The organism is Maccoyibacter intestinihominis (assembly GCF_040096355.1).
Classification (GTDB): domain Bacteria; phylum Bacillota; class Clostridia; order Lachnospirales; family Lachnospiraceae; genus Maccoyibacter; species Maccoyibacter intestinihominis.
The window spans coordinates 288,357-384,635 of record NZ_JBBMEX010000001.1; the positions used below are offsets into that span (position 1 = coordinate 288,357).

Sequence of the window (96,279 nt, forward strand, 5' to 3'; positions counted from 1 at the left end):
ATTAGAAAATGTCTTAGAGCAGCTTCCAAAGTCGATCGCAGGAGAAGGTGATACTGCCGGGCAGATGACAGCAAAAAATATGCAGTTGATGGATATTCTGTTTGGAGGAGAAACGATCGAACAGAGTCAGGATGCAGGAGCAAAAGCACAGGAGCTGCTTGCAAAAACGGCAGATGGAAGTGTTACCATAAAAAGTGGGGAGCAACAGGCAGCCGATATTGCAAAAGAATTGCAGCAGATATTAAGCACGGCAGAAGACGGAATGCAGCAGACAAGTGCAGCAGGAGAGGGCATACAGCAGGCAGATGCAGCAAAACAGGCAGAAGGCAGACAGATGCCGGCTGCAACACAGGGCAGTCTGGGAGAGATTCTTGGAAAAGAAGGAGCTGCCAGCTTAGAACAGCAGCTAAAAGCGTTAGAAACAGATGGAAAACAGGTCTTGTTTGATAAAAATGGAAATTTGAATACGGGAATGAGTGCAGAGGAATTTTTGAAGAATTTGAACCAGTTGTTCAAAGAGAACGAATTTCCACAAAAGGAGGCACTATTCAAACTTTTCTCAGGAAAAGAATATCAGACCATTTTTAAAAAAGCAGTAGAAAATCAGTGGTACTTAGAGCCGCAGGAGACGGGTTCCAAAGAAACCGTAGAGAAACTGTATAACAGGCTGCAGACGCAGATGAACCGGTTGGATGAATTTATCAAACAGGCGGGAAGCGGAACGGAGGGTCTGCAAAAGGCAGTGGCGGATGTCCGTGGCAATATCGAATTTATGAACCAGATCAATCAGATCTATAATTTTGTCCAGCTTCCGTTAAAAATGAACGGGCAGAATGTCAACAGTGAGCTTTATGTCTATACGAATAAAAAGAACCCAAGAGACATGGACGGCGAGCTGAGTGCTTTTTTACATTTGGATATGGATCACCTTGGCTCTACGGATATTTCCGTCAAGATGAAAGGGACTGCGGTCAAGACAAATTTTTATATGGCGGATGATGCTTCTTATGAACTGATCTTAGCACATGCCGAAGAACTGGCGGAACGTTTAGAGAACAAGGGGTATCAGTGTCAGATCGAAGTAAAGAGCGAAGAAAAGGATATGGATTTTGTAGAAGATTTCTTAAAACATGATATGCCGAGTGCCGGAAAGGTCTATCGGTATTCCTTTGATGTGAGGGCATAGATATGGAGAAGCAGAAAGAAAAAGTCAAGACAGCCGTGGCGATCGCTTATGAACCCGGCGAAGAGGCACCAAAGATCTTAGCAACCGGTAAGGGACTGATAGCCGAGCGGATCATAGAAAAAGCAAAAGAAGAGGATGTGCCGTTTTACAAGGACAGCAAATTAGCGGCAACACTTTCAAAACTGGAGATCGGGGATATGATCCCACCAGAGCTGTATGAGGTCGTGGCGGAGATACTGGTCTTTGTGGATAAGATGGATCATTTGAAGGATAAACTTGGAAAATAGGGGGAGAGTATGAACCGACGAAAAGAAGGAGCATATTATGAGAATCTGGTGGCAGAGTATTTAAAGACGCAGGGATATGAAATCTTAGAAAAAAATTACCGTTGCCGTATAGGAGAGATCGATCTGATTGCAAAAGAGGGAGAGACACTGGTCTTTGTGGAGGTCAAATATCGCAGGGATGACAAGATGGGAAATCCCAAAGAGGCGGTCAATCGAAAAAAGCAGAAAAAAATCTCCATGACAGCGTCTTATTATCTGATGCGGGAGTGCGGGCGTATGGATATTCCGTGCAGATTTGATGTGGCAGCAGTGTTGGGTGAGCAGATAGAAGTAGTAAAGAATGCATTTGAGTATCTGCCGTAGAACAGAAGGTAATAGGTCAAAGAGAGGTAAAAGATGAAGATCGAAGATTTTAAGAAGAAAAACGAAGAGCAGATATTTGTAATAGACGGCGGGGAACAGCCCCCGCTTTTAAAATATAAAAAGTTAGAAGAGATTCCTTGGATACGTCATTGCTTTACTACCAGAGAAGGCGGGGCAAGCAAGGGGATTTTTGCAGAACTGAACCTCAGCTTTACCAGAGGAGACGAGGAAGCGGCGGTGCGAGAGAACTATCGACGTGTTGCTAAGCGTATGGGAACAGAGGTATCGCATTTTGTGTGCAGTGACCAGACACATACCACCAATGTCAGAGTCGTTACCCAAGAGGATGCAGGGGCAGGAGTCGTCAGAGAACGCGGGTATACCGATGTGGATGGGCTGATCACAAATGAGCCGGGGCTGGTACTGTCCACATTTTATGCAGACTGTGTGCCGCTTTATTTTGTAGATACAGAGCATCATGCGATCGGGCTTTCACATTCCGGCTGGCGTGGTACGGTAGGAAGAATGGGTGCGGCAACCATCCGGGCGATGCAAAAACACTACGGAACAGATACAAAGCATCTGATCTGTGCGATCGGACCATCCATTTGTCAGGATTGTTATGAGGTCAGTGAGGATGTGGCAGAGGCATTCGCAAAAGAATTTCCGGATAATGAAAAAGAAATTTTAAAGAGTAAAGGCAGCGGAAAATATCTGTTAGACCTATGGCGGGCAAATGAGATCGTATTCATGGAAGCCGGTGTGCCAAAGGAGCAGATCGTAACCACAAACCTTTGTACCTGCTGCAATCCGAAGCTGCTTTTTTCGCATCGGGCAAGCCATGGAAAACGCGGAAATCTTGGAGCATTTTTGATGATAAAAGAACAGGGTTAAGAAAATCTTAAGTATTTCCTAAACTCCCCTTCCTTGTATAGGAAGGGGAGTTGTGCTATTTTAGGTGTATGAAATGTAGTAGTACACTTAATACGCAAGGAAGGAGTTGTAAAATTGCTGACATTGAATTATCGGGATACCAAGCCGATTTATATACAGATAAAGTCAGGATTGAAGAAGCTGATGATCACAGGCGCGATCGCTGCAGATGAAAAGCTGCCGTCTGTCCGGGAGTTAGCGGGAACACTTGCCATTAACCCGAATACGATACAACGGGCATACCGGGAGTTAGAGGCAGAGGGATACCTGTATTCCGTGTCCGGAAAAGGAACCTTTGCGGCTAAGGATATCCGGTTAGATGCGATGGGGATGGAAGAACTGTTCTTGCAGTTTGAAGAGATAGCAGAAGAACTGCTTTATTTTTCTGTAACGGCAGAGGAATTAAAAAGCAGGATTGAAAGATTAGAAAAGAGGAGGAAAGAGCAGTGATACAGGTAGAAAATCTGGTAAAAACCTTTGATGGATTCCGGGCATTGGATTGAGCCGATTTCCATGTAAAAAAAGGTGCGATCTACGGACTGGTAGGACCGAATGGAGCAGGAAAATCCACACTCATCCGCCATCTGACAGGGATCTATAAGCAGGATGAGGGAAGTGTCTTAATTGATGGAGAACCGGTTTTTGAAAATTCGGCAGTAAAAGAGAAGATTGCCTATATTCCGGATGACTTATTTTATTTTGCACAGGCAGATACCATGGAAATGAAAAAGTTCTATGAAGGCATCTATCCGAATTTTGATGCAGGACTGTTTGAAAAAATAAGGGAAGCCTTTCCTTCCATAGATACAAAGCAGACGATCCGCAGACTTTCCAAAGGAATGCAAAAGCAGGTGGCATTCTGGTTAGCGATCAGTGCAAGACCACAGATTCTGATCTTAGATGAACCGGTGGATGGTTTAGATCCGGTGATGCGAAGACAGATATGGAGCCTGATCCTGCAGGATGTGACAGAGCATGGAACGACCGTGCTAGTCTCTTCCCATAATCTGAGGGAATTAGAGGATGTATGTGACCATGTGGGGATCATGAACCATGGAAAGATTATTATTGAACGTTCGTTAAGTGAACTGCAAAGCAGTATTTGTAAGATCCAGGCGGCATTCCAGGCAGAAATGCCAAAACTTCCGAAGGATTTAGAAGTGCTGCATATGTCAACGACGGGAAGAGTCCATACGATGATCGTAAGAGGAGAACCCAAACAGATCAAAGAGCAGTTTACGGCTTTAAATCCGATGTTGATGGATGTATTGCCGTTAAGTTTAGAAGAAATATTTATTTACGAGTTAGGAGGTGCTGATTATGCAGTCAGGGACATCCTGTTTTAATAAGACGATCTTTAAGAAAAATATCACACATTTTTGGCCGATCTGGGGGATCTATCTGGTGTTTTTGCTCTATGCACTGCCATTGACACTGCTGTTATCCACAGAAAACCCGGGAACAGGTACTAAGGTGGCAAAACAGATCATGGAGGAGAATCTGGCACGCTATGCGACCTGTTTAGGCGGAGCGTTAACGCCGATGTTTGTATTTATTGCAGCGACCGTTTGTGCCATGACCGTTTTTTTCTATCTGTATCAGAATCGGAGTGCAAACATGATTCATGCACTGCCTGTCAGTAGAAAAGAACTCTATGTGACAAATGTGGTTTCCGGTTTCCTGTTTCTGATCGTACCGCAGATTCTGACCTTTGTCATTACCGCATTTGTATGTTTTGCAAGAGATATCTCCAGGCTGGAATATCTGCTGTACTGGCTGTTGATGACCATGGGAATGAGTCTGTTTGCCTATGCGGGAGCCATTGTGATCGGAATGTTGACAGGACAGCTTTTAGCAGTTCCGATTTTCTATGTGATAGCCAACTTTTTATATGTAGGGATCCGGTTTATCTTTCAGATATTACAGACAGAAATGGTCTACGGAATGGATCACCATTTCCGGTTCAGTAAAGGGGATTTTCTCTCTCCGCTGTACTATTTAGAAACGAATGTGTCTATTCATACGGTTTCCGGTGAAGAGGCAGCCGGTTCGTTGATCGAAGTGGTTGGTGGAAAAGCAGTCGCTATTTATGCGTTAGTCGGTGTCCTGTTATTTTTTGTAGGTTATCTGATATACAGGAAAAAACGTTTAGAAACCGTAGGGGACTGTATTGCAGTCAACTGGCTCAAACCGGTATTCCGATGGGGAAGTGCGATCTGCGTGGCAATCTTAGCAGCAGCATTAGTTGCAGGAGTGAACAGCAAGGCATCACGGACACAGATGATGATCCTTGCATTAATGGGGGCTGTTATCAGTGGAGCAGTGGCATTCTTCATTGCACAGATGTTTTTAGCAAAGAGCTTTAAGGTATTTGAAAAGCGAAGGATCACAGAGTGTGTCGGAGTTGTTGCAGTGTCCTTACTGTTAGTAGCAGGCATCAGTATGGATGCAGTCGGGATTGAAAAAAAGATACCGGATGTCGGTGAACTGAAGGCTGTCTATATGTGTGCAGATGAGAGTATTATGGCAGATGAGCCGGAAAAGATGAAAGAACTGATCGCACTACATAAGAATATCATAGACGCAAAAGACGGATTATTAAAAGCTTCACAAAGTAAGAAAGACGAGGGGGAAAATCCGAGAGTGGAATTTAAGTATGCCTATAAAGATGGCACTTATCTGTACCGCAGTTATGAACTTGCTGAGACAAAAAAAGAGATCCAAAAGAAGGATTCCGTATTAAATCAGATCTTAGATGTGGAAAACCGGTATGACAACTATATGGCGGGACTGTTTGGAAGAAATTATAAGACAGCCAAACCGGTTGGGATATCCCTTGATTTTTACAATGAAGTGAACGATACTTACGAGACAATCTATATGAGCAGTGAATACTTAGAAAAGATGTATAAAGCATTAAAACAGGACATCAAAGAGGGAAATCTGAAAAACATCCCGTATACACAGCAGGAAGATAAATTCTACTCTTCCGGACTCAGTATAGAGTATTATAATCCAAAAGGAATTGAGCAGGTGGATATTTACGGAGATGAGTACGGCTATTCCGCCGGTGTCTGGAAAAGTGATACGGCCTATGTAAAGTTCAACGTAGACTGTAAACATATGTTAAAGGTGATCGAGGAAGCCGGGCTGTTGACGGAAAATCATAAGCTTCGGACAGAGAGTGAGCAGAACGCACTTTTAAATGAACAGTGATGATAGAAAAGAACGATTCAGGGAATCATAACGAAGGGTTGTGATTCCCTGAATTTTATTGTAAACTAAGATACAGATGTCAAAGTGGCATAAAATGCTTTACAAGAAACGTTGGATATTGTAAAATCAAGCGAATAAATAAGATTACAGGAAAAGAGGAGAATAGATATGAGTAAGCCGGTAGTAGCAATCGTTGGACGGCCGAATGTAGGAAAATCGACACTTTTTAATGTATTAGCGGGGGAACGTATTTCCATTGTACAGGATACACCGGGAGTTACAAGAGACAGGATTTATGCAGAAGTGCAGTGGCTCGATAAGGCATTTACCTTAATCGATACCGGAGGAATTGAACCGGACAGCAAAGATGTTATCTTATCACAGATGAGAGAGCAGGCAGAGATCGCGATCGAGACGGCGGATGTCATTATTTTTATTACCGATGTGCGTCAGGGACTGCAGGATTCCGATGCAAAGGTTGCCGATATGCTCAGACGTTCGAAAAAACCGGTCATCTTAGCAGTCAATAAAGTAGATGATTTTAACAAATATATGGCAGATGTCTATGAATTTTATAATTTAGGAATTGGAGATCCGGTTCCGGTATCTGCGGCCTCCAGACTGGGGATCGGAGATTTGCTCGATGAGGTTATTGCACAGTTCCCACAGGGAAGTGCAACAGATGAAGAGGACGAAAGACCGAGGATCGCAATTGTAGGAAAGCCGAATGTAGGAAAATCCTCCCTGATCAACCGTCTGCTCGGTGAGCAGCGTGTGATCGTATCCGATATTGCGGGTACGACAAGAGATGCGATCGATACAGACATTAAATACAATGGAAAAGAATATGTATTTATTGATACGGCAGGACTGCGCCGCAAAAATAAGATCAAAGAAGATATTGAAAGATACAGTATCATCCGTGCCGTGACAGCCGTAGAACGTGCAGATGTCGTAATGATCGTCATTGACGCAACCGAGGGTGTGACGGAGCAGGATGCGAAAATCGCAGGAATCGCACATGACAGAGGAAAAGGGATCATCATAGCGGTCAATAAGTGGGATGCCATTGAAAAGAATGATAAGACGGTCAAAGAGCATACAGACAGGATCCGTCAGATTTTAAGTTTTATGCCTTATGCAGAGATTATCTTTATTTCGGCAAAGACCGGTCAGAGACTGCACCGTATCTATGAAATGATCGATGTTGTCATTGAGAATAACTCCATGCGTGTGGCAACCGGTGTACTCAACGAGATCATGACAGAGGCAGTGGCTATGCAGCAGCCGCCTTCTGATAAGGGAAAACGCCTGCGTCTTTACTATATTACACAGGTAGCGGTAAAACCGCCGACATTTGTTATTTTTGTCAATGACAAACAGTTAATGCATTTCTCCTATACACGATATATTGAGAACCGTATCAGGGATGCGTTTGGATTTAGGGGAACATCCCTAAAATTCATCATCCGGGAGAGAAAGGAAGGTTAGACTATGACAGTGGGCAGGATCATCTGTATTCTGATTGGCTACGCCATAGGACTGTTTCAGACGGGATATATCTATGGAAAAACACAACATATTGATATCAGGGAACACGGAAGCGGAAATGCGGGAACCACCAATACCCTGCGTACACTTGGTTTTAAAGCAGGAGCGATCACGTTCGCGGGGGATTGTGGAAAAGCAATCCTTGCCATTTTTATCTCCTGGCTGATCTTTCATGCTCAATATCCGGAAGGGATCAAATTATTGGGGATGTATGCCGGCTTAGGTGCGGTTTTAGGGCATAACTATCCGTTTTATATGAAGTTTAAAGGTGGAAAAGGAATTGCCTGTACTACGGGGGTAATCTTAGCGTTCCATTGGCAGATGGCACCGTTATGTATCGGACTGTTTATTGTAGTGGTGCTGCTGACGCAGTATGTCTCTTTGGGTTCGATCCTGTTAGTCAGTGTCTTTTTTATCGAACTTTTATTGTTTGGCCAGACCGGGCATCTTCCGGTCGCAGATACATATCTGCCGGAAATCTATGTCTTAGGTGGGATTTTTACACTAATGGCGATCTGGAGACACCGGGCGAACATCAAACGGTTGTTGAGTGGAACAGAGAATAAGTTAAATCTGTTTAAAAAGAAATAAGACGTATCAGAAAACTGAAAATAAAAGGGGAAGAGGGTGGTTCCGCCGGCTTGCGGAGCCACCCTCTTTAGGGTAATGAGAAAATGAAAAACTACGTTGTTATCTTTTAATGATGACAATTTTATAATAAATAGAAATTGTGACAAATATTTGACTTGATTATAAAAAAAATATGAAGAAAAATAAAAAAAGTAGAAACTTCTAAAAAGTGATTAGAGGTTGACTTCATATAGTAGAAGTGATAGGATAATAAGACACACAATATATAGTGTAAAAATAAAAGAAACATAATAACACATACAAAATGTGGGTAACATAATATAGAACTTCAGTCTACATAAAGAAACACCGGAGGGATGGTTGGAATGATCAAAGTAGTAAAAAAAGACGGAACAAAGGAAGATTTTAACGTACAGAAAGTGGTAGTGGCGGTCAACAAATCAGCATACCGTGCATTGATCACATTTACACAGGAGGAGTTGGATTTCATCTGCCAGTTTGTCGAAGAAAAAGTCAAAGAGATGCAGATCACCGAGGTACCGATCGCTACGATGCATAATATCGTGGAGGGTGCCTTAGAGCGTGTCAACCCGATCGTGGCAAAGAGCTATCGTGATTACCGCAATTACAAGCAGGATTTTGTACAGATGTTAGACGAGGTCTACAAAAAGAGCCAGTCCATTATGTACATTGGCGATAAAGAAAATTCCAATACAGACAGTGCTTTGGTCTCCACCAAACGAAGCCTGATCTTTAACGAGTTAAATAAAGAGTTGTACAAAAAATTCTTTATGACCACCGAAGAGATCCAGGCATGCCGTGACGGCTATATTTATGTACATGATATGTCTGCAAGAAGAGATACGATGAACTGCTGCCTTTTCGATGTGGAGAATGTCTTACGGGGCGGATTCGAGATGGGAAATCTCTGGTATAACGAGCCAAAGACCCTAGATGTAGCCTTTGATGTCATCGGAGATATTGTATTAAGTGCAGCAAGCCAGCAGTATGGCGGTTTTACCGTGCCGAGTGTGGAAAAGATCTTAGAACCTTATGCACAGAAATCCTATAAAAAATATAAAGAAAAATATTTAGGACTCGGATTGAGTGAGGAGCGTGCCGAGGAAGAGACCATCAAGGACATTAAGAGAGATTTTGAGCAGGGTGTTCAGGGATGGGAATATAAATTTAATTCCGTATCCTCAAGCCGTGGGGATTATCCGTTTATTACGATGACCTTTGGAACAGGAACGAAGCGTTTTGAAAAGATGGCATCCATTGCCATGTTAAACGTGCGCCAGAAAGGTCAGGGCAAGGCAGAGTGCAAAAAACCGGTACTGTTTCCAAAACTGGTATTTTTATATGATGAAAGCCTGCACGGACCGGGCGGCGAGTTAGAGGATGTCTTTGAAGCCGGTATCGAGTGCTCAAGACATACGATGTATCCGGATTGGCTGAGCCTGACCGGAAAAGGTTATATTGCCTCTATGTACAAGCAATATGGGGAGATCATCAGTCCGATGGGCTGTCGTGCGTTCTTATCCCCTTGGTATGTGGAGGGCGGTATGTATCCAAAGGATGAAAATGACAGACCGCGTTTTGTGGGACGGTTCAATATTGGCGTGGTCAGCCTGCACCTTCCGATGATCTTAGCAAAAGCCAGACATGAGAGCAAAGATTTTTATGAGGTATTAGACTATTATTTAGAGCTGATCCGTCAGATCCACATCCGTACCTATGCTTATTTAGGTGAGATGCGTGCTTCCACGAATCCGTTAGCTTACTGCGAAGGCGGATTTTACAATGGAAATCTGAACTATAACGATAAGATCAAACCGCTGTTAAAGACGGCAACCGCATCTTTTGGAATTACGGCATTTAATGAACTGCAGGAGCTGTATAACGGAAAATCCTTAGTAGAGGATGGACAGTTTGCGATCGAAGTATTAGAACATATCAATAAAAAGATCAATGAATTTAAGGAAGAGGATGGAAACCTCTATGCGATCTATGCGACACCGGCAGAGAATCTGTGTGGACTACAGGTAAAGCAGTTCCGCAAAAAATACGGGATCATTGAAAATGTTTCTGACAGGGAATATGTCAGCAACGGATTCCACTGCCATGTGACCGAGGATATCACACCGATCCAGAAACAGGATTTAGAATACCGTTTCTGGGAGCTTAGCAATGGTGGAAAGATCCAGTATGTGAAGTATCCGATCAATTACAATGTAGAGGCGGTCAAGACATTGGTACGCCGTGCAATGGAGATGGGATTTTATGAAGGAGTCAATCTGTCACTTGCGTACTGTGATGACTGTGGACATCAGGAGTTAGAGATGGATGTATGCCCAAAATGCGGCAGCCGTAATCTGACAAAGATTGAACGTATGAATGGCTATCTCTCCTATTCAAGAGTAAAGGGAGATACCAGACTCAACGATGCCAAAATGGCAGAAATATCAGAGAGAAAGAGCATGTAGGAGGCAGAATGCGTTACCATAATATTACAAAGGACGATATGTTGAATGGAGACGGCTTAAGAGTCGTACTGTGGGTATCAGGATGTGACCACTGTTGTAAGGAATGTCACAATCCGATCACCTGGGACCCAAACGGCGGACTTGTGTTTGATGAAGAGGCAAAAGAAGAATTATTTGAGGAACTGAAAAAAGATTATGTTTCCGGAATTACGTTCAGTGGCGGAGATCCACTCTATGCGGGCAACCGTGAAGATGTTTTAAAATTAGCAAAAGAAGTACATGAGAGATTTCCCGAAAAGACGATCTGGATGTATACGGGATTTGTCTGGGAGAGCATTGACGGGTTAGAAGTCATGGACTATGTCGATGTGTTAGTGGATGGAGAATTTGTAAAAGAAGAGGCAGACCCGCAGCTTCACTGGAAGGGAAGTGCCAATCAGAGAGTGATCGATGTAAAAGCGACAAAAAAGAGCGGAGAAGTCGTCTTACACTGTGCTTAAAGCCGTTTACCAATAAAAAAGATGGAGATTCAGAAACAATGCAAAAAATCAGAATTAAATATTTTACAGATAAAATAGATAAATTAGAGTATATTGAGGGAAAATCCGACTGGATCGATCTTCGCGCATCAGAAACCGTGGAATTAAAGGCAGGCGAGTTCAAGCTGATCCCGTTAGGAGTAGCCATGGAGCTGCCAAAGGGTTATGAAGCCCACGTCGTACCACGCAGTTCCACTTTTAAGAACTATGGACTCCTTCAGACGAACAGCTGCGGTATCATTGACTGTACCTACTGTGGAGATGAGGATATGTGGAGAATGCCGGTCTATGCAACCAGAGACACGGTGATCAAACAGAATGACCGTATCTGCCAGTTCCGTATTTTTGAAAATATGCCGACCATTCAGTTTGATGAGACTGCATCCTTAGACAACGAGAATCGTGGTGGATTCGGTTCAACCGGAAAACAATAGATTCGTCAATCTGTACAGGAACGTGGATAAATTTTGTGGAATCCCTGCATAGTAATTATGCAGGGATTTTTATATCATAAAAGCAGGACATCAAAAGAACGTGATGTAGAAAAATCGTCAGAATGGATAAGGAGAAGAAAGCTATGGCAAGTTTATCATTAAAAGGGATCGGAAAACGTTATCCAAATGGATTTGAGGCAGTGAAAGATTTTAACTTAGAGATTGAGGATCAGGAGTTTATCATATTTGTAGGACCTTCCGGATGTGGAAAATCCACAACACTTCGTATGATCGCAGGATTAGAAGAGATCACGACCGGAGATCTGTTCATCGATGGAAAACGCATGAATGAAGTAGAACCAAAAGACCGTGATATTGCGATGGTATTTCAAAATTATGCGTTGTATCCGCACATGACGGTATTTGACAATATGGCATTTGGATTAAAGCTTCGTAAGGTGCCAAAAGAAGAGATTGAGCAGAAAGTATTAGAAGCTGCAAAAATATTAGATTTAGAGCAGCTTTTAGACAGAAGACCAAAGGCTCTTTCCGGTGGTCAGCGTCAGAGGGTGGCAATGGGACGTGCGATCGTGCGGAATCCAAAAGTCTTTTTAATGGATGAGCCGCTTTCTAATCTGGATGCAAAATTAAGAGTCCAGATGCGTGCAGAGATTGCAAGCCTGCATCAGCGTTTAGGAGCAACGATCATCTACGTTACACATGACCAGACCGAGGCAATGACACTTGGTACAAGGATCGTCGTATTAAAAGATGGTGTGATCCAGCAGGTAGATACGCCAAAGAAGCTCTATAACGAGCCGCAGAACCTCTTTGTGGCAGGATTTATCGGCTCTCCGCAGATGAACTTTATTGATGCGGTATGTAAGGTACATGGTGAGGAAGTCCGTTTAGAGTTCGGTGATTTTTCGATCGTACTGCCGCCACAGAAAGCAAAAAAACTGATCGACGGAGGATATGCGGATAAAACCGTTGTAATGGGAATCCGCCCGGATGATATCGACGATTCACAGATTCAGATCGAGACTTATGGAGACACGGTCATTGAAGCAGATGTAACCGGATATGAGCTGTTAGGCTCTGAAGTACTGCTCTATTATACGGTAGCAGGCGTGAACATGACTGCCCGTGTGGACGCAAGAACAACGGCAAAGATCGGAGATCATATCCGACTGGCATTAGACCCGGAAAAGATCCATGTCTTTGATAAAGAGAGCGAACTGACCATTACAAATTAAAAGTCAGAAATCGTGAGAAATGAAAGATGATCAGAAATAAGACATAATGGGAATAAGAAATGATCAAGAATACGAGAGTATACAGGATGCAGGAAATACGAACAGAGTATTTCCTGCATCTTTTTTCTTTTAAACCGGAAAAGAGTCTGTTACAATAAAAAGAGAAAATTGGAGAAAAATGGTGGAATATGTTACAGATTTTTATTATTAATTCTTTTTCCGGGGACGAGACCACGACGATAGGGATCCGGGAAGAGCTTGAAAAAATAAAAGATATGGAATATCTGGTATTCAATTCGGAATATCCCGGACATGAAGGTGAGATGGCAAGGCAGATGTGCAACCTGTTCCCGGAGGAGAAGATTCGGTTCTACGCATGTGGAGGAACAGGAACTTTCCGCAACATTTTAAAAGGAGTGCCGGAAGAGGACTTAGGCAGGGTGGAGATCGCAGAAGCTGCCTACGGGCTGACGAATGACTTTTTGAATATCTATGGCGAAGAGAGGGAAAAATTCAAAGACTTTCGGAATTTTATTGCAGGAACAGTGCAGCCGCTGGACTATCTGCAGACTTCGATAGGCCCGGCACACAATACCGTGTCACTGGGATTAGACGGTCTGATCTTACGCGGAGTCCTGCATTTAAAAAAATTGCCGTTCTGTAAGGGCAGAGTTCCTTATTTCATCTCATCGGGTCTGGCAATCTTAAGTACCAGGACACTGGATTTAGAGATTGAGGCAGATGGAGAAATATTCAGCGGCAGATACTGTGAAGTGGCATTTGGCAACGGAAATCTTTTGGGTGGTAACTTCCATTTTGGCGGAGAGGCAGATCCGACCGATGGAAAGATGAAGATGATCTTAGTGCCGGGCAGAGGATTCTTCTATAAGATGAAAATGCTGTTTGCAGCAATCCTGAACAGGCAGGAAGTGTTAGAAAATTCATCTAGTTGGCGTATGGTGTCAGAGGCAAAGATCAGGAATAAAGAGGGCGTGCCTTTGAGTATTAATGTAGATGGAGAGCTTGAGATCGCAGAAGAGTTTACGATTCGGGTGAACCGGGGAGGAATGCGGTTTGTAGAGCCAAAGGATATTGACAGGAGTAATATAACATGGAAGAAAAAAGTAGATTTGCACAAATATTGATATTTTGGGATGCAGTCCTGTTAGGAACCCTGATCTTTATCAGTCTCAGTGTAAAGCCGGGGCTTAGGTGTTTATGGCTGCATTCGGCGATGCTCGCAGAATGTGCCATAGGACTTCTTATTTTAGGAATCCTCACCTTCGGGAAAAGTGAGCCGGATATAGTGCATGGACGTCTTTTTACCGTTATGATAGGAGGGATTTCCTTACAGCTTGTTCTTTATTACGACCAGCCGCTGATCCTTCATACATTTTTACTGATCCTGATGCTGACCATCACTATTTACAGGAATTTTTCGCTGTGTAAATTCGCAATGGTGGAGATGATGGTGCTTTATCTGCTGAGTGTGCTGTATTACTGGAATGTTGGCTTTGGAGACAATGTCAGTGTGATGTACTCGGTAGTAGCAGCAGGCGGTGTACTCGGAGGAAGTTTTATCTTATCCTGCATCTTAGGAACAGAGGAAAAGAACCGGAGGATCATCCGGGAAAACCGACAGACCTCGATCGATATGCTGCGCCTTGTCGAGATGAAAAAAGAAGAAGCAGAGCATCTTGCCGAGGTAAAGAGTGTCTTTTTAGCCAATATGTCCCATGAGATACGGACACCGATGAATGCCGTACTGGGAATGAATGAGATGATTCTGCGTGAGAGCAGTGAGGAAGAGATCGTGGAATATGCAAAAAACATAGAGCGTGCCGGAGAGACGTTAATGTCCCTGATCAATGATGTTTTGGATATTTCTAAGATAGAATCCGGAAAGATCGAGATCCATCAGGATGAATATAAATTAGAGACCTTAGTAGATGATCTGATGAATTTAGTCAGTGTAAAGGCAGAAGAAAAGGGCTTAGAGATCCGACAGGAATTTGATCAGGACATTCCGGGCAGACTCTATGGAGACGAACTGCGTATCAAGCAGATACTGATCAACGTACTAAATAATGCCATTAAGTATACCGATAAGGGAACGATCACATTTGGGCTGTCGTGGGAACAGACAGAGCTGGATAGCATGCTGTTGAAGATCCGGGTTACGGATACCGGGATAGGAATGAAGGAAGAGGAGCTAAAGCATATCTTTGATGCCTTCCAGCGTCTCGATGAAAAGAGAAACCAGTCGGTCGAAGGAACCGGACTTGGTATGACAATCACAAAGCAGTTGATAGAGTTGATGGGTGGAAAGATTTCCGTTCGCAGTAAATATGGAAAGGGAACGACTTTTTACTTAGAACTGCCACAGGAGATTTTAGACCCTGCACCGGCACAGTTCCAAAGAAAGAGGAAAAAAGCAGAGCAGCAGTACAGTGTATCTTTCGTTGCACCGGGAGTACGGATCCTTGCCGTGGATGACAATCCGATGAACTTAGCGGTATTAAGGGGACTTTTAAAAAAGACGGAAATGCAGGTGGATTTAGTACAGAGCGGCTTAGAAGCCATTGCAGCAGTACAAAAAGAGCGGTATGATATGATCTTAATGGATCACATGATGCCCAAAATGGATGGTATTGAAACCATGAAACAGATCCGCCGTCTTGCGGGAAACCAGAATCCAATGGCACCGATCATTGTTCTGACGGCAAATGCAACGGCAGGCTCCCAGAAACAATATATAGAAGAGGGCTTTGATGACTATTTGGCAAAACCGGTGCAGAGTGAAAAATTAGAGCAGATGATTTTTGAATATCTGCCAAAGCGCATGATACAAAAAAGGGATATGGAAGAGTCAAAACGCCCGGAACCGTGGAATGATGAAAAAATCTGCAAAGAGCTGTCTTTTTATGGGATTGATGTACCGGCAGGCTTATGCTATTTCAATCAGGATATGGAGCAGTATATCAGTGCTGCAAAGACATTTTTACAGCATGCAAAAGAAAAAGAGCAAAAGCGGAAGAATTCTTTAGAAGCAGGAGACTTAAAAGGCTATACCATAGAAGCACATTCCCTAAAAAGCAACGGCAGACTGTTAGGGGATGAGCAGCTAGGAAGTATGGCAGAGGAATTAGAGATGGCAGGAATCAGAGGCGAACTGGATGTGATCCGGGAAAAAGAGGCGTTATTAGAAGAACGGGTCAACCGTATTACAGAGGCTATCCGCTGGCTGCTTGCCTATACAGAGCAGGATGCAGAAAAAAAGGCAATTGGTCAGGGCATTCCGTTAGAAGAATATGAGAAGCAGAAACAGCGGTTAACAGAACTGATCGAAGACTATGAAGAGGAAGAGGCATCTGAACTGATCCTGAAATTACAGGAGCAGGGCGCAGATGAAAAGCAAAGTGAAGAACTCGAAAAGGTCCGACAGTGTTTAGAAGAATTTGCATATAAGGATGCCTTAAAATATTTAAAGTAGGAAAGGAACGAAGAGATTGAAAGACAAAAAGCTGCAGGAAGTGTTAACGGAGATCAGGGAAATAGCGGGAATGGATGCGGCACTGTTTTCAGATGCGGCAGAATTGCTCGTGGCACCATTTTCGGATATGAATATACGAAAAACAGATGTAAAAGCCTTTTTGTCTTTGGATCAGGCAGAGTGGCAGCAGGAGGAGTTTTATTTTTTTAAGATTACGATACCGGAAGCGGCTTATGTTCTAGTGTTACCGCAGATTGCCACAGAAACCGTGCTGGTCGGAAGGTTAGCAGTCTGTCAGATACGGAATCTGCTTTCATTAGAAACACAGCCGATGAGCCGGGAGCAGTTCATTTTAGAGGTATTGCATGGAAAGTTGGAACCGACAGAGGTTTTAAATACGATGCAAAGACTGCACATTGCATCTTCTGCATGGATGGTCTATGTCCTTCGGACGGTGGGAAAGACAGAGACTGCCTGTATGGAGACCTTAAAAAATCTTTTTTGTGACAGAAGACATGATTTTTTATTACCGATCGATGAAGAGACGATCGTGCTTGTAAAAGATGTGAAGGATAGGAAAGAACCGTCTGAAATAGAGAGCATCGCATACCGGATCTTAGACAATGTACAGGCAGAGGCCATGCAGCAGTTACACATCGGATACGGCAGACTAGCGGAAGAACTGATCGGGATTTCAAAATCCTATGAGCAGGCATTACAGGCATTAGAGATTGGCAGCATCTTTGAAATGCGGCACAGTGTGATGGCATATGAACGGCTTGGTGTGGGCAGACTGGTCTATGAGCTGCCAAGAGAGTCGGGAGAGCGGTTTTTAGAAGAGGTGTTCTCCGGCAAAGAAGGGGAACTTGAGGAGGAGGATCTGGGTACAATCGAACGTTTCTTAGAGAATAACCTGAATATTTCAGAGACGGCAAGACAGATGTATATCCATCGGAATACGTTAGTATACCGTTTAGAACGGGTACAGAAAATGACAGGACTGGATGTAAGGAGATTTGAGGATGCCATGAAGCTGCGGCTGGCATTGATGATCCGGACAGATCTGAAACACCGGTCTTTACAGGGATTGTAAACAGCTCCGGCAGGTGCTTTTGGAGGATTTCTAAAAGTATCTGCCGGAGAAACTGTGTTGAAAAAAAAAGTAAGGCTGTGCTATACTAGAAAAAGTATGGCAGAAATGAGATAAGGAAGGAAAGAGACATGGCAGGAAAAGAGAAATATGATGCCGGCAGTATTGCAGTTCTGGAAGGGTTAGAGGCAGTTCGTAAAAGACCCGGAATGTATATCGGAAGTGTAACAAGAAAAGGCTTAAATCATTTAATATATGAAATTGTAGACAATGCGGTAGATGAGCATTTAGCAGGCAACTGTGACACGATTCATGTCACCTTAGAGGCAGATGGTTCCTGTACCGTAGAAGATAACGGACGGGGAGTGCCGGTTGGAATGCATGAAAAAGGAATTCCGGCAGCACGTCTGGTATTTACCACACTGCATGCGGGAGGAAAATTCGACGATTCCGCATACAAGACAAGTGGTGGTCTGCATGGAGTCGGTTCTTCGGTAGTCAATGCTCTTTCTGAATATATGGATGTACAGATCAGCAGGGAGGGTGTGATCCACCATGACCGTTACGAGCGTGGAATCCCTGTGTTAGAGTTAGAGAACGGACTTCTTCCGGTGATTGGAAAGACAAAAGCGACCGGAACGAAGATTAATTTTCTTCCGGATGCGGAGATTTTTGAAAAGACGAGGTTTAAAGAGGATGAGGTCAAAAGCAGATTACATGAGACAGCATATCTGAATCCGGCACTGACCATTATCTATGAGGACAAGCGGTTAGAAGAACCAGAAAAGATCGTATTCCATGAGGAGGATGGGATCATCGGGTTTGTCAGAGATCTGAATAAAAAATGTGAAACACTTCACGAGGTGGTCTATTTTAAAGGCGAAAATGAAGGCATTACCGTGGAGGCTGCATTTCAGTATACAACGGAATTCCATGAAAACATTTTCGGATTCTGTAACAATATCTATAATGCAGAGGGCGGAACGCATATTACAGGCTTTAAAACCGTCTTTACGAGTGTCATCAACCAGTATGCGAGAGAGCTTGGGATATTAAAAGAAAAGGATGCAAACTTTACGGGGGCAGATGTCCGAAACGGTATGACAGCCGTTGTATCCATCAAGCATCCGGATCCTCGATTTGAAGGTCAGACCAAGACAAAGTTAGACAATCAGGATGCCTCCAGGGCAACCGCAAAGATTACGGGAGACGAGATACAGCTTTATTTTGATAAAAATTTAGAGGATTTAAAGGCGGTCATTTCCTGTGCGGAACGTGCGGCAAAGATCCGTAAGACAGAGGAAAAAGCCAAGACAAATCTTTTGACAAAGCAGAAGTTTTCCTTTGATTCTAATGGAAAGTTAGCGAACTGTGAAAGCAGGGATGCCTCCCAGTGTGAAATCTTTATTGTCGAGGGAGATTCCGCGGGCGGTTCGGCAAAGACAGCCAGAAACCGTAATTTTCAGGCAATTCTTCCAATCCGTGGAAAAATCTTAAATGTGGAAAAGGCAACGATTGATAAGGTACTTGCCAATGCAGAGATTAAGACGATGATCAATGCGTTTGGCTGTGGATTTTCGGAAGGGTTTGGAAATGATTTTGATATTTCTAAGCTGCGTTATGACAAGATCATCATTATGGCAGATGCCGATGTGGATGGAGCGCATATCTCCACCTTGCTGTTAACACTGTTTTATCGTTTTATGCCGGAACTGATCTCAGAGGGACATGTTTATATCGCGATGCCGCCTCTTTATAAAGCCATTCCATCGAAAGGGCAGGAGGAATATCTCTATGATGATGCCGCACTAGCGAAGTATCGTAAGCGACAAAAAGGCAATTTTACCCTGCAAAGATACAAAGGTTTAGGAGAGATGGATGCGGAACAGCTCTGGGAGACCACACTGGACCCGGAGACAAGAATGTTAAAACAGGTGGTCATTGAAGATGGAAAGATGGCATCGGATGTCACTGAGATGTTAATGGGCTCGGATGTTCCGCCAAGACGAGCCTTTATCTATGAGCATGCAAATGACGCGGAACTGGATGTATAGGAGGAAAAGCATGGAAGCAAGAGCAGAGAATCTAATTAGAACAGAATATTCGGAGGTCATGCAGAAAGCCTATATTGATTATGCGATGAGTGTCATTATTGCAAGAGCTCTTCCGGATGTAAGAGACGGACTCAAACCGGTACAAAGACGTACCTTGTATGATATGCATGAACTGGGAATCCGCTATGACAGACCATATCGAAAATGTGCGAGAATTGTCGGCGATACGATGGGTAAATATCATCCGCATGGTGACAGCTCCATTTATGAATCTTTAGTTGTCATGGCACAGGACTTCAAAAAGGGACTTCCACTGGTGGATGGCCACGGTAATTTTGGCTCGATTGAAGGTGATGGGGCGGCAGCCATGCGTTATACCGAGGCAAGGCTGCAAAAGATCACACAGGAAGCCTATTTAGCCGACTTAGACAAAGATGTGGTAGACTTTGTCCCGAATTTTGATGAGACGGAAAAAGAGCCGGAGGTGCTTCCGGTCAAGGTGCCTAATATCCTGATCAATGGTGCAGAGGGAATCGCAGTCGGAATGGCAACGAGTATCCCGCCGCATAATTTTGGCGAAGTCATTGACGGTGTAAAGGCATATATGAAAAATCCTGACATCAATACCGAGCAGATGATGGAATATATCAAAGGGCCGGATTTTCCAACCGGAGGAATTGTAACAAATAAGGATGATTTACTCTCTATCTATTCTACCGGAAGCGGTAAGATCAAGGTCCGTGGAAAAGTTGAGATTGAAAAAATGAAGGGTGGCAAAGAACGGATTGTCATCACAGAGATCCCTTACACCATGATCGGAGCAAACATTGGAAAATTTTTAAATGATGTCTATTCTTTAGTAGAGACGAAAAAGACAAATGATATCGTGGATATCTCGAATCAGTCCTCAAAAGAGGGCATCCGTATTGTCATCGAGTTAAAACGTGGGGCAGATGCCGAAAATATCTGTAATCTGCTCTATAAAAAGACAAAGTTAGAAGATACGTTTAGCGTTAACATGCTTGCCGTTGCAGATGGAAGACCGGAAACCATGGGAATCGTTCCGATGATTCGTCATCATGTGAATTTCCAGTATGAGATTGCAACAAGAAAGTACAAAACACTGTTAGAAAAAGAGCTTGAGAAAAAAGAAGTGCAGGAGGGCTTAATCAAAGCCTGTGATGTGATTGACTTAATCATTGAGATTCTGCGTGGTTCTAAGAATATCAAAGATGCAAAAGCCTGCTTAGTTCATGGCAAGACCGATGCGATTAAGTTCAAATCCGAGGAGTCAAAGCAGTTAGCAGCGCAGCTTCAGTTTACCGAAAAACAGGCAACGGCAATCTTAGAGATGCGTCTTTATAAGCTCATCGGATTAGAAATCGAAGCACTGTTAAAAGAGCATGATAAGACGTTAAAAAATATTGCGACTTATGAGAATATCTTAGGAAGCCGTACGGCAATGGCAAAGGTAATTATCAAGGAGTTGGAGGCGTTTAAAAAGGAATATGCAAAAGAGCGCAAGACTGTGATTGACAATGTCGAGGCAGCAGTGGTCGAGGAAAAGAAAATCGAAGAAATGGATGTTGTCTTTTTGATGGATCGTTTCGGTTATGGACGAACAGTGGATGTACCGACCTATGAGCGAAATAAAGAGGCGGCAGACAGTGAAAATAAATGCGTAGTTCTTTGTAGGAACACGGATAAATTATGCCTCTTTACCGATACCGGAAAAATGCACAGTATTAAGGTATTAGACCTGCCGTTTGGAAAATTCAGGGACAAGGGACAACCGATCGATAACCTCAGTAACTATGACAGCAGTCAGGAAAATATCGTCTATCTGATGAACTTACAGAAACTTGCAGAACATAAGGTATTCTTTGGAACGAAAAACGGAATGTGTAAAGTTGTGGATGGCAGTGAATTTGATGTTGCCAAACGAACGATCGCAGCCACAAAACTCACAGAGGGAGATATGCTGTTAACGGTGCGTGTCTTAGAAGGAGAAGAGTCATTGATCCTTCGTTCCGATAAAGAGTATTTCTTAAGGTTAGAAGCAAGTGAGATACCACAGAAGAAAAAAGGAGCCGTCGGTGTGCGTGGCATGAGGCTAGCCGCCCGTGAACAGATGCAGGAGATTTATGTTCTGCCACCGGACGGGGAGGAAGTCGTCACCGTGAAAGAAAAAGAGGTGGCACTGCACAGACTCCATATCGGAAAGAGAGATACCAGAGGCGTAAAGAAATGACCTATGAAGAGGCAGCAGAATTTGCAGACAGTACAAAAAAATATGGAAGTATTTTAGGACTAGAGAGTATCCGAAATCTGATGCAGGAACTTGGAAACATACAGGAGCAGCTGCACATCATCCATGTAGCGGGTACGAATGGAAAGGGTTCAGTCTGTGCCTTTTTATCCGCGGCACTGACAGAGGTCGGATATCGGGTTGGACGTTATAATTCTCCGGCAGTATTTGAAAGAAGAGAAGTCTTTCGCATAGGAGAAACGATGATCTCTAAAGAGGAATACGCCGCGGTTTTTGAAAGAGTTCAAACCGCCTGTGAAGTGCTGACAAAGCGGGGATGTCCGCATCCGACTGTCTTTGAGGTAGAGACAGCGGCAGCGTTTTTATGGTTTTATGAAAAAAAATGCGACCTCGTCTTATTAGAGACCGGTATGGGCGGAGAGACAGATGCGACCAATCTGATCACACATCCGGTATGCAGTGTGCTGACTTCGATTGGCATGGATCATATGCAGTATTTAGGAAATACCATAGAAGAGATCGCAAAAGTAAAAGCCGGGATCATCAAAAAAGGATGTCCGGTAGTTGCATTGAAACAGGGTGACAGTGTGTGCGAAGTCATAAAGAACAAGGCAGAGGAATGTGGTTCACGGTGTGTTCTGGTAGAAGTGCCGCAGTATATGCAGGAAGCTCCCATATGGGGAACAACGCTGCAGGATGTACACTATGGATCAGTACATACCGCACTTGGCGGCATATGGCAAAGAGAGAACCTGTCACTGGCATTAGCAGTCTTAAAATTGCTAGAAGAATCCGGTTATCCCATAACGAAAGAAGCGGTGCAAAGTGGGATTGCAAAGACGATCTGGCATGGCAGATATGAAGTTTTGCAGACAGAGCCGCTATTTATCATAGACGGAGCGCACAATCCGATTGCCGCGAAACGTCTGAAGGAGACGATCGAAAAGGATTTTACAAACAGGGAAATTATATATATAATAGGGGTACTTGCAGATAAGGAGCATGAAAAAATGCTGCGTCTTTTATTGCCGGGGGCAAAAGCCGTATTTACGGTCACACCCGATAGCCCAAGGGCTTTAGACGGTGAGAGTTTGGCAAAAGAAGCCCAAAAGTATGCAGACAATATTTGGTATGTGCCGGATATTGGTAAAGCAGTGAAGATGGCAAAGGAAACAGCAAAAGAGTCCGATGTCATACTTGCAGTCGGCTCTTTATCCTATTTAAAAGAAGTAAAAAAAGCCTTAGGACAGGGTTAAGATAAATTGGAAAGCACAGGTGAAGTCATGGACGAAAAGAAAATACAAGAGGGTGTCCGCCTGATTTTAGAAGGTATCGGCGAGGACTGTACAAGAGAGGGGCTGTTAGAAACACCGGATCGTATTGCCCGTATGTATCAGGAGATTTTTGGCGGTATGGGCAAGGATGCAAAGGAACATCTGTCAAAAACCTTTCATGTAAAAAATAATGAGATGGTTGTGGAGAAAGACATTGTCTTTTACTCTACCTGTGAACATCATCTGCTTCCGTTTTATGGAAAGGCACATGTTGCCTATATTCCGGATGGAAAAGTGGTCGGTTTAAGCAAGTTAGCAAGAACCGTAGAAGTCTATGCGAAAAGACCACAGATGCAGGAACAGCTTACCGCACAGATCGCGGATGCGCTGATGGAGCATTTAAAACCACAGGGGGCAATGGTCATGATCGAAGCAGAGCATATGTGTATGACGATGCGTGGTATTAAAAAACCGGGAAGCAGGACCGTTACCTATGTAACGCGTGGCATTTTTGAAAAAGATACAGAGTTACAAAACCGCTTTTTTCAGATGGTGCGTTAAGGATGGAGTATGTAGAAAAGCTGTCAGGAGACAGGGAATACAGACAGTTGTTAGAGCGTTTAAAAGAATTAGAAAAAGATCGGATCTACTGTCATCATGGGATCGGGCATCTATTGGATGTGGCGCGGATTGCCTATATAGAAAATTTAGAAACACAGCTTGGTTTAGAAAAAGAAGATATTTACATAGCGGCGCTGCTGCATGATCTTGGAAGAGTTGATGAGTATGAAAGCGGCATCGGACATCACATTGCAGGCAGAGAACGTGCGAGATATTTTTTACAGAAAATAGAATATCCATGGGAACGGCAGGCGGTAATATTGGATGCCATTACAGAGCATCGCAATAAGGAAAATATTGAGGGGAACGAAGCACCGATGTTTCACAGGATTTTAGCAAAGGCAGACAGGAGATCGAGAAACTGCCGGTTCTGTGACGTATATGAGAGCTGTAAGTGGAGTGTTGAGGAGAAGGAGCACCGCATAGAGCGGTAATTGGAGGATAAGATGAAAAAAAAGATTGAAACGATCGAAATCGGAAACAGGGAATTTGATGTAAAGAATCATACTTATGTGATGGGAATTTTAAATGTGACACCGGATTCTTTTTCTGATGGGGGAAAGTATGATCAGCTAGACCGGGCACTCTTTCATGCGCAGGAAATGATTGACGACGGAGCCGATATTATTGATGTCGGTGGAGAATCCACCAGACCGGGATATACGATGATTTCCGATGAAGAGGAGATCGAGCGCACCGTTCCGGTTGTGGAGGCATTAAAAGAGCGTTTTGATATTCCAATCTCCATTGATACTTATAAGAGTAAAGTGGCAAAAGCAAATATCAAAGCCGGAGTGGATTTAGTCAATGATATCTGGGGTATGAAGTACGATAAGGATATGGCAAAGCTGGTCGCAGATACGAAAGTGGCATGCTGTCTGATGCACAATCGGGACGAGGCTTCCTACAAACATTTTATGAAAGAAATGATCGAGGATATCAAAGAGAGTGTGAAGATCGCCAAAGAAGCCGGTGTAAAAAATAAGCGTATTATTTTAGATCCGGGTGTGGGCTTTGGTAAGACCTATGACAATAACTTAGAGGCGATCCGATGTCTGAAAGATTTAGAGGAGTTAGGTTATCCGGTGTTGCTTGGAACGAGCAGAAAATCGGTGATCGGTCTCAGTCTGGATCTGCCAAGTGACCAGAGAATGGAAGGCACACTGGCTACAACGGTTATGGGTGTCATGCAGGGAGTGGCATTTGTGCGTGTGCATGATGTAAAGGAAAATAAACGTGCCATTATGATGACAGAAGCAGTTCTTGGAAGGAAAGATTTATAAAAAGTAATGGATAAGATTAAGATTCAAAATCTCGAAGTATTTGCGAACCATGGTGTATTTTTAGAAGAGACAAAATTAGGACAGAAATTTTTAGTCAGTGCAGTGCTCTATACGGATACGAAGGCTGCCGGGATGACAGATGATCTGACAAAGTCGATACATTATGGAGAGGTCAGTCATTTTATTACGGATTTTATGAAAAAAAATACCTATCAGCTGATCGAGTCAGCAGCCGAGCAGTTAGCACAGGCAATGCTTTTAACAATCCCGAATCTGAAAAAGGTCTTATTGGAGATCAAAAAGCCATGGGCACCGATCGGACTACCATTAGAATCGGTATCGGTGGAGATCGAGAGGGGCTGGCATGAGGTCTATCTGTCCTTTGGCTCTAACATGGGAGATCGGGAAGCCTATATTAAAACAGCGTTAGATGCATTGGAACATATCCGGGGATGCCGCTTGCGGCAGGTGTCGGAGTTACTTGTCACAAAACCTTACGGTGGTGTGGAGCAGGAGGATTTTTTAAATGGATGCTTAGAATTAGAGACGCTTCTGACTCCACAGGAGCTTTTAGAGGAGCTGCACCGGATCGAACAGGAGGCAGGACGGGAACGAAAGATCCACTGGGGACCGCGGACACTGGATCTGGATATTTTATTCTATGATAAGGAACTGATCGAGACAGAGGATCTGATCATACCGCATGTGGATTTGGAAAACCGCTATTTTGTCTTGAAACCACTGGCGGAAATCGCGCCGAATTTCAGACATCCGATCTTGAAAAAAACAGTGACACAGATGTTAGAAGCAGTGAAGGAGGAAGCCTGATGACAACCATTTTGTTTGATTTAGATGGTACGATCATTAATTCCTTTTTAGGGATTACAAGATGTGTACAGTATGCCTTGAGATCTAAAGGGATTGACGTGGAAAATTTAAAGGATCTAGAGGAATATATCGGGCCACCGCTCAAGCAGACCTTTCAGAAGAACTATGACTTTAGTGATGAAGAGACGATCGATCTGATCCGGAAGTACAGAGAACGATTTGATGTGACGGGGATTTTTGAAAATGAACTCTATCCGGGTGTGGAGCAGACCCTGCTTCATTTAAAAGAATGTGGATATCCTTTGGTATTAGCATCTTCAAAACCGGAGACCGCCTGTGAGCGGATTTTAGAAAAACACGGGTTGTTGTCCTGCTTTGACGAGGTAGTCGGTGCAACGTTAGACGGCAGGATTTCTACGAAGGAACAGGTGCTGAAAGAAGTGTTTCAGCGGATCGGAAGTAATGATCCAAAGGATTATGTCTTAATCGGTGATACAATTTATGACGTAGAAGGTGCAAATAAGGTCGGCATGGATTGTATCGGGGTCAGCTACGGCTTTGGAAAAGCAGAAGATTTAGAACGTGCAGGTGCAGTGAGTGTTTGCAGGGATTTAGAAGAAGTGGAGAGAGTGGTCATTGAAAGATATTAAATGGTACAGGGCGTGGGATATCGTTTATCCGGTTGGAATCTATTATGTATTGATGAATGTTGCAACATTTGTTGTATGCCTCATTGTTCCGTTGACAGATGAAAGTTACGGATTTATCAAAGTATTGACAACGTTGTTTGTGCTGCCGGTCGTCTATGTCATGTATCGGAATGACCAGTTGAGGCGTGGCGTACAAAAGGCAAAAGCGAAGGATTTATTTCTCGATATGGGATCAGAAATCGTTCCACTGCTTGGCATTCTTGTAATGGCAGCCTGTGCAGCAGTTGTTTTGAATAATCTGATCTCATGGACTCCGTTAATGAAGGTCTCTGCAACATATCAGAGTGTAACAAGGAAGTTCTTTGGCGGGGCAGTCATCTTTGAAATTTTAGGACCTTGCATTTTGGTTCCGGTTTTAGAGGAGTATGTATTCCGCGGACTGGTCTACAAGAGATTGCGGGAATGGCTTGGGATGACCTGGGCAGTTGTGATATCCGCAATTATTTTTGGCATGATGCATATGAATATCGTGCAGTTTGTCTATGCCGGATTTTTGGGTGTCTTTTTAGCCCTTTGCGTGGAACGGACAAAGCATCTCTATGGAGCCATTTTGGCTCATATGGCAGCAAATACGATTTCCGTGATCCGCACCGAGACAAACTGGCTGTCATGGATGGATGAATCTTTGCAGGCGCAGGCACTTACCACTGTAGGAATGGGACTGGTATTTATAGGATTGTATCTGCTGGTGTTCTGGAAAGGAAAAGGGGACGGAAAGAAAATAATATGAAAATATATGAAGTAGAAGAGAGGACGCCCTTGGTGGCGCCTCTTTTGAATATTTGGGAAGAAATATGGTATTCAAAATTATGGAATCCGGGAAGTTACAGTCAACGAGCAGAATCCGCAGGCAGTTGGATTTTATGAACATTTGGATTTTAAAACATATAAACGAACCGATCCTGCTGAGGGTGGATGGATTCCGGATAACCGCACGGAATAATGGCAAAAGCGTCTAAATCCTCTGGGATATCCAATACATTTCGGACGGCTTCCATCCGCTTGTTTAGTGGAGCAATTCCAAGCCAGACGGCGCCAAGCTCAAGAGCATCGGCTTCTAAACAAAAAATTTTCAACAGATGCACTCATATCAATCTATGCATATTCAGGCATGGTGCAATTGATGCGGTAACATGCAACAAAAGCAAGGGGTGCATAGCGGCACTGATCATCGTGATTATGACATGGATCAGAAAAAATGCAAGAAGATTTTTGTTTGACTTTTTGGAAAATAAGAAATATAATAATGCATGAACGAGTAGCAGACTAGCGTAAATCCAGTTTTTGCTACTCGTTTTTCTATTTTAAAATTTTATAATGCCGTTAAAAAAGTGTGTAGCTTATCAGCGTAAGTCCAGCTTATGAGTACATACTTTTTTTATGTAGAAAAAGGAGGAGTAAGTTCAAATGGCAGAAAGTAACAAAATGAAAGAAATGCCGGTAAATAAGCTCATGGTACAGATGGGAATCCCGATGATCTTATCGATGGCATTGCAGGCAGTGTACAATATTGTGGACAGTGCCTTTGTTGGAAACATGAAGGTGGGGAGTGAAGCAGCACTGAATGCACTGACACTGGTATTTCCGGTTCAGATGCTTATGGTAGCAGTAGGGATTGGAACAGGTGTGGGAACAAATGCACTTTTAGCAAGGACCTTAGGACAGGGAAACAATAAAAAATCAGCAAAGGTTGCAGGAAACAGTTTATTCCTTGGAATAATTATCTATGTCGTATGTCTGGTGTTTGGAATTTTTGGAGTAAAGGCATATGTTGCGTCGCAGACCGTTGATTTGGAAGTTATTGCAATGGGAACAAGTTATCTTAGAATATGCTGTGTGATTTCTTTTGGAATTATTTTCTTTTCCTTATTTGAAAAACTATTACAGGCAACAGGGCGTTCGCTCTATTCGACCATCGGTCAGGTCGTGGGAGCAGTAGTAAATATTATCCTTGATCCGATTATGATCTATGGGATCGGACCGGTTCCGGAAATGGGAGTGGAAGGTGCTGCGTATGCAACAGTCATCGGTCAGGTTGCATCGGCAGTATTATTATGGATTTTCCATGTAAAATTAAATAAGGAATTTGAGCATGGGGCGAAGTACATGAAACCGGATACCGGAATTATAAAAGAAATCTATGCGATCGGTCTTCCGGCGATCATCGCACAGGCTTTTATGTCTATCATGGTATATGTGATGAATCTGATCTTAAAGTTCACTCCATCCGCACAGACTGCATACGGACTGTTCTATAAAGTACAGCAGTTTGTATTATTCCTTGCATTCGGACTGCGTGATGCGATTACACCGATCATTGCGTTTGCTTACGGAATGGGAAGTAAAAAGCGGATTAAGGACGGAATTAAATACGGTCTCATCTATACAGCGGTCCTGATGATTTTTGGGATTATCATCACAGAGGTTTTCACGGGAGCATTTGCAACACTGTTTAATGCCGGACCGTCCAGAACATATTTTATTGGAGCAATGAGAATTATTTCCATTAGTTTTATTTTTGCAGGAATCAATGTGGCATATCAGGGAATTTATCAGGCGTTAGACGGCGGCATGGAGTCACTTGTGATCTCACTGCTCAGACAGCTTGTGCTCATATTGCCATTAGCAGGAATATTCTCTGTGTTTGCCAGAAATGGTCAGATGGGAGTTTCACTGATCTGGTGGGCATTTCCGATAACGGAATTTGTATCGTGTCTGGTGGGCTATGTATTCTTAAAGAGGATCAGAAAAAATAAAGTGGAAAATTTAGGTTAGGAGGAAACATCGATGTCAAAGAAAATCATTACAATCAGCAGAGAGTTCGGGAGCGGCGGTCGTTTTATCGGCGAAGAAGTGGCAAAGAAACTGGGAATGAAATACTATGACAGGGATATCATCGGACAGATTGCAGAAAAGTCGGGATTTTCACCGGAATACATTCAGGAAAATGCGGAATTATCTCCAAAGAAAGGATTGTTCGCATATGCTTTTGCTGGACGCGATATTACAGGAAAATCGGTGGAAGATATGGTATATGAAGTGCAGCGAAAAGTGATTTTGGAAATCGCAGAAAAAGAAAGCTGTGTGATCATAGGGCGGAATGCAGATTTTATCTTAAATGACAGAGATGATGTGTTAAATGTATTTATACATGGAGATAAGGCAGAAAAAGTAAAGCGAATATGTAAATTATATAATGTTACGGAAGCGGATGCTCTGAAAATGATGGTAGATATTGATAAAAGACGTATGACAAATTATCGTTTTTACACAGACCGGAAGTGGGGAATGGCAGGCAATTATACGTTGTCTTTGAACAGCTCTGAGCTGGGATATGATATGTGTGAGAAAATAATAATGGATTGTGCAACACTATAGGAATCAGGGACAGAATAACTCAAAAGGGTTATCCTGTCCCTGATTTAATGAGTATTAAATGTTAAAAAAGCATTACATATAGTCCTTCATATCAGTTTCATTTTGTGCTATACTGGTTTATATTATTTCCCTGATCTGTATTTTCCATTATCCGATTTTAGAATGCCCTGTGGGACGATATGCACAAGGGAAAACAGGAAAATCCCAATCAGGATTTACGGAGGTAAAATGAAACAATTTTTGGAAAAAGTCAGGACAGCACAATGGCAATCACTCCCAAAACAAATCATAGCAACAACAGGGGTGGTCCTGTTGGGCTTTGCCCTTGGAGTATTACAAAAATGGATGGATGGTTCTTCCGATAATCTGTTTCCGGTGTGGATACAACAACTGGATATCGGAAATTATTTTGGACGCCTGGCAATATGGATTTTATTGGCGACCATTATTTCTGTGTATTCCAAATCTCCATTAAGAGCATCCGTTAATACTTTTCTGTTTTTTATCAGTATGTTGGCAGGGTATTACCTCTATTGCAATTGTGTTTTAGGTTTCCTGCCAAGGACGTATATGAGGATATGGATATTCATGTCTTTTGCATCGTTTTTTATGGCATATATATGTTGGTATGCAAAAGGTGAAGGGATCATTGCGATTCTGATATCCGCTGTGATCCTTGGCGTATTATTTGCACAGGCATTTTGTATTACACAGGGATTTTATGTGTTTCATTTTATGGAGGTTATCACATGGATCATTGGTGTGATTATCATGTGTCGAAAACCAAAAGAGTTTGTTGCGGAGCTGGGACTATCCGTGATCATAGCATTTTTGTATCAATTAGTGATCCCTTATTTTGGGTAGAGGTAACTTACGCCGGCACTGTATTCGCAGAACCGGCGTTTTTTACGTTATAGGAAATACCGTGTTACGTTAAAGTGTGAAAATTGTGTTTTCTATAGAGCAAAAGCCATTCGGGCGAAGCACACTGTTGTTCTCTAATTTTTACAATACAAATTGTAATTGAATCGTTAGAAACAGCACTTGCATCTCTCATTGAAACAAAAAATTTTTCGGAAATATCTATTAGTGAGTTGGTGAAAAAAGCAGGAATCGCAAGATCTACTTTTCATCGAAACTACGAGTGTAAAGAAGATATCATAAGGTTCTCTATCCGAAGAACCCTGAATGAATTTTCCATGCAATAAAATAAACACTTGTTAGATATTTATGGAACAGAAATGTCAGTGCAAGACAAAATACACTTGTTCGGACTTTCCAGTGCACAATATAATATTATTTTTAATCGGGCTCTTAACAGAAGCGATAATGAATCCTATATGAAAGTACTTAACAGGTATTTGCATAAAAATCGGTAAAAGGATAAGACTAAGTAGTAAAATGCGGAATGAAAATTGCGAAAAGTGCGGAATAGAAATTATAAAAAGTGCGGAATAGAAATTATGAAAAGTGCGGAATAGAATTGACAAAATCAGAAATAGAAAGATATAATGATACAGAATCAGGAGGTGCAGACTTATGCTTACACCGGAGGGTTATAAATCCAGACTAGTGGAAAAACAATTTGATGAATATATGCAAACCTTTGGAGCAGTTTGTATTGAAGGACCGAAATATTGCGGTAAAACCTGGACGGCTAGAAGCAGGGCTAAGAGTGCAGCCTTTGTAGGAAATCCGGAAAATAATTTCCAAACGAGGACAATGGCACAGATCAGTCCTGATTTAGTATTAAAAGGAGATTTACCGCGTTTGATAGATGAATGGCAGGAGGTTCCGTCGCTTTGGGATGCTGTCCGTTTTGAAGTTGATAAAGACAGCAGAAAAGGAAAGTATATTTTAACCGGTTCTGCAACACCAAACCATAAGGGGATTATGCATAGTGGAACGGCAAGAATCAGTAAAGTCAGGATGAATACCATGTCTTTATATGAAACAGGGGATTCTACAGGAGAGGTGTCATTAAAAGATTTGTTCTGTGATAACATGGAAAATAAAATCACGGGAGAGGTTACACTGGAACGTTTGATCTACTATGCGGTAAGAGGTGGATGGCCGGGAAATTTAGAAACACCGGAAAAAACCTGTGGAAAGTTGGCAAAAGAATATCTTAAAACAATTGTTGACGATGATATGTTTAGTGTGGACGGTGTAAAGAGAGATTCACGCAAAGTATGGTCATTATTGCATTCACTGGGTAGAAATGAAAGTACTTTAGCAGGTAATAGTACACTCCGAAAAGATATGGGAGCAAAGGATGAAATAGAAATTGACCGTGATACAATTTCTGATTATCTGGATATTTTTCAACGTTTGTTTATTTTGGATGATCAGCCGGCATATAATACAAATCTTCGGTCATCAAGAAGAATTTTAAAATCTGCAAAAAGACATTTTACAGATCCTTCTTTGGCAGTGGCAGCATTGGGTGCTACACCAAAGATGCTGTTGAATGATTTGAATACGTTTGGATTTATCTTTGAGAGCTTGTGTGAACATGATTTAAAAATATATGCCGAATATCATGATGCAAATTTGTTTCATTTCAGAGATGAAAGAAGGAATGAAGCAGATGCGATTGTTGAATTTCCGGATGGTACCTGGGGAGCATTTGAAGTAAAATTAGGAGCGAACCAGATAGATGCTGCAGCAGAAGAATTATTAAAACTAAAGTCAATTATGGAAAAAGAAGGAGATACGCCACCTAAACTTTTATGTGTTATATGTGGAATGTCTAATATGGCGTATAAGAGACCGGATGGGGTCTATGTTGTTCCAATTACGGCATTGAAACCATAGCAGCAGGAGAGTAGTTTTTATACAGTAGTTTGTAATGAAACCTATACCTCCTGCCCCAGCTTTTCCAATGTCTCTGCAAATCGCAAAACATCCTCAGGAGCATGGTTACTGTATAACAGACCATAAGGAATACTGTAATGCCAGTTGACCGGAATCGTTACTAGGCCCGGATGGACATCCTGCCAGCATTCGATGGTGAGCAGGACATTTCCTGTCTCGGCACAGCGGTTGAACACCGACAGGTCGTAAAATTGCGGGGTATCTTCAATGTGGATCAGCGGGTGGTTTTTTTCTAAATCATTTCTTATAAAATCATTGACACCTGAGTCACCGCGGCAAACCATCATCAGTGTTTCACCATACAGATCCTCGATTTCAATGCAGCTTTTCGATGCAAGGGGATGTTCCCTTGATATGGCGATCATTTTCTGATACCTTCCAAGCGGTAAAAAACGGCACAGGGAAAGCCATGCTTTCGAATCACAGACACCGATCAGAAAATCAAATTTTTCTCCGAGTTTTTCGATTTCAGATCAAATCCCCTCATGATCATCCTCAAAAGGAACAAGATGCAGTTTGTAATCAGGAAAAGATATGAAGAAGGAAACAGGGAAGCCTGGAGAGCGTTAGAAGAAGCGTATGAAGCCGGAAATAAAAGCGATGGCTGATAAGTACGGTGTGACAGTTCCGCAGCTTTGCATAAGGTATACGATCCAACTTGGAACCGCATCACTTCCAAAGACTGCAAATCCAAAGCATATAGAAACGAATGCAGATGTGGATTTTGATTAGAATAATAAAAAGAGTGCCTGAAAGAGTGCTTATTAAAAAACGCTTTACGGAAAGTGAAGCGTTTTTCCTATTTTAAATTTCAGATTCTGTGGTACAATACTGTCTGGAAAACAGAAAGATAATAAATAATAGAATGTCAGGAGAGACGTAAAAGTCATGGAAACAACGAAAAAAACAAAAGAAATGGATATGCTAAATGGAGGTCTGGCAGGAAAACTGATCCTGTTTTCCATACCACTGGCATTTAGCAGTATTTTACAGCAGCTATTCAATTCGGCGGATGTAGCTGTAGTTGGAAGATTTGCAGGAGACAGGGCATTAGCAGCAGTAGGAAGCTGTGTAGCGTTAGTTGGTATTTTTGTAAACCTGATCGTGGGATTTTCCGTAGGACCGAATGCAGTGTTAGCAAATCTGATCGGACAGAAACGAAGAGATAAGATCAACAGGATGCTGCACACGATCATGGCATTCGGACTGATAGCAGGAGTTATTTTAATGGGATTGGGAATGCTGTCTGCAAAACCGATACTGGAGGTGTCGGGTACACCGGAAAGCGTGATGAATGAAGCACTTTTATATATCAGAATCTATTTTATCGGTATACCGTTTATGATGATCTACAATTTTGGTTCTGCTGTCTTAAGAAGTTTTGGCGACACCAGAAGACCGATGTACTATCTGATCTTATCGGGAACTGTCAATGTAATATTGAATCTGATCTTAGTCATTTATTTCAAACTCGGGGTGGCAGGGGTCGCCATTGCCACGGTAATATCCAATATCCTGAGTGCGGGACTGGTATTGATCTATTTATACTGCAGAGAGGATGAATTTCAATTCAGACCACAGAGGCTGCATATAGAAAAAGAAGATTTAAAAAAGGTGCTGGTGATCGGAATCCCGGCAGGAATACAGGGAGCGATTTTTTCTATTTCTAATGTGTTTATACAAAGTGGGATCAACTCCTTTGGAGAAGATGCCATTGCGGGTTCATCACTGGCCTTGAATTTTGAATATTTTACTTATGATATTGCAGCCGCTTTTGCACAGGCAGCAGTAACATTTACCAGCCAGAACTATGGAGCCGGAAATCTGAAACGGTGTAAAAAAATTTTTGGACTCTGTATGCTGTTTGGAATTGGTTTTACAGAGATTTTAAGCATCATATTTATCATCTGGGATGATTTTTTCGTAAGTATTTATACGACGAGTGCAGCAGTAGCTGTCTATGGGATCATAAGGATGCATCATGTGTGCCTGTTAGAAGGTGTAACGGCTACCTATGAAGTGGGAAGTGCCTCGTTAAGAGGAATGGGAAAATCCATAGAACCGTCCATTATCACGATTTTAGGGACTGTAGTATTTCGAATGATCTGGATGGTTACGGTGTTTAAAATGGTTCCAACCTATGATATGTTGATGAATGTTTATATTGCTTCCTGGATATTTACAGGTGGAGCGATTTTTGTGGTATATTTTTTACATATGAAAAACATAGAAGCAAATGCAGCGAATAAAGCTTTGTGTAACACTTCACTTTGATGCATTTTTTATGAGGATAAAAAAATGAGAACAACACATGTGGTCGTGAGGCCCTATGATAAAAAATGGAAAACGGATTTTGAAGACATAGAAAAAGAGATTCATTAACAAAAGCGGAATTTGATACTATGATGCAAACCGGTTTTATGCAGGCGAAGAAGGACGACTCTGTTTCGGTGGAGGAGGTTTTTGAACAACTGAAAGCGGAGATATAGTAAGAAGAAATATGAAGTAAAAGTTACCAGACAGGCGTTAGAACAGATGGAAGCAATAAAGTACAGGTAATCGCAATTATTTATGGTAAGCGAGATCAGATGAAGCGGCTTGCCAATATGGATATGCAGTAATGAAACAAAATATTGTATCTATATGGAATGGAGCCATTTATATATGGCTTCATTTTTGTTTTTAATGACAAACAATTCTGACACAATTCTAAAAAACTCCACGATTCAACCAACGTGATCACAAAAAACTTTCAACAAGACCATTACTAAATTGTTCCAAATACAAAATATCAAACGAAAAACAATGCTATATTATCAGATAATAAATGCAAAAATAAATAATAGTCAAATTATCAGATAATATAAAGAAAAAAACTGTTTACACGCAAAAAAAATAGGTGTATCCTAGTTATTAAGAACGACACAGCGTACACGAAAGCAGGAAACGCAGAAAGGATGACGTATGAGAACACAGGTAAATGAGAGTAACGCCAAAGCACAGGGTTTATATGATCCAAGATTTGAACATGATAACTGCGGAATCGGTTCTGTCGTGAATATCAAAGGTATTAAGACGCATGAGACCGTAGAGAATGCACTGAAGATTGTAGAGAATTTGAAGCACAGAGCAGGTAAAGATGCGGAAGGTAAGACCGGAGACGGTGTAGGAATCCTTCTTCAGATTTCCCATAAGTTTTTCAAAAAAACGTGTGAACCGTTAGGAATCTGCTTAGGAGAAGAGAGAGATTACGGAATCGGAATGTTTTTCTTCCCGCAGGAAGAGCTGAAACGGAATCAGGCAAAGAAAATGTTTGAGGTCATTGTAGAAAAAGAGGGCATGGAGTTCTTAGGCTGGAGAGAAGTGCCGACGGACCCAACGACATTAGGACAAAAAGCAATTGACTGTATGCCGTATATCATGCAGGGATTTGTAAAAAGACCCAAGGACTGTCCAAAGGGAATTGATTTTGACAGAAAGCTCTATGTTGCAAGACGTGTATTTGAACAGAGTAATGACAACACCTATGTGGTATCATTCTCAAGCAGAACGATTGTTTACAAGGGAATGTTCTTAGTAGAGCAGCTTCGGTTGTTTTTTAAAGATCTGCAGGATAAAGATTACGAATCTGCAATTGCAACCGTACATTCACGTTTCTCCACGAACACCAATCCAAGTTGGGAGAGAGCGCATCCAAACCGTTTTATCGTACATAACGGAGAAATCAATACGATCCGCGGAAATGCTGATAAAATGTTAGCCCGTGAGGAAACCATGGAATCCGAACATTTAAAGGGCGAGCTGCAAAAAGTTCTTCCGGTGGTCAATACTGCAGGTTCTGACTCCGCAATGTTAGATAATACCTTAGAATTCCTTGTAATGAGTGGAATGGATCTGCCGCTTGCCGTAATGATCACGATACCGGAGCCATGGGCAAATAACAGCATTATGAGTCAGAAGAAAAAAGATTTTTACCAGTATTATGCGACGATGATGGAACCGTGGGACGGACCGGCATCCATTTTGTTTTCTGATGGCGATATCATGGGAGCGGTTTTAGACCGTAACGGACTCCGCCCATCGAGATACTATATCACAACGGATGATTATCTGATTCTGTCCTCCGAGGTCGGTGTCTTAGAGATTGAGCCGGAGCGTATCAAAGTTAAAGAGAGACTTCGTCCGGGAAAAATGCTTTTAGTTGACACCGTCAAGGGTGAGGTCATTGACGATAATGAGTTAAAAGACAGTTACGCAAATATGCAGCCGTATGGTGAATGGTTAGACCGGAACTTAGTGGAATTAAAAGACTTAAAGATTCCGAATGAGCGTGTCATTGAGCACAGAGGCGAGGATTTGAACCGATTGCAGAAAGCCTTTGGTTATACCTATGAATCTACCAAAGATACCATTTTGCCGATGGCAAGAAACGGAGCAGAATCCATTGCGGCAATGGGAATTGACTCACCGATACCGGTATTGTCCAAAGACCAGCAGCCACTGTTCAACTATTTTAAACAGCTGTTTGCACAGGTTACAAACCCGCCAATCGACTGCATCCGTGAGGAAGTGGTAACTTCCACTACCACTTATATCGGAAAAGACGGCAACCTCTTAGAGGAAAATGCAATCAACTGTCAGGTATTAAAGATACACAATCCGATCCTGACCAATACGGATTTAATGAAGATCCGTTCTATGAAGCGTGAAGGATTTAAGGTAGTTACCTTACCGATCACTTACTATAAAAATACCAGTCTGCAAAAGGCATTGGATCATCTTTTTGTAGAAGCAGACCGTGCACATAAAGACGGAGCCAATATCCTGATCCTTTCCGACCGTGGTGTGGATGAGAACCATGTGGCAATCCCGTCACTGCTTGCCGTAGCAGGTCTGAACCAGCATTTAGTTGAGACGAAAAAGAGAACCAGCCTTGCTGTTATCTTAGAGTCCGGCGAACCAAGAGAGGTACACCATTTTGCAACATTGCTCGGATATGGAGCCTGTGCGATCAATCCGTATTTAGTACAGGATACCATTAAAAACCTCATCGATGAGCATATGTTAGATAAAGATTACTATGCAGCGATCGATGATTACAACAATGCAGTCATACATGGAATCGTTAAGATTGCATCGAAGATGGGAATTTCCACGATCCAGTCATATCAGGGTTCTAAAATCTTTGAGGCGATCGGAATAGATTCAGAGGTTATTGATAAATACTTCACAAACACGGTCAGCCGTATCGGAGGAATTACGTTAGAGGATATTGCAAAAGCCGTAGATATCCTGCACTCCGAGGCATATGACCCGTTAGGACTTGCAACCGATATGTCCTTAGATTCCAAGGGACGTCATAAGATGAGAAGCGGAGCAGAGGAACATTTGTACAATCCGCAGACGATCCATCTGTTGCAGGAGTCCACAAGACGTGGAGATTATAACCTGTTCAAGCAGTATTCCAAACTGTTAGATGGTGAAAAGAGAGCTTTAAACATCCGTGGCCTTATGGATTTCAACTATCCGAAAAAAGGGATTCCGATCGAAGAAGTAGAAAGCGTGGAATCCATTGTCACAAGATTTAAAACAGGTGCGATGTCCTATGGTTCCATTTCACAGGAGGCACATGAGACACTTGCGATTGCAATGAATACCCTTCATGGAAAATCTAACTCCGGTGAGGGTGGTGAGAGTCTTGACAGACTTGAGATCGGAAAAGACGGACGCAACCGGTGTTCCGCAATCAAACAGGTGGCATCCGGACGCTTCGGTGTTACCAGCCGTTATCTGGTCAGTGCCAAAGAGATTCAGATTAAAATGGCACAGGGAGCAAAACCGGGCGAAGGCGGACATCTTCCGGCAGGAAAGGTCTATCCGTGGATTGCAAAAACCAGACATTCGACACCGGGTGTAAGTCTGATATCACCGCCGCCACACCATGACATCTATTCTATTGAGGATTTAGAGCAGTTAATTTTTGATTTAAAAAATGCCAATACGGATGCCCGTATTTCCGTAAAATTAGTATCCGAGGCAGGCGTGGGAACAGTAGCAGCCGGTGTTGCAAAGGCAGGAGCACAGGTGATTCTGATTTCCGGCTATGATGGAGGTACCGGAGCGGCACCGAGCAGTTCAATTCATAACGCCGGACTTCCTTGGGAGTTAGGACTGGCTGAGACGCATCAGACCTTAATCATGAACGGACTGAGAAACAAGGTCAGAATTGAGACAGACGGAAAACTGATGACAGGAAGAGATGTTGCCATTGCAGCACTTCTTGGAGCAGAAGAATTTGGATTTGCAACCGCACCGCTTGTAACCATGGGATGTGTGATGATGCGTGTCTGCAACTTAGATACCTGTCCGGTCGGAATTGCAACACAGAATCCGGAGCTTCGCAAACGTTTTAAAGGAAAACCGGAATATGTCATCAACTTCATGCACTTTATTGCAGAAGAACTTCGTGAATATATGGCAAAACTCGGTGTCCGTACCGTAGATGAGTTAGTAGGACGTTCTGATCTGCTCAAGGTTCGCGAAGGACTCGATGAAAGAGAGCAGAAAGTAGATTTATCTTCTATATTAAATAACCCGTTTGCAGGACCAAAACAGAAGGTAACCTTTGACCCGAAACAGGTATATGACTTTGAATTAGAAAAAACAGCCGATGAGCGTATTTTGATGAAGCAGTTAAAGACAGCACTAGACACCAAACAGAAACGCAGCATTGATGTGGAACTGACCAATACTGACCGTTCCTTTGGTACCATCTTTGGTTCCGAGATCACAAAGAAGTATCAGGATACCTTGGAGGAAGATAACTTTATTGTAAAATGTAAGGGAGCCGGCGGACAGAGCTTTGGAGCATTTATACCAAAAGGTCTGACCTTAGAATTAGTCGGTGACAGCAATGACTACTTTGGAAAAGGACTTTCCGGCGGAAAATTAGTGGTATACCCACCGGCAGGCTCCACCTTTAAACAGGATGAAAATATCATCATTGGTAACGTGGCACTTTATGGAGCGACCAGTGGAAAAGCCTTTATCAACGGTGTAGCAGGAGAACGTTTCTGCGTTCGTAACTCCGGTGCAGTTGCCGTAGTAGAGGGTGTTGGAGACCATGGCTGTGAGTACATGACCGGAGGCCGTGTCGTGGTACTTGGAAAGACCGGAAAGAACTTTGCGGCAGGAATGAGTGGAGGAATCGCTTATGTACTCGATGAGGACAGCGACCTCTATATGAGAACCAATAAAGAAATGGTGTCTATGCAGGAGATTACATCAAAATATGATGTCTTAGAATTAAAAGAAATGATTAAAGAGCATGTGGCATTGACCAATTCCGATAAAGGAAAACGGATTTTAGACCACTTCAGTGAATATCTGCCGAAGTTTAAGAAAATTATTCCGTTTGATTACAACCGTATGTTAATGACCATTGTCCAGATGGAGGAAAAAGGTCTGAATGCGGAGCAGGCACAGATAGAAGCATTTTATGCAAATACGAAGAGATAGGAGGGAAATGGAACGATGGGAAAACCAACAGGATTTATGGAATACGACAGAGAGGAAACTATAGCCGTTGAGCCAAAGGAGCGTATCAAGAATTTTAATGAGTTCCATATACCTCTCTCAAAAGAAAAACGCCGTGAACAGGGCGCGAGATGTATGGACTGCGGAGTGCCGTTCTGCCAGTCCGGCATGGAACTGATGGGCATGACATCCGGCTGCCCGCTTCACAACTTAGTACCGGAGTGGAATGATTTAGTTTATGAAGATAATCTGAAACGTGCCTATGAGCGCCTGATCAAGACCAACAACTTCCCGGAATTTACTTCCCGTGTATGTCCGGCACTCTGTGAAAAAGCATGTACCTGCGGATTGAACGGAAGCCCGGTTTCTGTCCGTGAAAATGAGAACAGTATTATTGAGAATGCCTATGAAAAAGGATATGCAAAGGCAAGACCGCCAAAGGTAAGAACGGATAAGAAGATTGCAGTCATCGGTTCAGGGCCTGCGGGACTTGCAGCAGCAGACCAGTTGAATAAAAGAGGTCATTCCGTGACAGTATACGAAAGAGATGACCGTGTTGGCGGACTTCTGATGTATGGAATCCCGAACATGAAGTTAGAAAAACGCTTTATCGAGAGAAAAATTGAAGTGATGAAAGAAGAGGGCGTGGAATTTGTTACGGGAACGGATATCGGAAAAGATATCAAAGCAGCAAAAATTTTAAAAGAGTATGACCGTGTCATCTTAGCCTGTGGTGCGAAGAATCCAAGAGATATCAAGGCAGAGGGAAGAGATGCGGAAGGCATTTATTTTGCGGTAGATTTTCTTACCTCTACGACAAAGAGCCTGTTAAATTCGGATTTGAAAGACCAGAAATATATCTCAGCAAAAGGGAAAAATGTCATCATTATCGGTGGTGGTGATACCGGAAATGACTGTGTCGGAACCTGTATCCGTCATGGAGCAAAGAGTGTGACACAGCTTGAGATGATGCCGAAAGCACCGGATGAAAGAGCCGAGGACAATCCATGGCCGGAGTGGCCGAAAGTCTGCAAGACAGATTACGGTCAGGAAGAAGCAATTGCTGTCTTTGGTCATGATCCAAGAATTTATCAGACGACAGTCAAAGAATTTTTAAAAGATAAAAAAGGTGCAGTCTGCGGAGTCAAGACCGTAAAGTTAGAGAGCAAAAAGGATGAAAAGACCGGACGCATGGTGATGACGGAAGTAGCCGGTTCGGAAAAAGTGCTGAATGCCGAACTGGTATTGATAGCAGCAGGATTTTTAGGAACACAGAAATATGTGGCAGATGCATTTGGCGTAAAGCTCAATGAAAGAACCAATGTTGCGGCTGATCAGGAAACTTATGCGACCAGTGTGGAAAGAGTCTATGCAGCAGGCGATGTGCGAAGAGGCCAGTCTTTAGTAGTCTGGGCGATCCGCGAGGGCAGAGAAGTGGCAAGAGCAGTGGACGAAAGTCTGATGGGATATTCTTATCTGTCCGTACAGTAAAAAGCCTTTATGTATAAAATTGCCCTTTATGGGAGAAAACAATTGTAAAATTCAAGGTTCACAAATCTATATAAAATGTGCTACAATAAAACTTAGTTATTATATATAGAAGTAACAGGTGGAAGATATGGGAACAAAAGCAATCTTTTTTGATATAGATGGAACCTTATGGGATGAAAAATTTCAGATACCGGAAAGTACAAAAAAGGCATTTGAGATGTTGAAAAACAACGGACATCTGACCTTTATATGCTCAGGGCGGACGCTCTCCTATATACAGGACGAGCGTCTGCTTGCGTTGGGCTTTGATGGGATTGTCGCCGGCTGCGGAACTTATGTGGAAAAAGCCGGCGAGGTTCTTTTTTATAAACGGATTGAAGAAGAGGTACTGGAACGAACACTGAAGATTTTAAAGCCATATCATTATCCGGTAGTATTAGAAGGAAGAGAGTATCTGTATGTGGATGAAGATACGTTTGCCGATGACCCGTTTTTGAAGGTGTTGCAGGCAACTGTCGCGGACAGGCTGCGTCCGATTACGGGCAATGAACACCGGTTAGAAGCGAGCAAGCTCAGTATTGACATACGAGGGCGGGAGTGCAAAGGGGTATTAGACCGATTGTCAAAGGACTATGATATTATTTACCATGGAACAGACTTTGTGGAGCTTGTGCCCGGAAATTTCTCAAAAGCAACAGGGATTGAAAAGACGTGTGAGTGTTTGCAGATTGCACACGAAGACACCTATGCTTTTGGGGACAGTATGAATGATTACGATATGATTCACTATGTGCAGCACGGGATTGTCATGGGCAATGGCTTAGACGAGGTGAAGGCAGTCGCGGACTATGTCACGAGTGATCTCCATAAAGACGGCATCTACAACGGATTGCACCATTTTGGGTTGATTTAGTCGGAATTCATGCCGTTTAAGATGCGAAGACAGGAGGATGGCATGATTAAGATATATAAGACAGAAGAGAGCATTGTAAATGAGATTGAAAAAGTAGAAGATGGATGCTGGATTAATATGATTACACCGACGATGGAGGAGTGTATCAATATTTCAGAACAGTTTGACATTGATATTGCCGATGTCAGAGCCGCACTGGATGATGAGGAAAGTTCCCGTGTGGATTTAGAGGATGGCTACACCCTGATTCTTGTCGACATTCCATCCATTGAGATTCGTCATAAACAGGAAGCCTATACAACTATCCCGTTAGGTATTATTTTGGCAGATGGTGTCATTATCACGGTGTGCGGTGAAGAGACACCGGTATTGCAGGCGTTTGAAAAACGGCGTGTGCGTGATTTTTCCACGAAGAAAAAAATGCGTTTTGTCTATCAGATTCTTTATCGTGCGACCAGTGTTTACCAGAATTATCTGCGTGTCATTGACAAACGGCGCAGGGAGATTGAAGAACGTATCAGTGACGATACCGAAGATAAGGATTTGATTGATCTTCATGAATTAGAATCCAACTTAGTATACTTTGCAACCTCACTCCGGGCAAACGGAGTTGTATTAGACCGTCTGACCCGCTATGAGCGGTTAAAACAGTTCCCGGAGGACAGAGAAATCTTAGAGGATGTTATTGTCGAGAATAAACAGGCAATCGAGATGACCGCAATTTATCGTGATATCATCAATGGTACCAGAGAGCTGTTGTCCACGATCATCGATAACCGTTTGAACAATGTAATGAAATATCTGACATCCATTACACTTGTTATGGCTATTCCGACGGTTATTTCAGGAATCTACGGAATGAATGTCAGTGGAAAATGGATGCCGCTATCGCAGACACCGTATGGCTTTTATATTGTCTGCGGCATTATGGTGCTGATTTGTGTGATCGTATTGCTGATCTTAAGAAAGAGAAAAATGGTATAGATGTAAAAATGTCAGGTGGTTTGCGGACTGCCTGGCATTTTTTATTGAGCAAGTTGCAGCCACTAAGTTGAGAGGAGCTTTCTGACACCCTAATCTTTATAGGAGTCACATACTGTCAGTTCCTGGTACGAAATGCCTTGGAAATATAAATAATTTATTAAATCCCCAAATGCTTATTGACAAAGAAAAAACATAGTGCTATCTTATGTAGATGAAAGGGTTAGCACTCAAATTGAATGAGTGCTAATAATGAAGAAAAAAGTAGAAAGATATAGGAGGAATTAAAATGAAATTAGTACCATTAAGCGACAGAGTTGTACTGAAACAGTTAGAGGCAGAAGAGACTACAAAGTCAGGAATTATTTTAACAAGTGCTGCACAGGAAAAACCACAGGACGCAGAAGTAGTAGCAGTCGGACCGGGTGGAGTGGTAGACGGAAAAGAAGTGAAAATGCAGGTCAAAGAAGGACAGAAGGTTATCTATTCTAAATATGCAGGAACAGAGGTAAAATTAGATGGCGAAGAATACATCATCGTAAGACAGAATGATATTCTTGCAGTAGTAGAAGATTAATTTCGGGAACATATCTTTTTAAAATTTGTAAAGTTAGAAATGATAAGACAGATTATAGATTAATGGAGGCAGATTGAAATGGCAAAGGAATTAAAATATGGCACAGAGGCAAGAGCCGCATTAGAAGCAGGTGTTGACAAATTAGCAAACACAGTAAGAGTTACCATCGGACCAAAAGGAAGAAACGTGGTATTAGATAAATCTTTCGGAGTACCGCTGATCACAAACGATGGTGTGACCATTGCAAAAGAGATTGAATTAGAAGATGCATTTGAAAATATGGGAGCACAGCTTGTAAAAGAAGTTGCAACTAAGACAAATGACGTAGCAGGTGACGGAACGACAACCGCAACTGTATTAGCACAGGCAATGATCAAAGAGGGAATGAAGAACCTTGAAGCTGGTGCAAACCCGATCATCTTAAGAAGAGGAATGAAAAAAGCAACCGATACAGCAGTAGAAGCGATCGCATCTATGAGCCAGAAAGTCAGCGGAAAAGATCAGATCGCAAAAGTTGCAGCAATTTCTGCCGGAGACGAAGGGGTCGGAAACTTAGTAGCAGATGCTATGGAAAAAGTATCAAACGATGGTGTTATCACAATTGAAGAGTCAAAAACCATGCAGACAGAGTTAGACTTAGTAGAAGGTATGCAGTTTGACCGTGGATACATTTCCGCATACATGGCAACCGATATGGATAAAATGGAAGCAGTTTTAGATGATCCATATGTACTGATCACAGATAAGAAGATCAGCAACATTCAGGAGATCCTTCCGGTATTAGAGCAGATCGTACAGTCCGGTGCAAGACTTTTGATCATCGCAGAAGATATCGAGGGTGAAGCACTTACAACCCTGATTGTAAACAAACTGCGTGGAACATTCAATGTTGTAGCTGTCAAAGCTCCGGGATATGGCGACAGAAGAAAAGCAATGTTAGAGGATATTGCAATCTTAACAGGTGGTCAGGTCATTTCAGAAGAGTTAGGCTTAGAGTTAAAAGATACAACTTTAGATATGCTTGGACGTGCAAAATCCATCAAAGTTCAGAAAGAGAACACAGTCATCGTAGATGGTGAAGGCGATAAAGCAGCGATCGAAGCAAGAATCTCACAGATCCGTGCACAGATTGAAGAGACAACATCCGAGTTTGATAAAGAAAAATTACAGGAACGTCTTGCAAAATTAGCAGGCGGTGTTGCAGTCATCCGTGTAGGTGCAGCAACAGAGACAGAGATGAAAGAGAGCAAACTTCGTATGGAGGACGCTTTAAATGCAACCAGAGCAGCAGTAGAAGAAGGAATTATCGCAGGAGGCGGTTCTGCATATATCCACGCATCCAAAGAAGTTGCGAAATTAGCAGATACATTAGAGGGTGATGAGAGAACCGGTGCAAAGGTTATCTTAAAAGCATTAGAAGCTCCATTATACTACATTGCAGCAAATGCAGGTTTAGAAGGTGCAGTCATCATCAATAAAGTAAAAGAGTCAGAGCCTGGAATGGGATTTGATGCAGCAAAAGAAAATTATGTAAACATGGTAGAAGCAGGAATCTTAGACCCTGTAAAAGTAACCAGAAGTGCATTACAGAACGCAACATCTGTAGCATCCACCTTACTGACCACAGAGTCCGTTGTGGCAAATATCAAAGAGGATGTACCACCAATGCCGGCAGGCGGCGGAATGGGCATGATGTAAGAATCAGCCAAAATAACCGGATAAGCAGAAAATACCGTGTGTTGACGGAGAACTTCGTCAATACACGGTTTTCGTTATATATAGAAGTCTATATGGAATGCTTTATGACTTCATGTGGTATGTATTACTACATTTACAGTCAAAAAAAAGTGTGATAAAATTGCTTTGTTTCAAAAATTAGATATTAGAAGAAAATAAAAAGAATGAGGTAATAGAAGATGGGAAAGATTGCAATCGTTACAGACAGTAACAGTGGTATTGTCCAGGCGGAGGCAAAAGAACTTGGAATTTATGTCATTCCGATGCCGTTTATGATTGACGGTAAGGATTATTTAGAAGAAATCAATCTGACACAGGAAGAATTTTATCAGAAGTTAACAGAGGGAGCAGAGATTTCTACTTCCATGCCATCACCGGGCAGTGTGACGGATTTATGGGATGAGTTGTTAAAAGAGTACGATGAGATTGTATACATTCCAATGTCCAGCGGACTCAGCAGTTCCTGCCAGACGGCAATCATGTTAGCCGATGACTATGACGGAAAAGTGGTAGTGGTGAATAATCAGCGTATTTCCGTTACCATGCGTCAGTCCGTATTAGATGCTATGGAGCTTGCAGAAGCCGGAAAGTCAGCAGCAGAGATTCAGACTATTTTAGAAGAGCAGAAAATGGAATCCAGTATTTATATCATGCTCAATACGCTGACCTACTTAAAGCGGGGAGGACGTATTACCCCGGCAGCAGCGGCATTAGGAACGTTGTTAAAGATTAAACCAGTATTGCAGCTCCAGGGCGAAAAGTTAGATGCTTTTGCAAAAGCCCGTACAGTGAAGCAGGGCAAAAACATCATGATCGAGGCCATGAAAAAGGATTTCAGGGAACGCTTCCACGATGAGAGTGGAGAGAGCATCCATTTAGAACTATCCTATACCCATGACTTAGAAGCGGCAAATGCGTTTAAAGAGGAAGTGCAGGCGGCATTTCCAGGCTGTGAGATTTTGATGCAGCCATTATCCTTAAGCATCTCCTGTCATATCGGACCGGGTGCATTGGCTATCGCATGTTCAAAGAAGATAGAGTATTAAGTATGAAATAAATACCGGACTTTTTCAGAAGTCAGGACAAGAAGTCTGACGGCTGGAAGAGTCCGGCTATTTTTATGTGGAAAGAATGTTTTAAGTTGGAACAAAGGAGAAATCTATTAAATTAAGAAATAATATGAATAATCAAAGCAAAACATTGGAAGAATATGGAGGAAATGAAAAAAGGAGGAAAACGACATGGGAGATATGTTTTGCTTTCAGTGTCAGCAGACAGCACACAATACAGGCTGTGAGGGAAGTGCCGGTGTGTGTGGAAAAAAAGCAGATACTGCAAATTATCAGGATGATTTAGTAAGTGCATTGATTGGATTAGCCAGAGCAGTGCGAAAGAAAGGTGCAACCGAAAAATCAGATGAACTGATGCTCAAAGGATTATTCACTACAATTACAAATGTCAACTTTTACAATGATACGATATGTGCGCTGATCGATGAGGTTAACAAAGAAAAGGAAGCCATCGCACCACAGACAGATAACTATGATGTGCAGACCATCTGGGATGATGACGAGGATATCCGTTCTTTGAAATCCTTAATACTGTTCGGGTTAAAGGGAATGGCGGCATATGCGTATCATTCTTATGCATTAGAATATACGGACCCGGAAGTGCAGGCATTTTTCTATGAGGGAATGGAGGCACTCGGCGAAGAGCATACGGCAGACGAATTACTGAGTCTGGTGCTAAAGACCGGAGATGTAAATTACAAATGTATGGCGATGTTAGACCGTGCAAATACGGAAACTTACGGAACACCGGTTCCGACCACCGTTCCTCTTACCATTGAAAAAGGACCGTTCATTGTCGTAAGCGGACATGACCTGCATGATTTAAAGCTGCTTTTAGAGCAGACAAAGGACAAGGGAATCAACATTTATACGCACAGTGAGATGCTTCCTGCACATGGATATCCAAAATTAAAAGCATATCCGCACTTAAAAGGAAATTTTGGAACGGCATGGCAGAGCCAGCAGTTTGAGTTCCACAATATTCCGGCACCGATTCTCTTTACCACGAACTGCCTGATGCCGGTACGCCAGAGTTATTCAGACCGTGTATTTACTACCTCCATTGTGTCTTATCCGGAAATGGTGCATATCGGGGAAGATAAAGATTTTACACCGGTGATTGAAAAAGCAATTGCATGCAAGGGATATGACAGAGAAAAGCCGTTAAAGGGCATTAACGGCGGCTCCACCGTGACAACCGGATTTGGGCATGGGGCTGTATTAGAAAATGCAGGAAAAATTGTGGATTTAGTGAAAAAAGGAAAAATTCGACATTTCTTTTTAATTGGAGGATGTGATGGAGCGGCACCGGGCAGAAGCTATTATACGGAATTTGCAAAAAAGACACCGATGGATACCATTATTTTGACGCTTGCCTGTGGAAAATACCGTCTCAATGATTTAGATTTAGGAGAAATTGAAGGATTGCCGAGAATACTGGATATGGGGCAGTGTAATGATGCTTATAGTGCGATTACCGTAGCCCTCGCACTTGCCGAGGCATTTGAATGTGATGTGAATGAACTGCCGTTATCCATGGTGCTTTCCTGGTATGAGCAGAAAGCGGTCTGTATTCTGCTGACACTTTTGCATTTAGGAATCAAAAATATCCTGCTTGGACCGACCCTGCCGGCATTTATTTCACCAAATGTCTTAGATATTTTAGTGAAAAATTATAATATTATGCCGACAAGTACACCGGACGAAGATTTAGAGAAGCTTCTTGGTCCTGCGCTTCCATAACAGGTAGGCAGCCATATTTGGAATACCGGCAAAAATCCATGCAACAGGGCTGGCAAGGCAGACAGCCGGATAGCCATAGTCTTTTGCGAAAAGCATAATGACAGCGAGGCGTCCAACAAGTTCTAAGATTCCGCCAATCATCGGAACCATTCCCTTGCCAAGTCCCTGTAAGGAGGTACGATAGAGGTACAGGATGCTTAGGAAGAAGAAAAAGACGGAAATCGTACGCAGATAAACCGTTGCATAGGATAACACTTCTTCGGTTGGTGCAGTTAAAAACAGTCCGACGATGGCTCTTCCGAAAAAGACGCAGACAACAGCAGCAAAGCCGGTCAGGACAAGTGAAATAAAAAATGCTTTTTTCATGCCGTCATAGATACGCTCATACTTTCCGGCACCGAGGTTCTGTCCGCAGTAAGTGGACATGGTGGTGCTAAGAGTCGGCATTGGCTGGGTAGAAAGCTGTTCTACCTTCATGGCGGCAGTGAAAGAGGCAACAACACTAGAGCCAAAGGCGTTGACGGCACTCTGCAAAATCATGGTTCCAACCGCAGTAATGGAAAAATTCAAAGCCATCGGAAGACCGATGCGCATTAAATCCCAGACTCCCTGTTTATCAAAATAGTAATCACTCCGGTGTGTTCTGAGAATTTTAAAACGCCAGAACATATAGGCAAAGCAGAGAACGGCGGAAATACCCTGTGCCAGTACCGTAGCATAAGCAGCCCCATCCGTTCCCATATGAAAGAAACGGATAAAGCAGTAATCCAGAATAATGTTCAAAAGGGAAGAGAACACCAAAAAGTAAAGAGGTGTCTTACTGTCGCCGATGCCCCTTAAAATCGAAGAAGCAGCATTATAGAACATCGTAGCAATAATTCCCCAGAAAATAATCTTTACATAGGAATCTGCCATATCTAAAATATTGGCAGGAGTCTGCATAGCCGTCAGCATCAGGCGTGAAGTCGGAACCGTGATAGCAGTAACGGCAACAGAGATGATTAAGGTCAGCAGGATGGACAGGGCAACATAGTGTTTTAATAAACGCTCGTTTTTCGCACCATATGCCTGTGCAATCATAACACCAAAGCCCTGTGCAATACCGATTGCAAAGTAGAGAACCAGAAACATAATAGAACCGGTTGCACCGACTGCGGCAAGGGCATCCTCGCCGAGCAATCGTCCGACAATAATTGCATCTGCCATATTATAAAACTGCTGAAATATATTTCCTAAAAGAACGGGTATCGAAAACCAGAAAATCAGTTTTAACGGGCTGCCCGAAGTCATATCTTTTTCCATAAAAATCCTCCTTTGTAGGATGACACCACAAAAGGGTGTGTGCTAAAAAATCAGTATAATACGGGAAATTTTAAAATGCAAGACTTCCAAATAAGTATTGAAAAAAATGCGAAAAAAAGCTATGCTCTTAGCATGGACATCAATTTAGAATATTATAAAATTTTTTATTATGTAGGGAAACAAAAAAGCATTACATTAGCAGCAGAAGAACTTGCTATTTCACAGCCGGCGGTCAGTCAGGCAGTCCGGCATTTAGAAGAGGCACTCGGTTCTCCGCTGTTTGTGCGGACATCTAAGGGTGTGCGCCTGACCACGGAGGGCGAGGTGCTCTATTCCTATATTAAGCGTGGCTATGAGACGATACGTTTAGGAGAGAAAAAATTCCTAGAAATGTTAGATTTAGAAGAAGGAGAGCTCTGCATCGGCGCAAGTGACATGACGCTGCAGTTCTATCTGCTCGAATACTTAGAACGTTTTCACGAAAAATATCCGAAAATCCGTGTCACGGTAAAAAATGCACCGACACCGGAGACATTAAAAATGCTGCAGGAGGGTGTCATCGATTTTGGTGTGATCAGTACGCCGATCCAGAGGCGGATGGATTTTAAATTTCGCAAGGTGCGGGACATTCAAGATATTTTTGTGGCAGGAAAAAAATTTGCGTATTTAGCAGATCGTAAGCTTAATTACAAAGACTTAGAGACACTTCCCGTCATGTGCTTAGAGGGAAATACATCCACGCGGGCATATGTGGAGGGATTTTTACGGGAAAACGGTGTACATTTACAGCCGGAATTTGAACTTGCGACCAGCGATATGCTGATCCGTTTTGCAATGCGGGGCTTTGGGATTGCCGGAGTGGCGGAGGATTTTGCCCTAGAAGCAATGGAAAAGGGAGAGATTTTCCGGCTGCATTTTGACAGAGAGATTCCCCAAAGACATTTTTGTATCGTCACGGACGAAAAGGTTCCGATGACAGCGGCGGCAAGAAGGTTTCTGGATTTGTTAGAGGACAAGTGTACGCCCGACAAACACAAGTCATAATAAAAACTTATAAAGAATATAAAAAATATTGATTTTACTTATGAGGAAGTTTCGTGTATAATCAGAAAGTAAAAACGGAGAACAATGTGAAGCAGGTTTTTACACCTGCTTCTTTTTATGGGAAACTATTCCAGGATGACTGTTAAAGGAGGATTCAAATGGTAAAAGCAGTAGTTGGAGCAAACTGGGGCGATGAAGGAAAAGGTAAGATTACCGATATGCTTGCAAAAGAGGCGGATATCATCATCCGTTTTCAGGGTGGAGCAAATGCAGGTCATACCATTGTAAATGACTATGGAAAATTTGCACTGCATACTCTGCCGTCAGGAGTATTCTATAACCATACAACCAGTATCATCGGCAATGGAGTGGCATTAAACATTCCTGTATTATTTAAGGAGATCAAATCGATCACAGACCGTGATGTGCCACAGCCGAAGATCTTAGTATCAGACAGAGCACAGATCGTAATGTCCTATCATATTTTATTCGACCAGTACGAGGAAGAACGTTTAGGCGGAAAATCCTTTGGTTCCACAAAATCGGGAATTGCACCATTTTATTCTGATAAATATGCAAAGATCGGTTTCCAGGTCAGCGAAATTTTTGATGATGAGTTAATCGAAGAAAAAGCAGCAAGAGTCTGCGAGCAGAAAAATGTACTGTTAGAGCATTTATACCATAAACCATTATTAAAACCGGAGGATATTGTCAAAGAGTTAAAAGAGTACAGAGAGATGGTAGCACCATATGTCTGCGATGTTTCCTCCTATCTGTATGAAGCAATCAAAGAAGGTAAGAATATTTTATTAGAGGGTCAGCTTGGAACCTTAAAAGACCCGGATCACGGAATCTATCCAATGGTTACGTCCTCATCCACGTTAGCAGCTTATGGAGCGATCGGAGCAGGAATTCCACCATATGAGATCAAACAGGTCATTACCGTATGTAAAGCATATTCTTCCGCTGTCGGAGCAGGAGAGTTTGTCAGCGAAATCTTTGGTGAAGAAGCCGATGAGTTAAGAAAACGCGGTGGTGACGGCGGTGAGTTCGGAGCAACCACCGGACGTCCGAGAAGAATGGGCTGGTTTGATGCTGTGGCTTCTAAATATGGCTGCCGTCTTCAGGGTACGACAGATGTAGCCTTTACCGTATTAGATGTATTGGGCTATTTAGATGAGATCCCGGTCTGCATCGGTTATGAGATTGACGGAAAAGTAACCACCGATTTTCCGACAACAGCCATCTTAAAGAAGGCAAAACCGGTTTATGAGATTCTTCCGGGATGGAAGAGTGACATCCGCGGCATTAAGAAATACGAAGATCTGCCGGAGAATTGCAGAAACTACATTGAATTTGTAGAACGTCACATCGGTTACCCGATTACCATGGTGTCAAATGGTCCGGGCCGTGATGACATTATTTATCGTTAATCCGAACAGAAAAAGAGGAAGAATGACACCGTATCATTCTTCCCCTTTTTTTTCGTGATCATCCTTTATCATTTTATAGATAAACCCATATGCCCAGAGCAGGACCGGAAGTACAATGGTTGCATAGATAGAAATCTTTAACCAGACCATTGCGCGTTCACTGCCGATGATGGCAAACACCAGCGTAGAGACATAGAGTCCGATCAGGATGAGGATCAGCAAAATTGCTAAAACCTGTTTTACTTTTTTCATGTGCGGCTCCTTTTCACCCCATTTTTTTTTATCATAACATAGGGAAAGGGTTATTGCACGGAAAACTTAAACGTAGTACAATAAGTAGCAAAAGGAGAAGCGGGCCGATGTGGAATTTTGAGAGGGTACTGGATGCGATTACCAATGCCGGTATTTACATTATTGAGAAGAGAAGTCATACAATTATATACTGCAATAAACGATTCAAAGAACTGGTGCCTGCAGCAGAGGTAAGTCTTGGATGTTATGAAATCGGAATGGATATCTGTAACCGGTGTCCCTTGGAATCTTATGACCCGGCGAAAAAAGGAAAAAATGTTTTTTTGCGTGAAAGTCATGTGTTTGGCGGAATGGTCGAAGTCAGTGTGGATGAGATTTTATGGGAGGATAAAATTCCTGCATACATCGTAACCATTATTCCCCAGATGAAGGCGGAGGAGACAAAGAATTATTATCTGTATAACCGCTCGATTGACCGGGTAGTGAAAAAAATCAGTGTAGCGACCGTCAGTCTGAATCTGACAAAAAATATAAGCAGAAGCTATATATGGAATGACAAGAACCAGTTCCTCTGCGAGGAAGAGGGCAGTGTGGACGGGATTTTTGCCGATATGCTGAGGAGAATGCACTCTAAAGACCGCGAGAGATGCGGGAGATTTGATACCTGTGCCAAGATGGAGGCATATTTTAATAAAGGTGGAAAATATTTAGAGGACGAGATGTTAATCAAAGGAGAGGACGGCAGATACCGTTGGTTTTCCCTGCGTGTGATTCCCTTGGAGTATACGGAATACCGTGATACATTAGCCGTTTTAGTTATTCGTAATATTCATACCAGAAAAGTGCTTCAGGTTCGTACACAGAATAACTTAGAGGCAACTTATAAGGCAATTCCGGGTGGTGTCTGTACGATGCGTGTGGATAAGAATTTGTCCATCATCAGTGCAAACGAAGAATTTTACCGGATGATGGGTGAGACACAGGCAGATTATGAGAACGGATATTTAGAGCATATCTATCCAAAGGATGCTGAGCGGGTGTCTGCTTATTTTCATCTTCAGGCGGAGCGGAAAGCGGATTTAGAGATTACTTACCGGGTACTCGATATCAACGGAGATGTGCATTGGATGCAGGTCAAGGGAATTCATTGCGGAAAAGCAGACGGTTATCCGGTCTACATGCTGCTTCGTACGGATATTACGCTGATTATTGAAGCACAGCGCCAGATAGAAGAGGAGCAGGAAAAATACCGGAAGTATGCGGATAATGTTATTGGTACTCTGAGCAATCTGGTGGAATTCAGGGATCTGGATTCCGGAGAGCATATTAAGCGTACGAAGGATCTGACCCGGATTATGATTAATACCTATAACAAAAAATATCCGGAACATTTCATCATAGATTCCAGCCGTGAAAAAATCTGCCGTGCGGCAGCATTGCATGATGTTGGAAAAATTTCCATATCGGACACCATTCTGAACAAAAAGGGACGGCTGACAGATGAGGAAATGGAGATTATGAAAACCCATACGACAAAGGGCTATGAAATCATTCGGGGATTTAAGTTAAATGATGACGAGGAGCAGGAGCGTTACAGTCTCGACATTGCAAAATATCACCATGAGCGCTGGGATGGAAAGGGTTATCCGGAGGGCTTACAGGGCGATGAGATACCTCTTTGGAGTCAGATTGTAGGTATCGTGGATGTCTATGATGCACTGGTTAGTCCTCGTGTATACAAAAAAGCATTTTCCCATGAAAAAGCAATGGAAATGATACTTGCGGGAGAGTGCGGTACATTCAATCCGATTCTTTTAGAATGTCTGAAGGATGCGGAGGAACTATTGAAAAATGAGTATAAATAGGTTATACTGTTACGGTGCAAAAAGCACAAGACTATGAAGGATAAGGTGAGAAACTATGGCACTATTACAGGAATGGCAGAAGATTGCTTATAATGAGCAGGCAGATAGAGCAAAATTACAGAAGTTCTGGCAGGATTACTTTCTGGTAGAAAAAGGAATCTATGAAAAACTGTTAGATCATCCGGACGAGGAAGTATCCGGAACAGTCAAAGAATTAGCAGACAAGTATCAGGTCAGCCTGATGGAGATGACAGGATTTTTAGATGGGATCAATGAGAGCTTAAAAGAGCGCAATCCATTAGAGACCATGGAAGAGGACACACCGGTCAACCTGATCTTTGACAAAGAGCTTCTTTACAAAAATATGGTAGATGCAAAGGCAGAGTGGTTATATGAACTGCCACAGTGGGATGACATTTTCACACCGGAAAGAAAACACGAATTATACTTAGAACAGAAAAAATCAGGAACAGTCGTGAAAGAGGATAAGGTATATCCAAATGACCCATGTCCATGTGGAAGCGGTAAAAAGTATAAAAAGTGCTGCGGGAAGAACAAATAAATAGAGATTTTTTAAAAATTTTTTTATAATTTGTAAAAAACACTTTACAGACAGAAAAAAAGAGTCTACAATACAAGGCGTAAAAAGAAAGAAAACACGTTGAAGAGAAGAGTAATCAGTGAAAATGTGACAGAGAGAACCGCCAAAGCACAGGCTTTGAGCTGCAAGCGGTTTGACAGGGAAGCTGACGAAGACCACCTCGGAGTGACTTATCGAAAAGAGTCCGGTGATTCCGTTATCGTCAAAAGAGAGGCTTTGTACCGACAGAGCAAGCAGGGTGGAACCGCGTTGAAGAGTAAAAGAAGAACGTCCATGCATTACAGATTGTAGTGTATGGATTTTTTTGTTTCCAAAGTGTAAGGTGCGAAGGCGTGTCTTTATAGGTCGCGGGGCAGGCTGCACAAATAAATATTTCAGGCTTCCTTGTGCTAAGCATTCCGATGAACCTCCCACAAAGCAGGAAGCGTGTTCGCCAGTGGGCTCCACGCTTCCGGGAGTTTCATCTCCATAGTACAAAAAGAACCCTTCCATATTCATTTGTGCAGCCTGCGTGGGGACGCTCAGGAAGAGGGCGTTAACACCTCGGATTCAGCGTGAAATAGATGAGCCGAAGCGCAAGACACCGGATCTTCGCATGAAGAGCCGGTCTGGCTTGCTCGAGAATGTAGAATCTGTACCAGGGTATGGTGTTCGGGGTGGGATTGTGACGGATGTTAGATTTTCTTGATGTTTTGTAAGAGACCACAGCAATTTTCGGACAGGAGGTCCGAAAAAGGCGAAGTCGAGCCATGGATGGCGAGTCTGAGCCGGTTGCGTCCGTCCCCAACACCCCACCAAAACATTTAGAAAATCTTATATCCAAAACACGCCACCCCGGACACCATACCCTGGTACAGAACCACAACACAGAAAAAAGAAAGACAACCACAAAAAATCAAAGAGGAGAGGATAAAATGAAGATCACATTAAAAGATGGCAGTATCAAAGAATACGCAGAGGCAATGAGTGCATACGACATCGCAAGAGATATCAGCGAAGGACTTGCAAGAGCAGCCTGTGCAGTAGAGATCAATGGAGAAGTCAAAGATTTAAGAACCGTTGTAGACAGTGACTGCGAAATGAACATTTTAACAGCAAAGGACAGTGAAGGACTTCGTACCGTACGTCATACCTGTTCCCATGTGTTAGCAGAAGCAGTAAAAAGACTGTTTCCAAATGCAAAATTAGCGATCGGACCGTCTATTGACGAGGGATTCTACTATGATTTTGAATCCGAGCCGTTTTCGAGAGAAGATTTAGATAACTTAGAAAAAGAAATGAAAAAAATCATCAAAGAAGGCAACCGCTTAGAAAAATTTACACTTCCAAGAGAAGAAGCGATTGCATTGATGAAAGAAAAAGAGGAACCATATAAGGTAGAACTGATTGAAGATTTACCGGAAGATGCAGAGATCTCTTTTTATAAACAGGGCGAAGGATTTACCGACCTCTGTGCAGGACCACACCTGATGAATACCAAGGGGATTAAGGCATATAAGCTGATCTCTTCTTCCATGGCATACTGGAGAGGCGATTCTAACAAAGCACAGCTTCAGCGTATCTATGGAACAGCATTTGCAACAAAAGATGAGTTAAATGCATATTTAGAGCATTTAGAAGACATCAAAAAACGTGACCATAACAAATTAGGACGTGAAATGGAATTATTTACCACGGTAGATGTTATCGGTCAGGGACTTCCTCTGATTATGCCAAAAGGTGTCCGCATGATCCAGACTTTACAGCGTTGGATTGAAGATTTAGAGGACAATGAGTGGGGATATATCCGTACCAAGACTCCGTTAATGGCAAAATCCGACCTGTATAAAATTTCCGGTCACTGGGATCATTATAAAGAGGGAATGTTTGTGTTAGGCGATGAGAGCAAGGACAAAGAAGTATTTGCACTTCGTCCGATGACCTGCCCATTCCAGTATTATGTATACAAAAATTCCCAGCATTCTTACCGTGAACTGCCACTTCGTTACAGTGAGACATCCACACTGTTCCGTAATGAGGATTCCGGTGAAATGCATGGTCTGACCAGAGTACGCCAGTTTACGATCACAGAAGGACATCTGGTCGTAAGACCGGATCAGATGGTAGAGGAATTTAAGAATTGTATCGCATTAGCACGTCACTGCTTAAAGACCTTAGGATTAGAAGAAGACGTCACCTACCATCTTTCAAAATGGGACCCGGAGAACAAAGAAAAATACATTGGAGAACCGGAAGTCTGGGAAGAGACACAGCAGCATATGCGCGATATGATGCATGAACTTGGCATAGAGTTCGTAGAGGATGTCGGAGAAGCTGCATTCTACGGACCAAAGATCGATATCAATGCAAAAAACGTATATGGAAAAGAAGACACTATGGTAACGATCCAGTGGGATGCACTCTTAGCAGAGCAGTTTGATATGTATTATATTGATGCAAACGGTGACAAGATTCGTCCTTATATTATCCACCGTACTTCCATGGGATGCTATGAGAGAACCTTAGCATGGCTGATCGAGAAGTATGCCGGAAAATTCCCGACCTGGCTTTGCCCGGAACAGGTACGCGTACTGCCGATTTCCGATAAATATGAAGCATATGCAAAAAAAGTAGAAGCAGAACTTAAGAAAAACGGTGTCTATGTATCTGTGGATGCACGTTCTGAAAAGATCGGTTACAAGATCCGTGAAAGCCGTCTTGCAAAAGTACCATACATGTTAGTAGTCGGCGAAAAAGAAGAGGCAGACGGAACAGTTTCCGTCAGAAGCCGTTTTGCCGGTGATGAAGGTGTCAAACCGATCGCAGAGTTCGTAGAGCAGATCTGCAAAGAAATCCGTACGAAAGAAATCCGTAAGGAAGAAGTGCAGGAACAAAAATAGAAAAAAATTTTTGAAAATTTTTTAAGAATAAATCTCCCTCTTCTTACACACCCTAAAGTGGCAGAAAGAAGAAAGGAGATTTATTTTTATGACAAAATTAGAGTGTTCCGTTAAAAACTGCGTTTACAATGAAGAACCTTACTGCTGTAAGGGAGATATCATGGTAGAAGGAAGAGATGCAAAAAACACAAGCGAGACAGCATGTGCAAGTTTTCAGGAGAGAACAAAAGACTGCTGTTCAAACGCTGTTGGTCACAAGAGCGAAAACATTGATGTCGATTGTGAGGCAGTAAAATGCATTTATAACGAAAGCTGTAAATGCAGTGCAAACCGTATCGGAATCGTTGGCGGTAATGCAAAAGACAGTGCAGACACACAGTGTGCCAGCTTTTGTTGTCAATAATTAGCGATTAAGGGAGAAACTTCACGAAAAATTCAAAGTAGGCACTTGTAAAAAGTCGTCATACGAAGTACAATAGCTATGTAATTGCAGTTGTACAAAAGAATTTTTCGTGGAGGCATTACATGAGAAAGAAGTCACATATTTCATTAGCCCGCGATATTGTCCGTAATTCAGAGGATGAAGGGCTGAGAAAGCACAAATGGGCTTTTTATTTAGGAAGTATCCTGCCAGACATCAAACCTTCCTTTTTGTATAAAAAGCATGAAATTGACGGAACTTTTGAACAGGTAAAAAAAGAAGTAAGAGAATTGTCAGACTCGCACGGAAAGTATAGGGAACATGCGACAAAGTATTACAGGGATCTTGGTCAGATCACCCATTATATAGCGGATTATTTTACTTTTCCGCATAACAGAACGTATCCGGGCAATCTAAAGGATCACTGTTCCTATGAAGAAGTACTAAAGCTGAGATTACGAGAGTATTTAAAGACAGATAAAAAAGACAGATGGCCTTTTGTACAGTGTCATTTTGGCAGTGCAGAAGCGTTGTGTGACTTTATTAAATTACGACATGAGGAATATTTAAGACGAAAGATAGATGTCGAGGAAGATATTCGGCATATTGTATCATTAAATTACCAGGTAGTAGAGGGAATCAGGCAGTTAGCAGAGCAGGGAAAGTTGCATCAGTACCTGTCAAAGAAGAGGGCTGCATAACTGCAGTAAGGCAAGCAGTATGGATTGGAGTATTCGTTTCCCGCATTTGGGAATCTATTTAGAACATGTGGGGAAAAATTTTACAGTCTTTGGGATTTCCATAGCATATTACGGCGTGATCATCGCCGTGGGAATGTTAGCAGGAATCCTTCTGGCTACATATGAGGCCAAAAGAACCGGGCAGAATCCCGATGATTATTTTGACTTGGCGATCATTGCCATTATCTGCTCCGTGATCGGAGCGAGATTGTATTATGTCATATTTTCGTGGGATCTGTATAAGGACAACCTGTGGAGTATTTTAAATCTGCGCCAGGGTGGACTGGCGATCTACGGAGGCGTGATTGCTGCAATTATTACAGCAGTTGTCTTTGCGAAGGTCAAGGGGCTTTCATTTCCGAGATTGGCAGATACGGCAGGTCTGGGTCTGATCTTAGGTCAGATCATCGGAAGATGGGGCAACTTCTTTAACAGGGAAGCATTTGGCGGTTATACAGACGGACTGTTAGCGATGCAGCTTCCGGTCAGTGCTGTCAGAGACAGTGATATTTCAAAAGAGCTTGCCGAACACATCGTGGAGATCGGAGGAGTATCTTACATTCAGGTACATCCGACGTTTTTGTACGAATCCCTGTGGAATCTGGTATTGCTGGTGATCCTATTGCTGATCAGAAAGAGGAAGAAGTTCGAGGGAGAGATTTTTCTGCTGTACTTAGCAGGATATGGGATCGGACGGGCATGGATTGAAGGTCTTAGAACAGACCAGCTCCTGATTCCGGGAACTTCCGTTGCAGTTTCGCAGGTATTAGCAGTAGTATTAGCAGTCGTTTCGGTGATGATGCTTATCATACTTAGGAAAAAAGCAGTGAGCAGGAAACAGCAATAACATTTTGACTAAGGAGCGATATGGATGCAGGAAAAAGAAACATTACAGGAACAGATTGAAATAGCAAGAAAAAGACTGGACGAAGCATATGCCTTTGGTAATGATATTGAAGGATGCTACGAACTGAGCAGAGAAGTGGACCGCATGATCGAGCGGTATTTAGACCTCAGTGAGAACAATTAAATAATGTCTGGAAACTAGATACAAGAGAAGAAACATAAAGATGGTAAGAGCAAAGGAAAGCATTGTAGAGATACAGTGTTTTCCTTTTTTTATTTTTCACACCCTAATCTTTCTTAAAAATACTGGAAACACTTGCTTTTTACCCACTGGTGGAGTAAAATGGATATAAAAGTGGGTGAAAGTGGTTGATAGTGGTACAAAGTGGTGGATAAGTTGATAACTTTGTGGATAACACGAAAAAAATAGCCACGGTAAGTAGGTGAGTGTCAGATGTTCATGGGAGAATACAATCATACAATCGATGCAAAAGGCAGAATGATCGTTCCGTCTAAGTTCAGAGAGCAGCTTGGAAACGAGTTTGTTGTAACAAAAGGACTGGATGGATGTCTGTTTGTATATCCAAATGAAGAATGGCACAATATTGAAGAAAAATTTAGAAATGTCCCACTTACCACAAAAGATGCAAGAAAATTCTCACGTTTCTTCTTCGCCGGAGCAGCCACCTGTGAGTTAGACAAGCAGGGAAGAATCCTGATACCACCGGTTTTAAGGGAATTTGCTGATTTACAGAAGGATGTCGTATCCGTTGGAGTACTCAACCGGATCGAGATCTGGAGCAAAGACAACTGGCTGGATTGCAATTCCTATGATGACATGGACGAAATTGCAGAGCATATGGCAGATTTGGGATTGAGTATCTAGGATAAGAAATCAAAAACGACGGGATAGGAGAACGATATGGAATTTCATCATACATCCGTATTATTAAATGAGACAATTGACAATCTGAACATCAAACCGAATGGCATCTATGTCGATGGAACCTTAGGTGGAGGCGGACATGCCTTAGAGGTTGCAAAGAGATTAGAGAAAGGTGGCAGACTGATCGGTATCGATCAGGATGAAGATGCGATCTTAGCAGCAACGGAGAGATTAAAAGACTATAAGGACCGAGTTACGGTTGTACGCAGCAATTACTGCAATATGCGTAAGGAACTGAAAGCTCTTGGGATTGACAAGGTAGACGGTATTGTCTTAGATCTTGGTGTATCTTCCTTTCAGTTAGACACACCGGAGCGTGGTTTTACTTATATGGAAGAAAATGCTCCACTGGATATGCGGATGGATCAAAGGGAAAGCCGTACAGCGAAAGACATTGTCAATACCTACAGTGAAAAAGAACTGTATCGGATCATCCGGGATTTCGGAGAAGACAAATTTGCAAAAAATATCGCAAAGCACATTGTGGCAGCGAGAGAAAAACAACCCATTGAAACAACCGGAGAGCTGACAGCGATCATCCGTTCAGCAATTCCGAAAAAAGTACAGATGAGTGGCGGACATCCGGCAAAACGTACCTTTCAGGCAATCAGGATTGAATTGAACCGGGAATTAGAAGTGTTGCAGGATACACTCGATGATATGATAGAACTTTTAAATGAAGATGGAAGGATCTGCATCATTACTTTCCACTCATTAGAAGATAGAATCGTAAAGACCATATTTAAAAAGAATGAAAACCCATGCACATGCCCAAGTGACTTTCCGGTTTGTGTATGTGGCAAGGAATCCAAGGGGAAAGTCATTACAAGAAAGCCGATTTTGCCGGGGGAAGAGGAATTGAGAGAAAATTCAAGGTCCAAGAGTGCAAAATTGCGTGTGTTCGAGAGAAGGTAAAAGACAAAAAAGCGGAGGTGTCTAAAATGGAGCAGAATCAGTATCGGATGTATGTAGACGGAAATACGGTACGCAAGGCAGAAGCACTGCCGAAAGACGACAGACAGGAAAGAATCAGAAGAGAACGTGAAGAACAGAGAGCTAGAAACAGAAAAATAGCAAAGAGAAATCAGGCAAGAGAACTGCGTATGAGCCGCAGATATGTGGCATTTTTGGCAGTTGCAGTAAGTATTACCTGTCTGGTATGTGCAGCATATGTGCATTTACAGGCAGATATTACCACCAGAATGAGTAATATTTCAGCTTTAGAAAAAGAAATTGCAGATTTAAAGACAGATAATGACACCACATTAAAAAGAGTCAATACCTCTATCAATCTGAATGAGATTAAAGAAAAAGCAATCGCAGAATTGGGGATGGTCTATGCAGCACCGGATCAAGTTGCTTACTATAGTATTGAGGATTCAGACTACATGACACAGTATGAAGAAATTCCGGGAAAGTAGTGTGGTGGAAGATTGAAGGCAAGACGGAAAAAGGAACTGGCAAAGTTTCCGCGAAAAATGCGAAAAAAACTGATTGTCACATTTTTAACGATTACAATACTTTTAGTCGCATTAATCGGCAGAATTATGTATATTGAAGTGACAAGTGGCGAAAAATATGAAAAAATCGTTTTAACCCAGCAGGAATATGACAGTACCATACTGCCGTATCAGCGTGGGGATATTGTCGATGCCAAAGGTACGGTACTTGCAACCAGTGTAGATGTCTATAACGTAATCTTAGATTGCAAGGTGTTAAACAGTAAAGAAGAGTATTTACAGCCGACCATTGAGGCACTGACCTCCTGCTTTGAGGATTTAAAAGCAGAAGATCTGTACAAGTTAGCAGAAGAAAAACCGAAGAGTCAGTACAACAAGATTTTGCGCAGACTTCCTTATGATAAAGTGCAGAAATTTGTGGAATTGCAGAATGATACCAAGAACCATCCTTATATCAAAGGTGTATGGATGGAAAAAGAATATCTCCGTGAATATCCTTACGGTTCCCTTGCGGCTTCCGTCATTGGATATACGACTTCAGGAAACCTTGGAATCGGAGGTCTTGAGGATTCTTATAACGATACATTAAATGGAGTCAACGGAAGAGAGTACGGTTATCTGAATTCAGACAGTAACTTTGAAAAAACCATCAAAGAACCGGTCAACGGAAAGACGGTAGTATCGACGATTGATGTCAATATTCAGTCGGTGGTGGAGAAAAAGCTCAAAGAATTTAACGATGCCTGCAAAAATGGTGCGGAGGAAGGCGAGGGCAGTAAAAATACGGCTGCCATTGTCATGAATCCGAACAATGGGGAAATTTATGCTATGGCAAATTATCCGACCTTTGATCTGAATGATCCAAGAGATTTAAGCGCATATTACAGTGAAGAACAAATCAAAGCCATGAGTGAAGATGAGCAGTTGGAGGCTTTGAATAAAATCTGGCAGAATTTCTGCGTGACACAGACCTATGAGCCGGGCTCTACCGTAAAACCTCTGACCGTTGCAACCGGACTCGAAACAGGGGCATTAACCGGAAATGAGACCTATGTCTGCGACGGAAAGGAGCAGGTCGGCGGTCACACCATCCACTGTGTTAATCGGAGCGGTCATGGACTCTTAACCATAGAACAGTCTATCATGGAGTCCTGTAATGATGCCCTGATGCAGATGTCCTATGCAATACAAAAAGAAAATTTATTAAAATATCAGAAAATATTTGGCTTTGGTCAAAAGACGGGAATCGACCTTCCGGGCGAGGCAAGAACCGACTCTTTAATGTATACCTTAGAGACTATGGATGATGCTTCCTTAGCAACGAACTCTTTTGGACAGAACTTCAATGTTACGATGGTACAGATGGCGAGTGCATTTTCCTCTTTAATTAATGGTGGAAATTATTATAAACCTCATGTGGTAAAAAAAATCACGGATGAGAACGGAAACCTGATTGAAGAGAACAAAGGCGAACTGTTAAAACAGACATTGTCAAAAGATACCTGTAATATGGTTAAGCAGTATCTGTATAAAACGGTCTCGGAAGGAACCGGAAAGACGGCAAAAGTGCCGGGATATTCCATGGGTGGTAAAACCGGTACGGCACAGAAATATGAAACCATTGAAGAAGATGGTGTCAAAAAGACACAGCGTGCACAAGGAAAATATCTGGTATCTTTTATCGGATATGTGCCGCAGGAGAATCCGCAGGTGGTAATCTATGTCGTAATTGATGAACCGAATGTCGCAGACCAGGCGCACAGTTCCTATGCACAGAATATTACAAGAGAAATTTTAAAAGAAATACTTCCATATCTGAATATTTATCAGGATGAAGAGTACGATCAGGAAAAAGTGGTCGACTTAGATATCATGGGAAATCCGGTACAGTAAAGCAGAATATCACATAACCTCATCAAAGTTGTAATAGATTATACTAACTTCTTTTATGGGGTTATACCTATGTATCGGAATAAAACTGCATATCGAAAAAAAATCATGGTATTCATGGTGGTGGTTCTGCTGGTGCTGACGTTTTTAGTCGGAAGACTGGTCTATCTGATGATTTTTTGCTCAGAATACTATGGAAAAAAAGCGGAGGATCTGCACGAGAGAGAAAGAAACATTAAAGCGGCACGCGGGGAGATCGTAGACTGTAACGGAGTGGTATTAGCGGAAAACAAGACCGTCTGTACAATTTCAGTGATACACAGTCAGATCAAAGAACCGGAAAAAGTCATTGCCATGTTAGCAAAAGAACTCGAAATGGATGAGGAGACGATCCGCAAACGTGTGGAAAAAGTATCTTCCATAGAAAAGATCAAGACCAATGTTCCAAAAGAAACAGGAGATGCCATCCGTGCGCATGGTTTAGCAGGCGTAAAGATCGATGAGGATTATAAACGGTATTATCCTTACGATACCTTGGCTTCTAAGGTGTTGGGCTTTACCGGAGGCGATAATCAGGGGATCATCGGCTTAGAAGTAAAATACGATAAATACCTTCAGGGGAAAAATGGAAAAATCCTGACGCTGACAGATGCGCGGGGGATTGAGATTGAAAACGCCGGTGAACGCAGGCAGGATCCGATCGACGGAAATGATCTGCATATCAGTCTTGATTATAATATTCAAAAATATGCAGAGCAGGCAGCGAAAAAGGCAATGGAAGAACATGGGGCACAGAGTGTTTCCGTGTTGATGATGAATCCGCAAAACGGCGAGATCTTAGCAATGGTCAATGTACCGGAATTTAATCTGAACGAACCTTTTTCCATAGAAGGCGAAGTGCAGACAAATCAGGATAAGCTCAATCTGATGTGGCGTAACGGCTGTATCAATGATACCTATGAACCGGGCTCTACTTTTAAGATCATTACTACAGCAGCAGCCTTTGAAGAAGGTGTGGTCAGTTTAAAAGACCGGTTTCACTGTCCGGGATATAAGATCGTAGAGGACCGTAAGATTCGGTGTCACAAAGTCGGCGGTCATGGAGCCGAGGATTTTGCACAGGGGATCATGAATTCCTGCAACCCGGTATTTATAGAGTTAGGACTGCGTTTAGGAAGTGAAAAATATTATTCCTATTTTAAACAGTTCGGTTTGCTGCAAAAGACCAATGTGGATTTACCGGGCGAGGCGGCAACGATCATGCACAATCCGAAAAATATCGGGCAGGTGGAGTTGGCGACCATATCCTTCGGACAGTCTTTTCAGATCACACCGGTCCAGTTAGCGACTACCGTATCCTCTATTATCAATGGCGGCAACCGCGTGACCCCTCATTTCGGGGCTTATGTCACGGATGAAAAAGGAAAAAAGGTCAAAACATTTAAATACGAAACGACAGAGGGGATTGTCAGTGAAAAGACAAGCGAGACGGTCCGTATGCTCTTAGAAAAAGTAGTCAGTGAAGGAACCGGAAAAAATGCCGCGATCAAAGGCTTTTCCATCGGAGGAAAGACAGCGACTTCCCAGACACTGCCAAGAAGTGCAAATAAGTACATTGCATCCTTTTTAGGATTTGCACCGGCAGATGATCCGAAAGTGCTTGGACTTGTCATTATCAATGACCCCAAAGGCGTATATTATGGAGGAACCATTGCGGCACCGGTCATGAAAGAAATATTTGAAAACGTACTTCCATACCTTGAAATTGAGCAAAAAGAGTGAAGTGCCGGGGAACAATATTGTGTGGGATATCTTGCACAAAAGTAAAAAATAACGTATACTAGAAAAGTTAGAAAAAACGCAACTATCAGCATAGCTGAAAAAAATACATGAGGTGGAAAACATATGTCATATCAAGTAGTAATCCCGGTAATTATATCGTTTGTTATCAGTGCAGTTTTAGGCCCTATTGTCATTCCATTTTTACGAAAATTAAAGGTGGGGCAGACGGAAAGAGAAGAATTGAAGTCCCATTTAAAAAAGACGGGAACACCGACGATGGGTGGGATTATCATACTTGCGAGTGTGATACTGACCTCTCTGATATATGTTAAGGATTATCCGAAGATCATACCGATTTTGTTTGTAACCGTCGGATTCGGAATTGTAGGATTTCTGGATGATTATCTGAAAGTGGTATTAAAACGTTCCGATGGTCTGTTAGCATGGCAGAAGATGCTTTGTCAGATTGTGATTACGGCAATTTTTGTATTTTATATCTTGAAATTTACAGATGTATCACTTACTATGCTGATTCCGTTTTCCGGTGGAAAATATCTGAATCTTGGAGTTCTTGCGATTCCGGTTATGTTTTTAGCGGTAATTGGAACCGTCAATGGAGTGAATTTTACGGATGGTCTGGACGGTCTGGCATCCAGTGTCACGGTATTGGTAGCAACCTTTTTTACTGTGGTTGCAGTAGGAACACACAGCGGAATTGAGCCGATTACCTGTGCAGTCGTAGGTGCACTGATGGGATTTTTGCTGTTCAATGTCTACCCTGCAAAAGTGTTTATGGGAGATACCGGTTCTCTGGCGCTTGGCGGATTTGTGGCGGCGAGTGCCTATATGATGCAGATGCCGATTTTTATTCTGATTGTGGGACTGATTTACTGGATTGAAATTTTATCCGTTATGATACAGGTTACTTATTTTAAAAAGACCGGTGGAAAAAGAATCTTTAAGATGGCACCGATCCATCATCATTTTGAATTATGTGGCTGGTCAGAGACGAGGGTCGTTGCGGTATTTTCCATTGCTACGGCAATTCTCTGCCTGATTGGGCTTCTGGCATTATAGGAGGAAAGAAAATGGATTTACAGGGAAAGACCGTATTGATTGTGGGTGCCGGAAAGAGTGGAATCGCTGCCGGTGAATTACTTAGAAAAAAGGGAATTGCATACAGGCTTTATGATGGAAATAAAGAATTGTCCAAAGAGGAACTGCAAAAAAATGACATCTGGAAGGACTGCGAGATCATTTTAGGAGACCTTCCGATGGAAATCTTAGCAGACACCGGACTTGCCGTATTAAGTCCCGGCGTTCCGACGGATTTGCCGGTCATCGCAGCCATCAGAGAGCAGGGGATTCCAATCTGGGGCGAAATAGAGCTGGCATATCATTTTGCAAAAGGCAGACTTCTTGCAATTACCGGAACAAATGGAAAGACTACAACAACATCCCTGTTAGGAGAGATTATGCAGGCATATTTTGAGGATGTCAAAGTTGTTGGAAATATTGGTATTCCATATACAAGTGTTGCCGCAGATACGACAGACGAGACGGTGACTGTTGCAGAAATCTCAAGTTTCCAGTTAGAGACGGCAGTGGATTTTCATCCGCAGGTCAGTGCAATTTTAAATATTACACCGGATCATTTAAATCGCCATCATACCATGGAGTGTTATATTGAAACGAAAGAAAGCATTACGAAGAACCAGCAAAAAGAAGATGTCTGTGTACTGAATTATGAGGATGAGGTGCTTTTGGAATTTGGCAAAACACTTCCGATCCGGGTGGTATATTTCAGCAGTAAAAGACGGCTAGAGGATGGCTTCTTCTATGAAGATGGCGTGATTTACAAATCAACGGGCGGTAAGGCGGAAAAAATCATTGAAACTTCCAGACTACAGATATTGGGATTACATAATTATGAGAATGTCATGGCAGCAGCGGCAATGGCAGACAGTTTTGGTGTACCGATGGAGGTTATTACAAAGGTTTTAGAACAATTTCAGGCGGTAGAGCATAGAATTGAGTATGTTGTAGAAAAACGCGGTGTAAAATTTTATAACGATTCGAAAGGAACAAATCCGGATGCGGCGATTCAGGGAATCCGTGCGATGGAAAGACCGACCTTTTTAATTGGAGGCGGTTATGATAAACAATCCGAATACGATGAATGGATTGAAGCATTTGATGGAAAAGTCAAGCAGTTGGTCTTAATCGGTCAGACCAGAGAGAAGATTGCAGAATGTGCAAAAAAACATGGATTTACGGAGATTGCCTTTGCAGACAGTTTGGAAGAAGCCATGGACATCTGCTATCAGAATGCTGTAGAAGGAGATGCGATTTTGCTGTCTCCGGCATGTGCAAGCTGGGGAATGTTTGACAATTATGAACAGCGTGGAGAAAAATTCAAGGAATATGCAAGAAATCTAAAGGAGTAATGCATGGGTAAGAAGCGGGAACGAACCGGCAGCAAACCGACAAGATATTTTGATTACAGTCTGTTGTTTATCATTATTTTTCTGGTCTGTTTCGGACTGGTCATGCTCTATTCGACCAGTTCTTACGATGGGCAGTTAAAATTCGACGACAGTGCATATTATGTGAAAAAGCAGTTGTTTGCAACAAGCCTCGGATTCATGGCAATGTATCTGATATCGAGGATCGATTATCATGTATGGATGCGTTTTGCGGGAGTGGCTTACATAGTGGCACTGTTACTGTGTACAGCAGTTATTTTTGTTGGTCAGGAATATAATGGACAAAAGAGGTGGCTGAAATTAGGACCATTGTCTTTTCAGCCGTCAGAGTTTGCAAAGATAGCGGTCATACTGTTCTTAGCAGTGCTGATCAGCCGCATGCCCAAGCAGATGAAAAAGTTTCAGACGGTGATCAAGGTACTTCTGATCGTAGTGCCGATCGTCGGTGTCATTGCATATAACAACCTAAGTACGGCAATCATTCTGTTGGGGATTGCCGTTGTGATGTCCTTTGTGGCAAGTCCGAAATATGCACAGTTTTTCGCGTTAGGAGGACTCGGAATCGCGTTTGGAAGTATCTTTATCTATTTAGAGAGATACCGTGCAGAGCGTATCAAGATCTGGCTGAACCCGGAGGATTACGAAAAGGGTTACCAGACATTACAGGGGCTCTATGCGATCGGTTCCGGTAAACTGTTTGGAAAAGGTCTCGGTGAGAGTATGCAAAAGCTCGGATTCTTGCCGGAAGCACAGAATGATATGATCTTTTCCATCATTTGCGAAGAGTTAGGACTGTTTGGTGCAGTCTGTGTCATTCTTTTGTTTTTACTGATGCTGTGGAGATTTATGGTCATTGCCAATAATGCTCCGGATCTGTATGGAGCACTGCTTGTGGTAGGTATCATGGCACATATTTCCATTCAGGTTATTTTAAATATCGCAGTTGTAACAAATTCTATTCCAAATACAGGTATTACACTGCCGTTTATCAGTTATGGAGGTACATCGGTTCTGTTTCTGCTTTCCGAGATGGGATTGGCACTTAGTGTGTCAAGAGGAATCCGGTTAGATGGACCGGAGGATTTATGAGAAAAAGAGAGAAGAGCGAAAAAGGCGAAAAAAGAATAAATTTCCTGCTGATACTGATCATCCTTATATTATTAGCTGCGCTTGGAGTGGTTGCGTATAAGGGTTTTACCGTGAAACAGGTGCAGGTAGAGGGAACGGATCTGTATCCGGATGAAACCATCCGCCAATGGGTATTAAATGATGACTACTCGTGGAATACCCTGTATGTATTTTTAAAATACAAATTTAAGGATGCGGAGGAAATGCCGTTTTTACAGCAGCCGGAGGTGCGCATCAAAGGTCCGCATAGTTTGAGTATCAAAGTCAGAGAAAAAAAGATTGCCGGTTATCTCTATGTCCCGGCAATGGGGCAGAATGCCTATTTTAACAAAGACGGTGTAGTGGTGGAGACTTCTTCAAGGAAGTTAGAAGGAATGATGGAAGTGACCGGATTAGAATGCAGTAAAGTTTCGGTTGGCGAAAAAATTCCCGTTAAGAAGAAGTCCTTGTTAAAAGCAATGCTCAGTCTGACACAGGGGCTTAGCAAATATAAAATGATGCCGCAGACAATCCATTGTGATGAATATTCCAATATTATGTTAGAATATGAAAAAGTTACCGTAAATATGGGAAATAGTCAGAATCTGAGTGCAAAAATGGAAACACTTTCCGTCATATTTCCACAGTTAAAGGATATGAGCGGTACGCTTCATATGGAAAACTGGTCAGAGGAAAATACGGATGTGCCATTTGAAAAGAGTAATGGTTCCTAAAATGGAGAACTGCCAGTGCAGTAAAAAAATAGTAATAAAAAAATAGAATTTGTAGTTGATTAATTCAACGAAAAATTATATTATATTTGTATGTGTATATTCCGAATGGGAATCGTTACATACGAAGAGAGATAGTTTCATTTTATTTAGATAAATCCCAGAAAGGAAAAAGGAGGAAGAACCTTGTTAGAGATTATGACGACAGAAGCAGATTCCAGTGCAAAAATTATTGTAATTGGTGTAGGAGGAGCTGGAAATAATGCTGTAAATAGAATGATTGATGAGAATATCGGTGGGGTAGAGTTCATTGGGGTCAATACGGACAAGCAGGCTTTGATGTTATGTAAAGCACCGACACTGATCCAGATTGGTGAGAAGCTGACCAAAGGTCTCGGAGCCGGAGCACAGCCGGAAATCGGTGAAAAAGCGGCAGAAGAGAGTGTGGAGGATTTAACGAACGCGATCAAAGGTGCGGATATGGTATTCGTAACCTGTGGCATGGGCGGTGGAACAGGAACCGGAGCAGCTCCTGTTGTAGCGAAGATCGCAAAAGAAATGGACATTCTGACCGTTGGTGTTGTAACAAAGCCTTTTAAATTTGAGGCAAAAGCGCGTATGGTCAATGCACTTTCCGGAATTGAGAAGTTAAAAGAGGCAGTGGATACACTGATCGTCATTCCGAATGATAAATTATTAGAGATCGTAGATCGCAGAACTACAATGCCGGATGCATTGAAGAAGGCGGATGAAGTATTACAGCAGTCCGTACAGGGAATCACAGACCTGATCAATCTTCCAGCATTGATCAACTTAGATTTCGCGGATGTTCAGACCGTTATGCGAGATAAAGGTATGGCACATATCGGTATCGGTTCTGCTAAAGGCGATGAAAAAGCCATTGAGGCAGTGAAATTAGCAGTAGCGAGTCCATTATTAGAGACAACTATTACCGGAGCATCCCACGTCATCATCAATATTTCGGGAGATATTTCCCTGATGGATGCAAATGACGCAGCAAGCTATGTTCAGGATTTAGCAGGCGATAATGCAAATATCATCTTTGGTGCAAAATATGATGAGACAATGACAGATGAGGCAACGATTACAGTTATTGCAACAGGACTTGAGACAAAGCCGACAGGTAATAAGATTATGCCGGATTTAAAATATCAGACAACATCAACACCAACCGCAAGACCGACTGCACAGAGTTTTACGGCAAGACCACAGGTAACACCGACACCGGTGCAGAATTCCATGCCGATGCAGAACTCCGTGCCGGTACAGAATACAACAAGTACCTTAAGCGGAATCAAGAAGCCGGCAAAACCGGTCAGCAATGTACCGGAAAAAGATATCCAGATTCCGGCATTCTTAAAGAATACAAGAAAGTAAATGCACTTTCGCGGTAAAGGATCATACAGAGCAGTGGATGTGAAAGCGTCTGCTGCTTTTTGTTTCCGATAGAGATTAGGGGCAAAGGGCGGTTTCTTTAGATCGGCAACTTGCACAAAGCCGGATCTGTTTTGTTCCGTTGTACGAAAATAAGAAAATTTAAGTCTGTCTGAGTTAGGCTGTGATGGAGTGACGTGTACGTCTTAAACGCCCCGTCCATGGCAGCAAAACACTATACATGAACAGCCAGACTAAGATTTACTAATTTTCTCCCGAAGTCACAAAAGCAGTCCCGGTTTTGTGCGAAGCACACTTTTGCTCTCTGAATTGAAGTTCTGAAGATAAACGAAATTGCATGAGAAACAGAGTCGTGTGGTTAGAAAAGTCTGGAATAGAAAACACAGGATTTTTAAAACAGACAGGTAGCATAATAGATATGGAGCAGTGACATGGAAATACAGGAGTTATTAGAACAGGTAAAAGCAGGAACGCTTTCCATAGAGGAAGCAAAACAGTATTTGCGAAAAGAGCCATTTGAAGAATTAGGATATGCGAAGTTAGATACTCATCGGAAACTCAGGACCGGACATGCGGAAGTGATTTACTGTGAGGGAAAGTCGACGGAGCATTTTTTAGAGATTTTTACGCACCTTTATCGGGAAAATGGTGAGGTATTTGGAACAAGGGCATCGAAGGAACAGTATTTAGCAGCAAAGGAACGGTTTCCACAGACCGTTTATGATGAGACTTCCCGTATCATCCGAATTGAAAAGAATGACAAGCCGCATATGGGAAAAATCGTGGTATGCAGTGCGGGAACAGCAGATATTTTCGTAGCAGAGGAAGCGGCACTGACAGCAGAGTATTTTGGAAATTATGTGGAACGTATCTATGATATAGGAGTCTGTGGGATACACAGGATGCTGGCAAATCTGGATGCGATCCAAAGTGCAAACTGCATTGTTGCGGTGGCAGGAATGGAGGGCGCATTAGCAAGCGTTCTTGGCGGCTTGGTGGATAAACCGGTCATTGCAGTTCCGACATCGGTGGGCTATGGTGCAAGTTTTCACGGGGTTTCGGCACTCCTGACCATGATCAATTCCTGCGCGAACGGGGTGGCAGTGGTCAATATCGACAATGGTTATGGTGCCGGCTATATGGCATCACAGATCAACAGGTTAGTAGGAGAACAGCATGAGTAAAACATTGTATCTAGAGTGTACGTTTGGGATCAGCGGCGATATGTTTGTGGGATCACTGTTAGATTTAGGAGCAGACGAAAAAAAGTTAGAGCAGGCACTTGCTAGTCTTCCGGTCAAAGGATTTCACACCTGCATTTCCCGTGTGAAAAAATCAGGGCTGGATGCTTGTGATTTTGCAGTGCTTTTAGATGAACAACATGAAAATCATGACCATGATATGGAGTATCTGCATGGAGCATATACCAAGGAACACCGGAACGAGACAAAAGAACAGACGCAGGAAGCAGGACACGCATATAAACATGAGCATAGAAATTTAAAGCAGATATGCGAAATTATAGAAGCCGCAGACATGAGTGAACATGCAAAACAAATAGCAGAGCGGATATTTACCGTGTTAGCAGAGGCAGAAGCGAAGGTGCATGGCGAGAGCATGGAACAGGTGCATTTTCATGAAGTCGGGGCGGTGGATTCGATCGTAGACATCGTTGCAGCGGCAGTCTGCTTAGACAGCTTGCAGATTGAAGAAGTGATAGTGCCAATGCTCAGTGAAGGACAGGGAACGGTCTGCTGTCAGCATGGAATCCTTCCAATTCCGGTACCGGCGGTGACGCAGATCATCCGTACTTATGGAATTGCAATACACCGCCTGCAAGTGCAGGGAGAACTGGTCACACCGACAGGTGCAGCCATCGTGGCAGCCATCCGTACAGGGGAAGAACTGCCGGAGGCTTATCGGATCCTGCAGATAGGTATGGGAGCAGGAAAACGGGAGTATGAGACACCGGGGATATTGCGGGCGATGCTGATAGAGGGTAATTAGGTTTAAAAAATAGTAATATAGGGATTTGGCACAAATCAGATATTCCGCGTTTCCTTGTGCAGACCATTCCAATGAACCTCTGAAAACAGAAATCGTGTTCGCCAGAGGGCTTCACGATTTCTTGAGTTTCATTTCCATTGCACAAAAAGAAACTCTTCATATCGGATTTGTGCCAAATCCCGAAACAAAACGGTATTTTAAACAGAATTTGTTGTACTTGATAGTAATACCTGTAGGTATCTGGTGGTATCTGTAAGAAATCGCTTTGCATGGTGAGTTTGAATTATGATGGATGCACTTTATTGGCTGGGCGAGCGGCGTACAAGGCAGTCCGAGCAGTTTCGGGTTTGGGGAAGACGGTGATATTCAGGAAAATGAAACTGTTTGAGCGTAGCGAGTTTTTTATTTTCCTGAATGGTTTCACCGTCTGACACAAGCCCAGAAACTACCGGGCGGCCTTGTGTCCGCCTCGCTCAGCCGATAAAGCGCCCCACATAAATATCCCCACATCACCTGATACGGGGCGACAATACAGGCAGACAAATAAAAATTAGTTCCCAAAACAGGAATAATCTGCTATAATAGGTTCATATTAGATATTGGAGGTAGTGTAATGGCAGAAGACAGACAGAGTTTTAGCATAAAAGAAGATAAATCCGGTACAGTGCATGTTGCCGGCGAAGTTGTAGCGATCATCGCAGGTCTGGCAGCTACGGAAGTAGAAGGCGTCAGCTCTATGGCAGGAAATATTACCAATGAATTAGTCAGCAAGCTGGGTATGAAGAACCTTTCAAAAGGAGTCAAGGTTGAGGTGACGGATGACTCTGTCGAGGTAAATCTTTCTTTGAACATCGCCTATGGTTATTCCATTCCGGAAGTATCGAACCGGGTTCAGGAGAGAGTGAAGGCTGCGATTGAGAATATGACAGGATTACAGGTGTTAGAAGTAAATATCCGTATCGCAAGTGTGGATATGGAAAATAGCAAATAATGCTTTTTAAATAGCGGCAGGTGTTGTATAATAGGGGGTGTCCAAAAGGGCATCCCTTTTCACTGTATAGGAAAACTGGAAGAAGCGAGAGGAAGACAAGTGAGCAGAAGAGAATTAAGAGAGCAGATTTTTAAAATGCTGTTTCGTATCGAATTCCATGAAGGAATGGAAATGGAAGAACAGATGCAGCTTTTTTTAGAAGAAGAGGAAGAAATCAGTAAGGAAGACAGCGAATATATACGGAATAAGTATGAGAATATTGTGGAACATTTAGAAGAGATCGATGCTTCCGTCAATGAAAAAGCCAAAGGCTGGAAGACAAGCCGTATGGCAAAGGTGGAGTTATCGCTGATCCGCTTAGCCGTTTATGAGATTCAGTACGATGAGGATATTCCGGCAGGCGTAGCGATCAATGAGGCAGTAGAATTAGCAAAGAAGTACGGTGCAGACAGTTCACCGGCATTTATTAATGGAGTATTGGCAAAATTTGTATGAGAAGAAATGTGTATTCTGTAGGACAGGTCAATGCCTATATTAAAAATATGTTTGCACAGGATTTCATGCTGCGGCAGATTTCCGTGTCCGGAGAGATCAGTAATTGCAAGTATCACTCTTCGGGACATATTTATTTTACATTAAAGGATAGCAGTGGAATAATCCAGGCAGTGATGTTTGCAGGAAATCGAAGAGGTCTGACATTTCATATGAAAGAGGGGGACAACGTTGTTGTTACCGGTTCGATCGAAGTCTATGAAAGAGATGGTAAATACCAGCTTTATGCAAGGGAAATCACACTTGCAGGAGCAGGAGATCTCTATCTGAAATATGAAGCCTTAAAAAAAGAGTTAGAAGAGATGGGAATGTTTGCTAAGGAATACAAACAGGATATTCCAAAATATGCAAAGACCATCGGGATCGTAACCGCACCGACAGGAGCGGCAGTGCGGGATATTAACAATATTGCACAGCGAAGGAATCCCTATGTCCAGCTGATCCTTTATCCGGCACTGGTGCAGGGCGAAGGAGCGGCACAGAGTATTGTAAACGGTATCCATGCCATGGAGCAGTTACATCCGGATCTCCTGATCGTAGGACGTGGCGGAGGTTCGATCGAAGATCTGTGGGCATTTAATGAAGAAATCGTGGCAAGGGCAATTTTTGATTGTCCGATCCCTGTGATATCAGCAGTAGGGCATGAGACCGATACCACGATCGCAGATTATGTGGCGGATTTGCGTGCACCGACACCATCGGCAGCAGCAGAACTTGCAGTATTTGATATTCAGGATTTTTACGGAAACATAGGACAGTACCGGATGCAGATGAACCGTCTGATGAAGGCAAAACTGGATATCCGTAAACAAAAACAGGAGTATTTAAAAAGGCAGCTTTTGCTTTTGAGTCCGCAGAGCAGAATCCATACCAAAAGGCAGTATGCCGCGGATTTAGAAGAACGTCTGAGACAGCAGATGAAGCAGCAGATCATAGAAGCAAGGCATCAGATGGAGATTTTTGCAGGAACCTTAGACGGACTTTCCCCGGCAAAGAAGCTGATGCAGGGCTATTCGGTAGCAGTCAATGATGCAGGCAGAAATATCCGCAGTACGAAGGATGTACAGCCCGGAGAAGACATAGTGATCCGGGTAACGGATGGAGCGGTACTTGCAAAAGTGACAGGCATAAAGGAGCAGATACGATGGGAGAAGAACTGACATTAGAGGAGTGTTTTTCCGGACTCGAAGAAATTATTGAAAAGATGCAGGATACAGAAGTGTCGTTAGAAGATTCGTTTGCCCTGTATGAGCAGGGAATGAAAATGTTAAAAAACTGCAATCAGAAAATTGATGCAGTAGAAAAAAAGATGTTGAAAATGAATGAACAGGGAGAATTGGAGGAGTTTTAAGAGGGACTATGGATAGAAAAAAAGAAGTTGAGCAGATTGTGACATCCTTTCTTCCAAAAGAGGAAGGTTATCAGAAAACCGTATTAGAAGCAATGAATTACAGTGTATCCGCAGGAGGAAAACGACTTCGTCCGATGCTGATGCTTGAGACATACCGTATGTTTGGCGGCACATCAAAGGTCATTGAACCGTTTATGGCAGCCATAGAGATGATCCACACATATTCACTGATTCACGATGATCTGCCGGCAATGGATAACGATGAATACCGTCGTGGAAGAAAGACGACGCATGTGGTATATGGTGAGGCAATGGCGATCTTAGCAGGCGATGCATTGTTAAACTACGCATTTGAAACAGCAGCCTCGGCATTTGTTTTAGACGAGGGAAATCCGGCGATCGGAAAAGCATTTATGATCCTTGCATCCAAAGCAGGGGTCTATGGAATGATCGGCGGTCAGGTGCTAGATGTGGAATCCGAAGGAAAAGAGATTGATGCAGATACCCTTAAGTTTATCCATATCCATAAGACTTCGGCACTCTTAGAATCCGCAATGCTGATCGGAGCGGTGTTAGCAGGTGCAAGTGAGCAGCAGCAGCGTACCGTGGAATTAGCAGCGCGTGAGTTAGGACTGGCATTCCAGATACGGGATGATATTTTAGATGTTACGGGAAATACCGATGAGTTGGGAAAACCGGTAGGATCCGATGAAAAGAATCATAAGAATACTTATGTGGCATTAGAGGGCCTTGAAAAGGCAAAAGAAGATGTGAAGCGTTATTCAGAATCTGCCATTGACCGTTTAAAGAGCCTTCCGGTACGAAATGAATTCTTATATGAATTAATCGAAGAGCTGATTGATCGGAGAAGTTAGAGGTGCTTATGCATGGTACTAGAGAAGATAGAGCAGGCAAATGATATAAAAAAACTGAATCCACAGGAATTAGAAATATTAGCCGGAGAGATCCGGGAATTTTTGATTGAAAAAATATCAAAAACCGGAGGACATCTGGCATCTAATTTAGGTGTGGTGGAACTGACAATGGCATTGCATTTAGCGTTTCAACTGCCGGAGGATAAGATCATCTGGGATGTGGGCCATCAGTCTTATACGCATAAGATCCTGACCGGAAGACGGGAAGGCTTTGAGGGCTTGCGTAAATATGGTGGCATGAGCGGATTTCCCAAAAGACGTGAGAGTGATTGCGATGCGTTTGGAACAGGTCATAGTTCTACCTCTATTTCCGCAGGACTCGGCTATGCACATGCAAGGGATATCCGGAAGAAAAACTATAAGGTGGTCTCTGTCATAGGAGATGGAGCGTTGACCGGTGGCATGGCGTTTGAAGCACTGAACAATGCGACCAGATTAGAGAAGAATTTTATCATTGTATTGAATGATAATAATATGTCCATTTCCGAAAATGTCGGTGGGCTGTCGAACCATCTGAACAGACTTCGGACAGCGGAGAGTTACCATGATTTAAAAGAAGGAGTGATGAATTCCTTAGCAAAGATCCCGGTCTATGGCGACTGGATGGTCGAGCAGGTACGCAGGGCAAAGAGTGGTATCAAGCAGTTAGTGATTCCCGGAATGATCTATGAAAATATGGGAATTACCTATTTAGGTCCTGTGGATGGGCATAATATCGAAGAAATGGTAAGAGTCTTTAAGGACGCATCAAAGGTAGACGGACCGGTCATGGTACACTGTCTGACACAAAAGGGCAGAGGGTATCTGCCGGCAGAGCGTCATCCTGCCAGATTCCACGGTGCAGAGCCTTTTGATATTGAGACGGGACTGCCAAGCAACAAAAAAGAAAAGGCCGCCTATACCGATATCTTTTCTACCGTCATGCGAAAGTTAGGGGACCGCAATGAAAATGTAGTTGCCATTACAGCAGCCATGGAGACAGGTACGGGACTGAAAAGATTCCACAATATGTTCCCGGAGCGTTTTTTTGATGTGGGAATTGCAGAGGAACATGCCATCACGTTTGCGGCAGGGTTAGCAGCAGGAGGCATGATCCCGGTAGTAGCCGTGTATTCTTCATTTTTACAAAGAGCATATGACCAGATTCTGCACGATGTCTGTATCCAGAATCTGCATGTTATCATAGCGATCGACCGGGCGGGGTTAGTCGGAAGTGATGGAGAGACACATCAGGGAATTTTTGACATCTCGTTTTTGTGTACGATCCCGAATATGACCTTAATGGCACCGAAGAATAAATGGGAATTTTCCGATATGGTAAAATTTGCCGTGGATTTTGACGGTCCGATCGCCATCCGTTATCCAAGAGGTGAAGCCTATGACGGACTTGCAAAGATGCGGGCACCGATCGTCTTAGGCAAGAGTGAGACACTGTATGACGAAGAAGAAATCTGTTTGATCGCCTTTGGCAGTATGGTAAAGACTGCGGTTAAGGTAAGAGAGATGTTAAAGGAACGTGGGTATCACTGTTCACTCATCAATGCAAGGTTTGCAAAGCCGTTAGACTATGAAATGCTTACAAGAACGGCAAAAGAGCACCGCCTTTTAGTAACGTTAGAAGAGAATGTAAAAAGCGGCGGTTTCGGAGAACAGGTCATGGACTATTTAGAGGAATGCAGTCTGGATGTCCGTCTTTTAAATATTGCAATTTCGGATGAGTATGTGGAACACGGCAATGTAAATATCCTCTATCAGGAGGTTGGTATTGATGCGGAATCCGTAGTGAAAAGAATTATAGCAGAATATGTGGGGCTGAAATGAAAGAACGATTAGATATATTACTGGTCAAAAGAGGGCTTGCTCCTTCGAGAGAAAAAGCAAAGGCAATGATCATGGAGGGAAATGTCTTTGTGGAAAACCAGAGAGAAGATAAAGCAGGCACTTCCATACCGGAAAATGCAAAGATTGAGATCAAAGGAAATACTTTAAAATATGTCAGCAGAGGCGGCTTGAAATTAGAAAAGGCAATGAACCATTTTGACATTGAGTTACAGAACAAAGTCTGTATGGACATCGGGGCTTCCACCGGCGGTTTTACGGATTGTATGCTGCAAAACGGTGCAAGCAAAGTCTATGCGGTCGATGTCGGATATGGACAGTTTGCATGGAAACTGCGAACCGATGAACGGGTGGTCTGTATGGAAAAGACAAATATCCGTTATGTGACACCGGAGGATATTGGGGAACCACTGGATTTTGCTTCGGTGGATGTGTCGTTTATCTCATTATCGAAGGTACTTCCTGCTGCAAGAGAGCTTCTGAAAGATGGGGGCGAGATGGTCTGTCTGATTAAGCCGCAGTTTGAAGCAGGAAGAGAAAAAGTAGGAAAAAAGGGTGTTGTGCGTGATCCTAAGGTACATTTAGAGGTCATTCAGACCGTCTTACAAACAGCGATGGATTTAGGATTTTCCATTCTGAATCTGGAATATTCACCGATTAAGGGACCGGAGGGAAATATTGAATATCTGGTTCACCTGAAAAAAAGTCAGGAAGGGGAAAATTGTGCAGAAGTAAATGCCGAAGCGGTGGTAGAAGCTGCACATGGAGAATTGGATCGGACATGAAACATTTTTTAACAATTACGAATATTCAAAAAGATGAAAAAAAGAGTTTTACGAAGGAAGTCAAAGACTATATCGAACAAAAAGGTGGAACCTGTCTCTGTTATTACAGCAGCGGTAACAAAGAAAGAGTGGAGCAGATTGACCCGGAGCAGATACCGGAGGGCGTAGAGTGTATCCTTGTCTTGGGCGGTGATGGAACGCTGATTCGTGCAGCGAGGGATTTGTATCACTGGAATATTCCGATGCTAGGAGTCAATCTTGGAACTCTTGGATATCTCTGTGAGGTAGAGAGAAGCAATATTCATGCAGCCATTGATGAGATTATGCAGGAGCATTACATGATTGAGCGGCGCATGATGTTAGAAGGTTACTGCGTGCTAGATGGAAAAGAGCAGAAAAGCCGTGCCGCATTCAATGATATTATTATTCACAGAGGCACGAACCCATCCGTTAAGACGCTGATTATCCGGGTCAATGGAGAATATCTCAATACATATGTAGGAGATGGGATCATCGTAGCAACGCCTTCCGGCTCTACGGCTTACAATATGTCCGCAGGAGGACCGATTGTTGACCCAAAAGCAAAACTGTTATTAGTCACACCCATCAATTCCCACAGCCTGAATGCAAAGAGTATTGTGTTGAGCGCCGATGATGAGATTGAGATTGAGATCAGTGCCAGAAATCATGAGACCGATGACAGTGCCGAGGTCAGCTTTGACGGAGATTATCCGAGTAATTTAGGCTTTGGCGATAAGATCGTGATCAAAAAAGCGGAGCAGGCTACGAATATTTTGAAATTGAGCAAATTGAGCTTTTTAGAGATACTCAGTAAAAAAATGCAGACGTGTATATAGAATCTTGGAGGAAAAGAAGTGAAATCAGAAAGACATGCAAAAATTCTAGAGATTATCAGAAAAAATGAGGTGGAGACACAGGAAGAACTGTCAGACAGACTTGAGCGGGAGGGCTTTCAGGTAACACAAGCAACCGTATCGAGAGATATCCGCGAATTGAAACTGACAAAAGTTGCAATGAGCAACGGAAAACAGAAATATGCAGCACTGACAGAGCCGGCTGAGGATCTGTCCCAGAAATATATCCGTGTGTTAAAGGATGGATTTGCATCCATGGACATGGCACAGAATATTTTAGTGGTCCGTACGGTGTCCGGAATGGCAATGGCAGTCGCAGCAGCATTAGATGCATTAAATTTTCACGAGATTGTAGGTACGATTGCCGGAGATGACACGATCATGTGTGCAGTCCGTTCCGTGGAGGAAAATATCCAGTTGATGGATCGTTTGAGAAAAATGGTAGGAAAATAGACAGCTACAGGATCGTGAGGGAGTAGAAGGAGATAGGATGTTACGAAATCTGCATGTAAAAAATCTCGCCCTGATCGACGAGATGGAAGTAGAATTTGAGGAAGGGTTAAACATTTTAACCGGAGAAACAGGCGCCGGAAAATCATTGATCATCGGTTCAATTAATATGGCACTTGGTCAGAAGGTGCCAAAGGAGATGATCAAAGAAGGTGCGGATTATGCTTTAGTGGAACTGATCTTTGAGGTAAAGAGCGAAGATACCATCCGCAGATTGCAGGAAATGGATATTTTTCCGGAGGACGGTATGGTCATTATGAGCCGTAAGATCACCGGGGGAAGAAGTGTTGCAAAGATCAACTCCGAGAGTATATCCGCAGCAAAAGTCAAAGAGGCGGCACAACTTTTAATTGACATTCATGGACAGCATGAGCATCAGTCTCTGACCGGAAAAAAGATGCAGTTAGCACTGCTTGACGATTATGCAAAAGAAGAAACGCAGGAAGTAAAGGCAGAGGTAAAGAAGCGTTATGAGGAATATTCTTCTATTTTAAAAGAATTAGAAGAAAAAGATATTGATAAAGAGCAGCAGCAACGGGAACTCTCATTTTTAGAGTTTGAAATTCAGGAATTAGAGGATGCCTGCCTGCGGGAAGGAGAGGACGAGGAGTTAGAGAAGACTTACCGCAAAATGCTGAACGGCAAAAAGATTGCGGAAGCATGTGGAGCGGCTTACCGCCTGACCTCAGAGAACGGTGAAAGTGCATCGGATCAGATCGGAAGAGCGCTCCGAGAGATTTCAGCAGTGACTTCCTGTGACGCTGAGTTGCAGCCGTTAGAAGAGCAGTTAGAGCAGTTAGACGGGCTGTTGAATGATTTTAACCGGGATATGTCCTCTTATCTGTCAGGATTAGAGTTTGAGGAAGAGGATTTTTACGAAACAGAGAAGCGTTTAGATGAACTGAATCATTTGAAATCCAAGTATGGTGATACGATTGAAAAAGTATTAGAAGTGAAGGAGGAAAAAATCCAACGCAGGGACGAACTTTTAGATTATGATGCATACTTAAATCAGTTAAAAGAACAAAAGAAGGCATCCGAAGAGGCGTTAGAAAAGGCAAGTAAAAAGCTTTCTAAGATCCGCAAAAAATATGCGAAAGAACTGTGCAGGCAGGTCACAGAACACCTTTTGGATCTGAATTTTGAGACTGTGGATCTGTCGATGGAATTTGAACAGACCACACATTTTACATCGAATGGATACGATGAAGTGGAGTTCCTGATATCCACAAATCCGGGAGAAACGCCAAAGCCACTCGGTAAGATCGCTTCGGGCGGTGAACTTTCAAGGATCATGCTGGCATTAAAGACAGTGCTTGCAAACAATGACGAGATCGAGACTTTGATTTTTGACGAAATAGATACCGGGATCAGTGGAAGAACGGCGCAGAAGGTTTCGGAAAAGATGGATCTGATCGGAAGAAATCATCAGGTCATCTGTATTACACACCTGCCTCAGATAGCAGCTATGGCAGATACGCATTTTCTGATCGAGAAAACCGTGGAATCCGGCAGGACAACCTCAAAGATCCACAGGCTGCCGCAGGAAGAGAGCGTTGCGGAGTTAGCAAGGATGCTTGGCGGTGTCAGTATTACGGAAACCGTTTTAGAAAATGCAAAAGAAATGAAAGAATTAGCAGCAAAAACAAAAAAATCCTAGTTTGAAACAGAAAAAATCATCACATAATAGAATTTAAGGATGTGATGATAATGAAAAAAAAGTTTGGTACGGGAATTCTGGTTTTTGTCCTGTGTTTTGGATATCTGTTTTTACAAAATAAAATTCCCGATGAAGTGAGTGTGCGTCCGGGTGAGACGCTGCAGCTTCATACGGGAATTCCTTTGTCTATGGAGCAAAAAGAAGAGGAACCGGTCACTCTGGCATCCATGGTGTTTGGACGGAGTGGGTTAGGGAACAGTCAAAAAACCGGCAGCTATACGCTAAGCTGCCGGCTCTTTGGTGTGATCCCGATCAAGGATATCTACGTACAGGAGCGTGGAGAAAAATATCTGATCCCCGGAGGAATGCCTGTAGGCATCTATGTAAAGACTAAAGGAATACTGGTCATAGGGACAAGTCCGGTCAACGGAATGTCAGGAGAGACGGTAGAACCGGCAAAGTATTTATTAAAAAGCGGAGATTATATCTGTAGTGTGAACGGTGAAAAGGTATCTACAAAAGAAGAGTTATTAGACCGGGTTCATGAATATGGTGATCAGCCCATGGCATTTGGGATAGAGCGCAATGGAGAACGGATCGAAGTAGCCATGGAGGCCGTGATGACACAGGAAAAAGCCTATAAGATCGGCGTATGGGTGCGTGATGATCTAGCAGGAGTCGGTACTTTAACCTATACCGATACGGCAGGGAATTACGGCGCACTTGGTCATGGCGTCAGCGATGCAGACACCAGTACGCTTATCGATATGGAAAAAGGCCTGTTATATCAGACAGATATCATCGGGATCATCAAAGGAAAACGCGGGACTCCCGGAGAACTGACCGGCATCATCAATTACAGCAGTCGTTATTGTTTAGGAGATGTCAAAAAGAATACAAAAGCCGGAGTTTATGGAAAGTTAGACGTTATCCCGGAAGAACTGACCTCTGAACAGCAGATCCCTGTGGGATTTAAGCAGGAAGTACAGCTTGGAAAGGCGGAGATCATCTGTACTTTAGAAGGGGAGCGGAAAAGCTACGATATTGAGATTACCCAGACAAATTTTAATGCGAGAGAAACGAACAAAGGAATCCGGTTTGTGGTAAAGGATCAGGAACTGTGCGCCCTGACCGGAGGAATCGTACAGGGGATGAGCGGCAGCCCGATCGTGCAGAACGGAAAGATCATCGGAGCGGTGACCCATGTGTTTGTGCAGGATGCATCGAAAGGATATGGGATCTTTATTGAAGAGATGTTGGAGCAGGGATAAGAAAATAGTTTTTGAAATAAAACGTATTGTTTACTATAGTATATTTCAAAAACCCGATGACTTTTTGAAATAAAAGAGATATAATAAGTGTAGTTATTTCAAAAAGAGGTGAAAATGTATGAAGCGTGCAGGAATATATGTTGACAATTTAAATGGAGAGGCTATGTACCAATCTTTTAAACCAAATCCATTACCACCGATACCTGAAATTGAAATGGACGGGGAGATTGTAAAACTTTTAGTTGATGCAAATAAGCAACTGGTAAAACTTGATACTGCATCACAATTGATTTCTAATGCGGATCTGTTTATATCAATGTATGTTAGAAAAGAAGCGTTGATCTCTTCGCAAATAGAGGGAACGCAGTGTACTCTTGACGATGTATTAGATCCGGAAGTGGAAGCAAATGCAAATCTTGATGTATCTGATGTTATTAATTATGTGAAAGCAACACAGTATGCCTTAAAACGTTTAGAAAGATTACCTTTATGCTGCAGATTAATAAGAGAAATACATGAAGTATTAATGGAAAATGTTCGTGGACAGGATAAAACTCCGGGAGAATTTAGACATTCTCAAAACTGGATCGGACCTGCAAACTGTTCATTAAAAGATGCCAGGTATATTCCTCCTAATGTAGAAGATATGCAAACAGCAATGTCTGATTTGGAAAAATATATCAATGAGAATGTGGATTATGATCCATTGATCAGAGCGGCATTGATTCACTATCAGTTTGAAACAATACATCCGTTTTTAAATGGCAACGGAAGAATTGGAAGACTTTTGATACTCCTCTATTTGATGGAGCAGAAATTGATTGAAAAACCAGTCATTTATATATCCTATTTTTTGAAAAAGAACCAGATAGAATATTATGACCGCATTAGTGAAGTCAGGAGAACCGGAAACTTTGAACAATGGATAAGATTTTTTTTAGAGGCAGTGAGTAAAGCAGCATCGGACTCTTTAGAAGCAATTCGTCAGCTTTCTGTGTTGCATGATACGAATGTAGAAAAACTTCCAAAGACAACTCGGAGCAAAGATAATTTACGAGCAGTTTTTGACTATATTGAACAGTATCCGATTATTGATATCAAGAGAACCGCAAAGGAATTAGAGGTTAGCTATAATACGGTAGCTGCTGCTGTGCGGAAACTTGTAGAACTTGGGATTTTGCAGGAAACAACCAATGCTGCAAGAAATAGAGTATTTGCCTATGAGGAGTATTTAGCGATACTGAGAAAGGATACTTAAGAGCTGATTGACGATAGAATGATGATCAGAAATGTTCTATACAGATGGTATAAAGAAATAAAACATATGGTATAAGACAAAGCGAGTAAAAATGACAGATAATAAGTATCGTAATGAGAAACGTATTCAAATATCCCATAATTCGACGAAAATTTACTAAAAATTCTTGCGGTGATTCCCTGATAGGTGTATAATTATTCCAATGGTACACGTCAAGGGAATCAGGGAAGAGAGGAAAATACATATGAAGATCAAAAGTATTCGGACAACATGTATGATTTCATGCACGGCAATTATTTTAGCTTGCTCCATCGGAGTTAGTCTTGTTACCTATATGGGAATGAAGGAAACGATCACCAAAACCAATTCAGACTATAAAGATGCGGTAATATCGGGATATAAAGAACAGATTAAAGATGAAGTCGGAGCAATGCTGACGGTCGTCAATATGGTTTATGAAAAGAGCCAGTCAGGAGAAATGTCAGAAAAAGATGCGAAAAAAGAGGCAATGGAAATCCTTCGCAATGCGCGTTATGGAGAAGACGGCGAAGGATACTTTTGGATTGACGGTACGGATTATACCTTGCTGATGCACCCGATCCTCTCTGAACAGGAAGGAACGAACCGTTACGATCTGACAGACCAGAATGGTGTAAAGATCATTCAGAACATTATGAAATCGGCAGAAGCCGGCGGCGGATACAATGAGTTCTACTTTACAAAAGCAGATGGTAAAACGGTTGCACCAAAGATTGCTTATTCAGAAGAATTTGAGCCTTGGGGCTGGGTCATTACCACAGGAAATTATGTAGATAATTTAGAGAAAAATATTGAGAAGAACCGTGTCACACTGCAGAACAGACAAAAGAGCATGATGATGCAGAATATCTTTATCAGTGTAGTCCTTATGGTAATATCCCTGATCGCCTGCTTTAAATTCGGAAACGGTATTAAGAAGCAGCTTTTAGAAATGCAGGGAATGGTTGGAAGGATTTCTGAAGGAAATCTGACACAAAATGTTGAGATCCGGAGTGCGAATGAGATCGGAGTGCTGGCAGATTCGCTGAATGTGGCACAGGGAGGCATCAGTGGTCTGGTATCACATGTCGGTGAGACATCAGAACATCTGAATTTAGCAGAACAGCAGTTTGTCGATAATTTCGGTATTATGAATGAAGCAATTGAAAATCTGACAAATGCGATGGGCGATGTAGCACAGAACATTTCGCAGCAGGCAGAGTCTACAACGGATGTAGCCGGAAGCGTAGAAAAGATCGCACAGAATATCCAGAGCACCACAGCGGATATCGAGGATTTATCTGAAAATGCATCTTTTATGAAGAAATGCTCACAGGATTCCTATACCAGCATGGAGAATCTGTTAGAAGTAAATCAGCAGACCATCCGTAACATCGAAGTGATGTATCAGCAGACAGAGTATACGAATGAATCCGTCAATAAGATCAGTGAAGCAGCAACGTTGATCAGTCAGATTGCATCACAGACCAATCTTCTTTCTCTGAATGCGTCGATCGAGGCAGCGAGAGCCGGAGAGGCAGGAAGAGGATTTGCAGTAGTAGCAGAAGAGATTGGACAATTAGCTTCAGAGTCGGCAGAAACAGTTCAGGAAATCAATGGTATCATTGAGGAACTGACTGATAATGCAAATAAATGTATGGACATCATGAAAGACATGAATACAACATCCAAGACACAGATCGATACCTTAACGGTAACACAGGATACGTTCCAGGAGTTGAAGAATGCATTAGATGTATGTATTGAGACTGTACAGGATATTGCAGCGAAGATGCAGGAAATCGATCAACAGAAAGATTATGTGGTTGGTCACATCGAGACATTGAATGCACTTTCTGCAAATAATGCATCCTTTACCGAGGAGACATCAGCAACATCGGAAGAAATTGACAATGCAGTCAAAGATTCCATGGAAGTTTTGGATACAGTTATGAACCATACACATGAGTTATTAGAAAGTGTAGAACGTTTTTCCGTATAACCTATGGAAAAATGACAGAAAAGGGGGGAGAATTGCTTGTTTCTATTGGACTTGAAAAATTAGTTGCTATTTTTCGACAAGAGATGTGTCGAATTGCCTGTATAATACAGTTGATTCAGGAGTATCCGACACGGATATGCAAAAAAGCCGCTAAAATACAGTGGTTGTCGAATTAGAACGTTAGAAAACTATTGAATTTAGGGGAACCTAACGATATAATAGCAGCATGTTTGAAAAATTTACCAGGAGGGACAGCATGGAGAAGCTGAACATTGCGATTGCAGATGATAACGAAAGAATGGTGCGTCTTTTAGGCGATATTGTACGGAGTGATGAAGAATTACAGGTGATTGGAACAGCGAAAGACGGGGTAGAAGCGTACGAATTGATAAAAACTGCCGAACCTGACGTTGTACTGTTAGATATTGTTATGCCAAAGATGGACGGCTTAGGAGTTATGGAAAAAGTCAACAAAGATTCTACGATCAAAAAGCACCCGGCATTTATTATGATCAGTGCGATTGGTCAGGAAAAGATTACAGAGGATGCATTCCGGCTCGGAGCAGATTACTATATTATGAAACCGTTCGACAATGATATGGTCATTAGTCGGATCAAGGATGTCAAAAACCGTAACGTAGCACGTCCAAGCGAGGTGCGTAAGGTACAGCCTTATGAGAAACGGGAAGAATTAAAAGAACGTAACTTAGAGGCTGATGTGACGGCAATTATCCACGAGATTGGAGTTCCGGCACATATTAAAGGATATCAGTACTTACGGGAAGCAATTATCATGTCTGTGAATGACATTGATATGTTAAATTCCATTACGAAGATTCTCTATCCTACGATAGCGAAAAAGTTTCAGACTACGCCAAGTCGTGTAGAGAGAGCCATCCGTCATGCGATCGAGGTTGCATGGAGCAGAGGAAAAATGGATACGATCGATGCACTGTTTGGGTACACCATTAACAACGGAAAAGGAAAACCGACAAATTCAGAGTTTATCGCTCTGATCGCGGACAAAATCAGATTGGAATATCGGAGCAATTCCTGAGATTAACTTTAAAAATTCCTCCTGGTACGGTATAATAAAATTAATTATATTGTACTTGGAGGTTTTTTATGAAAAAAGTCTTGTTTGTAACATCGGAAGCAGTTCCGTTTATTAAGACCGGAGGGCTTGCGGATGTAACCGGTTCTTTACCGAAATATTTTGATAAAAAGAAGTATGATGTACGTATTATGATCCCGAAATATCTGTGCATAGAGGAAAAACTGACAGCAGATTTGGAAAATCTGGGAAATTTTTCGATATCTCTCGGATGGCGTGAGCAGTATGTCGGAGTATTTCACAAGGTTGTCGAAGGGGTTACTTACTATTTTATAGATAATGAATACTATTTTGGCGGAGATCAGCCATATAACCGGATCTATGAAGATGTGGAGAAGTTTGCATTCTTTTCTAAAGCAGCCATTGCCGCAATGAAATTTATTGATTTTCAGGCAGATATCATACACTGTCATGACTGGCAGACCGGAATGGTGCCTGTATTTTTAAAATATTTTTATGGAGAGGATCCGTTTTATCAGAAGATGAAGACCGTCTTTACAATCCACAATCTGAAATTTCAGGGAAGATGGAAGCTCAACGAAGTCAAAGATATTACGGGACTGCCGGCTAAATTCTTTATGCCGGATCAGTTAGAATCTTACGGCGAAGCAAATTATTTAAAGGGCGGGATTGTCTATTCCGACATGGTAACAACGGTAAGCAGATCCTATGCGCAGGAAATTACGACACCGGAAGGTGGAGAGGGCTTAGACGGTCTGCTTCGTGCAAAATCAGACCATTTGTATGGAATTGTCAATGGGATTGATTATGATGAGTATGATCCGGTCACGGATCAGCGTATCGGGACACATTTTGATAAGATGAATGTGGTAAAAATGAAACCGGCAAATAAGGCAGGCCTTCAGGAAGAGCTGGGACTTCCAAAAGAGGAAGATGCATTTTTGATCGGAATTGTATCGAGGATGACAGTGCAAAAGGGTATGGATCTGATTGCCTATGTGATGGATGAACTGTTAGGGGATAAGAAAATCCAGTTTGCAGTGCTTGGAACAGGAGAAGAACGTTTTGAGAATATGTTCCGCCACTTTGCCTGGAAGTATGAACGGCAGATGGGAGTCTGTCTTCAGTATTCCGAAGATTTAGCACACCGGATCTACGCTGGAGCGGATGCCTTTTTAATGCCATCCATGTTTGAACCGTGCGGACTCAGCCAGTTGATGAGTATGCGTTATGGAACCGTTCCAATGGTGCGTGAGACAGGAGGGCTTCGGGATACTGTCTGCCCATATAACGAATACGAGCAGACAGGAAATGGTTTCTCTTTTGCCAATTACAATGCACATGAGATGTTACATATGATCCGTTATGCAAAAGATACTTATGTCAATCATAGAAACGAGTGGAATGGGATTGTAAAACGTGCGATGGACTGTGACTATTCCTGGAATGCATCCGCTAAAGATTATGAATCACTTTATGAGGAACTTTTCAAGATGTGATAATTAGCAAATGGAGTCTGTCTTTCGGGAATAATAATAGGCATGATCGGAGAGAACTTCTTCCGGTGACAGCTCTGAGAGGTTGACCTCCTGAATGATTGAGGAATATTCTTCAGAAGATTCTCCCTGTTCAGCCGGAAGCAGAAGTACTTCATGCAGACTGCTTGGGATAATAATTAAGTCGTGATTTATTTTCTTCGCTATTGAGGATAAAAGATTTGGATAGAGTATTACGGCTGCACCAAAGAGTTTTTCGGAATTGGTCAGAACATAGAGTGGGTGGAGCTGGTTTTTGCTAAATTCAGACAAGTCGGAAACATTCTGCAAGACGGAAAAAATATCATCGAAATAGTAAGGGAGCAGCTTTGGGGTGTTGATTTTTGCAGACTCAAACAGGGTATCGGTCGAGACATTCCAGTAAGGCAAATGCCGGTTATAAATGAGGATTGTTGCCTGCTCTCCGGGGGTTAGATGAATCAGATAATAGAAGACGACAGCGAGGTCGAGAAAACGAATATGGGGAACTTCTTTTAGAAGTTCTCTGTTTTTTTCGTAGTGAATCAGCTTCATACAGATGCGGTCTTTGGCATTTTCGTAGTCTGTAAAGAAGCGGATGTCAATGTTCTCGTCGGGATGATGCATGGCATAGGTGTTTTTGATTTCTTCTAAAATGTGAAACATCGGCATGCCGTCCTGAAATTTGGAAAAGTATGGGTTCAGATAAATCGTAGGAGAAATATTCTGTCCTTTTTTCTGAATGGTCAGTCCATCTAAAATAATTTGATTGTTTTTTGGTATTTTTTGGATAGACAGTGTATAGTCGCTGCCATAGTAATTGCTTAATGCAGAAACAATCGTTTCTTTAAAGGTGTCAAATGTCATAAAAACCTCCTGAATAAAAAATGTAACAGGCGGGATATGAAATAAAATGGGAATATGCACGAAAGTGCAAAGATAAAAAATCCACATGAGATTCATGTGGATTTTAATGTAACACGGAAATTCAAAAAATGCAAGTAGAAATTATTTGGATTTTAATTCTTTCCAGAGTTTGTTGTAAAGTGCAATGGAATCTTCATCCAGGTAGCGGAAGATCTCACAGTTGTTTAAGGTTTCGTCATCAGGGAAAATGGTCTTATTTTCCTGGGTTTCTTTGTCTAATTTGTCATAGACCGCTTTATTTGGTGTTGCATAGTATACATATTCAAAGTTCTTCATAGCGATGTCCTCGCGGCAGAGGAAGTCTAAGAATTTTTCTGCATTTTCCTGATGTTTACAGGTCTTTGCAATCAGCCAGGAATCAATCCACATATTCGAGCCTTCCTCCGGGACACTGTAGTCTAAATCTTTGCTCAAAGACTCTGCATAGGCAGCTTCGCCGGAGTATACCAGTGCCATGGATGCATTGCCTGCGACCACTTCGTCAGCACTTTCATCTACCAGATAGGAGTAGACCAGCGGTTTCTGCTCAATTAACTGGTCAAGTGCTGTTTCTAACTCTTTTTTATCGGTAGAGTTTGAGGAATAACCGAGACGTTTGAGTGCCGGTACAAAGGTGTCACGCACACTGTCTTCCATGATAATCTGGTCTTTATATTTTTTATTCCAGAGGATATCCCAGCTTTTGACGTCATTGGCATCTACTTTATTTTTGTTATAGAGGATTCCGACCGTTCCAAAGAAGTATGGCATGGAATATTTGTTTTCCGGGTCGAAAGCCTTAGAAAATTCAAAATAAGAATCATCTAAATTTTTAGAAAGAGGAATCTTATCAAAGTTAATCTCTTTTGCTTCTCCCTCGTTGATCAGGCGTTCTACCATGTAATCAGAGGTGCAGATCACATCGTAGTCGATCGCACCGGATTTGTATTTCGTATACATTTCCTCCGGATTTACATATTCTTCATAGTTGACATGGATGCCGGTTTCTTCTTCAAAGGCATCTAACACACTCGACTCTATATATTTTCCATAGTTTAATACCGTCAGTGTGTTTCCGTCATCTTTAGAGCTGCAGGCAGTGAATGCGAACATCGCTCCAAGGCATGCAGCCATCAGCAGTAATTTTTTCTTCATAATGTCCTCCTTATGTTGTCAGTGCGGTGCTTTTTTTGGATGAACGGTAATTCATCAAAAGCAGTAACAGTAGTGCGATCAGGAATAAAATAGTGGAGAGAGCGTACATCTCCGGTTTGATCCCTTTTTTGAGTTCGGTGTATATCATGGTTGAGAGTGTATTGACTCCCGGTCCTTTTGTAAAATAGGTAATGGAAAAATCATCTAACGACATGGTCACGGACATCAAAAATCCGCTGAATACGCCGCCTTTGATATCAGGCCAGATGATCTTCCAAAACGCATAAGGTCTGGAAGCACCTAAATCCAATGCCGCCTCATAGGTGTTAGGACTTAGGGAATTCAGTTTTGGCAGTACGTTTAGAATGACATAGGGGATATTAAAAGTAATATGTGCGATCAAAACGGTGTTCATGCCAAGTCTTGTAAATTTTATCAGTAACAGCATTAACGAGATACCGGTTACAATGTCCGCATTTAAAAGCGGGATATTGGTAGCTCCAAGCATCAGTGCTTTCTGTCTTCTTTTCATACTGTGGATACCAATAGCTGCCAGTGTTCCAAGCAGGGTTGCTACAATAGAAGCAACCAGTGTGATGGTAATGGTTGTATAAAAAGCGTTCATAATGGTCCGGCTTTTAAATACCTCCTGATACCAGCGCAGTGTAAATCCGCCCCACTGGACACGCGATTTTGAGTCATTGAACGAAAGTACGATCAGGACCGCGATCGGAAGGTACAAAAAGAGGAAAATAATGATCAAATACAGGCGTTCGATTCCTTTTTTTACCATACGGCATTTCCTCCTTCATTTTCTTTATCCTGTCGGTTCATAAATGCCATGGAGGCAATGACAAAGATCATCAGTACAATGGAGAGCCCTGAACCAAGATGCCAGTCCATGCCCTGCATAAAGGACTGTTCAATGACATTTCCGATCAACAGTACTTTGCCGCCGCCTAAAAGATCCGAAATAACAAACGAGGTCAGTGCAGGTACAAACACCATAATAATCCCGCTGAAAACTCCGGAAAGGGAGAGCGGCAGAATGATCTTAAAAAAGACCAAGAGGTTTCCGGCACCTAAATCTCTGGCTGCCTCAATCAAATCCTTTCGGATGCGTACTAACGCATTATAGATTGGCAGGATCATAAATGGAAGGTAGTCATAGACCATACCAAATACGACAGCGGTCGGGGTATTCATCAGGTTGATCCCAGAAAAACCTAACGTTTTTAAAAGGGAATTGATAATACCGTTATTCGATAAAAGCATCTGCCATGCTAAAATACGAAGCATAAAATTCATCCACATCGGAAGTACAAAGAGAAAGACCACAAAGCTGTGCTCTTCGATCTTCATATTGTTTAAGATCATTGCCAGTGGATAGGAGAGCAGCAGGCAGATCAGGGTACAGATCACAGCCAGTTTTAATGCTAAAAACAATGCTTTTAAATGTACCGGCTCTGCGATCGCCGCGATATTTTCCATTGTAAAACTTCCGGCACTGTTTGTCAGTGCATAGTAAAGAACGGCAAAGACCGGAAGGATGATAAAGCCGATGATCCAGACCAGGTAAGGACCGGCTAAAAGTTGTTTTCCAAATTTACGCATCGACTTCTACTGCCTCCTCATCACTGGATTCCGGTTTGTTCATAATCTGAATATTGAACGGAATGACACGGATTCCCACTTTAGAGCCGACCTCATGCATTTTAGTTGTGTGCACCAGCCATTCAAATCCGTTTGCAAGGACTTCAATTTCGTAATGAACCCCTTTAAATATGATAGAGATGACGGTTCCATCGATAATTCCTTCCTCCGGTTCTACCAGTTCCACATCTTCCGGACGGATGACAACGTCAACCGGGCAGTTTTGTCCGAAGCCTTCATCAACGCATGGAAATCTGGTATCTAAGATCTCAACCAGATGGTCTTCTATCATAACTCCATCAATGATATTGCTTTCTCCGATAAAATCGGCAACAAAGGCGTTGACCGGTTCATTGTAGATATCCTCTGGTGTTCCGATCTGCTGGATATATCCCTGATTCATAACGACAATGGAATCGGACATGGTAAGTGCCTCTTCCTGGTCATGTGTAACATAGAGAAAAGTAATGCCAAGCTCATTTTTTAAACGGATCAGCTCGTACTGCATATCCTGACGCAGTTTTAAATCCAGTGCACCGAGAGGTTCATCTAAGAGCAGTACCTTCGGTTCATTTACGATGGCACGGGCAATCGCGATACGCTGCTGCTGACCGCCGCTTAAGGAATCGACGGAGCGTTTTTCAAAGCCGTCTAAATTGACTAATTTTAATGCGTATTTGATCTTATCGTTGATGTATTCCTTGCTTTTCTTGCTGATCTTTAAACCAAATGCAATATTTTCCGCAATGGTCATATGTGGAAAAAGAGAATATTTCTGGAATACAGTGTTTAATTTTCTTTCGTTTGGTGCAAGTGAAGTAATATCCTGACCGTCAAAATAGATTTTTCCAATGTCAGGGGTCTCAAAACCGCCGATCAAACGCAGGGTGGTGGTTTTACCGCAGCCGGATGGACCAAGCAGGGTCATAAATTCATTTTCTTTAATGGTCAGATTTAAGTCATCTAATACCATCTGAGAGTCGAAAGATTTCGTAATGTGTTCTAAAGTAATAAAGTCTTTGCTCATGGTATCCTCCTAAAAATTCGGTGGCGTGGAGACCCAGATAAATACAGCCTCTTTGACACCGTATGCTTCGATGTGGTGACGTTTCAGTCCTTTTAAGTAAAAAGACTCCCCGGATTTTACAAGATAACTTTTCGTTCCACGGATGATCCGGATCGCTCCTTTTAAAACATATCCGAATTCTTCTGCCTCACTGGGTTTCAGCTCCATGGAACGGCCCCCGGGCGCAAGCGTTACGCGTAGAGGTTCCATACCGTTTTTCTGTGCGTTTGGCACGATCCATTCAATTTTTGAATGTTCGTTTTCATCTATTTTTGTAAAATAATCTTCCTTTTTAAATACGATCTGTTCCGGTTCATCATCTGCAAAAAATTCTGCAGGTGTGGTTCCAAGACACTGGATAATGTCAAGAAGCGTTCCAACAGAAGGAGAAGTCAGATTTCGTTCTAATTGAGAGATAAATCCCTTAGACAGCTCAGAACGATCGGCAAGCTCCTGCTGGGTCAGTCCATAGTGAACCCGAAGCTCTTTCATGCGGTGCCCGATGTCCATAATAAACTCCTTTTTCTATTATTACTGTGATGTATATGTCAAGATCATGGGTGTATCCATGATAAAAAGTTGCACTATATGTAAATTGCATGTTTAATAATAATAAACAAACTGAGAATTATTATACCGCGTTTGTGGGAAAAGTCAATATTTTCAGATAAATAAAATAAATTTTCCCGAAAGCAGGGGGCGTGTTAGAAAAAAGTATGTGCTCAGCGGGTTTCCGACAATTATTGCAAGTTTCCTTGTGCTAAGCATTCCGATGAACCTCCCCAAAAGCAGGAAGCGTGTTCGCCAGAGAGCTCCACGCTTCCGGGAGTTTCATCTCCATAGCCCAAAAAGAAACTTTTCATAATTGTCGGGAACTCGCTGGGATAT

85 protein-coding genes and 2 pseudogenes (1 of these 87 cut by a window edge) are annotated in these 96,279 nt (G+C 42.5%); 77 read left to right on the forward strand and 10 right to left on the reverse strand.

Annotated elements, in window-relative coordinates; all coding sequences use genetic code 11:
* The 25 genes and pseudogenes from WMO43_RS01365 to WMO43_RS01485 all read left to right on the forward strand — a co-directional run.
* Nucleotides 1-1,186, forward strand: partial view of a flagellar hook-length control protein FliK gene (locus WMO43_RS01365; RefSeq protein WP_353529475.1) — the 3' portion only. The gene continues 575 nt to the left of window position 1, outside the view; the window shows 1,186 of its 1,761 coding nt (coding positions 576-1,761); its start codon lies beyond the left edge, outside the window; the stop codon is at nt 1,184-1,186.
* A gap of 2 nt (nt 1,187-1,188) precedes the next feature.
* On the forward strand, nt 1,189-1,473 hold the full coding sequence (locus tag WMO43_RS01370; protein WP_353529476.1) for an EscU/YscU/HrcU family type III secretion system export apparatus switch protein: 285 nt from the start codon (nt 1,189-1,191) through the stop codon (nt 1,471-1,473).
* Between the two features lie 9 nt (nt 1,474-1,482).
* Nucleotides 1,483-1,836 carry a YraN family protein gene (locus WMO43_RS01375; protein WP_353529477.1) on the forward strand — a complete coding sequence of 118 codons (354 nt, stop codon included), beginning with the start codon at nt 1,483-1,485 and terminating at the stop codon, nt 1,834-1,836.
* Nucleotides 1,837-1,869: 33 nt separating this feature from the next.
* Entirely contained in the window at nt 1,870-2,730 is an 861-nt protein-coding gene (gene pgeF, locus WMO43_RS01380) for a peptidoglycan editing factor PgeF (RefSeq protein WP_353529478.1), read from the forward strand.
* Between the two features lie 114 nt (nt 2,731-2,844).
* Nucleotides 2,845-3,219 carry a GntR family transcriptional regulator gene (locus tag WMO43_RS01385; protein ID WP_177962267.1) on the forward strand — a complete coding sequence of 125 codons (375 nt, stop codon included), beginning with the start codon at nt 2,845-2,847 and terminating at the stop codon, nt 3,217-3,219.
* 68 nt (nt 3,220-3,287) lie between these two features.
* A pseudogene (locus WMO43_RS01390) lies at nt 3,288-4,115 on the forward strand (ABC transporter ATP-binding protein); the annotation flags it as partial.
* The gene (locus WMO43_RS01395; protein ID WP_353529480.1) at nt 4,090-5,985 is read left to right on the forward strand and encodes an ABC-2 transporter permease; all 1,896 of its coding nucleotides are present in this window, start codon (nt 4,090-4,092) and stop codon (nt 5,983-5,985) included. The pseudogene WMO43_RS01390 and the gene WMO43_RS01395, both read left to right, overlap by 26 nt.
* A 168-nt stretch (nt 5,986-6,153) precedes the next feature.
* The gene (der, locus tag WMO43_RS01400) at nt 6,154-7,476 is read left to right on the forward strand and encodes a ribosome biogenesis GTPase Der (RefSeq protein WP_353529481.1); all 1,323 of its coding nucleotides are present in this window, start codon (nt 6,154-6,156) and stop codon (nt 7,474-7,476) included.
* A 3-nt stretch (nt 7,477-7,479) separates the two neighbouring features.
* Nucleotides 7,480-8,127 (forward strand): glycerol-3-phosphate 1-O-acyltransferase PlsY, encoded by a 648-nt coding sequence (gene plsY / locus WMO43_RS01405; protein WP_353529483.1) that lies wholly within the window; start codon nt 7,480-7,482, stop codon nt 8,125-8,127.
* Nucleotides 8,128-8,492: 365 nt separating this feature from the next.
* Nucleotides 8,493-10,613 (forward strand): anaerobic ribonucleoside-triphosphate reductase, encoded by a 2,121-nt coding sequence (nrdD, locus tag WMO43_RS01410; protein ID WP_177962262.1) that lies wholly within the window; start codon nt 8,493-8,495, stop codon nt 10,611-10,613.
* 8 nt (nt 10,614-10,621) lie between these two features.
* Nucleotides 10,622-11,113 (forward strand): anaerobic ribonucleoside-triphosphate reductase activating protein, encoded by a 492-nt coding sequence (gene nrdG, locus WMO43_RS01415; RefSeq protein ID WP_353529486.1) that lies wholly within the window; start codon nt 10,622-10,624, stop codon nt 11,111-11,113.
* Between the two features lie 38 nt (nt 11,114-11,151).
* Nucleotides 11,152-11,586: a dUTP diphosphatase gene (locus WMO43_RS01420; RefSeq protein ID WP_353529487.1), complete on the forward strand. Its 435-nt coding sequence runs from the start codon at nt 11,152-11,154 to the stop codon at nt 11,584-11,586.
* Between the two features lie 143 nt (nt 11,587-11,729).
* Nucleotides 11,730-12,842, forward strand: a complete 1,113-nt coding sequence (locus WMO43_RS01425; protein ID WP_353529489.1) for an ABC transporter ATP-binding protein — start codon at nt 11,730-11,732, stop codon at nt 12,840-12,842.
* A 188-nt stretch (nt 12,843-13,030) separates the two neighbouring features.
* The gene (locus tag WMO43_RS01430) at nt 13,031-13,987 is read left to right on the forward strand and encodes a diacylglycerol/lipid kinase family protein (protein WP_353529490.1); all 957 of its coding nucleotides are present in this window, start codon (nt 13,031-13,033) and stop codon (nt 13,985-13,987) included.
* The gene (locus WMO43_RS01435) at nt 13,954-16,335 is read left to right on the forward strand and encodes an ATP-binding protein (protein ID WP_353529492.1); all 2,382 of its coding nucleotides are present in this window, start codon (nt 13,954-13,956) and stop codon (nt 16,333-16,335) included. Before WMO43_RS01430 ends, WMO43_RS01435 begins: the two co-directional genes overlap by 34 nt.
* Before the next feature lie 16 nt (nt 16,336-16,351).
* Nucleotides 16,352-17,428, forward strand: coding sequence for a PucR family transcriptional regulator (locus tag WMO43_RS01440; protein ID WP_353529493.1), 1,077 nt, complete (start codon nt 16,352-16,354; stop codon nt 17,426-17,428).
* 128 nt (nt 17,429-17,556) lie between these two features.
* Complete coding sequence (locus WMO43_RS01445; RefSeq protein ID WP_353529495.1) at nt 17,557-19,479, forward strand: DNA gyrase/topoisomerase IV subunit B; 1,923 nt, start codon at nt 17,557-17,559, stop codon at nt 19,477-19,479.
* 10 nt (nt 19,480-19,489) lie between these two features.
* On the forward strand, nt 19,490-21,730 hold the full coding sequence (locus WMO43_RS01450) for a DNA gyrase/topoisomerase IV subunit A (protein ID WP_353529497.1): 2,241 nt from the start codon (nt 19,490-19,492) through the stop codon (nt 21,728-21,730).
* Nucleotides 21,727-23,004 carry a bifunctional folylpolyglutamate synthase/dihydrofolate synthase gene (locus WMO43_RS01455; protein ID WP_353529499.1) on the forward strand — a complete coding sequence of 426 codons (1,278 nt, stop codon included), beginning with the start codon at nt 21,727-21,729 and terminating at the stop codon, nt 23,002-23,004. Before WMO43_RS01450 ends, WMO43_RS01455 begins: the two co-directional genes overlap by 4 nt.
* Nucleotides 23,005-23,031: 27 nt before the next feature.
* Complete coding sequence (gene folE, locus WMO43_RS01460) at nt 23,032-23,583, forward strand: GTP cyclohydrolase I FolE (protein WP_177962921.1); 552 nt, start codon at nt 23,032-23,034, stop codon at nt 23,581-23,583.
* A 2-nt stretch (nt 23,584-23,585) separates the two neighbouring features.
* Nucleotides 23,586-24,077 carry an HD domain-containing protein gene (locus WMO43_RS01465; RefSeq protein ID WP_353529500.1) on the forward strand — a complete coding sequence of 164 codons (492 nt, stop codon included), beginning with the start codon at nt 23,586-23,588 and terminating at the stop codon, nt 24,075-24,077.
* A gap of 12 nt (nt 24,078-24,089) precedes the next feature.
* The gene (gene folP / locus WMO43_RS01470; protein WP_434784157.1) at nt 24,090-24,926 is read left to right on the forward strand and encodes a dihydropteroate synthase; all 837 of its coding nucleotides are present in this window, start codon (nt 24,090-24,092) and stop codon (nt 24,924-24,926) included.
* A 6-nt stretch (nt 24,927-24,932) separates the two neighbouring features.
* Nucleotides 24,933-25,754: a 2-amino-4-hydroxy-6-hydroxymethyldihydropteridine diphosphokinase gene (folK, locus tag WMO43_RS01475; protein WP_353529503.1), complete on the forward strand. Its 822-nt coding sequence runs from the start codon at nt 24,933-24,935 to the stop codon at nt 25,752-25,754.
* Nucleotides 25,754-26,404 (forward strand): HAD hydrolase-like protein, encoded by a 651-nt coding sequence (locus WMO43_RS01480; protein WP_353529505.1) that lies wholly within the window; start codon nt 25,754-25,756, stop codon nt 26,402-26,404. The genes folK and WMO43_RS01480 overlap by 1 nt, the downstream gene beginning before the upstream one ends.
* Nucleotides 26,391-27,194 (forward strand): CPBP family intramembrane glutamic endopeptidase, encoded by an 804-nt coding sequence (locus WMO43_RS01485; RefSeq protein WP_353529507.1) that lies wholly within the window; start codon nt 26,391-26,393, stop codon nt 27,192-27,194. The genes WMO43_RS01480 and WMO43_RS01485 overlap by 14 nt, the downstream gene beginning before the upstream one ends.
* Before the next feature lie 148 nt (nt 27,195-27,342).
* Here the strand turns inward: WMO43_RS01485 and WMO43_RS01495 are convergent, their stop codons facing one another.
* On the reverse strand, nt 27,343-27,540 hold the full coding sequence (locus WMO43_RS01495) for a nitroreductase family protein (RefSeq protein ID WP_353529509.1): 198 nt from the start codon (nt 27,538-27,540) through the stop codon (nt 27,343-27,345).
* Nucleotides 27,541-27,871: 331 nt separating this feature from the next.
* On the opposite strand from WMO43_RS01495, the gene WMO43_RS01500 reads away from it, so the two are divergent.
* From WMO43_RS01500 to WMO43_RS01520, 5 genes are all read left to right on the forward strand, one after another.
* Nucleotides 27,872-29,239, forward strand: a complete 1,368-nt coding sequence (locus WMO43_RS01500; protein ID WP_353529510.1) for an MATE family efflux transporter — start codon at nt 27,872-27,874, stop codon at nt 29,237-29,239.
* A 12-nt stretch (nt 29,240-29,251) separates the two neighbouring features.
* Nucleotides 29,252-29,842 carry a cytidylate kinase-like family protein gene (locus WMO43_RS01505; protein ID WP_177962914.1) on the forward strand — a complete coding sequence of 197 codons (591 nt, stop codon included), beginning with the start codon at nt 29,252-29,254 and terminating at the stop codon, nt 29,840-29,842.
* Nucleotides 29,843-30,070: 228 nt separating this feature from the next.
* Nucleotides 30,071-30,706, forward strand: a complete 636-nt coding sequence (locus tag WMO43_RS01510) for a hypothetical protein (protein WP_177962913.1) — start codon at nt 30,071-30,073, stop codon at nt 30,704-30,706.
* A gap of 191 nt (nt 30,707-30,897) precedes the next feature.
* Nucleotides 30,898-31,050 carry a TetR/AcrR family transcriptional regulator gene (locus tag WMO43_RS01515; protein WP_353529590.1) on the forward strand — a complete coding sequence of 51 codons (153 nt, stop codon included), beginning with the start codon at nt 30,898-30,900 and terminating at the stop codon, nt 31,048-31,050.
* A gap of 331 nt (nt 31,051-31,381) precedes the next feature.
* Nucleotides 31,382-32,659 (forward strand): ATP-binding protein, encoded by a 1,278-nt coding sequence (locus WMO43_RS01520; protein ID WP_353529514.1) that lies wholly within the window; start codon nt 31,382-31,384, stop codon nt 32,657-32,659.
* 41 nt (nt 32,660-32,700) lie between these two features.
* On the opposite strand, the pseudogene WMO43_RS01525 reads toward WMO43_RS01520, so the two are convergent.
* Nucleotides 32,701-33,249 (reverse strand): annotated as a pseudogene (locus WMO43_RS01525) (LysR family transcriptional regulator); the annotation flags it as partial.
* A 49-nt stretch (nt 33,250-33,298) separates the two neighbouring features.
* Between WMO43_RS01525 and WMO43_RS01530 the strand changes: the two are divergent.
* The 10 genes from WMO43_RS01530 to hcp all read left to right on the forward strand — a co-directional run bounded on the left by WMO43_RS01530 (nt 33,299) and on the right by hcp (nt 48,767).
* On the forward strand, nt 33,299-33,451 hold the full coding sequence (locus WMO43_RS01530; protein ID WP_353529515.1) for an aldo/keto reductase: 153 nt from the start codon (nt 33,299-33,301) through the stop codon (nt 33,449-33,451).
* Nucleotides 33,452-33,607: 156 nt separating this feature from the next.
* The gene (locus tag WMO43_RS01535) at nt 33,608-34,993 is read left to right on the forward strand and encodes an MATE family efflux transporter (RefSeq protein WP_353529517.1); all 1,386 of its coding nucleotides are present in this window, start codon (nt 33,608-33,610) and stop codon (nt 34,991-34,993) included.
* A gap of 690 nt (nt 34,994-35,683) precedes the next feature.
* Nucleotides 35,684-40,237 (forward strand): glutamate synthase large subunit, encoded by a 4,554-nt coding sequence (gltB, locus tag WMO43_RS01540; RefSeq protein WP_353529519.1) that lies wholly within the window; start codon nt 35,684-35,686, stop codon nt 40,235-40,237.
* Between the two features lie 15 nt (nt 40,238-40,252).
* Nucleotides 40,253-41,746 carry a glutamate synthase subunit beta gene (locus tag WMO43_RS01545; RefSeq protein WP_353529520.1) on the forward strand — a complete coding sequence of 498 codons (1,494 nt, stop codon included), beginning with the start codon at nt 40,253-40,255 and terminating at the stop codon, nt 41,744-41,746.
* A 127-nt stretch (nt 41,747-41,873) separates the two neighbouring features.
* On the forward strand, nt 41,874-42,659 hold the full coding sequence (locus WMO43_RS01550; protein ID WP_353529521.1) for a Cof-type HAD-IIB family hydrolase: 786 nt from the start codon (nt 41,874-41,876) through the stop codon (nt 42,657-42,659).
* A 42-nt stretch (nt 42,660-42,701) separates the two neighbouring features.
* Complete coding sequence (locus WMO43_RS01555; RefSeq protein WP_353529522.1) at nt 42,702-43,643, forward strand: magnesium transporter CorA family protein; 942 nt, start codon at nt 42,702-42,704, stop codon at nt 43,641-43,643.
* 286 nt (nt 43,644-43,929) lie between these two features.
* On the forward strand, nt 43,930-44,217 hold the full coding sequence (locus WMO43_RS01560; protein ID WP_177962290.1) for a co-chaperone GroES: 288 nt from the start codon (nt 43,930-43,932) through the stop codon (nt 44,215-44,217).
* Between the two features lie 78 nt (nt 44,218-44,295).
* Nucleotides 44,296-45,915: a chaperonin GroEL gene (groL, locus tag WMO43_RS01565; RefSeq protein ID WP_353529524.1), complete on the forward strand. Its 1,620-nt coding sequence runs from the start codon at nt 44,296-44,298 to the stop codon at nt 45,913-45,915.
* A gap of 218 nt (nt 45,916-46,133) precedes the next feature.
* A complete protein-coding gene (locus WMO43_RS01570; protein WP_353529525.1) occupies nt 46,134-47,000 on the forward strand; it encodes a DegV family protein in 867 nt (288 codons plus the stop codon).
* A 204-nt stretch (nt 47,001-47,204) separates the two neighbouring features.
* Entirely contained in the window at nt 47,205-48,767 is a 1,563-nt protein-coding gene (gene hcp, locus WMO43_RS01575) for a hydroxylamine reductase (protein ID WP_353529592.1), read from the forward strand.
* Here the strand turns inward: hcp and WMO43_RS01580 are convergent.
* Nucleotides 48,735-50,069, reverse strand: coding sequence for an MATE family efflux transporter (locus WMO43_RS01580; RefSeq protein ID WP_353529526.1), 1,335 nt, complete (start codon nt 50,067-50,069; stop codon nt 48,735-48,737). The two genes, hcp and WMO43_RS01580, sit on opposite strands and share 33 nt — an antisense overlap.
* A 132-nt stretch (nt 50,070-50,201) precedes the next feature.
* On the opposite strand from WMO43_RS01580, the gene WMO43_RS01585 reads away from it, so the two are divergent.
* Together WMO43_RS01585 and WMO43_RS01590 are read left to right on the forward strand one after the other, a co-directional pair.
* Complete coding sequence (locus tag WMO43_RS01585; protein ID WP_353529595.1) at nt 50,202-51,113, forward strand: LysR family transcriptional regulator; 912 nt, start codon at nt 50,202-50,204, stop codon at nt 51,111-51,113.
* Nucleotides 51,114-51,271: 158 nt separating this feature from the next.
* Complete coding sequence (locus WMO43_RS01590; protein WP_353529527.1) at nt 51,272-52,546, forward strand: adenylosuccinate synthase; 1,275 nt, start codon at nt 51,272-51,274, stop codon at nt 52,544-52,546.
* A gap of 33 nt (nt 52,547-52,579) precedes the next feature.
* On the opposite strand, the gene WMO43_RS01595 is transcribed toward WMO43_RS01590, so the two are convergent.
* Nucleotides 52,580-52,798 carry a hypothetical protein gene (locus WMO43_RS01595; protein ID WP_353529529.1) on the reverse strand — a complete coding sequence of 73 codons (219 nt, stop codon included), beginning with the start codon at nt 52,796-52,798 and terminating at the stop codon, nt 52,580-52,582.
* Nucleotides 52,799-52,905: 107 nt separating this feature from the next.
* Here WMO43_RS01595 and WMO43_RS01600 point away from each other — a divergent pair, with 107 nt between their 5' ends.
* The 35 genes from WMO43_RS01600 to glgA all read left to right on the forward strand — a co-directional run bounded on the left by WMO43_RS01600 (nt 52,906) and on the right by glgA (nt 90,596).
* On the forward strand, nt 52,906-54,663 hold the full coding sequence (locus WMO43_RS01600) for an HD domain-containing phosphohydrolase (protein ID WP_353529532.1): 1,758 nt from the start codon (nt 52,906-52,908) through the stop codon (nt 54,661-54,663).
* Nucleotides 54,664-54,718: 55 nt separating this feature from the next.
* A complete protein-coding gene (locus WMO43_RS01605) occupies nt 54,719-55,225 on the forward strand; it encodes an SEC-C metal-binding domain-containing protein (RefSeq protein ID WP_353529534.1) in 507 nt (168 codons plus the stop codon).
* Nucleotides 55,226-55,324: 99 nt separating this feature from the next.
* A complete protein-coding gene (locus WMO43_RS01610) occupies nt 55,325-55,555 on the forward strand; it encodes a hypothetical protein (RefSeq protein ID WP_353529535.1) in 231 nt (76 codons plus the stop codon).
* A 623-nt stretch (nt 55,556-56,178) separates the two neighbouring features.
* Nucleotides 56,179-58,143, forward strand: a complete 1,965-nt coding sequence (thrS, locus tag WMO43_RS01615) for a threonine--tRNA ligase (protein WP_353529537.1) — start codon at nt 56,179-56,181, stop codon at nt 58,141-58,143.
* Between the two features lie 88 nt (nt 58,144-58,231).
* Complete coding sequence (locus WMO43_RS01620) at nt 58,232-58,546, forward strand: DUF1540 domain-containing protein (protein WP_177962301.1); 315 nt, start codon at nt 58,232-58,234, stop codon at nt 58,544-58,546.
* A 122-nt stretch (nt 58,547-58,668) separates the two neighbouring features.
* The gene (locus WMO43_RS01625; protein ID WP_177962302.1) at nt 58,669-59,265 is read left to right on the forward strand and encodes a zinc dependent phospholipase C family protein; all 597 of its coding nucleotides are present in this window, start codon (nt 58,669-58,671) and stop codon (nt 59,263-59,265) included.
* A 19-nt stretch (nt 59,266-59,284) separates the two neighbouring features.
* The gene (gene lgt / locus WMO43_RS01630; RefSeq protein WP_177962303.1) at nt 59,285-60,151 is read left to right on the forward strand and encodes a prolipoprotein diacylglyceryl transferase; all 867 of its coding nucleotides are present in this window, start codon (nt 59,285-59,287) and stop codon (nt 60,149-60,151) included.
* A 24-nt stretch (nt 60,152-60,175) separates the two neighbouring features.
* Complete coding sequence (locus WMO43_RS01635; protein ID WP_177962304.1) at nt 60,176-60,334, forward strand: hypothetical protein; 159 nt, start codon at nt 60,176-60,178, stop codon at nt 60,332-60,334.
* A 270-nt stretch (nt 60,335-60,604) separates the two neighbouring features.
* Nucleotides 60,605-61,036 (forward strand): division/cell wall cluster transcriptional repressor MraZ, encoded by a 432-nt coding sequence (gene mraZ / locus WMO43_RS01640; protein ID WP_353529540.1) that lies wholly within the window; start codon nt 60,605-60,607, stop codon nt 61,034-61,036.
* 36 nt (nt 61,037-61,072) lie between these two features.
* Nucleotides 61,073-62,011: a 16S rRNA (cytosine(1402)-N(4))-methyltransferase RsmH gene (gene rsmH, locus WMO43_RS01645; protein WP_353529542.1), complete on the forward strand. Its 939-nt coding sequence runs from the start codon at nt 61,073-61,075 to the stop codon at nt 62,009-62,011.
* Nucleotides 62,012-62,037: 26 nt separating this feature from the next.
* A complete protein-coding gene (locus WMO43_RS01650) occupies nt 62,038-62,517 on the forward strand; it encodes a hypothetical protein (protein ID WP_353529543.1) in 480 nt (159 codons plus the stop codon).
* Between the two features lie 57 nt (nt 62,518-62,574).
* Entirely contained in the window at nt 62,575-64,449 is a 1,875-nt protein-coding gene (locus WMO43_RS01655) for a peptidoglycan D,D-transpeptidase FtsI family protein (RefSeq protein ID WP_434784161.1), read from the forward strand.
* Nucleotides 64,450-64,518: 69 nt separating this feature from the next.
* Nucleotides 64,519-66,228 (forward strand): peptidoglycan D,D-transpeptidase FtsI family protein, encoded by a 1,710-nt coding sequence (locus WMO43_RS01660; RefSeq protein WP_353529545.1) that lies wholly within the window; start codon nt 64,519-64,521, stop codon nt 66,226-66,228.
* Between the two features lie 123 nt (nt 66,229-66,351).
* Entirely contained in the window at nt 66,352-67,305 is a 954-nt protein-coding gene (gene mraY / locus WMO43_RS01665; RefSeq protein ID WP_353529547.1) for a phospho-N-acetylmuramoyl-pentapeptide-transferase, read from the forward strand.
* An 11-nt stretch (nt 67,306-67,316) separates the two neighbouring features.
* The gene (gene murD / locus WMO43_RS01670) at nt 67,317-68,675 is read left to right on the forward strand and encodes a UDP-N-acetylmuramoyl-L-alanine--D-glutamate ligase (protein WP_353529548.1); all 1,359 of its coding nucleotides are present in this window, start codon (nt 67,317-67,319) and stop codon (nt 68,673-68,675) included.
* 3 nt (nt 68,676-68,678) lie between these two features.
* Nucleotides 68,679-69,803 carry a putative lipid II flippase FtsW gene (ftsW, locus tag WMO43_RS01675; protein ID WP_353529550.1) on the forward strand — a complete coding sequence of 375 codons (1,125 nt, stop codon included), beginning with the start codon at nt 68,679-68,681 and terminating at the stop codon, nt 69,801-69,803.
* On the forward strand, nt 69,800-70,555 hold the full coding sequence (locus tag WMO43_RS01680; protein WP_353529551.1) for a cell division protein FtsQ/DivIB: 756 nt from the start codon (nt 69,800-69,802) through the stop codon (nt 70,553-70,555). Before ftsW ends, WMO43_RS01680 begins: the two co-directional genes overlap by 4 nt.
* A gap of 183 nt (nt 70,556-70,738) precedes the next feature.
* Nucleotides 70,739-71,950 (forward strand): cell division protein FtsZ, encoded by a 1,212-nt coding sequence (gene ftsZ / locus WMO43_RS01685; RefSeq protein ID WP_177962313.1) that lies wholly within the window; start codon nt 70,739-70,741, stop codon nt 71,948-71,950.
* 449 nt (nt 71,951-72,399) lie between these two features.
* Nucleotides 72,400-73,152, forward strand: coding sequence for a nickel pincer cofactor biosynthesis protein LarB (larB, locus tag WMO43_RS01690; RefSeq protein WP_177962314.1), 753 nt, complete (start codon nt 72,400-72,402; stop codon nt 73,150-73,152).
* Nucleotides 73,145-73,975: a nickel pincer cofactor biosynthesis protein LarC gene (gene larC, locus WMO43_RS01695; RefSeq protein ID WP_353529553.1), complete on the forward strand. Its 831-nt coding sequence runs from the start codon at nt 73,145-73,147 to the stop codon at nt 73,973-73,975. The genes larB and larC overlap by 8 nt, the downstream gene beginning before the upstream one ends.
* 613 nt (nt 73,976-74,588) lie before the next feature.
* A complete protein-coding gene (locus WMO43_RS01700; protein WP_177962316.1) occupies nt 74,589-74,966 on the forward strand; it encodes an Asp23/Gls24 family envelope stress response protein in 378 nt (125 codons plus the stop codon).
* 99 nt (nt 74,967-75,065) lie between these two features.
* The gene (nusB, locus tag WMO43_RS01705; protein WP_177962317.1) at nt 75,066-75,461 is read left to right on the forward strand and encodes a transcription antitermination factor NusB; all 396 of its coding nucleotides are present in this window, start codon (nt 75,066-75,068) and stop codon (nt 75,459-75,461) included.
* Complete coding sequence (gene xseA, locus WMO43_RS01710) at nt 75,458-76,678, forward strand: exodeoxyribonuclease VII large subunit (RefSeq protein ID WP_353529555.1); 1,221 nt, start codon at nt 75,458-75,460, stop codon at nt 76,676-76,678. Before nusB ends, xseA begins: the two co-directional genes overlap by 4 nt.
* Nucleotides 76,663-76,869, forward strand: coding sequence for an exodeoxyribonuclease VII small subunit (gene xseB / locus WMO43_RS01715; RefSeq protein ID WP_177962319.1), 207 nt, complete (start codon nt 76,663-76,665; stop codon nt 76,867-76,869). The genes xseA and xseB overlap by 16 nt, the downstream gene beginning before the upstream one ends.
* Nucleotides 76,870-76,877: 8 nt before the next feature.
* Nucleotides 76,878-77,744, forward strand: a complete 867-nt coding sequence (locus WMO43_RS01720) for a polyprenyl synthetase family protein (RefSeq protein ID WP_353529556.1) — start codon at nt 76,878-76,880, stop codon at nt 77,742-77,744.
* A gap of 12 nt (nt 77,745-77,756) precedes the next feature.
* Nucleotides 77,757-79,625 (forward strand): 1-deoxy-D-xylulose-5-phosphate synthase, encoded by a 1,869-nt coding sequence (dxs, locus tag WMO43_RS01725; RefSeq protein ID WP_177962321.1) that lies wholly within the window; start codon nt 77,757-77,759, stop codon nt 79,623-79,625.
* Nucleotides 79,622-80,428 (forward strand): TlyA family RNA methyltransferase, encoded by an 807-nt coding sequence (locus WMO43_RS01730; RefSeq protein ID WP_353529558.1) that lies wholly within the window; start codon nt 79,622-79,624, stop codon nt 80,426-80,428. The genes dxs and WMO43_RS01730 overlap by 4 nt, the downstream gene beginning before the upstream one ends.
* Nucleotides 80,425-81,285: an NAD(+)/NADH kinase gene (locus WMO43_RS01735; protein ID WP_353529560.1), complete on the forward strand. Its 861-nt coding sequence runs from the start codon at nt 80,425-80,427 to the stop codon at nt 81,283-81,285. The genes WMO43_RS01730 and WMO43_RS01735 overlap by 4 nt, the downstream gene beginning before the upstream one ends.
* An 18-nt stretch (nt 81,286-81,303) precedes the next feature.
* On the forward strand, nt 81,304-81,756 hold the full coding sequence (argR, locus tag WMO43_RS01740; RefSeq protein ID WP_177962324.1) for an arginine repressor: 453 nt from the start codon (nt 81,304-81,306) through the stop codon (nt 81,754-81,756).
* Between the two features lie 37 nt (nt 81,757-81,793).
* Complete coding sequence (gene recN / locus WMO43_RS01745) at nt 81,794-83,473, forward strand: DNA repair protein RecN (RefSeq protein WP_353529561.1); 1,680 nt, start codon at nt 81,794-81,796, stop codon at nt 83,471-83,473.
* Nucleotides 83,474-83,523: 50 nt separating this feature from the next.
* A complete protein-coding gene (spoIVB, locus tag WMO43_RS01750; protein WP_353529563.1) occupies nt 83,524-84,744 on the forward strand; it encodes a SpoIVB peptidase in 1,221 nt (406 codons plus the stop codon).
* 118 nt (nt 84,745-84,862) lie between these two features.
* Complete coding sequence (locus WMO43_RS01755) at nt 84,863-86,002, forward strand: Fic family protein (RefSeq protein WP_353529564.1); 1,140 nt, start codon at nt 84,863-84,865, stop codon at nt 86,000-86,002.
* Nucleotides 86,003-86,246: 244 nt separating this feature from the next.
* Nucleotides 86,247-88,022: a methyl-accepting chemotaxis protein gene (locus WMO43_RS01760; RefSeq protein ID WP_353529566.1), complete on the forward strand. Its 1,776-nt coding sequence runs from the start codon at nt 86,247-86,249 to the stop codon at nt 88,020-88,022.
* Between the two features lie 256 nt (nt 88,023-88,278).
* Nucleotides 88,279-89,079 carry a sporulation transcription factor Spo0A gene (spo0A, locus tag WMO43_RS01765; RefSeq protein WP_177962644.1) on the forward strand — a complete coding sequence of 267 codons (801 nt, stop codon included), beginning with the start codon at nt 88,279-88,281 and terminating at the stop codon, nt 89,077-89,079.
* 68 nt (nt 89,080-89,147) lie between these two features.
* The gene (gene glgA / locus WMO43_RS01770; RefSeq protein WP_353529568.1) at nt 89,148-90,596 is read left to right on the forward strand and encodes a glycogen synthase GlgA; all 1,449 of its coding nucleotides are present in this window, start codon (nt 89,148-89,150) and stop codon (nt 90,594-90,596) included.
* Nucleotides 90,597-90,599: 3 nt separating this feature from the next.
* On the opposite strand, the gene WMO43_RS01775 is transcribed toward glgA, so the two are convergent.
* From WMO43_RS01775 to WMO43_RS01800, 6 genes are all read right to left on the reverse strand, one after another.
* Nucleotides 90,600-91,478 (reverse strand): DUF5688 family protein, encoded by an 879-nt coding sequence (locus tag WMO43_RS01775; RefSeq protein WP_353529570.1) that lies wholly within the window; start codon nt 91,476-91,478, stop codon nt 90,600-90,602.
* Between the two features lie 141 nt (nt 91,479-91,619).
* The gene (locus WMO43_RS01780) at nt 91,620-92,672 is read right to left on the reverse strand and encodes an ABC transporter substrate-binding protein (RefSeq protein ID WP_353529572.1); all 1,053 of its coding nucleotides are present in this window, start codon (nt 92,670-92,672) and stop codon (nt 91,620-91,622) included.
* 10 nt (nt 92,673-92,682) lie between these two features.
* Nucleotides 92,683-93,465 (reverse strand): ABC transporter permease, encoded by a 783-nt coding sequence (locus WMO43_RS01785; protein WP_353529573.1) that lies wholly within the window; start codon nt 93,463-93,465, stop codon nt 92,683-92,685.
* Entirely contained in the window at nt 93,459-94,286 is an 828-nt protein-coding gene (locus WMO43_RS01790; RefSeq protein WP_177963211.1) for an ABC transporter permease, read from the reverse strand. Before WMO43_RS01790 ends, WMO43_RS01785 begins: the two co-directional genes overlap by 7 nt.
* Nucleotides 94,279-95,352: an ABC transporter ATP-binding protein gene (locus WMO43_RS01795; RefSeq protein WP_353529575.1), complete on the reverse strand. Its 1,074-nt coding sequence runs from the start codon at nt 95,350-95,352 to the stop codon at nt 94,279-94,281. The genes WMO43_RS01790 and WMO43_RS01795 overlap by 8 nt, the downstream gene beginning before the upstream one ends.
* A gap of 9 nt (nt 95,353-95,361) precedes the next feature.
* Nucleotides 95,362-95,901 (reverse strand): helix-turn-helix domain-containing protein, encoded by a 540-nt coding sequence (locus tag WMO43_RS01800; protein ID WP_353529577.1) that lies wholly within the window; start codon nt 95,899-95,901, stop codon nt 95,362-95,364.
* Nucleotides 95,902-96,279: the final 378 nt, after the last annotated feature.

Bases quoted from the DNA above. Each gene is read 5' to 3' on its own strand.
- WMO43_RS01660 (WP_353529545.1), top strand. From the start codon at position 64,519: ATGTATCGGAATAAAACTGCATATCGAAAAAAAATCATGGTATTCATG.
- WMO43_RS01555 (WP_353529522.1), top strand. From the start codon at position 42,702: ATGATTAAGATATATAAGACAGAAGAGAGCATTGTAAATGAGATTGAA.
- WMO43_RS01780 (WP_353529572.1), bottom strand. From the start codon at position 92,672: ATGAAGAAAAAATTACTGCTGATGGCTGCATGCCTTGGAGCGATGTTC.
- WMO43_RS01635 (WP_177962304.1), top strand. From the start codon at position 60,176: ATGCAGGAAAAAGAAACATTACAGGAACAGATTGAAATAGCAAGAAAA.
- WMO43_RS01760 (WP_353529566.1), top strand. From the start codon at position 86,247: ATGAAGATCAAAAGTATTCGGACAACATGTATGATTTCATGCACGGCA.
- nrdG (WP_353529486.1), top strand. From the start codon at position 10,622: ATGCGTTACCATAATATTACAAAGGACGATATGTTGAATGGAGACGGC.
- WMO43_RS01600 (WP_353529532.1), top strand. From the start codon at position 52,906: ATGTGGAATTTTGAGAGGGTACTGGATGCGATTACCAATGCCGGTATT.
- WMO43_RS01585 (WP_353529595.1), top strand. From the start codon at position 50,202: ATGGACATCAATTTAGAATATTATAAAATTTTTTATTATGTAGGGAAA.
- WMO43_RS01625 (WP_177962302.1), top strand. From the start codon at position 58,669: ATGAGAAAGAAGTCACATATTTCATTAGCCCGCGATATTGTCCGTAAT.
- spo0A (WP_177962644.1), top strand. From the start codon at position 88,279: ATGGAGAAGCTGAACATTGCGATTGCAGATGATAACGAAAGAATGGTG.
- WMO43_RS01560 (WP_177962290.1), top strand. From the start codon at position 43,930: ATGAAATTAGTACCATTAAGCGACAGAGTTGTACTGAAACAGTTAGAG.
- mraY (WP_353529547.1), top strand. From the start codon at position 66,352: ATGTCATATCAAGTAGTAATCCCGGTAATTATATCGTTTGTTATCAGT.
- WMO43_RS01785 (WP_353529573.1), bottom strand. From the start codon at position 93,465: ATGGTAAAAAAAGGAATCGAACGCCTGTATTTGATCATTATTTTCCTC.
- hcp (WP_353529592.1), top strand. From the start codon at position 47,205: ATGTTTTGCTTTCAGTGTCAGCAGACAGCACACAATACAGGCTGTGAG.
- WMO43_RS01535 (WP_353529517.1), top strand. From the start codon at position 33,608: ATGGAAACAACGAAAAAAACAAAAGAAATGGATATGCTAAATGGAGGT.
- lgt (WP_177962303.1), top strand. From the start codon at position 59,285: ATGGATTGGAGTATTCGTTTCCCGCATTTGGGAATCTATTTAGAACAT.
- WMO43_RS01370 (WP_353529476.1), top strand. From the start codon at position 1,189: ATGGAGAAGCAGAAAGAAAAAGTCAAGACAGCCGTGGCGATCGCTTAT.
- WMO43_RS01580 (WP_353529526.1), bottom strand. From the start codon at position 50,069: ATGGAAAAAGATATGACTTCGGGCAGCCCGTTAAAACTGATTTTCTGG.
- WMO43_RS01795 (WP_353529575.1), bottom strand. From the start codon at position 95,352: ATGAGCAAAGACTTTATTACTTTAGAACACATTACGAAATCTTTCGAC.
- WMO43_RS01700 (WP_177962316.1), top strand. From the start codon at position 74,589: ATGGCAGAAGACAGACAGAGTTTTAGCATAAAAGAAGATAAATCCGGT.
- WMO43_RS01500 (WP_353529510.1), top strand. From the start codon at position 27,872: ATGGCAGAAAGTAACAAAATGAAAGAAATGCCGGTAAATAAGCTCATG.
- folK (WP_353529503.1), top strand. From the start codon at position 24,933: ATGGATAAGATTAAGATTCAAAATCTCGAAGTATTTGCGAACCATGGT.
- WMO43_RS01510 (WP_177962913.1), top strand. From the start codon at position 30,071: ATGAAACAATTTTTGGAAAAAGTCAGGACAGCACAATGGCAATCACTC.
- pgeF (WP_353529478.1), top strand. From the start codon at position 1,870: ATGAAGATCGAAGATTTTAAGAAGAAAAACGAAGAGCAGATATTTGTA.
- folE (WP_177962921.1), top strand. From the start codon at position 23,032: ATGGACGAAAAGAAAATACAAGAGGGTGTCCGCCTGATTTTAGAAGGT.
- WMO43_RS01530 (WP_353529515.1), top strand. From the start codon at position 33,299: ATGAAGCCGGAAATAAAAGCGATGGCTGATAAGTACGGTGTGACAGTT.
- glgA (WP_353529568.1), top strand. From the start codon at position 89,148: ATGAAAAAAGTCTTGTTTGTAACATCGGAAGCAGTTCCGTTTATTAAG.
- WMO43_RS01650 (WP_353529543.1), top strand. From the start codon at position 62,038: ATGGAGCAGAATCAGTATCGGATGTATGTAGACGGAAATACGGTACGC.
- WMO43_RS01505 (WP_177962914.1), top strand. From the start codon at position 29,252: ATGTCAAAGAAAATCATTACAATCAGCAGAGAGTTCGGGAGCGGCGGT.
- WMO43_RS01450 (WP_353529497.1), top strand. From the start codon at position 19,490: ATGGAAGCAAGAGCAGAGAATCTAATTAGAACAGAATATTCGGAGGTC.
- WMO43_RS01570 (WP_353529525.1), top strand. From the start codon at position 46,134: ATGGGAAAGATTGCAATCGTTACAGACAGTAACAGTGGTATTGTCCAG.
- WMO43_RS01445 (WP_353529495.1), top strand. From the start codon at position 17,557: ATGGCAGGAAAAGAGAAATATGATGCCGGCAGTATTGCAGTTCTGGAA.
- WMO43_RS01420 (WP_353529487.1), top strand. From the start codon at position 11,152: ATGCAAAAAATCAGAATTAAATATTTTACAGATAAAATAGATAAATTA.
- WMO43_RS01480 (WP_353529505.1), top strand. From the start codon at position 25,754: ATGACAACCATTTTGTTTGATTTAGATGGTACGATCATTAATTCCTTT.
- WMO43_RS01395 (WP_353529480.1), top strand. From the start codon at position 4,090: ATGCAGTCAGGGACATCCTGTTTTAATAAGACGATCTTTAAGAAAAAT.
- WMO43_RS01720 (WP_353529556.1), top strand. From the start codon at position 76,878: ATGGATAGAAAAAAAGAAGTTGAGCAGATTGTGACATCCTTTCTTCCA.
- WMO43_RS01455 (WP_353529499.1), top strand. From the start codon at position 21,727: ATGACCTATGAAGAGGCAGCAGAATTTGCAGACAGTACAAAAAAATAT.
- WMO43_RS01520 (WP_353529514.1), top strand. From the start codon at position 31,382: ATGCTTACACCGGAGGGTTATAAATCCAGACTAGTGGAAAAACAATTT.
- plsY (WP_353529483.1), top strand. From the start codon at position 7,480: ATGACAGTGGGCAGGATCATCTGTATTCTGATTGGCTACGCCATAGGA.
- WMO43_RS01730 (WP_353529558.1), top strand. From the start codon at position 79,622: ATGAAAGAACGATTAGATATATTACTGGTCAAAAGAGGGCTTGCTCCT.
- WMO43_RS01655 (WP_434784161.1), top strand. From the start codon at position 62,575: ATGCGAAAAAAACTGATTGTCACATTTTTAACGATTACAATACTTTTA.
- larB (WP_177962314.1), top strand. From the start codon at position 72,400: ATGGAAATACAGGAGTTATTAGAACAGGTAAAAGCAGGAACGCTTTCC.
- WMO43_RS01620 (WP_177962301.1), top strand. From the start codon at position 58,232: ATGACAAAATTAGAGTGTTCCGTTAAAAACTGCGTTTACAATGAAGAA.
- mraZ (WP_353529540.1), top strand. From the start codon at position 60,605: ATGTTCATGGGAGAATACAATCATACAATCGATGCAAAAGGCAGAATG.
- nrdD (WP_177962262.1), top strand. From the start codon at position 8,493: ATGATCAAAGTAGTAAAAAAAGACGGAACAAAGGAAGATTTTAACGTA.
- WMO43_RS01430 (WP_353529490.1), top strand. From the start codon at position 13,031: ATGTTACAGATTTTTATTATTAATTCTTTTTCCGGGGACGAGACCACG.
- WMO43_RS01595 (WP_353529529.1), bottom strand. From the start codon at position 52,798: ATGAAAAAAGTAAAACAGGTTTTAGCAATTTTGCTGATCCTCATCCTG.
- WMO43_RS01465 (WP_353529500.1), top strand. From the start codon at position 23,586: ATGGAGTATGTAGAAAAGCTGTCAGGAGACAGGGAATACAGACAGTTG.
- xseB (WP_177962319.1), top strand. From the start codon at position 76,663: ATGGGAGAAGAACTGACATTAGAGGAGTGTTTTTCCGGACTCGAAGAA.
- WMO43_RS01545 (WP_353529520.1), top strand. From the start codon at position 40,253: ATGGGAAAACCAACAGGATTTATGGAATACGACAGAGAGGAAACTATA.
- WMO43_RS01775 (WP_353529570.1), bottom strand. From the start codon at position 91,478: ATGACATTTGACACCTTTAAAGAAACGATTGTTTCTGCATTAAGCAAT.
- WMO43_RS01735 (WP_353529560.1), top strand. From the start codon at position 80,425: ATGAAACATTTTTTAACAATTACGAATATTCAAAAAGATGAAAAAAAG.
- thrS (WP_353529537.1), top strand. From the start codon at position 56,179: ATGAAGATCACATTAAAAGATGGCAGTATCAAAGAATACGCAGAGGCA.
- folP (WP_434784157.1), top strand. From the start codon at position 24,090: ATGAAAAAAAAGATTGAAACGATCGAAATCGGAAACAGGGAATTTGAT.
- WMO43_RS01435 (WP_353529492.1), top strand. From the start codon at position 13,954: ATGGAAGAAAAAAGTAGATTTGCACAAATATTGATATTTTGGGATGCA.
- gltB (WP_353529519.1), top strand. From the start codon at position 35,684: ATGAGAACACAGGTAAATGAGAGTAACGCCAAAGCACAGGGTTTATAT.
- murD (WP_353529548.1), top strand. From the start codon at position 67,317: ATGGATTTACAGGGAAAGACCGTATTGATTGTGGGTGCCGGAAAGAGT.
- rsmH (WP_353529542.1), top strand. From the start codon at position 61,073: ATGGAATTTCATCATACATCCGTATTATTAAATGAGACAATTGACAAT.
- WMO43_RS01680 (WP_353529551.1), top strand. From the start codon at position 69,800: ATGAGAAAAAGAGAGAAGAGCGAAAAAGGCGAAAAAAGAATAAATTTC.
- WMO43_RS01550 (WP_353529521.1), top strand. From the start codon at position 41,874: ATGGGAACAAAAGCAATCTTTTTTGATATAGATGGAACCTTATGGGAT.
- WMO43_RS01755 (WP_353529564.1), top strand. From the start codon at position 84,863: ATGAAGCGTGCAGGAATATATGTTGACAATTTAAATGGAGAGGCTATG.
- spoIVB (WP_353529563.1), top strand. From the start codon at position 83,524: ATGAAAAAAAAGTTTGGTACGGGAATTCTGGTTTTTGTCCTGTGTTTT.
- dxs (WP_177962321.1), top strand. From the start codon at position 77,757: ATGGTACTAGAGAAGATAGAGCAGGCAAATGATATAAAAAAACTGAAT.
- WMO43_RS01800 (WP_353529577.1), bottom strand. From the start codon at position 95,901: ATGGACATCGGGCACCGCATGAAAGAGCTTCGGGTTCACTATGGACTG.
- WMO43_RS01375 (WP_353529477.1), top strand. From the start codon at position 1,483: ATGAACCGACGAAAAGAAGGAGCATATTATGAGAATCTGGTGGCAGAG.
- der (WP_353529481.1), top strand. From the start codon at position 6,154: ATGAGTAAGCCGGTAGTAGCAATCGTTGGACGGCCGAATGTAGGAAAA.
- WMO43_RS01425 (WP_353529489.1), top strand. From the start codon at position 11,730: ATGGCAAGTTTATCATTAAAAGGGATCGGAAAACGTTATCCAAATGGA.
- recN (WP_353529561.1), top strand. From the start codon at position 81,794: ATGTTACGAAATCTGCATGTAAAAAATCTCGCCCTGATCGACGAGATG.
- ftsW (WP_353529550.1), top strand. From the start codon at position 68,679: ATGGGTAAGAAGCGGGAACGAACCGGCAGCAAACCGACAAGATATTTT.
- larC (WP_353529553.1), top strand. From the start codon at position 73,145: ATGAGTAAAACATTGTATCTAGAGTGTACGTTTGGGATCAGCGGCGAT.
- groL (WP_353529524.1), top strand. From the start codon at position 44,296: ATGGCAAAGGAATTAAAATATGGCACAGAGGCAAGAGCCGCATTAGAA.
- WMO43_RS01590 (WP_353529527.1), top strand. From the start codon at position 51,272: ATGGTAAAAGCAGTAGTTGGAGCAAACTGGGGCGATGAAGGAAAAGGT.
- WMO43_RS01790 (WP_177963211.1), bottom strand. From the start codon at position 94,286: ATGCGTAAATTTGGAAAACAACTTTTAGCCGGTCCTTACCTGGTCTGG.
- xseA (WP_353529555.1), top strand. From the start codon at position 75,458: ATGAGAAGAAATGTGTATTCTGTAGGACAGGTCAATGCCTATATTAAA.
- WMO43_RS01605 (WP_353529534.1), top strand. From the start codon at position 54,719: ATGGCACTATTACAGGAATGGCAGAAGATTGCTTATAATGAGCAGGCA.